We start from the raw sequence: 83,902 nt of genomic DNA, 5'->3' as shown, positions 1-83,902 counted from the left end.
CGAAGCCGATGTTGCCGCTGCCGGTGTTGCCGAAGCCGATGTTGTTGAGAGCGGCGGTCAAAGCCGGGCCGACGTTGCCGAAGCCGATGTTGCCGCTGCCGATGTTGCCGCTGCCGAAGTTGCCGCTACCGATGTTCCCGGAGCCGATGTTGAAGTCGCCGATGTTGGCGTTGCCGATATTGCCCTGGCCGACGTCGGCGAGGCCGAAGTTGCGGAGCGTGCGCGCGGCGGCCGCCGCGATGGCGTCCAGAGTGGGCGCCGAGGCAGGGGGATAGATGCCGAGCAGGCTCTGCAGGCCGGCGGGGAACGGGTTCAATCCGGCGGCTGCCGACGCGGCGCCGGTGTAGTAGTTGAACATCGCGACCACGTCTTGGGCCCACATCTGTTCGTAGCCGGCCTCGGCGGCCGCGATCGCCGGTGCGTTCTGACCGAAGACGTTGGTCAGCACCAGCGATACGAACTGGTTGCGGTTGGCCGAGATGATGAGCGGGTGAACCGTCGTCGCCACCGCGGCTTCGAATGCGGCCGCAGCGACGCGCGCCTGGGCCCCGGCGTGTGCCGCCTCGGTGGCGGCGCTGCTCAACCAGCCGAGATAGGGCGCCGCGGCGCTGGCCATGGCCGTCGCCGATGCACCCTGCCACGAGGAGCCCACCAACCCCGAGGTGACCGAGGAGAACCAGGACGCGGCCATCCCGAGTTCGGCGGCCAGCCCCTCCCATGCGGCTGCGGCTCGCAATATCGGGTCCAACCCGGCCCCGAAGAGAAGTCGCGTTGAATTGATCTCGGGGGGAAGTACCGCGAAACTCATGATCCGCCCCTAACCGACATCCCGAACCGCCAAGGAGGCGGCGAACGCGTAAATGTCTATTCAACAGCTGTCGGACGGGAAATCGCGTTTGATTCGGCGACAAACTCTAGAGATATTTGCCTTGCTTCACACCAGGATGGAAAAAACGGCGCTGGCCGGGTCGCCGGGGCGTGCGGAGCGGTAGTCACCGCGGCTCAACGCACCCGTCGGCGCGGCCATCGGCTCGAAGCAGATGACGTCCTCACCGGGAGGCGCGAAGATCTGCGCCGCTGAGTATCCCCGGTCGAAGCGCACCGCCAGGCGGCGTCCGCCGGCACTGACCGCGAAGACGGCTCCGTCCTCGACCGCGACGTAGGCGTCGTCGAAGGTGGCGGCGCCCAGTCGCCGGGACCGCGCCGGCTGCGCGGCGGACCGGCCGGTCGGCAGGCCGCGCTCGTCGAGCGACAGATGCCGCAGCGGCGGCGTCTCGATCACCCAGTGGGTCCGGTCGGTGCCCGGCAGCTGCAGGTACGGGTGATAGCCGAAGCACAGCGGCACCGCTCGATCAGCCGTCGGCGTCACGGTCGTGCGTATCGTCAGGGTCCGCTCGGCCAGTCGCACCGTCATGGTGAGCAGGTGCGGGTAGGGAAAGCTGGCCAGCAGGCGGTCCTCGGCGCCGAAGTCCAGCTCGGCGGCAAAATCGTGGGCGGATTGCGACGTCACCCGCCAACTTGCACATGCGGCCAGCACGCCGTGAATCGGCAAACCGGCGGGGTCGGCTCGCACGCCGTTCTGGCCCGGTTGCAGCGTCACCGTCGCGCCTTCGGCGGTATAGGTGTTGGCGCCCAATCGATTCGCCCAGGGATACAGCAGTGGAATGCCCATCGTCTTGCCTGCCGTGAGGTATGCCTGCAGGCCGCGGCGCTGGCCGAGCAACTCCGTTCCGGCGTCGGTCAGCGAAATGCCGATCATGCCGGCTTCCGGCACGAACTGGGCGGCCACCGGTGACGACGGGTCGCGCAGCGTGACGACGTGCACACGTCCTCCTCGGGGCCTACCGCGATAACGGGTCGTGCTGAATGTGTTCGGGTGGGGCGCCTTTGGCGATCAGTGCCGCCTTCGTCGCGCGGACCATGGCCGGCCCGCCGCAGATCAGGATCTGCCGGTCGCCCCAGCCGCCGTACCGGGTGACCACCTCGGGCAACCGTCCCGTCTGGCGCACATGCAGTCCGCGTGGCGGCGATACGTCGGGATAGTCGGCGGCCCAGGCGGGATCGTTGTTGTATTCCGACACCGGCGAGACCGACAGCCACGGATTGTGCGCAGCGACCTGCCACAGCGTCCGCAGGTCGTAGAGCTCGCAGCGGTACCGGGCGCCGAAGAACAGATGCACCCTGGGGTTCACGGCGAAGCGGCTGAGATCCATGATCAGCGTCCGTAATGGAGCCAGGCCGGTGCTGCCCGCCACCATCAGCACATCCCCGCCTTCGCGGTCGACGTGCAGGCCGCCGTGCGGGCCGGACAGCCGCCAACGGTCACCGGGCCGGGTTTCGCCGACGATCGCGTGGCTCACCAGGCCGCCGGGAACGACGCGGACGTGAAATTCGATGCCGCCACCAGCGTCGGCGGGTATGGCGGGGGACAGGAAGCGCCACCGGCGCGGACACTGCGGAATCTGCACGTTGACGTATTGCCCGGGGTGGTAGCGCAGCGGGCGGTCCAGATGCAGCCGGACGACCGCCAGATCGCGGGAGACCCGAGTGTGTTCGATGACCGTGCCGTCCACCCAGGCGGGCGCATCATCGGAATCTGCCGCGCCACTCATCACCCCGACGAACAGGTTCAGTGACTGGTCGGCGGCCTCTCGGACCGCATCGGTCCACGCGCTGCCGAGGTGGGTGCGCAGCGTGGAGTACAACGCGCGGCGCAGCGTCTGGTAGTGCGCCGGGAGCACGCCGTACTTGCGGTGGTCACGGCCGAGCTGGGCCAGAAAAGTCACCGGCTCATCGGCGCGCTGGGCGACGAGCTCGCCGTACAGCCAGTACATCGCTTGGGCGAAAGCCAGCCGCTGACCGGACATCTCGGGCGGGAACAGGTCGCGGACCGAGGTGTCCAGGGCGAACCACTGGGTGTAGAAGCGGTGGACGACTGCGGTGTCCTCGGGTCTGAAGGCGTCGCGCAGCACCTGCAACGCATGCCGGTCCTCGAGGCCCACGGACGCCGATTCTAGGCCGAGAGCCCGCCGGGCGCGGCCGGCCGAGCCCGGCCGGACTGCGTTGCTATCGGTCTATGGGTCCGCCACGGCCGCCGCACCGCCGACGCGGCGGGTGCCGCCGCGCCACCGTCGGCCCTCGCCAACTTCCGACACGGAGCGTCGGCTCCCCGGAAAACAGTTCAGCAACAGCTCCGACGGCCTGTCCGCAGGGTGGTCGCGCACCTCGGGAAAAAAAGTTAGGGTTGAGCGGAACAGACTCAACCTTGACGGCGTTCTAGTACGCAACAAGGTCTCTATACCTACGCATACGAATGGAGGGGTCGTGGACTCTTTCAACCCGACAACCAAGACGCAGGCGGCACTGACCTCGGCGCTGCAGGCGGCTTCGGCCGCCGGCAACCCCGAGATCCGGCCCGCACATCTGCTGATGGCGCTGCTGACGCAGAACGACGGGATTGCCGCACCTTTGCTGGAGGCTGTCGGTGTCGACCCCGCCACCGTCCGCGCCGAGGCGCAGCGTCTGCTGGAAAGGCTGCCGCAGATCAGCGGCTCCAGTTCGCAGCCGCAGCTGTCCCGGGAGTCGCTGGCGGCCATCACCGCCGGTCAGCAACTAGCGACCGAGATGGACGACGAGTACGTCTCCACCGAGCACCTGCTGGTCGGACTGGCCACCGGTGACTCCGAGGTCGCCAAGCTGCTGACCGGTCACGGGGCATCTCCGCAGGTCTTGCGGGAGGCGTTCGTCAAGGTGCGCGGCAGCGCGCGGGTCACCAGCGCCGACCCCGAAGCCACCTACCAGGCGCTGGAGAAGTACTCCACCGATCTGACCGCCCTGGCCCGTGAGGGCAAGCTCGACCCGGTGATCGGGCGCGACAACGAGATCCGTCGAGTGGTGCAGGTGCTGTCCCGGCGTACCAAGAACAACCCGGTGCTCATCGGTGAGCCCGGTGTCGGCAAGACCGCGATCGTGGAGGGCCTGGCCCAGCGCATCGTCGCCGGCGACGTACCGGAGAGCCTGCGCGACAAGACCGTCATCTCGCTCGACTTGGGCTCGATGGTGGCCGGCGCGAAGTACCGAGGTGAATTCGAGGAACGGCTCAAGGCCGTCCTCGACGACATCAAGAACTCCGCGGGGCAGATCATCACGTTCATCGACGAGCTGCACACCATCGTCGGCGCGGGTGCGACCGGCGAATCGGCGATGGACGCGGGCAACATGATCAAGCCGATGCTGGCCCGCGGCGAACTGCGGCTGGTCGGCGCCACCACGCTCGACGAGTACCGCAAGTACATCGAGAAGGACGCCGCACTGGAGCGGCGTTTTCAGCAGGTGTTCGTCGGCGAGCCGTCGGTGGAGGACACCGTCGGCATTCTGCGCGGCCTCAAGGAGCGCTACGAGGTGCACCACGGTGTGCGCATCACCGACTCCGCGCTGGTCGCGGCCGCTACGTTGAGCGACCGCTACATCACCGCCCGCTTCCTGCCGGACAAAGCCATCGACCTGGTGGACGAGTCCGCCAGCCGGCTGCGGATGGAGATCGACTCGCGTCCCGTCGAGATCGACGAGGTCGAGCGCCTCGTGCGCCGGCTGGAGATCGAAGAGATGGCGCTGGCCAAGGAATCAGATGATGCATCCGCCGAGCGGCTGGAGAAGCTGCGCGCAGAACTGGCCGACAAGAAGGAAGAGCTGGCCGAGCTGACCACGCGGTGGCAGAACGAGAAGAACGCCATCGACATCGTCCGTGAGCTCAAGGAACAGCTGGAGGAGCTGCGCGGGGAGTCCGAGCGCGCCGAGCGCGACGGTGACCTGGCCAAGGCCGCCGAGCTGCGCTACGGCCGCATCCCCGAGGTCGAGAAGAAGCTCGACGCCGCAGTACCGTTGGCCGCCGGCAGCGGCACAGCCCGCGAGAACGTGATGCTCAAGGAGGAGGTCGGTCCCGACGACATCGCCGACGTGGTGTCGGCGTGGACGGGCATTCCGGCCGGCCGGCTGCTGGAAGGCGAGACGGCCAAGCTGCTGCGGATGGAGGACGAGCTGGGCAAGCGCGTCGTCGGGCAGAAGAAGGCCGTGCAGGCCGTGTCGGACGCGGTACGGCGGTCCAGGGCCGGGGTCGCCGACCCCAACCGGCCCACCGGGTCGTTCATGTTCCTCGGTCCCACCGGTGTGGGTAAGACGGAGTTGGCGAAAGCGCTGGCCGACTTCCTGTTCGACGACGACCGCGCCATGGTCCGCATCGACATGAGCGAGTACGGCGAGAAGCACTCGGTGGCCCGCCTGGTCGGTGCCCCTCCCGGCTACATCGGCTATGACCAGGGTGGTCAGCTGACCGAGGCGGTGCGGCGGCGTCCCTACACGGTGATCCTGTTCGACGAGATCGAAAAGGCGCACCCGGACGTTTTCGACGTGCTGCTGCAGGTGCTCGACGAGGGTCGGCTCACCGACGGCCAGGGCCGCACGGTCGACTTCCGCAACACCATCCTCATCCTGACCTCCAACCTGGGGTCCGGCGGTACCGAGGAGCAGGTGATGGCCGCCGTGCGGTCGGCGTTCAAGCCCGAGTTCATCAACCGGCTCGATGACGTGATCATCTTCCACGGCCTCGAGCCCGGCGAGTTGGTGCAGATCGTCGACATCCAGCTCAAGCAGCTGGACAAGCGGTTGGCGCAGCGCCGCCTGCAGCTCGAGGTGTCGCTGCCGGCCAAGCAGTGGCTGGCGCACCGGGGCTTCGACCCCGTGTACGGCGCACGCCCGTTACGCCGGTTGGTGCAGCAGGCCATCGGCGACCAGCTGGCCAAGATGCTGCTGGCCGGCGACGTGCACGACGGCGACGTGGTGCCCGTCAACGTCAGCGCGGACGGCGACTCGCTGATCCTCGGCTAAGAGGCCGGCGGTTTCGGGCCGGCGCCCAACTCGTACTCCCGGGTCTGGGCGCCGGCCTCGACTACCGCCTTGAGCAGTGCGCGGGCGGCGGGTTGTGCGACGGTTTCCCGCAGCAGCTGATCTTCGATCCGCAAGCCGGCCGTCAGGTCGCCCGTCGCCGCCTCTACCGCTCGTTTGGCTGCGGTTATGGCCGTTTGCGGACTCGACGCTATGCGTCGCGCGAGCCGGTCGACGAATGGGCGGACCTCCTCGCGCGGGAGTGCCCGGTTGATGTAACCCCACGCCTCGGCGGTTTCGGCGTCGACGTCCATGCCGCCCAGGATCACCTCGAGCGCCCGGGACCGGCCGACCAGCCGGGGGAGGTGTTGCGTCGCGCCACCGCCGGGAATGATGCCCACCGATACCTCCGGATGGCCCAGAACCGTCGTGCCGGTGGCGGCGTAGCGCAAGTCGAAAGCCATCGCGAATTCGCAGCCGCCGCCGCGGCACACGCCCTCGATGACGGCGATCGTGGCCTTCGGCAGGGTGCGCACCCGCTCGGTGATGGCGTGGAAGAACGACAGCTCGTCATGCAGCGCCACGTCGTCCGCGGGAAGGTCACTGACCAGCGAGACGTCGGCGTGGGCGATGAAGATCTCCGGGTCGGCGGAGTCGACGATCAGCACCCGCACGGTGTCGTCGTCGGCGACTTCGGTGAGCAGCCGGTCGATTTCGGTGAGCAGCGCGACGTCCAGCAGGTTGATCGGCGGGTGGTCTATCGTCGCCCGGCAAATCCCTGCTGTGTTGGCGATGCGAAGCAACGTGTAGTCCTCGAAAGCCATCAGGCTTCCGAGATTTTCACGTACCCCTGTTGCACCAGCTGCGTCAGCCTGGCCATCGCGTTCCGGTTGACCTTGACGCCGGCAATCAGGTCGGCGTTGCCCCAGCCCATCGCTCTGGCGGTGGCGCCACACAGCTCGATGTCGACGCCTTTGGCCATCAGGTCGGTGATCACCTGCTTGTAGGGATTGCCGGTCGCGACGTGCCGGTTCGAGTTGTACGTCCCGTCGTCCAGCGTCACGTGACCGGCGTTGGTGTGGAACACGACGACCACGTGCGGCGCCACGTTCCAGGCCGCGGCGTCGGCGACGACGATGCCGGCGTGGAAAAGGACCGCCGGCATGTCGCCCTCGAACGTCAGCGATGCCACGCTGAACGCGACCTTCACCTCGTCGAGATCGACCGGAACGTCGATCCGCAGTGCTTGTTCATCCGACATCCAGCTACTCCTCTACTAGGGTTGCCCGCCGCCCTTGCCGCCGGTGCCGCCGCTGCCGCCGGCACCGCCATTTTTCCCGAAGGCGGGTTGGCCAGGGTCAGGACTCCCGCCGGCCTGGCCGGGAAGACCCTTGCCATTGCCACCATTGCCACCGAAGCCGCCGGACCCACCGGCGCCGCCGGAACCTGTCTCGGATACACCGCCGCTGCCGCCGGTGCCACCGCTGCCGCCGTTACCCCCACGCAAGTCGGCGTCGCCGGTGCCGCCCTTGCCGCCAACGCCGCCCTGTCCGCCGACGCCGCCGGTGCTGGCGCCCTTGCCGACTCCGCCGGTGCCGCCGTTGCCGGCCTTCCCGCCCGGTGCGGCGCCGCTGCTGGCGTCACCGCCGTTGCCGCCGCCGCCACCGGTTCCGCCACCGGCGTCACCCGCCCCGCCGTCGCCACCCGAGCCGCCAAACCCGCCGCTGCCGGCGACGCCCCTGCCGCCGGCGCCGCCGTTGCCGCCCTGGCCGCCGGCCCCGTTGGTGGCGATACCGCCGTCGCCGCCGCGTCCGCCGGTACCCACCGAAGCGGTGCCCGAAATCGAGGTCCCGCCGATGCCGCCGTTGCCGCCGGCTCCGGCGTTGCCACCGTTTCCGGCGCCGCCATTCCCGCCTCGGCCACCGTCGCCCGCTGCGGAGGTGCTTCCGGTACCGCCGTTGCCGCCGCCGCCGCCTGTGCCGCCTCCACCGGCTGTACCGGAACCCCCGTCGCCTCCGATGCCGCCGTTTCCGCCGCTGAATCGCCCGGAGCCAGAGCCTGCACCGTTGCCGGCATTGCCGCCGGCACCCCCGGTGACGCCGTTGCCGCCCCTGCCACCGTTTCCTCCGTCGCCGCCTGAACCGCTTTGCCCGCCGGCCGGGCCGCCGCCCCGGCCGCCGTTGCCCCCCGCGCCGCCGGCCGCGGCGGGACCACCGTCACCGCCGGTCCCGCCGTTGCCGCCGGTGCCGCCGGTGCCGCTGCCGGCCTGAATGTCGCCACCGGCGCCACCATTACCACCCTGACCGGCTGTGACCGTGGTGCCGTTCGCACCGCCGGCGGCTTTGCCGCCGCTGCCGCTGCCTCCCGTGCCGCCGATACCGCCTACGCCGGAATTCCCGCCGTTGCCGCCGTTGCCGCCATTGCCGGCGGTCGGTGACGTCGGGGTTGCCGGGACACCGGCTGCGCCATTGCCGCCGTTGCCCGGGGTTCCTGCATTGCCACCGTTGCCGCCGACACCGCCCACGCCGCTGGCCGCCTGACCCGTTGAGCCGGTGCCGCCGCTCCCGCCGTCCCCGCCGTGCCCGCCATTGCCGCCATTTCCTGCATTGCCGCCGTTGCCGCCATTGGCGCCGGCGGTAGCACCGGTGACACCGGCGACACCGTTACCGCCCACGCCACCGGCGCCGGCGCTACCTCCGGCCCCGCCGACCCCACCGGAACCGCCCGCGCTGCCGCCGTTGCCGCCGCTGCCGCCCCAGCCTCCGTCGCCACCCCCACCGCCGTTACTGCCGTTGCCGGTCGGCCCGGTGCTGCCGGACGCGCCGGCCGCCCCGTTGCCACCGATACCGCCGACCCCGCCGTTGCCGTAGCGTCCGCCATCACCACCGCGCCCGCCGGCGGCACCGCTGGCGCCCGGCGTGGTGCCGTCGGCGCCGGTGCCGCCGGCCCCTCCATCACCACCGGTAACCGGGTGGAGGCCGGCCGTGCCGTTGGCGCCGGGGACGAATCCGGCTCCGCCGGTGCCGCCTTGTCCCCCCAGACCCGGGTCACCGCCGTCGCCGCCACGGCCGCCGATGCCGAAGTTGACGGTGGACGTCCCGGTGGCCCCGGTACCGCCGTTACCCGGTGTGCCGCCGTCGCCCCCGTTGCCGCCGGCGCCACCGACACCCTGGGCGGCCGCCTGCCCGAATGCGTTCGTACCGCCGGCTCCGCCCGCGCCGCCGTTGCCCCCCGTCCCGCCGGCTCCGCCGTTGCCGCCATTGGAACCGTCGGCGCCACGCGTGGCGCCCGCGGCTCCGTCATCGCCGAGCCCGCCGGCTCCGCCCGTTGCACCCGCGCCACCGGCGCCGCCCACACCACCGGTACCGAACAATCCGGCGCTGCCACCGGCACCGCCATTGCCGCCGGCGCCGCCCACGCCGCCGATGCCGCCGTCCGGCGCGGCCGCTGTCCCCGCAGCACCCGCACCACCGGCCGCACCCATCCCGCCGGCTCCGCCGACGCCACCGGCACCGAACAGCCGGGCCGCGCCGCCGGCGCCCCCGGCGCCTCCGCTGCCGCCGGGCACCGCGGCAGCGCCCCCCGCACCGCCGCCACCACCGTTGCCGTACAGCCAGCCGCCGGCGCCACCGCTGCCGCCGACCGCTCCGGCGCCACCGGTTCCGCCGATTCCACCGTTGCCGATCAGTCCCGCGGCGCCGCCGGCGCCGCCGGCCGCACCGGCCGCGGTCTGCGAGTAACCGTTGCCGCCGTTGCCCCACAACAGGCCTCCGGCCCCACCGGTGGGGCTTGCCGCGGTCCCGTTGGCGCCATTGCCGATGAGGGGGCGCCCGAGGAGCGCCTGCGTTGGCGCGTTGATCACTTGTTCGATGAGCTGCAGCGGCGAAGCGTTGGCCGCTTCGGCGCCGGCGTACGCCAAGCCGGACCCACTCAATGTGCGGACGAAATCGTCGTGGAAGACGGCTGCCTGCGCGGCAATCGCCTGATATTGGCGGCCGTATTCGCCGAACAACGTGGCAATTGCGCCCGATACCTCGTCACCCGCGGCTGCGACCACTGCGCTGGTCGGGGCCGCCGCGGTTGACCCTGCCCCTACCACCGCCGACCGAATTGCGGCCAGATCACCGGCAGCCCACGTGAAAGCCTCGGGTAACACCATCAAGGACATGAAATCCCCTTCGGAAATTGGCGCCGGGAGCCGAATTGGCATTGGCTCGACGGTGAGACGCTACTGGTATTTCGCGGTTTGAAGATGACGAATGCGTTAACCAAAATGCCATTCCAGGTGGCCTGCTCGGGCGGGTTGCCCGCCGCGCCCCAACCTGGTGAGCCGTACCTGGTGTTACGTCCTGTGATTGGGTTGTGACCTGGTCGGATTCTCTGTAAGCCCGACACAGCAGATACTCTGTTGGGGATGGTCCCCCTCTGGTTCACGCTCTCCGCACTGTGCTTCGTCGGTGCGGCGGTGTTGCTGTACGTCGATATCGATCGACGTCGCGGACGCAGCCGGCGCCGCAAGTCGTGGGCGCGCTCGCACGGCTTCGACTTCGAGCGCGAATCAACCGACATCCTCGATCGCTGGAAGCGCGGCGTGATGTCGACCGTCGGTGATGTCCCCGCCTACAACGTCGTGCTGGGCCAGATCCGCGGTGAGGCGGTGTACATCTTCGACCTCGAGGAAGTCGCCACCGTCATCGCGCTGCACCGCAAGGTCGGCACCAACGTCGTGGTGGACCTGCGCCTGAAGGGTCTCAAGGAGCCACGCGAAAGCGACATTTGGCTGCTGGGCGCGATCGGTCCGCGGATGGTGTACTCCACCAACCTGGACGCGGCCCGGCGGGCCTGCGACCGGCGCATGGTGACCTTCGCCCACACCGCCCCCGACTGCGCCGAGATCATGTGGAACGAGCAGAACTGGACGCTGGTCGCCATGCCGATCGCCAGCACCCGCGCGCAGTGGGACGAAGGCCTGCGCACCGTGCGCCAGTTCAACGACCTGCTGCGGGTGCTTCCGCCGCTGCCCGCCGAGACCTCGCAGGAGGAAGGCGAGTCCGAAGGGCGCCGCAACGCGGCACCGGGGCGTCCGCTGGCCTCGGCGGCCCGCGGCGAGTTGCCACAGCGCCGCGCGCAGGCGGACCCGATCGCCGGGGTGATGTCCGACCCGGCTCGCCGCGCCCCCGAGCCGATGGCCCGTGAGGAAAGCCGCTCCGAAGGTGTTCGGCGGCCGCCGCAGACGGGACGCAACGGCCAGCAGGCCAGCAACTACCAGCACTGAGAGCACATGCCTCGACCTGTTGCGGTGATCACTGGGCCCACGTCCGGCATAGGTGCCGGATACGCACGCCGCTACGCGCGCGACGGCTATGACCTGGTCTTGGTCGCCCGCGATGTCGAGCGACTCGAGCAACTGGCCGCCGAGCTGAAGACCGAGGGCGGCGGCATCGAGATCCTGCCGGCGGATCTGGCCCGGGCCGCCGACCGAGACAAGGTCGCCGATCGGCTTGCCGCCGGTGTGCGAGTGCTGGTCAACAACGCGGGTTTCGGCATGTCCGGCGAATTCTGGACCACCGATCCCGCCGACCTGCAGAAGCAGCTCGACGTCAACGTCGCCGCGGTGATGCACCTGACCCGCGCCGCACTGCCGGCGATGATGGACGCCGGAACCGGCACTGTCATCAACATCGCCAGTGTCGCCGGTCTGCTGCCGGGGCGGGGTTCGACCTACTCGGCGTCCAAGGCGTGGGTGATCTCGTTCACCGAAGGACTCGCAAACGGGTTGCAGGGCACCGGCGTCGGCGTGCACGCGGTATGTCCGGGTTACGTGCATACCGAATTCCACAGCCGCGCCGGGCTGGACATGGCCTCGGTGCCCTCGTTCATGTGGCTCGAGGTTGACGACGTCGTGGGCGAAAGCCTGGCCGACATCGCCCGCGGCAAGGTGGTCATCGTCCCGGGCGCACAGTACAAGTTCCTGGTGACTACCGGCCGGGCCGTGCCGCGCAGGCTGGCGATGTTGTTCACCAAGCGGTTCGGCGGCGGTCGTGGCCGGACCTGATCCGGATCGGAAGGCCGAACTGGCCGGGCTGGTACGGGAACTCTCGGTGGTCCACGGGCGGGTCACGCTGTCCTCGGGCAGGGAGGCCGACTACTACGTCGATCTGCGGCGCGCCACCCTGCACCACCGGGCCTCCGCGCTGATCGGCCGGTTGATGCGAGAGCTCACGCAGGACTGGGACTACGCGCTGGTCGGTGGCCTGACGTTGGGAGCCGACCCGGTGGCGACCGCCATCATGCATGCCCCCGGTCGTCCGATCGACGCGTTCGTCGTCCGTAAATCGGTGAAAACCCATGGGATGCAACGGCTTATCGAGGGCGCTGACGTCTCGGGCCGGCGCGTGCTGGTGGTTGAGGACACCAGCACGACCGGCGGCTCCGCGCTGACGGCGGTGCGCGCTGTTCGCGAGGCCGGCGGCGAGGTGGTCGGTGTGGCGACCGTGGTGGACCGCGCCACCGGCGCGGCCGAGGCGATCGAAGCCGAGGATGTGCCTTATCGCAGCGTGCTGGGCCTCGCCGATCTGGGGCTGGGCTAGGCCGCGTGCGCGTTCGAAGTGCGCTGGTTTCGGCGTTGGCCGTGTGCTGCCTGACGGGTTGTTCGGGATCGGATCGTTCCGGCCCGATCTTCGGAGCCCAGAGCGCCCGGATCGGCGAATCGCTGGCGGTGCTGGGCTGGAACGTGTCGATGTCGAATCTGCGCTGGGCGCAGGACTATGTACTGGTCGACGTCGACGCTGCTCCGGCGGATCCAAAGGCGCCGCGCGCCAAGGCCGAAGACGTCCGCTTCGGCCTCTACGGCGCGCTGTCGCACCCGATGGAAGCCAATGCGCTGGGCAGTTGCGACGACGCCATGACGAAAGTGCCCGACGTATCACCGCTGAAGGCGCCGCCCGACCGGCTCAGCGGCACGGTGTGCCTGGGGCCGTTGAAGGAGCGCAGCGCCGTGCGCGGCGTCTATGCCTACTCGCCCCATGAGCGGATCGCCGGCACCTCGGCCGCCTATGCGGCGCCGTTTCCGGTGGGGCTGTTGCCCACCAATGTCAACGACACCGGACTGGTGGTCAAGTCGACCAACGCATCGGCCTGGCGGGCTGACGGGCTGCCGATCAGCAAGGCGCAACTGAGCGACCCCGCGGCGTTCACCGGCAACGGCTACATGCTGCTGAATTTGGAAGCCGGCGCCATCGGGGCGCAGTACCGCGACGATTCCGCTCGCCGCGGTGGGCCTTTGATGCTGGTGGCCGCACCGACACTGCCCGGTCGCGGGTTGAGCCCCGCCTGCGCGCTCTACGGATCGTCGGTGCTGATCCTGCCCGACGCGTCCCGGGATTCGGTTCAGGTCAACGCATCGCTGTGCACGCAGGGGGAGATCAGTCAGGCGCTGCTGTATGCGACGGTGTCGGTCGAAGGCACCCACGCCGCGGTGTGGACCGCGAAGTGAGTGAGCCTGGGCCCACCGAATGGGGTGCCCCTGCCCCGGGTGTCGGCCCCTGGGCCGGGGCGCTGCCCGACGACCCCCGCTACGACCCGGAACTGTTGCGCGACGGCGACTCTCGCAATGTCGTCGACGCCTACCGGTACTGGACCCGGGAAGCCATCATCGCCGACATAGATAAGCGACGTCAGCCGCTGCATGTGGCGATCGAGAACTTCGGGCACGACGCCAACATCGGCTCGGTGGTGCGCACCGCCAACGCGTTCGCGGTGGACACCGTGCATATCGTGGGCCGGCGCCGCTGGAACCGCCGCGGCGCCATGGTGACCGACCGTTACCAGCGGCTGTGTCACCACGACAGCACCGCCGAGCTGATGGATTTCGCGGCCGGAGCCGGTCTGGTGGTGATCGCCGTCGACAACGTCCCCGGCGCCGACCGGCTGGAGGAGACCGCGCTGCCGCGTGAGTGCCTGTTGGTGTTCGGGCAGGAAGGACCGGGCATCACCGACGACACCCGGTTGGCCGCGGCGATCACCGTGTCGATCGCCCAGTTCGGCTCCACGCGCAGCATCAATGCCGGTGTGGCAGCAGGCATTGCGATGCATGCCTGGATCCGGCAGCACGGCGACCTGACGCGCGCCTGGTGAGTTTTCAGCCAGGCAGGCCGTCGCTGCCGGCTTTCCCGGCGGCGCCGGGCTGACCGAGGCCGCCGGCAACGCCATCGACAGAGCCATCCCCGCCGCTGCCACCTGCGCCCGGGTTGCCGCCGGCACCGCCGGCGGCGCCGGAACCCCCGGCCCCGGCCGTACCGGAGTTGCCGAACAGACCGCCCGCGCCGCCGGCGCCGCCGTTTCCGCCGTTGCCGCCGTTGCCGCCGTCGCCCCCGTTGCCGCCGGTTCCGCCGTTACCGCCGGTACCGCCGGCGTTAGCCCCCTCGCCCCCATTCCCGCCGGTTCCGCCTTGGTCGCCGGCGCCGCCCAGGCCTGCGCTACCGCCCAAACCGCCTGAACCTCCATTGCCGAACAGGAGTCCGCCACGACCACCCGCTCCGCCGGCGCCGCCGCTACCCCCGCCGCCGCCGGACGCACCGACACCGCCGGACCCGCCAGTCCCGCCGGGACCACCGCTGGCGAAGCCTGGACCGCCCGTACCACCATTTCCGCCCGCGGCGCCGACGCCGCCGACACCGCCGGTCCCGCCGGCGCCACCAAACCCGCCGATAGTGTTATTGCCGCCGATACCGCCGACGCCGCCGTCGCCGCCTGGGGCGCCAGCGCCGCCAGCCCCGCCCGTGCCGCCCGTCCCCCCTCGGCCCAAAGACACAGGCGACTGACCACCGGCGCCGCCAGTCCCGCCGGGAGCGCCGACGCCGCCGACGCCTCCTGTTCCGCCATTGCCCCCAGTTACGTTGCCCTCGCCACCGTCACCGCCAACGCCGCCAGCCTGGCCGACGGTGGGGGTGCTGACGCCGTTGCCGCCGGGTCCGCCGGGGCCAGCGATGCCCAGAATGTTGCCGGGCGCGCCGGGGGTGCCGGGGGCCGCCGCCGGGCCCTGGTCCTGCAACGGCGTCGGGTTGACGCCGGGGGCACCAGCAGCGCCGAGCCCACCCTGTCCACCGGCCCCGCCCTGGCCCCACAGGCCGGCGCCGCCGCCGATGCCGCCGTTGCCCCCATTGCCGCCGGCGACGACAGCGTTGCCGCCGGCACCGCCGGAGCCGCCGGAGCCGAAGAGCAGCCCGCCGGCACCGCCGTTGCCGCCGGGTGCGCCCGGCGCACCGAGCCCACCGGCACCGCCGTCACCGAACAGCCCCGCCGCTCCGCCATTGCCGCCGCGTGGATTCGCCACACCCCCCGACCCGCCGTTGCCGCCGTTGCCGAACAGCAAGCCGCCGGGGCCGCCATTCTGACCCGTCCCGGGCGAGCCGTCGGCGCCGTTGCCTATCAACGGGCGCCCGAGCAGCGCCTGGGTGGGCGCATTGATCAACCCCAGCAAGGTCTGCTGCGCATTGGCGGCCTCGGCGCCGGCGTACGCGCCGGAGGCTGATGTCAGGGCCCTCATGAATTCGTTATGTACAGCCGCAGCCTGCGCGCTGATCGCTTGATAGCTCTGCGCGTGTGCGCCGAACGCCGCCGCGATCGCCTCGGATACTTCGTCGGCGCCGGCGGCCAGGATCGTGGTTGTTCGAACCGCCGCTGCCGCGTTGGCCGTGTGGATCGCTGATCCGATGCCGGCCAGGTCCGTCGCAGTCGCGGCCAGGGCGTCCGGAAATACGGTGACAAACGACATGGCCCGGTCCTTCCGAACGACCCGGAGAAAGCCCAGCGCGAAGCAGCAGATCTGCGCTCGTGCGAGCAGACGTTAGCACCGCTGTGCCGATTAAGCCAGAATTTCGGCGAACTCTAATTCGCAACGGCCCCTAGGGCGTTGGTCCTAGAAGCGGATTCTCTTACTGCGGCTTGGCCGGTCTCATCTTGAACGAGACCTCCAGCTTGATGCGGTAGGTGATCGCGCCGGTGGCATCCACGGCCAAGTCCTGCTCGATCACCCGCGCCACCCGGATGTCGTCGACGCTCTCCCGCGCCCGATGCACCGCCTCGGTTGCGGCCTGCTCCCATGACGTGGGGCTGGTCCCGATGATGTCGATCACCTTGTACACGCTCATGGGGGTAAAGCGTATAGCTAACTCCACAGCGTGACGTGAACCTTCGGCCGAAACCGCGTCACACCCACCCCGCTGCCGCGGATCATCGCCTGGATGCAGCGCGGCGTGGTGATGAAACGGACCAGTTCGGACACCGCGGGCTGGCGCGCCGAGGGCGCCAGCGTCATCGCACACCACTCGCCGGCCTTGTCCAGTCCCGGCCCAGTCACGTGCGTCAACCGACCGGCGGCAAGGTCTTTGGCGACCGCGAAACCGACGGTCAGCGTGGCACCGCCCACTCGCAGCACTTCCTCGAGCGCGGCGGCGTCACTCTGGAAGATCCGCTGCTGCGACTCGGGAATCGCCAAGTTCCGCAACATGTTAGCGATCTCGCCGTCTACGCTGCCGGCCGACGGGCCCAGCATCCACTGCTGCTGGCGCAGCATCGCTGCGGTCGGAATACCCACGGCGAGAGGACTTTTCGGTGCCACCACGGTGATGATCTGATACTTCAGAAACGGGCGGACGAAGAGTTCTGCGTTGGCCGAGGCGTCGCTGCCCGGACCGATCGCGATGTCCACCGCCCGCGAGCAGATCAGGTCGCGGAACTGGCTCGTCGGATGCACGCTCAACTCCACGGAGAGGTCGTCGGCCCGGGAGGAGAACAACTCGATGAGTCCGGGCGCGGCCTGCTCGGCGAAGGTGCTCGATGCCGCGATGCGCAGCAGCCGGCGACCGTGGGCGGCCTCGGTGACTTCGATGGCCGTTTGCTGTTGCAGCCCTAGGATTTCCACCGCCCGGCTGGCCAGCCGCAGCCCTCCGGGGGTGAACGCCAATCCGGCCCCCGTCCTGGTGAACAACGGGTCGTCCAGCTCCTTGCGCAGTGCACTGACGTGCATCGAGACCCCGGCGTCGGACATACCCAGTTCGGCGGCCGCGGCACGCACCGAGCCCAGCCGCACCACCGCCGAATAGGCCCGAAGTTGAGCCGGGGTCATGACAATGAGCCTACGTTGAGAGCATGCGTGACGTGCTTGCCGAGCTGATGTCGATCTGGCGTGCCGGCCAGACGGCCGGGCTGGCGACGGTGGTGCGGACCATGCGCTCGGCCCCGCGGCCGCCGGGTGCGGCGATGGTGGTGGCGCCGGACGGCTCGGTGAGCGGATCGGTATCGGGCGGATGCGTGGAAGGTGCCGTCTACGAGCTGGCGACCGAGGTCGCCGGCTCCGCAGTTCCCCGGCTGGAGCGGTATGGGATCAGCAATGACGACGCATTCGCGATCGGTCTCACGTGCGGCGGTGTCATCGACATCTTCGTCGAGGCGGTGTCGCAAACGACGTTTCCCGAACTCGGAGCGGTAGCGCAGGACGTCGACGCACACCGGTCGGTGGCTGTCGCGACCGTCATCGCGCATCCCGACGCTCGCTGGGTGGGCCGCCGGATCGTGATCACCCCCGAAGGCACCGGGGGCTCACTGGGATCCGCACGTGCCGACGCCGCCGTCACCGACGACGCCCGCGGCCTGCTCGCACTCGGGCGCACCGGAATCCTGGAGTACGGGCCCGATGGGCAACGTCGCGGCGAGGGCCTGGAGGTCTTCGTGTCCAGCTTCGCCCCGCGTCCGCGGATGCTGGTATTCGGCGCGATCGACTTCGCCGCCGCCCTGGCGCGGCAGGGATCGTTCCTCGGTTACCGCGTCACCGTCTGCGACGCGCGCGCCGTCTTCGCCACCTCGACCCGGTTCCCCACCGCCGACGAGGTGGTGGTCGACTGGCCGCACCGCTACCTGGCGGCACAGGCTCAGGCTTCCGCGGTGGATCGCCGCACGGTGATCTGCGTGCTCACCCACGATCCGAAATTCGACGTGCCCGTGCTCGAGATCGCCCTGCGACTGGACGTCGGATACGTGGGGGCGATGGGATCGCGCCGGACCCACGACGACCGCATGCAACGGTTACGGGCGGCGGGGCTCTCCGACGCCGAACTGGCCCGGCTGTCCAGTCCGATCGGCCTGGACCTGGGCGCCCGTACCCCGGAGGAGACCGCGGTGTCGATCGCCGCCGACATCATCGCGCATCGGTGGGGCGGGGGCGGGCGTCCGCTGGCCGAGGTTGCCGGCCGGATCCATCACGATGCCGCAGAGGTGCAGGTCGAGAGCGAGTTAACGAATCACTTAACTCGGCATTGACGCCCCCTGGCCCCGGGCACACACTTCTCGCCATGCAAGTACCCGGGCCCTTCGAATACGAACGTGCGACGAGCGTCGATCACGCCATCGGACTACTGGACAGGCTGGGGGAGGAGGCACGCGTGGTGGCCGGCGGACACAGCCTGCTGCCGATGATGAAGCTGCGCATCGCCAACCCCGAATACCTCATCGACATCAACGATCTGGTACCCGAGCTGGGGTATGTCATCACCGATCCGACGCTGGTCCGGATCGGCGCGATGGCCCGCCACCGCGAGATTCTGGAGTCCGACACGCTGGCCGCGGTGTGCCCGATCTTCCGCGACGCCGAGCGGGTGATCGCCGACCCGGTGGTACGCAACCGCGGCACCCTCGGCGGCTCGTTGTGCCAGGCCGACCCGGCCGAGGATCTGTCCACGGTGTGCGAGGTGCTGGACGCGGTGTGCCTGGTGCGGGGGCCGTCGGGGGAGCGCGAGATCGCCATCGACGACTTTCTGATCGGCCCCTACGAGACCGCGGTGGCCCCGAACGAGATCTTGATCGAGACGCGGATCCCGTTGCGGCACAACACCTCTAGCGCCTACGCGAAGGTCGAGCGGCGGGTTGGTGACTGGGCCGTCACCGCCGCCGGCGCCACCGTCACGTTGCACGGCAACGAAATCGCCGCCGCACGGGTCGGGCTGACCGCGGTGAACCCGGACCGGGGTGCGCTAGCGGAGCTGTCGGCCGCGCTGGTCGGCCGGCCGGCGACCGGAGAGACGTTCGCCGAGGCGGGCCGGCTGGCCGAACAGGCCTGCGAACCGGTCACCGACGTCCGCGGCACCGCCGACTACAAGCGGCACCTGGCCGGTGAACTGACCGTCCGTACGTTGCGCAGCGCGGTTGAGCGCGTGCGCAATCAACCTGAGCCGGAGGGAAACTGATGATCAAGGTCACCATGACCGTCAACGGGGAGCCGGTCAGCGCCGAAGTGGAGCCCCGGATGCTGCTGGTGCATTTCCTGCGGGATCAACTGCGGTTGACCGGAACGCATTGGGGTTGCGACACCAGCAACTGCGGAACGTGCGTGGTCGACGTGGACGGGGTGCCGGTCAAGTCCTGCACCATGCTGGCCGTCATGGCGTCCGGCCACAGCGTCCGCACCGTCGAAGGGCTGGCCGCACCCGATGGCTCGCTTGACCCGGTGCAGGAAGGGTTCATGCGCTGCCACGGCCTGCAATGTGGTTTCTGCACGCCCGGGATGATGATCACCGCCCGCGCGCTGCTGGACCGCAACCCCGATCCCGACGAAGAGACCATCCGGGAAGCCATCTCCGGGCAGATCTGCCGCTGCACCGGATACACCACCATCGTGCGGTCTATTCAATGGGCCGCGGAGCACTGCAATTCCGAGGCGGCGACATCATGACCACGATCGAATCCCGGCCGCCCTCGCCCGAGGACACCGCGGACAACGACCAGAAGCCGTGCGGTTACGGCCGGATGCTGCGTAAGGAGGACCCCCGGTTCATCCGGGGCCGGGGCCGCTACGTCGACGACGTCGCGCTGCCCGGCATGCTGCACCTGGCGATCCTGCGTTCACCGTATGCGCACGCCACCATCGTCAGCATCGATGTGACTGCGGCGCAGGCACATCCGAAAGTCAAGGCGGTAGTGACCGGCGCCGACCTGGCCGCCAAGGGACTGGCCTGGATGCCGACGCTGTCCAACGACGTGCAGGCCGTGCTGGCCACCGACAAGGTGCGATTCCAGGGCCAGGAGGTGGCCTTCGTCGTCGCCGAGGACCGGTATTCGGCCCGCGACGCGCTGGAGCTCATCGATGTCGAGTACGACCCGCTGGATCCCGTCGTCGACGTCCGAAAGGCGCTGGACCCGTCGGCACCGGTGATCCGCACCGACCTCGACGGCAAGACCGACAACCACTGCTTCGACTGGGAGACCGGCGATGCCGCGGCCACCGACGCCGTATTCGCCAAGGCCGATGTGGTGGTCAAGCAGGAGATCGTCTACCCGCGGGTGCACCCTGCGCCGATGGAAACCTGCGGTGCCGTGGCCGATCTGGACCCGGTGACCGGAAAGCTGACGCTGTGGTCCACCAGCCAGGCGCCGCACGCGCACCGCACGCTCTATGCGCTCGTGGCCGGTCTGCCCGAACACAAGATCCAGGTGATCTCGCCCGACATCGGCGGCGGCTTCGGCAACAAAGTGCCGATCTACCCCGGCTACGTGTGCGCCATCGTCGCCTCGCTGGTGCTGGGCAAGCCGGTCAAATGGATGGAGGATCGCAGCGAGAACCTGACTTCGACCGGGTTCGCGCGCGACTACATCATGGTCGGCGAGATCGCGGCCCGGGCCGACGGCAAGATCCTGGCGATCCGCACGAACGTGCTGGCCGACCACGGGGCGTTCAACGGCACCGCAGCGCCGGTGAAGTATCCGGCCGGTTTCTTCGGCGTGTTCACCGGAAGCTACGACCTCGAGGCCGCCTACTGCCACATGACGGCGGTGTACACCAACAAGGCCCCCGGCGGGGTGGCCTACGCGTGCTCGTTCCGCATCACCGAGGCGGTCTACCTGGTGGAGCGGCTGGTGGACTGCCTGGCGTTCGACCTCAAGATGGACCCGGCCGAGTTGCGGCTGCGAAACCTGTTGCGGTCAGAGCAGTTTCCCTACACGAGCAAGACCGGCTGGGTGTATGACTCAGGTGACTACGAGACGACCATGCGCAAGGCGATGGACATGATCGGCTATGACGCTCTGCGTGCCGAGCAGGCCGCCAAGCGCGAGCGTGGTGAGCTGATGGGCATCGGCATGTCCTTCTTCACCGAGGCCGTCGGCGCCGGGCCGCGCAAGGACATGGACATCCTCGGTCTCGGCATGGCCGACGGTTGTGAGCTGCGCGTGCACCCGACCGGCAAAGCCGTGGTGCGCCTTTCGGTGCAGTCTCAGGGTCAGGGGCACGAGACGACGTTCGCCCAGATCGTGGCCGAGGAGTTGGGCATCCCGCCTGAGGACATCGACGTGGTGCACGGCGACACCGATCAGACCCCGTTCGGTCTGGGTACCTACGGCAGCCGGTCCACGCCGGTGTCGGGGGCGGCGGCGGCACTGGTGGCGCGCAAGGTTCGCGATAAGGCCAGGATCATCGCATCGGGCATGCTGGAAGTCTCGGTGGCCGACTTGGATTGGGAGAAGGGCAGATTCCACGTAAAGGGTGACCCGGCGGCAGCGGTGACCATCCAGGACATCGCAATGCGTGCACACGGCGCCGGTGACCTGCCCGAGGGCATCGAGGGCGGCCTGGACGCGCAGATCTGCTACAACCCGTCCAACCTGACCTATCCATACGGCGCGTACTTCTGCGTGGTGGACGTCGATCCGGGCACCGCGGTGGTGAAGGTGCGCCGGTTCCTGGCCGTCGATGACTGCGGCACCCGCATCAACCCGATGATCATCGAGGGGCAGGTGCACGGCGGCATCGTCGACGGCATCGGTATGGCGCTGATGGAGATGATCGCGTTCGACGAAGACGGCAACTGCCTGGGCGGTTCGCTGATGGACTACCTGATTCCCACCGCGCAGGAGGTGCCGCATCTGGAGACCGGTTTCACCGTGACCCCGTCGCCGCATCACCCGATCGGCGCCAAGGGCATCGGCGAATCGGCCACTGTGGGTTCACCACCGGCGGTCGTCAACGCGGTGGTGGATGCGTTGGCGCCGTACGGAGTTCGGCACGCCGACATGCCGCTGACCCCGTCGCGGGTGTGGGAGGCCATGCAGGGCCGGGCCAGGCCGCCGATCTGATGAAGCCCTGAGTATGAGCATCAACGAACGAGCCCAGCAACTACGGGCCACCCGCACACCGTTCGTGCACGCGACGGTGGTGCGCGCCGAGCAACCCACCTCCGCACGCGCAGGGGACGAGGCAATCCTGTTGTCGGACGGCACCATTGAGGGATTTGTAGGGGGTCAGTGCGCGCAGAACTCGGTCCGCAAGGCTGCGTTGGGCGCGCTGCAGGCCGGCGAGAGCGTGCTGCTGCGGGTGTTGCCGGACGGGGACGTGCACTTTCCGGACGCGCCGGGAGCATGCGTGGTGGTCAACCCGTGCCTGTCCGGCGGTTCGCTGGAGATTTTCTTGGCGCCGCAACTGCCGGCCCCGCTGATCCGGATCTACGGCGAAACGCCCATTGCGCAGGCGCTGACCCGGCTGTGCGGGCTGCTCGGATACGACGCGTTGCGAGATGGGCCGGGCGAGGACGAACCGGCCGACACCAGCGCCGTGGTGATCGCCAGCCACGGCGGTCCCGAGGGCGAGATCATCCGCGCCGCACTCGATCGCGGTGTCGGCTATGTCGGGCTGGTGGCCAGCAAGGCGCGCGGCGCATCGATCCTGAGCGGACTCGAACTCACCGACAGCGAAAGGTCCCGCATCCACACCCCGGTCGGCGTGCCGATCGGCGCCAAGACCCCGCCGGAGATCGCCGTCGCCATCGCGGCGGAACTCATCGCGGCGCTGCGCGCTGACCGCCCGATCCGCGCCGAGACGTCCCCGCAAGGCCCGAGCCGGGCGGACGACGGACACTGCCACGCGCATGCCGAGGGGCACAGCGGATGACGACGGCCCGCGTCACCGGTGTGGTGCTGGCGGCCGGCGCATCCCGCCGGCTCGGCCGGCCCAAACAGGTGCTGCCGTATCGGAATACGACGGTGCTCGGGGCCACGCTGGATGTGGCCCGGGCGGCCGGATTCGACCAGTTGATCGTCACCTTGGGCGGTGCCGCCGACGCGGTGCGCGAACAGGTACCCCTGGACGGGCTCGACGTCGTCACGGCCACCGACTTCGGCACCGGCTGTTCGGCTTCGCTGCGGGTGGCACTGGAAGTGGTGGACCCGCACTCGGTGGGTGTCGTGCTCATGCTCGGTGACCAACCCGGGATCGATCCTGCGGACCTGCGGGCCATCCGCTCCGCGGGCGCCGACATCACGGTGTGCCGCTACACCGACGCTATCGGGCATCCGTTCTGGTTCGGCCGCAACGTCTTCGGTGATCTTTCGCGGCTGCACGGCGACAAGGGTGTCTGGAAGCTCATCGAATCGGGTTCCTACCAGGTGCGCGAACTACGAGTTGATCGTCCGGTTCCACCCGACGTCGACACCTGGGACGACTACCGGCGACTTCTGGCGTCGGTGCCGTCATGACATTCACCGATCCCGGGGACGTGGTCCGCCGTTTCGACGCACATGACTACCTGCTGGATACCGGAACCGCGTCGGCGATCTTCCTCGCGGTGCAGCTCGGCAGGCCCCTGCTGCTGGAAGGCGAGCCCGGTGTCGGCAAGACGACGGCAGCCAAGACGCTTGCGGCGGTGCTGAACACCACCCTGATACGGCTGCAGTGTTACGAAGGCCTGACCGCCGGCGAGGCGCTCTACGACTGGAACTACCAGCGTCAGCTGCTGTCCATCCGGCTTGCCGAGGCGGGCGGCACCGGCATGACAGAGGGTGAGCTCTACACCGAGGCCTACCTGGTCGACCGGCCGATCCTGCAGTGTGTGCGCCACCGCGGACCCGTGCCGCCGGTACTGCTGATCGACGAAATCGACCGCGCCGGCGATGAATTCGAGGCGCTGCTGCTGGAGTTTCTGGGCGAGGCCACGGTCACCGTCCCGGAACTGGGTACGTTCGCCGCCGAGCGACCGCCGATCGCCGTGCTCACCTCCAATCGCAGCCGCGACCTGCACGATGCACTGCGACGGCGGTGCCTGTACCACTGGATCGACTACCCCGAACCCGCACGGGCCGCCGCGATCGTGCGTCGCACGGTGCCCGGTGCCACCGCGCCGCTCATCGAGCGGGCAAGCCAATTCGTCGGCGCCGCCCGCGAACTCGACTTGGACAAGCCGCCCGGAGTGGCCGAGACCATCGACTGGGTCGCCGCCCTGGTGTCGCTCGGGGTTGCCGATCTCGCCGATGAGGCGGCATCGATCAGCCTGGGAGCTCTGGCCAAGACGCCCGACGACCGCACTCTGATCCGCGACGCCTTGGTCGAATACAGCCGAACTTGAAAGGATTCACCCGATGAAAATCGCCAACCAATTCACCGTCAGCGCCCCGATCGAAGAGGCCTGGGACGTGCTCTGCGACCTCGAGCGGGTGATCCCGCTGATGCCGGGGGCGCAACTCGTCGGCCACGAAGGTGACGACTATCTGGGCAAGGTCAAGGTCAAGGTCGGCCCGGTCACCAGCGAATTCGCCGGCAAGGTGCACTTCGTCGAGCAGAACCGCGACCAGCACCGTGCGGTGTTCGACGCCAAGGGCAAGGAGGCGCGCGGCACCGGCAACGCGGCGGCCACCGTGACCGCGCAACTGCAAGCGGCGGGCGAGCGCACCAACGTCACCGTCGACACCGACCTGAAGGTCGTCGGCAAGCTGGCCCAATTCGGCAGCGGGATGCTGCAACAGGTTTCGGAGAAGCTGTTGGGCCAGTTCGTCGAGTCCCTGGAAGCCGAACTGGCCGCACCGGCCGCCGCCGAGGTCCCGGCGGCCACCAATGGCGAAGCGCCGATTCCGGCCTGGCCGGCGAACCCGGTCCCGGGCACCCGCCAGGCTGTCGAACCCGAACCCATCGACCTGATCGAGCTGGCCGGCGGCGATCAACTCAAGAAGTACGGGGCGGTAGCGGCCGCGGTGCTCGCCGTGCTGGCCTTGATCTGGTTGCTTGGCCGGCGCAGCCGCGAGTGAGCACTCCCGCTCTGCTGCGCGGCGTGGACCTCGCGGCGTTCGCGGCCGCCCTGGTGGCGCGGCTGCGCGGTGCGGGAGTATCGGTATCGGGCAGCGGCCAAAGGACTTTCGTGCAGGCGCTGCAACACCTGGCGCCGCACGACCGGTCGTCACTCTACTGGGCCGCGCGGCTGACCCTGGTCAACCGCATGGACGAGCTGGACACCTTCGACGCGGTGTTCGCGGCCGTATTCGGGGCCGGTGCGCCCGACGCGCGTGACACCCCGTCGCTGCCGCTGCCGGGACCACGCACCCCGGCCGCGGGCATCGTGCATCGCGGCGGCAGCCGGTCCGAAGCAGTGACTCAGACGCTGCCCTGGGCCACCGGAACCGCCGGCGAATCCGATGCCCACGCCGGCGTCCGGTTGCCCGAGTTCGTGCCCAGCCGCATCGCCGCGCTGGCCGACGAGCCGTTCGATGAGTTCGATCCCGGCGATCTGCGGCTGATCGGCGCCTGGTTGCGGGATTCGTTGCGGCACTGGCCAAGTCGGCGCAGCCTGCGATCGCAGGCCAGCCCGCACGGTAGCCGGATCGACCTGCGGGCAACCATCAACGCGTCGCGCAGGACCGGTTGGGAAACCCTGATGCTGGCGCGGATCCGGCCGCGTCGCCGGCCCAGGCGGGTGGTACTGGTCTGCGACGTGAGCCGGTCCATGCAGCCGTTCGCGACGGTCTACCTGCATCTGATGCGAGCGGTGATGACCGGCCGGATGACGGTCCGGCCCGAGGTGTTCGCGTTCTCGACGTCGTTGACCCGGCTCACCTCGGTGCTGTCGCACCGATCCGCCGAGGCGGCACTGGAACGGGCCAACGCCCGGGTGACCGACCGCTACGGCGGCACCTTCATCGGTCGCAACCTCAACGGGCTGCTGAATTCGCCAGGTCACGGCAACGCGCTTCGCGGCGCCGTCGTGATCATCGCCTCCGACGGTTGGGACAGCGATCCGCCCGAGGTGCTGGAACATGCGCTGGTCAGGCTGCGCCGCCGTGCGCACCGGCTGGTGTGGCTCAATCCCCGTGCGGCGCAGCCCGATTACCGACCGCTGACCGGTTCGATGGCGGCGGCGCTGCCGTTCTGCGACCTGTTCCTGCCGGGGCATAACCTGGCCGCGATGCAACAGGTTCTGTGGCTGCTGGCCGACCCGATGCCGGTCAGCCGGCCAGTTGCCCGTCCGGCGCACTGCTGATCAACCGGTGTCGGCCGTAGCAGCCGAAATACAGCAGAAACCCGCAGAACACTGCCAGACAACACACCGCCGCCACGCCGTCGACTACGAACGTGGCGAGCAACGCGAGCGCAGCGACCACCAGCGCGAAACCCGTCGTGACGATGCCGCCGGGGTTCGGTAGGGACGGTCCATTTCCGGTCGGCAGGTAGCCCGCTCGCGACAGTGCGAACAATTGCCGCGAATACGCATAGATGATCGAGAAGAAACTGGCGACCAGGCCGGCCAGTCCAATGTAGTTGACGGCCCCTCTGACCGGACTGGCCGCGCCGGCCGGGCCCAGCGCCGCCACCAGCGGGTTGCCAGACGTCGACATCGCCTGCGCGCCACCGGAGCCGGCAGCAGCAGCACCAGCACGCAGTTCACTGACAGAACGGCGAAAGCCGCGGTGATGCCACGCGGAACGTTTCGGGCCGGATCCGTCGTCTCGTCGGCTGCCAACGGCACAGCGCCGACGACAGTTCGGCCAGCCCCAGCACCAGAGCCAGATACATGGCGGCTATCACCACGCTGGCGATCACCATTCCGCCGAACCCGCCGCGCGCCAGCCCGAATTCCAGCCCGAATAGTCGCCCGACACCACGTAGCTGACGCCCAGCCCCGCGAGCAGCACCCAGCCTGCGCTACCGGTGCGCAGCTGGCGCTTCTCCAGATATCTCCACGACTTCGCGTGCCCCTGCAAGGCTGACCTCCCGTCACCGCAAACCGTAGGGCAGGATCGGCAGGTATGGACCAGGTATGGGCAAACCGCGCCGCCACTTCGGAAACCGCGGTCACGCAACGAAACCTGCGGCGACTGTGGGGGTTACCCGCGACCCAGCTGGGGGTGGTCGCCTGGCCCTCGGACCGCAGCGACCGGATGTTCGGCACCTGGCACTACTGGTGGCAGGCGCATCTGCTGGATTGCCTGATCGACGCGCAGTTGCGCGACCCGCAGACACAGCGCCGCACCCGCATCAATCGGCAGATCCGTTCGCACCGGCTGCGCAACACCCTGCGCTGGACCAACAGCTATTACGACGACATGGCGTGGCTCGCGCTGGCCCTGGAACGCGCCGCGCACCTGGTCGGCGTCGAGCGCAGCCGCGCGCTGCACACCCTGGCCAAGCAGTTCGTCGACGCATGGGTGCCCGAGGACGGCGGCGGCATCCCCTGGCGTAAGCACGATCAGTTCTTCAACGCCCCCGCCAACGGCCCGGCGGGCATCTTCCTGGCGCGCTACGAAGGGCACCTGCGCCGGGCGCAGCAGATGGCCGACTGGATCGACGAAACCCTGATCGACCCCGAGACTCACCTGGTGCTCGACGGCATCAGGGACGGGTCGCTGGTCCGGGCGCAGTACACGTACTGCCAAGGTGTGGTACTCGGGCTGGAGGTCGAGCTCGCCAACCGCACTCACGACGATCGGCACCCGCCCCGCGTGCACCGGCTGGTCGCGGCCGTCAAGGAACACATGGCTCCCCGAGGCGTGCTCAAAAGCGCCGGCGGCGGCGACGGCGGACTGTTCGCCGGCATCACCGCCCGCTACCTGGCCCTGGTCGCCACCGGCCTGCCGGGCGACTCCGCCGAGGACCGGGCCGCCCGCGACACCGCACGTGACATCGTGTTGTCGTCGGCGAAGTCGGCATGGGACTACCGCCAGACGGTGGACGGCCTACCGGTGTTCGGCGCTTTCTGGGACCGCGACGCGGAAATCCCGACCACCGGGGGTCAGCAGGCCCAGTTCGTCGAGGGCGCGGTGAACAGTTCGGCGATTCCCGAGCGAGACCTGTCGGTGCAGCTGTCCGGCTGGATGCTGATGGAGGCGGCGCACAGCGTCGCGATGGTCAAGTCAGTCCGATAACGGCAGCGACTCGTCTTTGGGCTGCCGATGCCGTGACCGGTAGGCCCGCCAGGCCCCGATGAACGCCGGGATCATCGACACGAACAGGATGCCCAGAATGATCTTCTGCAGATTGTGGTGCACGAACGGAACGTTGCCCAGGAAGTAGCCGGCCAGCGTCGTACCGCCGCCCCACAGCACGCCGCCCACGATGTCGAAGGCCAGATATACCGGGTAGCGCATGTACGACACACCGGCGATCACCGGGGTGAAGGTCCGGATGAACGGCATGAAGCGGGCCATGATGATCGCCCAGGCCCCGTACTTCTCGAAGAACGCGTGTGACTCGGTCACGTAGTGCTTCTTGAAGAACCGGGAGTCTTCCTTCTTGAACAGGGCGGGGCCGATGCGCCGGCCAATGAAGTAACCGGTTTGGTCGCCCAGGATCGCCACCAGCGCCACGGACGGCGCCAGCACCCAGATGGTGACCGGCGGATTGGGCGACGCGGCCAACAGGCCGCCGGTGAACAACAGGGACTCGCCCGGCAGCAACGGGAACAGCAGGCCCGTTTCGATGAAGACGATGACCAGGATGCCCGGCAGCACTGCGGACCCGAAGACACCGTCGCTGCCCAGCCAGTACATCGGGTCGAGGAAGTCCCCCAACGCCACCACGGTGGTGCTCATGGTGCTTCAACATACCGGCGTTGCAATACTGATCAGACCAAGTTCCGTACAAGGAGTCCTTCATGCCCATCGCAACGCCCGAGATCTACGCCGAGATGCTGGGACGTGCCAAGGAGAATGCGTACGCGTTCCCGGCCATCAACTGCACGTCGTCGGAGACCATCAACGCCGCCATCAAAGGCTTCGCCGACGCCGGCAGCGACGGCATCATCCAGTTCTCGACCGGCGGTGCCGAATTCGGTTCCGGCCTCGGGGTCAAGGAGATGGTGACCGGCGCGGTGGCGCTGGCGGAGTTCACCCACATCATCGCCGCCAAGTACCCGATCAACGTCGCGTTGCACACCGACCACTGCCCCAAGGACAAGCTCGACACCTACGTGCGCCCCTTGTTGGCGATCTCGTCCGAGAGAGTGCGCGCGGGTGACAACCCGTTGTTCCAGTCGCACATGTGGGACGGTTCGGCGGTCCCCATCGACGAGAACCTGGAGATCGCGCAGGAGCTGCTCAAGCAGGCGGCGGCGGCCAAGATCATTCTGGAGATCGAGATCGGCGTGGTCGGCGGCGAAGAGGACGGCGTCGCCAACGAGATCAACGACAAGCTCTACACCACCCCGGAGGACTTCGAGAAGACCATCGAGGCGCTGGGGCACGGCGAGCACGGCCATTATCTGCTCGCCGCGACCTTCGGCAACGTGCACGGTGTCTACAAGCCCGGCAATGTCAAGCTGCGTCCGGACATCCTGGCCGAGGGGCAGAAGGTGGCGGCCGCCAAGCTCGGCCTGTCCGATGACGCCAAGCCGTTCGACTTCGTCTTCCACGGCGGCTCGGGTTCGGCGAAGTCGGAGATCGAGGAGGCGCTGCGGTACGGCGTGGTGAAGATGAACGTCGACACCGACACCCAGTACGCGTTCACCCGACCGATCGCCGCGCACATGTTCTCCAACTACGACGGCGTATTGAAGATCGACGGCGAAGTGGGCAACAAGAAGGTCTACGACCCGCGCAGCTACCTCAAGAAGGCCGAAGCCGGCATGACCGAGCGGGTCATCGAGGCCTGTAACGATCTGCACTGCGCCGGCAAGTCCCTCGCCGGTTAGCTGGTCAGCTGGACTGGCAGATCTTCCACTGGTCGTCACGGTACTGCAGGTCCAAGCTCCGGGTGGACCGAGTTTGCGGGTCGTAGGCCATGAACGTGGTGATGTTGGCCTCGGCGTGCTGACCGTTGACGACGACCTGGTCGATGCTCGCGATCACCGGGTACTGCTTGGCCGCCGACACCCGCTGATAGGTCTCTGACCACGACTTCTCGTCGTATTCGACGTAGCCGTCACGGGTGGTGCCGCAGGTGATGCTGCGCAGTGCGGTCAGATCGCCGCGCTGGATAGCGATGTCGAAATTCTGGATGGTCTGCTTCACCTGGTCCTCCTGCGAGACGCTCGCGCGCTTGCTGCGGGTGAGCAGGACGGTGCCGAAGATGGCGATCGCCGCCAGGGCCAGCACGATGACCACCACGGCCAGCACCCAGCCCCAGTTGCGCTGCTTGGCGCCCTGTTTTCCGCCGTCTCTCGGCGGAATCGATTGTGGGACAGCGGTTTTGGGCGGCAGTGGGGGGGCGGGCGGGGCCGGCGGGGTGCCCGCCGCCGGATGGGCGTGGAAGGCTTCGGTGGCCGCATCCTGACCGGTGGCGATCACCTGGGTTTCTTTCGCGTCGAAACCGGGTGCGGTGAAGCGCCGCTCGGCCTGGCCCTCGGGGAGAGTCGCCTCCGAAGCCTCGTCCGGTTGGTGCGTGGCAATCACCAGAGTCTCGGTTTCCGAGTCGCCCGGCACCAGAGGCTGGGCCTGGGTGGCTTCGGCGTCGCGGTTGCGCTCACCGTCGGCTTTGCCGCTGGATACTGTGCCGTCGCGGTCGGACTCAGGTGCGTTGGGCATGGGTGCAGCTTAACCGAGCCGGATTGGCAGAATGGGCGCCATGACACCGACCGGTGACCTCCTGGGACCTGACCCGATCCTGCTACCCGGCGACAGCGAGGCCGAAACTGAACTGCTCGCCGGCGAGAAGCCGGGGATAGTCGCCGCCGCCCATCCGTCTGCGTCGGTGGCGTGGGCGGCGCTCGCCGAGGAGGCGCTCGCTGAAGACAGGGCGATCACGGCCTACGCCTACGCCCGGACCGGCTACCACCGGGGCCTGGACCAGCTGCGCCGCAACGGCTGGAAGGGCTTCGGCCCGGTGCCCTACGCGCACGAACCCAACCGGGGCTTCTTGCGGTGCGTGGCAGCGCTGGCCCGTGCCGCCGACGCCATCGGCGAGACCGACGAATACGGACGCTGCCTGGATCTGCTCGACGACTGCGACCCCGCGGCCCGCGCGGCGCTCGGTTTCTAGAACGTCTCCTCGCAATGGCCGTCCGGGCAGTCGATCTGCACGGTCGCGTGGTTGAGCCCCCGGGCTGACAGCAGTGCCCGCGCGTCGCTGAGTACCTGTGCCGAGTCGGTGGTGCTGGTCAGGTGGGCGGTCACCATGTCCTTGCCGGGCGACAGCGTCCAGACATGCAGGTCGTGCACGTCGGTCACGCCGTCGACTCCGCCCAGTGCGGTCCGCAACTCGTCGACGTCGATATGCGCCGGGGAAGACTCCGACAGGATGCGCAGGGCGGCGCGGGCCAGCGCGATCGCCCTGGGCAGCACCCACAGCGCCACCAGCACCGCGACCACCACGTCGGCATACGGCCAGTGCGTCGTGACGGTCACCACGCCGGCGATCAGCACCCCGATGCTGCCGACCGTGTCGGCGACGACCTCCATGTAGGCGCCCTTGACCGCCAGGCTCTCCTCGGAGTGTGACCGCAGCAGCATCGCCACTCCGAAGTTGGCGGACACCCCGGCCAGCGCCACGACGATCATCGGCACGCCGGGGACCGACGGTGCGCCGCCGAGCCGGTCGATCGCCTCGTAGAGGATGAAGAGCGCGACACCCACCAGCAGCACGGCGTTGGCCACCGCGGTGAACACCTCGGCGCGGTGCCAGCCGTAGGTGCGCTCCGGTGACGTGCTGCCGCGCCGGGCGAGGATGACCGCCACCATGCCCATGAACACCGCAACCACGTCGGTGAGCATGTGGCCCGCGTCGGCCAGCAACGCGATCGAGTTGATCAGCAACGCGGTGGTCAGTTCGATGACGAAGAAGGTCGCCAGGATGCCCGCGGCAAAGATCATCCGCGGGATCATGCGCGATGCGTCCGCCTCGGCGGGGGTGTGACTGTGTCCGGCTCCCATGGCTCAGTAATTTATGCGTAAACGCGCATATATTGCAATAGCCCGTGCCTCCGCGACATTGACGCCACGCACACGACACGCCGTGAACGGTGTACCTGCGTTAAATGTCGACCAAGACCGGCCACTCACGCCAGGGCGCTCCAGAAGCGGGTCAGGGCACCGCCGGCCATCGAAAGTCGCGGCGCCACCCCGGACAGCTGGAAGAGCCAGTACACGATCTCGAAGAACCACCGGTTCAGCCCCGGTGCCAGCAGCACGACCAGCAGGACGAACAGCCCAAACTGCTTGGCCGGTGCCACCGCCCGCTGCGTCTGGGGGCTCAGGTGCGGCTCCACCGCGTCGTAGCCGTCCAGGCCGGGGACCGGCAGCAGATTCAGCACCACCGCGGTGACCTGCAGGAAGCCCAGAAACGCCAGCGCGGCGGCCAGCACCAGGTGCGCCGGGTCGTAGAGCAACCGGGTCGCGGTCAGCAGCAGCACAGCCAGCAGCAGGTTCATCGCCGGACCGGCCAGGCTCACCGCCGTGCGACGAGCGGGCGTCATGAACGAGGTCTGCAGGTACACCGCCGCGCCCGGCAGGCCGATCCCGCCCAATGCGATGAACACCATCGGCAGCACCAGTGACAACCCGAGGTGGCTGTAGCGCCGCGGGTCGAGGTTCAGGTAACCGCGCACCGCGACGTCGTGGTCACCGAAACGCCAGGCGGTGTAGGCGTGTCCGAACTCGTGCAGGCACAGCGACACCAGCCAGCCGGCGATGACGAAGATGAACACTCCGGCGTAGGCCAGCGGCCGTACCTCCGACCCGGCCGCCCAGGCCAGCGCCGCACCGACGCCCGTCAATCCGACCAGGCCGAGAAAGATCGGGCTGGGCCGCACCCTTGAAAACCTACTGCAACTACTGCAACTACCGAACCAGCAGCCAGCCCTCCACGTGGCGGTAGAACGCCGAGCGTCGCACCGGCCTCGGCGCCGGCAGCCCGTCGCGCCACACGACGGCCCCCGTCGTACCCAGCTGGGCGGCGCGTCCGCTGACCCAGCGGGGCCAACGGCGCCGAACGGCCGCCCGCAGGCCCGGCAGCTCGGGCGTCGGTTCGATCCACACCCCGGTCGCGTCGCCGTCGAACAGCACGGTGTCGTCCACCACCGCCTCGCCCCGGATCGAGCCGGCGGCGTCGGACGGCAGCCAGCCGGCCCGCCCGACCAGCACTGTCCCGGTTTCATCCCGGATCAGCGGCACCCGGCCGGCGGTACCCCGCAGCGCCCGCCGCGCCGCGCGCCCGCCGGCCGGCAGCCGGTAGATCCGGGTCGCCCGGGTGCGCCTTCGGGGCGCATACGCGACCTCTACGTCGAGCCGTTCGGCACGCAACAGCCGGGTCAGCGCGGCGGCCAGATCGCTGTCGGAACCGACTACCACCACACGCCGCAAGCTGCCGATCTCGTCGCCGTCGAAGCTGGGCAGACCGCGCAACGGCCGCGGCAGGCGGGCGTCATGAGACGGAAACACCGCAACACCCGGCGCGTTCTGACCCGCATTCATGACACTCCTCGCGAACCGCTCGGTAGGGTAGGTCACCGGCTGGACCACAATAAGGGGGCCCAACCTGCCAGACGAGTTGGGAGCACGTCATGCCGGCAATCGTCCTCATCGGAGCCCAGTGGGGTGACGAGGGCAAAGGTAAGGCCACCGATCTGCTCGGCGGACGAGTGCAGTGGGTGGTGCGCTACCAGGGCGGCAACAACGCCGGGCACACCGTGGTGCTGCCGACCGGCGAGAACTTCGCCCTGCACCTGATTCCGTCGGGCGTGCTGACACCCGGGGTCACCAACGTCATCGGCAACGGCGTGGTGATCGATCCCGGCGTGCTGCTCGACGAGCTCAAGGGCCTGGAAGATCGCGGCGTCGACACCTCGAAGCTGCTGATCTCCGCCGACGCGCACCTGCTGATGCCATACCACGTGGCCATCGACAAGGTGACCGAGCGCTACATGGGCAGCAAGAAGATCGGCACCACCGGCCGCGGCATCGGACCGTGCTACCAGGACAAGATCGCCCGGATGGGCATCCGGGCCGCCGACGTACTCGACCACGCCCAGCTGCAACACAAGATCGAGGCCGCCCTCGAGCTGAAGAACCAGATCCTGGTCAAGATCTACAACCGCAAGGCCCTGGAGCCCGACCACGTCCTCGAGGCGGTGCTGCAGCAGGCCGAGGGATTCCGTCACCGCATCGCCGACACCCGGCTGCTGCTCAACAACGCCCTCGACGCCGGTGAGACGGTGCTGCTGGAAGGTTCCCAGGGCACCCTGCTCGACGTCGACCACGGCACCTACCCGTACGTGACGTCGTCGAATCCGACGGCCGGCGGCGCGGCGGTGGGCTCGGGTATCGGCCCGACCCGGATTGGCACCGTGCTGGGCATCCTGAAGGCCTACACCACCCGGGTGGGTTCCGGCCCGTTCCCGACCGAGTTGTTCGACGAGAACGGCGAGTATCTGTCCAAGACGGGCGGCGAATTCGGCGTAACGACGGGCCGGCGGCGCCGGTGCGGCTGGTTCGACGCCGTTATCGCCCGCTACGCCACCCGCGTCAACGGCATCACCGACTACTTCCTGACCAAGCTCGACGTGTTGTCCAGCCTGGAAACGGTGCCGGTGTGCGTCGGCTACGAGATCGACGGCAAGCGCACGCCGGAGATGCCGATGACGCAGAGCGACCTGTGCCGCGCGCAGCCGATCTACGAGGAGCTGCCCGGCTGGTGGGAAGACATCTCCGCCGCCCGGGAATTCGACGACCTGCCCGCCAAGGCCCGCGACTACGTGTTACGTCTGGAAGAGCTTGCCGGAGCACATGTTTCGTGCATCGGGGTGGGACCGGGACGGGACCAGACCATCGTGCGGCGCGACATCCTGGCGGCCCCCGCGTGACGCACTACACGTCGCTCAGCCCGCAGGACGATCCCCGAGACGAAGATCCCGAATACGAACACCACGGTGGCTTTCCGGAATACGGCCCGGCCAGTCCCGGACCCGGGTTCGGCAAGTTCGTGGCGACCATGCGCAGACTGCAGGACCTGGCGGTGTCCGCCGACCCCGGCGACGACATATGGGACGAGGCGGCCGAGCGGGCCGCCGCGTTGATGGAGTTGCTGGAGCCGTTCGAGGCCGGCGCGGGCGAGTCGCCGGCCGGCCGCACCCCCGACCTGCCCGGCATGGGCAGCCTGCTGCTGCCGCCGTGGAAGCTCACCCGCTACGCCCCGGACGGTGTCGAGATGACCGGCCATTTCACCCGCTTCCACGTCGGCGGCAACTGGGCCGTGCACGGAGGCGTGTTGCCGCTGCTGTTCGACCACACCTTCGGCATGGTCTCGCACGCCGCCGGACGACCGATCAGCCGAACGGCCTTCCTGCACGTCGACTACCGCAAGGTCACGCCGATCGACACGCCGCTGACCATTCGCGGGCGGGTCACCCGGATCGAGGGCCGCAAGGCGTTCGTATCGGCCGAACTGGTGGACGCTGAACAGGCCCTGCTGGCCGAGGGCAACGGCCTGATGGTGCGCCTGCTGCCCGGCCAGCCCTGATCACGGGTTGGGATTCGGTGGTACCACGATGATGGTCGCGCCGGGGATAGCGGCCAGCGTCGCAGCCAGATTGGCCACCACGCCCGGCGGCAGGCCCTGTGGCAAACCCGGAAAGTGCGCCGCGGTGGCCGCCGCGGGGATTGCGGGTGTGTTGGCGGCCGGCCTGGTCGCCGCACCGCCGGCGGCACCCCCGGCCGCGGGTGCGGCCTGCGACGGGGTCGACGACGCTCCGCCCCGTGCCGCCAGCCCGGCCAGGGCGGTTCCGGCCAGACCCGCCGACGCCATGCCTGCGTAGCCGCCACCGTCCTCGGCCGCAGTCAGATACATCGGCGTGCTGTTGGGGAACATGGCCGCGATCTGGCGTACCGCCGGCGGCATGTTCCACGTTGGCGGCACCGACAGCCCGCCGATGCTGCTGGAGTACCCCGACAGCGCCGCGACCGGCGGCCCCGGCGGGCTTGCGAGGCGCTGGCCACCCAAAGGTGAGGGTCCCGACCGCGAGGGGGGTACACCGGCGGCACGGTCAGCCGCTTCGGTCTCCTCGAGGCTTTCCTCTTTCTCGACCTCATCCACCACGTCGTGGCGGTAGACCTCGCTCAGCTGGATGCCGGACACCCCCAGCGAAGCGGCTGAGACCCCGACAGCCGCCAGCACCAGAATGTCGAGATCCTCAAACGGATTAGGTATGTCGGAAAGCGGCGAGGGCAGTAAGGACTGCAGCGTCGGCAGAACGCTCGTCTCCGCCGGTCCAATCGCCGCGGCAGCTGCCGCTTCGCCGGCCAGCGCGCCTTCGGTGGTGGTCGCCGGGGGCAACGTGAATGGCGACAACTGGGAGGCGGCTTCCGAGTTCCCGGCGTAGCCCTCCATGGCGACGATGTCCTGGGCCCACATCTCGCCGTAGTCCGCCTCGCTGGTTGCGATCGCGGGCGTGTTCTGACCGAAGATGTTCGACTGGACCAGCGACATCGTGACGCTGCGGTTGGCCGCGATGGCCGCCGGGGGCACCGTCGCCGCGTACGCGGCCTCGTACGCGTTCGCGGCTGCCAGGGCCTGCGCGGCGGCATGCTCGGCCTGAGCGGCGGTCGCGCGCATCCACGCCACGTACGGCGCCGCCGCCGCTGCCATTGACAGAGACGACGGCCCCAGCCATTCCTGGCTGGTGAGACCGGACAGCACCGCGGTGTACGACTCGGCGGTCGAATTCAGTTCGTTGGCCAGCCGTTCCCAGGCCGCCGCCGCCTGCATCAATGGTGCCGACCCGGGGCCGGAATAGATTCTGGCCGAATTGATTTCGGGGGGGAGCGCGCCGAACTCCATGCCCAGCATGGCCTTACCCCCCGCCCGGGCCGGCCGCCGCGCTGTTGACAGCCTCGGTGCCGGCATATGACGCGCCACTGGATGCCAGGACGGCGACGAACTGCTCGTGAATCGCCGCAGCCGCAGCGCTGACAAGCTGATACAGCCGAGCGTGGCAGGCGAACCGGACGGCCGTTGTCGCGGAGACCTCGTCGGCCGCAGCGGGCACCACCGCGGTGGTCAGCGATGCCGACGCATCGTTCAACGCGCGCATGGCCGACCCGATGTTCGCCAGGTTGCTCGCGGCAGTGCTCAGCATCTCCGGCTGGGTCGTCACGAATGACATGCACATCTCCTCGGCGAAACTTTGTGGCTCTCAGCAGAGTTACATAAATTCTCTAAAAATGAGTCCAGACGCGTCGTTCTCATAAGCGCACCTATCCTTGAATGCGTGACTGACGGCTTGAGCGAAGGAACAGAGGGCACGACGACGTGGGTCGTCGAGGACCCGGCCGAAGCCGAAGGCGGTACCGACGCCGATGCCGGGCCGCGGGTGTTGCTGCTCGGTTCCGACGAGTCCGGCCAGGAACTGACGGTCGCCTTGCAGCGCCTCGGCGCCGAAGTTATCACCGCGGACGCCGATACGCTCACCGACCCGGACGAGCTGACAGCCGTCGTGGCGGCCCTGCAACCGGACTTCGTGGTGACGCTCACCGGCGCCTTCCGGACCGCTGCCGAAACCGCCGCCTCGGCCGCAGCCCTCGACGCCCTGGAAGGCCAGGACACCGAACTGGTGCCCAGCGCCCGCGCCGTGCGGCTGACGGCCGACCGGGAAGGCCTGCGCCGGCTGGCCGCCGATGAACTCGGTCTGCCCACCGCCCCGTTCTGGTTCGTCGACTCACTTGCCGAACTCGAGGCGGTCGCCGCTCACGCCGGCTTCCCGCTCCTGGTCAAGCCCGTCAGCGGGCGAGACCGCAGTGGGCGGTCGGTGGTCCGCGGCACCGAGGAGATCGCGCGTGCCTGGGAACTGGCCAGCGGAGGCGACGGCGGCCGGCTCTGGGCCGAGACGGTGGTCGACGTGGAATTTTTGGTCACGCTGATCGTGGTGCACACCGAAGGGCCCTCCGGGCCCGTCATCGAGTTCTCTGCGCCCATCGGCCACCGCGTCGACGACACCGGCGCGCTGGAATCGTGGCAGCCACAGCACATGACCACCGCCGCCCTCGATGCCGCCAAATCCATCGCCGCACGCATCGTCAAGTCGCTGGGCGGCCGCGGCGTCTTCAGCGTCGAGTTGATGATCAACGGTGACGAGGTGTACTTCGCTGAGGTGACCGCCGGTCCCGGCGACAGCGCCTGGGTTACCCTGCGCAGCCAGCGACTTTCGGTGTTCGAGTTGCATGCGCGGGCGGTACTGGGGGTGGCCGTCGACACCATGATGGTCTCGCCCGGCGCCGCCCGGCTGATCGATCACGGCCCCGCCGCGCCGGGGGCGGCGCCCAGCGGCGACGTACTCGCCTCCGCCCTCGGGGTGCCCGAAAGCGATCTGCGGGTGTTCGGATCGGTCAGTGCGGAACAACCGGTGGCAGTAGCGGACAAGTGGGGTGTGACGCTGGCCACCGCGCCGGAGGTGTCGGCCGCCCGCGACCGCGCCCGAGAGGTGGCAGGCCGGCTGAATGTGCGAGACTCACGCGGGTGAGCTACGCAGGAGACATCACGCCGCTGCAGGCGTGGAAATTGCTCAGCGACAACCCGCAGGCGGTGCTGGTGGATGTGCGCACCGACGCCGAATGGCGGTTCGTGGGGGTGCCTGACCTGTCGAGCCTGGGGCGCGACGTGGTCTACATCGAGTGGAACAAGTCCAACGGACAGCACAACAACAACTTCCTCGCCGAACTGAGGGACAAGGTCTCCTCCACCGGCGAGGGCGAGCGGCCGGTGGTGTTCCTGTGTCGTTCGGGCAACCGTTCCATCGGGGCCGCCGAAGTCGCCACCGAGGCCGGCTTCACGCCGTCGTACAACGTGCTGGACGGCTTCGAAGGCCAGCTTGACGCGCACGGTCACCGGGGTGAGACGGGTTGGCGTGCGGTCGGACTGCCTTGGAAACAAGGCTAGTAACAAGGCTAGTAACAAGGCTAGTAACAAGGCTAGAACGAGGCTATTGACAGGGATGACTGACGGCGACTCGATCCGCACGCCCAAGGCGCTGCCCGATGGCGTGAGCCAGGCGACCATCGGTGTACGCGGCGGCCTGACGCGATCGGGTTTCGAAGAGACCTCCGAGGCGATGTTCCTGTCGTCGGGCTACGTCTACCCCTCGGCCGCCGTCGCCGAGCAGTCGTTCACCGGCGAGGTGGACCACTACGTGTACTCCCGGTACGGCAACCCGACCGTGAACATGTTCCAGGAAAGGCTGCGCCTGATCGAGGGCGCGCCGGCGGCGTTCGCGACGGCCAGCGGCATGGCGGCCGTCTTCGTCTCCCTCGGCGCACTGTTGGGTGCCGGCGACCGGCTGGTTGCGGCGCGCAGCCTGTTTGGCTCCTGTTTCGTGGTGTGCAACGAGATCTTGCCGCGCTGGGGTGTGGAGACGGTGTTCGTCGACGGCGACGACCTGTCGCAGTGGGAGCAAGCGTTGTCCAAGCCCACTCAAGCGGTGTTCTTCGAAACGCCGTCCAATCCCATGCAATCACTCGTCGACATCGCCGTGGTCACCGAGCTGGCACATTCCGCGGGCGCAAAGGTGGTGCTGGACAACGTTTTTGCGACGCCCCTGTTGCAGCAGGGCTTCCCGCTCGGGGTCGACGTGGTGGTGTACTCGGGCACCAAGCACATCGACGGCCAGGGCCGGGTGCTCGGTGGCGCGATCCTTGGTGACAAGGAGTACATCGACGGCCCGGTGCAGAAGCTGATGCGCCACACCGGCCCGGCGATGAGCCCCTTCAATGCCTGGGTGATGCTCAAAGGACTTGAGACGCTTGCTGTTCGGGTTGAATACAGCAACGCCTCGGCGCAACGCATCGCGGAGTTCCTGGAAGGCCACCCCGCCGTGAACTGGGTTCGCTACCCATTCCTGCCGTCGCATCCGCAGTTCGACCTCGCCAAGCGTCAAATGTCTGGTGGCGGAACGGTTGTCACCTTCGAGTTGAACAGCGGCAACAAGGGTGCCGCGAAACAGCGTGCCTTCGAAGTGCTGGACAAGCTGCGGCTGATCGACATCTCCAACAACCTCGGGGACACCAAATCGCTTGTCACGCATCCGGCTACGACGACACACCGGGCCATGGGCCCGGAAGGCCGCGCCGCCATCGGGCTCGGTGACGGCGTGGTCCGCATCTCGGTCGGCCTGGAAGGCACCGAGGATCTGATCGCCGATATCGACCAGGCCCTGAGTTAGCCCCTGAGTTAGCCCGCCGCCCGCTGTTCGGCCGCTTCGGCGCGTTCGGCGGCGGCCAGCGTGCCTTCTTCGGCATACTCCTTCACCCAGTTCACCGCCACCCGCGCGTAGATCATCTGACTGGTGATGGCCATCTGGCCCCGGGTGCGGCCGAGGAAGGCCAGGCCCCAGGAGAACATGGCGGCGATCCGGTTGCGGTGGCCGACCAGGTAGATAAGGTGCAGCCCCAGCCAGGCCAGCCAGGCGAAGAATCCGGCGAACTCCAGCTTGCCGATCTGCGTGACGGCGTTGTAGTGGGAGATGAGGGCCATGCTGCCCTTGTTGAAGTAATGGAACGGCTCGCGCGCGGCCGGGTCGTCCTTGCCTTTGACGACGTTCTTGATAATGCCGGTGGCGTACTTCGCACTCTGGATTGCGCCCTGGGCCATCCCCGGCACGCCAGGCACCGACATGAGATCCCCGACGACGAAGACGTTCGGGTGTCCCTTAAGGGTGAGGTCGGGCTCCACGACAACCCGTCCCGCGCGGTCGGTCTCGGTTCCGTCGGACTGCTCGGCGATGAGCTTGCCCAGCGAACTGGCTTGCACGCCCGCCGCCCACACCTTGCATGCGCATTCGATGCGGCGTTCGGTGCCGTCCTTCTCCCTGACCGTGATGCCCCTGTAGTCGACCGCGGTCACCATGGCGTTCAGTTGGACCTCGACGTCCATCTTCTCCAGCTTGTGTTGCGCCTTGAGGCCCAGTTTGGGACCCATTGGCGGCAACACCGCGGGGGCGGCGTCGAGCAGAATCACCCGGCACTCGCTGGGCGTGATGGTGCGGAACGCCCCGGCCAGGGTGCGCTCGGCGAGCTGGACGATCTCGCCGGCCAGTTCGACGCCGGTGGGCCCGGCCCCGACCACCACGAAGGTCAACCGGCGTTCGCGCTCGGCATGGTCAGTGGCGACCTCGGCGGCTTCGAATGCGCCCAGGATGCGGCCGCGCAGCTCCAGTGCGTCATCGATGGTCTTCATGCCCGGCGCGAAGGTGGCGAATTGATCGTTGCCGAAATAGGACTGCTGGGCGCCGGCCGCCACGATCAGGCTGTCGTAGTGCGTCACCGTCTCCATGTTGATCAGCTTCGAGGTGACCGTCTGGGATGCCAGGTCGATCCCGCTGACCTCACCCAATATCACCCGCACGTTCTTCTGCTTGCGCAGGATCAACCGGGTGGTCGGCGCGATGTCACCCTCGGAGAGGATGCCGGTCGCCACCTGGTAAAGCAGCGGCTGAAACAGGTGGGTGGTCGTCTTGGAGATGAGCGTGATGTCGACGTCGGCTCGCTTGAGCGACTTGGCCCCATTCAGGCCGCCGAACCCGCTTCCGATGATGACGACGTGATGGCGTTTTTCGGCAGTCGGGGGTTCGCCGGATGCGGGCGTCATGGTCCTCCTTCAGTCGGGTCACTGCAGCGCATCTACCGTACGACTCAACGAGCCGAAAGTCGCATGTTTGCGGTCCGCGAGCGGTTCGGCCGGCCCGGAACACGCCGGCCTCGAGTGATGAACACCCCCGGTCCCGCGCGTCGAGCCACGTGTCGGTCCAGCCGGGTATTATCGAATATATGTTCGATGGGCCGGTCGGGGTGTCGCCTGTCGACGGTGAGCTGTCTTTCGCCGAGCGGGTGGCGCGTTTTGATGCGCTGATGGGCGAGGTGTTCGCCCGCCGGGACGGGTTGTTGGGTGCCACCGAGGAGTCGCGCGGCTGGGTGGGGCGGGTGTGTGGGGCGGCGCGGGTGGTCAATCAGGCCGCGGCGGCGGAGTTGGTGGCGGTGGGGGAGTTGTTCGCCTACCGGTTGGCTCGGGGTGGGGAGTGTGAGGACTGGGCCATCGACACGATGAAGGCGGTGGCCGGCGAGGTGGCGGCGGGGTTGAAGATCAGCCAGGCCCGCGCGGAGACCAAGCTGCGCTATGCCCGGGTGATGCGCGAGCGGCTGCCGCGGGTGGCGGCGGTCTTTGGTGCCGGGGATATCGATATGGAGGCCTTCGCCACGATCGCCTACCGCACCGATCTGATCGAAGACCCGCAGGTGCTGGCGCGGGTGGACAGCAGGGTGGCGGCCAACGTGACGCGCTGGCCCTCGCTGAGCCGGCGGCGGCTGGCCCAGAAGGTGGATGCGATCGTGGCCCGCGCCGATGCCGATGCGCTGCGTCGCCGCAAAGAGGTGCAGGCCCAGCGGGAGGTGTACATCGGCCCGCCCCTGGATGGGGTGTGCGCGATCGAGGCCCGGGTCCGGCTGTCCGATGCCCAGGCCCTGGATCAGCGCCTGTCAGGGTTGGCGGCCACGGTGTGCCCAAATGATCCGCGCGCCGCCGCGCAACGCCGCGCCGACGCGCTGGGGGCGCTGGCCGCCGGCGCGGCCCGCCTGGGCTGTGAGTGCGGACGCCCGGACTGCACCGCCGCGGGCCGCACACCGGCCGGCCCGGTGCTCATCCATGTGATCGCCGAGGCCGCGACCCTGGCCGGGCACAGCGACACCCCGGCCTGCCTGCTCGGCGCCGAAGACCTCATCACCGCCGAGCTGCTGGCCGAGCTGGCCCTGACCGCCCGGCAACGACCCCTGATCCACCCCGGCTACGGTCCCCCCGAACCCCGGCACACCCCCTCGGCAGCGCTGGCGGATTTCATCCGGGCGCGGGATCTGACCTGCCGCTGGCCGGGCTGCGACGTCCCGGCGACCCGGTGCGACCTCGACCACACCATCCCCTACGCCAACGGCGGGCCCACCCACGCCGGCAACATCAAGTGCTACTGCCGCACCCACCACCTCCTCAAAACCTTCTGGGGCTGGACCGAAAAACAACTCCCCGACGGCACCCTGATCCTGACCTCCCCGGCCGGCGAAACCCACCTCACCACCCCCGGCAGCGCCCTGCTGTTCCCCAGCCTGTGCCACGCCGTGGGCGGCATGCCCGCCCCCGAAGCCCAAAACCCCGACGACTACTGCGCCCCCCGCACCGCAATGATGCCCACCCGCCGCCGCACCCGCACCCAAGACCGCGCCTACCGCGTCGCCGCCGAACGCCGCGCCAACCACCAAACCCGCACCGCCCACCCCGCCAACGCCGCAGACTACTTCGCCTACGCCGACCACCGCCCACCACCAAACCCCGACGACGAACCCCCACCCTTCTAGTTGGGCCAGGCGCTTGCCGAACTCCGGAAGTTGGCGTTCGGAGGGTTGCAGAAATCCGAGTTGGTGCCCGACAGCAGGACGAAATAGCCTTCGCCCTTGCGGGTCATGCTGTACGGGGGGTAACTCCAACCGCTGTTACACATGGACGTCGGGGTGCCCATTGTCGCCCGGCGCCAACTGGACTTGGCGCAGGCGGTGAGGGCTTCGACGTCGGGCACGCTGCTCTTGGCGATCACCAGCATCCCGCCGCCCCATTGCCCGTCGGCCCGCCGGTAGGCGCGCGCCCCGAAGCCTGCCCCGTTCACCTGGCAGCCCAGCGCACGCTGCAGCGGCTGAAAAACGGTGGCGAGGTCGCGGTTGGCGACAGCGGCGGCGGCGGTGATGAATTGGGCTGCATCGGAGCCGTCGACCTCCTGCACGTTGGGGTCATGAAAGCTGAACAGCTGCTGCGCGATCCCGCTCGCGTTCCCACCGCCGCCGATCACCGGGCCGCTGCCGGTCGGGGTCATCGGCGGCAACCCGCCGGCCGGGTCCGCCGCTGCCGTCGGAGCCAGGCCGACAGACAACACCGCAGCCAGGACCACGCGTGCAACAAGTTTCATCGCTACCTCCCGGGTGGCATGGGTGGGGCGTCGCCGGGAACCAGCTCGGCGCCGATCTTGCGGAACAGGATGTCTGCCTGATTGGTGTAGTTGCCCCGCTCGTCGAAGGCCTCGGGTGCGTAGGTGACCGCGACGGCTATCGCGACCTTCTGCGACGGCAGGTACGCCTCCACGGCAGCCTCGCCGGAGAACAGGGGATTCTGCATCAGCCACTTTCCGGAGATCACGATCCCGAGACCATAGGTGTATCCGTCACTTTGATCGAAACACGTCGGACAGCCCGGTTGGGGCCGGGTCTTGCCGCGCAACTCTGTCGACACCATCTTCTTGTACGAATCGGCCGACAGCAACCTGCCGGACCCGATACCGGCCGCGGTGGCCTCCATGTCGTAGATGTTCGTGGTCTGGATCGCGCCGTGGGTGATGGTCCAGGACGGGTTCCAGAACGTCGACTCCTCGTAAAACGGCACGCCGGCAGGTACTTTCAGGAACTCGCGGCGCTCGGAGCTGAACGCGTGCAGGGCGGGTAGCGGAATCTCCGGAGTCTCGGAGTTGGCTGTCGATGTCAGGCCCAGCGGCGCAAGCACTTTGGTCTGCAACAGCGACGGCATGTCGTGGCCGGTGGCCTTCTCCAGCGCCAGGCCCAGCAGGACGTAATTGGTGTGCGCATAGTTCCAGTTGGTACCCGGCTCGTAGAGCAGTGGCCGCGATGAGATCTGAGCGAGAGTCTCCTGAGTGGTCCACTGCCGGAATGGGTTTGCGTACAGCTCGTTACTGAAGGCGTCATTGCCGATGACATAATCGGGGTAGCCCGACGTCATCTGTGCGAGCTGGCCCAGTGTGACGCGGTCGGCGTGCGGGAAGTCGGGCAGCCACTTGGCCAACTTGTCCTGCAGGCTGACCTTCTGCTCGTCGACCAGCTTGAGCAGGAGCGTCGACACGTACGAAATGGCCACGGCCCCATTGCGAAAGTGCATGTTGGTGCCGGCCGGCACGCCGGTCACCGAATCACCGGCGGCCTGCGTCACCACCTCCCTCCCGTCGACCGTCACCCGCACGATCACCGCCCGCAGGTGTGCCTGGCCCATGAAGTCGCGGACCACCCGCATCACCGCGTCGGCCTGGGCCGCCGGGCCGCTCGATGGTGACGGCGGCGTCACCCGCGGCACTGTGCAGCCGGCCAGGACCGCCAGCAGGGCGACTACAACGCCGGCGCGTCGCATCACCGGAATGCGGGCAGGCCCGTGAACGCCTGGCCCAGCACCAGTTGATGCATCTCGGGCGTGCCCTCGTAAGTCAGTACCGATTCCAGGTTGACCATGTGCCGGATCACCGGGTATTCCAGCGATATCCCGTTGCCACCCAGGATGGTTCGTGCGGTGCGGCAGATCTCGATCGCCTCCCGGGTGTTGTTCAGCTTGCCGAAGCTGACCTGATCCGGACGTAATCCGACGCTGTCCTTGAGGCGGCCCAGGTGCAGTGACAGGAGCTGACCCTTGTGCAACTCGATGGCCATGTCGACGAGCTTGGCCTGGGTCAACTGGAACCCGGCGATCGGGCGCCCGAACTGGGTGCGCTGACTCGCATACTCCAGGGCTGACTGCCACGCCGAACGTGCCGCACCCATGGAGCCCCACACGATGCCGTACCGCGCCTCCGACAGGCAGGCCAGCGGCCCATTGAGCCCCACGGCACCGGGCAGCAACGCGTCGTCGGGCAACCGCACGTCCTCGAGCACCAACTCGCTGGTGATCGACGCCCGCAGCGATAGCTTGTGGTGAATGGTGTTGGCCGAGAACCCCGGTGTGTCCGTCGGGACGAGGAACCCGCGTACCCCTTCGTCGGTGGCGGCCCACACCACCGCGACGTCGGCGATCGAACCGTTGGTGATCCACATCTTGCGTCCGTTGAGCACCCAGTCCGTTCCGTCGCGCCGGGCCCTTGTTTTCATCGCCGCCGGATCGGATCCCGCGTCGGGCTCGGTCAAACCGAAGCAACCGAGCAGCTCGCCTGCCGCCATGCCCGGCAGCCACCGCTGCTTCTGCTCCTCCGAGCCGTTGTTCCAGATCGCGAACATCGCCAGCGAGCCCTGCACCGACACCAGCGACCGGATACCGGAATCGGCCGCCTCCAGCTCGAGGCAGGCCAGTCCGTAGTGCACCGCCGACGCGCCCCCGCATCCGTAGCCGTCCAGATGCATGCCCAGCAGGCCCAGTTCGCCGAACTGCTTGGCCAATTCACGTGCCATCGGCAGGTCGCCGTCCTCGAACCACTGGCCGACGTACGGGATCACCTGCTCGGTGCAGAACGCCCGAACCGTGTCGCGCACGGCGATCTCGTCACTGGACAGCGACGCGTCCAGGCCCAGCGGGTCGAATGGATCGAATGCGGGCGGCTTGCGGTCATGGCTATCGGTGCTCATGGGTCAATCCTGCACCGGGCCGGTATTCTCGCTGCATGCAACCGCGGCGGGGGCCGGCCTGGCTCGGTGTGGACGTGCTGGCCGTGCTGGTCTTCTGTGCGCTGGGGCGCCGCAGTCACGACGAAGGCATTACCGTCGGCGGGCTCGCGACCACCGCCTGGCCCTTTCTGAGCGGGACGGCACTGGGATGGCTGGTGTCGCGCGGCTGGCGCCGGCCCGCCGCGGTGTCGCCCACCGGAGTGATCGTCTGGGTATCGACCGTGGCGGTCGGCATGCTGTTGCGCAAAGCCAGTTCGGCCGGGGTGGCGGCGGCCTTCGTGGTGGTCGCCACGACGGTGACCGCCGTGTTCCTGCTCGGCTGGCGGGCGGGCGTCCAACTCGCCGACCGGCACCGCTCGGACCGCTGACGGCCAGATGGTACGAACCGACGGCGACACGTGGGATCCGGCCACCGGCGTCGGCATGACCGCCACCTTCGGTGCCGTGGCCAGAGCCGTGGCAACCAAGAAAGGTCTCATCAACGATCCATTCGCCGAGTCGCTGGTGCGCGCCGCGGGGGTCGAGTACTTCATCCGGATGATCGAGGACGAGCAGTATGCGGCCGACGGGGGCGGTGACCCCGTCAGGTCCGGCATGCTCAATCTTCTTGCCGTGCACGGGAAGTTCCTGGACGAATTCCTGGCCAGAGCCACGCGGGCCGGTATCCGCCAGGCGGTCAACCTGGGCTGTGGACTGGACACCAGGGCGAACCGATTGTGGTGGCCACCCGGAACAACGGTGTACGAATGCGACCAGCCGGGGGTGATGGAGTTCAAGTCGCAGGTGCTGCGGGACCTGGGCGCGAAGCTGACCACGCACCGGCGCACGGTGGGAGTCGATCTCCGCGGCGACTGGATGACGGCGCTGCGCCGGGTCGGATTCGACCCCGATCAACCCACCGTTTGGATAGCCGAGAACCTGCTGGTGGGATATCTGCCGCCCGACGCGCACGATCGGCTCCTTCATGAGGTCAGCGCGGCGAGCGCGAACGGAAGCTGGTTCGGCGCCGATTACATGCCGTGGACCGAGGTGCAGCTGCGCGAGGCGCGGGCCTTCATCGACGGCTGGCGTCAGGAGGGCCTGGACATCGACCTGTCCAAATTGACGTACGTCGCCGAATTCCGTTCCGTCCCCGAGAATCTGGAAGCACACGGTTGGCAGACCGCCGAACGGACGCTGATCGACTTGCTGTCCAACGCCGGTCTGGCCGGGCGTCGACGGGTCAGCCCGCACGACCTGGCCGTCACGCCCCGGTACGTGACCGCGACGATGGCAACCCGGTGACGGGTGAGCTGCGCTTCGTGCCGGCGGGCTTACATGATCCGCTGGCGCGGCCACTGCTGGTCGAGCTTGCCGACGAGTACGCCCAACGTTACGGCGGAGAGCCGAAGCGGTATTTCGACTGGCTCATCGACAGTCCGGACGGTGAGTTCTCGGCGCCACACGGCGGGATGCTGATCGGACTCGTGGACGGCCAACCGGTGACCGGCGGTGCCTTCTGCCGGTTCGACGCCGAGACGGCCGAGCTGAAACGAGTCTGGACCCATCGCGACCACCGCCGCCGCGGCTACGCCCGGGCACTGCTGGCCGAGCTGGAATCGGAGATTGCACGGCGTGGTTACACCAGGGTGTACCTCATCACCGGTGACCGCCAGCCCGAAGCCGAGGAGCTCTACGAATCGACCGGGTACACCCGGCTGTCCGAACCCTTGCCATCGCGGGGCCCGGTGTTTCCCATCGCGTTCTTGAAGGCACTCCCATGACGTTTCATCTCGGCGTCGGCCTGGACGGGTACGGCTGGCACACCCGGGCGTGGACGCTCACCGGCGAAACCCGCTCGGTACTGAGCGGACGGTACTGGGCCGAGCTGGCGGCCACGGCCGAGCGCGGCCTGCTCGACTTCTTGACCGTCGACGACTCGCTGATGCCGCAACCCGGACGCCGCGAACGCATCGATCCGCATCGCCTCGCCGGACGTGGCGACGCGGTGCTGGTGGCGGCGCGTATCGCCCCGGCGACGCGGCACATCGGGCTGATCCCGGTCGCCACCGTCACCCACACCGAACCGTTTCATATCTCGAAAGCCATTGCGACACTTGACCATGTCTCGCACGGCCGGGCCGGTTGGCAGCCCAGGGTCAGCGTCACCACGCACGAGTCAGCGCTGTTCGGCCGCCGCAGGGTACGTCCCGAGGAGCTGTTTCCCGAAGCGCGCGACTACGTCGAGGTGGTGCGCAGGTTGTGGGACAGCTGGGAGGACGACGCGATGATCCGTGACGTTGCCACCGGACGTTACGTCGACCGCGACAAGCTGCATTACATCGACTTCAGCGGAATGTACTTCTCGGTCAAGGGGCCCTCGATCACACCGCGCCCGCCGCAGGGGCAGCCGGTGATCGCCGTCCTGGCGCACGCCACGCCGGTATACGAGTTCGCCGCCGATACCGCCGACGTCGTTTTCGTCACGCCCGCCGACACGTCGATCGGTGATCTGGTCACCGAAGTGCGCGCCATCGGTCCTCGCCTGAAAGTATTCGCCGACATTGTGGTTTCGTTCCACGGTGCAACCGACTTCAAGTCCGACACGCTGGTGTGGGGCGGCAGTGCGGCCGAATTGGTCGACCTGTTGCTCGAGTGGCAGCGCGCGGGCATCGACGGCGCGCGGCTGCGCCCGGCCGTGCACGCCACCGACCTGCCGGCGATCGTGGACGAGGTGGTGCCGCTGTTGCGGCGCGCCGGCCAGTTCCGTGACCGTTATCGGGATGGCGAAACGCTGCGCGAACGACTCGGGCTGCCGACAGCGCCCAACCGGTACGCGGCGGTGAGCCGATGATTCCGCTGTCGGTGCTGGACCTGGCGCCCATCAGCGCCGGCAGCGACGTAGCCAGGGCACTGCACAACACCATCGACCTCGCCCAGCACGCCGAGCGGTGGGGCTTTCGGCGCTACTGGATAGCCGAGCACCACTTCGTGGGCGTAGCCAGTTCGTCCCCGGCCGTACTGATCGGACAGATCGCGGCGGCCACCAACAGAATTCGGGTGGGCGCGGCAGCGGTGCAACTGGGCTATACGACCGCGGTCGCGGTGGTCGAGAACTTCGGGATGCTGGAGGCCTTCTATCCCGGGCGCATCGATCTGGGTGTGGGCCGCTCCGGCCAGCGCCGGTCCCAGGAGGGCAAACCGAAGAAGCCACGCGAGCCCCGGCCGCCGCGGGTGTGGCACGAGGTCGACGGCGTGGTGATTCCGACGCCGTTCGACCTACGCGGGATGCTCGATCTGGAGCGACTGCAGGCCACCATGGAAATCCTGCAGCAGCCCGAGGCGATATCGCCGGACTTCGCCGAACAGGTCGACGACATCCTCGCGCTGCTGGACGGGCGCTACCGCGCCGGCGCATTCGACGTGCATGCGGTACCTGGCGAGGGAAGCGGGTTGCGGCCGTGGATATTCGGCAGCACCAGAGGACAGAGCGCGCGGGTCGCCGGCGCCCTTGGCCTGCCGTTCGTGGCCAGCTACCACATCACCCCGGCCACCGCGCTGGAAGCCATCGAGGCCTACCGCGAGACGTTCGTGCCGTCCGCGGCCCTGGACGAGCCCTACGTAGTGGTGTCGGCCGACATCGTGGTCGCCGACGACACGGCGACGGCTCAGCGTCTGGCCGCCGGGTACGGCCACTGGGTCTGTTCCATCCGAACCGGAGTGGGCGCGATGCCCTATCCGGCCCCCGAAGACTGCGGGCCGCTCACCGATGCGCAATTCGAGTTGGTAAAGGACCGCATCGCAACACAATTCGTCGGGGATCCGGACGAGGTCGCCGACCGTTTGCGCGCGCTGGCGCGGGTCGCCGGAGCCGACGAACTCGTCGTCACCTCGGTCACCCACCGCCACGAGGACCGGCTGCGCTCGCACGAGCTGATCGCACGTACCTGGGGCTTGACCCGTTGAGTCGCAAGCCCGTTCATCTCGCAGCTCACTTCCCGGGTGTCAACAACACCACCGTGTGGACCGACCCCAGTGCGGGCAGTCAGATCGAGTTCGAGTCGTTTGTGCACCTGGCCCGCACCGCCGAACGCGGGTTGTTCGACTTCTTCTTTCTGGCCGAGGGGTTGCGGCTACGCGAGCACCGCGGCCGCATACACGACCTGGACGTGGTGGGCCGGCCGGACACCTTCACCGTGCTCGCGGCGCTGGCCGGAGTCACCGACCGCATCGGCCTGACCGGCACCATCAACACCACCTTCAACGAACCCTTCGAAGTGGCAAGGCAATTCGCGACGCTCGATCACCTTTCCGAGGGCCGTGCCGGCTGGAACATCGTCACCTCGTCGGATGCGTTCACCGGCGCCAACTTCCGCAGGGGCGGCTTTCTCCCGCACGCGGACCGCTACCGGCGGGCCGAGGAGTTCGTCACGGTAGCGCGGAAGTTCTGGGACAGCTGGGCGCCGGACGCCGTGGTGCGCAAGGACGGCGTGTACGTGAACCCGGATGCGATCCGCCGCGTCGAGTTCACCGGTTCGCACTTCGACGTCACGGGTTTCGCGACGCTGCCGGCCGGGCCGCAGGGCCATCCGATATTGCTGCAGGCGGGTGACTCCGACGAGGGGCGGGCATTCGGTGCGCGGTATGCCGACGCGCTGTTCACCCTGCACGGCTCGCTCGAAGACGGTCAGCGCTACTACGCCGACGTCAAGGGCCGGGCCAAGAAGTTCGGGCGGAACCCCGACCAGCTCAAGGTTTTTCCGGCAGCCACCTTTGTCCTGGGTGACACCGCCGACGAAGCCGCGGACCGGGCCCGCCACATCCGCCATCAGCAGGTCAGCGGTGCGACCGCGATCGCCATGCTCGAACAGGTCTGGGGCCGTGAGCTTTCCGGTTACGACCCGGACGGTCCGCTGCCCGATTTCGACCCGGTCGTCGACAGCGACATCACCCAGGGCCGCGTGCGGCACGGCGACCCGGTTGCGGTAGCGCGGCGTTGGCGGGAGTGGGCGCAAGCGGAGAAGCTGTCCATCCGTGAGTTGGTGATCGCGGCGACCAGCAGGGAGCAATTCGTCGGCACGGCCGGCCATATCGCCGACGAAATCGACCGCTACGTGCAGGCCGACGCGTGCGACGGGTTCATCCTGGTGCCGCACCTGACGCCACACGGGCTGGACGAGTTCGTCGACCGGGTGGTCCCGTTGTTGCAGGAGCGTGGCGTGTTCCGGACCGAGTATCCCGGCATGACGCTGCGCGAGAATCTGGCACTAAGCGACCCGCGCAGCGACATGTAGCCGGTCGGGCGTCAGGGGCACATGAACGAAATCGGCGGGCAGACGAAGGTGCCCGGCGGAAGCGGGCCCTCGGCCCAGACCCCTCCGGATACTTGGTGGACTTCGTGGCACGTGTTCATGTCCCACCCGGCCGCCAGGTCTCGGATCTGCCACCACACGGGGTCGCCCGGGCACCAAGTGCCGTGGCCGACCGGGTCATATACCAAATCCGCGTGCGCCGGCGCGGTGCCCGGCCCCAAGGCGGTGAGCCACAAACTGGCGACTGCGCCGAAGCCCGTAATCAGAACGCCGGCGAGAGTTCGCTTCACCGTGTTGGCCATGTCGTATTCCTTTCCACAATTCCGCGCCGTTCACGGCAGCGGATTCTTTACGCCGTCCATTGCACATAAGGGGTTTTGCTGTCGATCCCGAATTGCGTAATCGACGGGACACGTTGACGGCCGACATCAATGTCGAGCTGACCGCGGAGCGGCGCATTGGCTGCAAGCGTAGCGACGTAGCTGCGCCACGCCGGCGAGAGTCCGCTTCGCCGATACGACGATATCGTGTTCCTCTTGCATAATTCCGCACTCATTGTCATGCAACTGATTGATTACGCGGTGACAAGTAGACACCAGCGGCATACGTCCCGATCCTGAAATTGCTCAAATGGTGGGAGATGTTGGCGGCCCGACGGGCTTCCGATCCTGGATCAGCTCGCCCCGGCTCGCCGCAATGCGGCGTCGGTGGCCTCGCGAATGGGGCCCCGCCAGACCGGTCCGTGCCCGGGAGCCAGGAGTTCGGTTTCCACCTGGGCCAGCACCGACAGCGTCCTGATGCAGTTCTCCTGGCTGTAGCTGAAGATCGCCGGCAGCAGCTGGGGTCCGTCCCGGCGGATCAGCGGATGGCCGGTGACCAGTGCGTCGCCACTGGCGAGTACGCCGTCGACCAGGTACGAGCAGTGGCCGTTGGTGTGGCCTGGACTGAACACGGCCTGCGGGTGGCCGGGTAGGCCCGCGGCAATCTCGGGCGTCAGCGGCCGGCTGGTCGGTATGCCCTCGCGGATCAGGCCGCCGCTGCGGACGACGTGGGCGGTCCAAACTGCCCACCGCGGCCGCCAGAGGCGGAGCGCAAGGTCGGCGATAGCCACCTGTTCGAGGTATTCGCGCTTGGCGTGGCCCACCTCACGGGCATGGCAGTACACCGGAGTGCCGTGCTCGGCGGCGAACCAGATCGCGGTGCCCAGGTGGTCGATGTGAGCATGGGTGAGCAGGATCGCGCGCACATCCGCAGGTTGGTACCCCAGCCGGCGCAGCGAGTCGAGCACGTCGGCGCGGTCGCCGGGGTAGCCGGCGTCGATCAGCATCACCCCGCTGGCATCGGTTACCAGCGTCCAGTTGACTGCAGCACCCTGCGCGAGGTGAACCTTGTCGGTGATCTGTACCAGCTGCGTCTGCCCGGACATGCCCATCAGCCTAGAAGCGGGTCGCGGCCATCGGTGCGGCAGCGCCTAGGAGTAGAAAAGACTAGTGGCTGAATTGAAACTTGGGTACAAAGCGTCCGCTGAACAATTCGCACCGCGTGAGCTCGTCGAGCTGGCCGTCCTGGCCGAAGCACACGGCATGGACAGCGCCACCGTCAGCGATCACTTCCAGCCCTGGCGGCACAAGGGCGGTCACGCCCCGTTCTCGCTGTCGTGGATGACCGCCGTCGGCGAGCGCACCGAGCATCTGCAGCTGGGCACCTCGGTGCTAACCCCGACGTTTCGGTACAACCCCGCCGTCATCGCCCAGGCCTTCGCCACCATGGCCTGTCTTTACCCGAACCGCGTGTTCCTCGGTGTCGGCACCGGCGAGGCGCTGAACGAGATCGCCACCGGATACGAGGGCGCCTGGCCCGAATTCAAGGAGAGGTTCGCCCGGCTACGCGAGTCGGTGCGCTTGATGCGCGAGCTGTGGCGCGGCGACCGCGTCGATTTCGACGGCGAGTACTACCGGCTCAAGGGTGCCTCGATCTACGACGTCCCCGAAGGCGGGGTGCCGGTCTACATCGCCGCGGGCGGTCCGGCGGTGGCCAAGTACGCCGGCCGCGCCGGCGACGGATTCATCTGCACCTCCGGCAAGGGCGCGGAGCTCTACACCGAGAAACTGATCCCCGCAGTGAAAGAGGGCGCTGCCGCCGCCGAGCGCAACGACGACGACATCGACAAAATGATCGAGATCAAGATCTCTTACGACACCGACCCCGACCTGGCGCTGGAGAACACCCGGTTCTGGGCGCCGCTGTCCCTGTCGGCCGAGCAGAAGCACAGCATCGACGACCCGATCGAGATGGAGAAGGCCGCCGACGAGCTGCCCATCGAGCAGATCGCCAAGCGCTGGATCGTCGCCTCCGATCCCGACGAGGCCGTGGAGAAGGTCGGCCAGTACGTGACGTGGGGCCTCAACCACCTGGTTTTCCACTCGCCAGGGCACGACCAACGACGGTTCCTGGAGCTGTTCGAGAAAGACCTGGCACCGCGGCTGCGGCGGCTCGCCTGACGGTGCCAGCCTCCAGCATCTACATCGCGGCTCCCGAATCGGAGACCGGCAAGTCGACGGTCGCGCTGGGTCTGATGCACCGCTTGGCCGCCACCGTCGCCAAAGTCGGTGTGTTCAGGCCCATTACCCGGCACGGCGAGGACCGCGACTACATCCTGGAGCTGCTGCTCGAGCACTCCACCGCCGGCCTGACCTACGAACAGTGCGTCGGGGTGACCTACCAGCAGTTGCATGACGACAGCGACGCCGCGATCGCAAGCATCGTCGACAAGTACCACGCCGTGGCCGACCACTGCGATGCGGTGGTGATCGTCGGGAGCGACTACACCGACGTGACGAGTCCGGCCGAGCTCTCGGTGAACGCCAGGATCGCGGTCAATCTGGGTGCGCCGGTGCTGCTGACGGTGCGCGGCAAGGGCCGCACGCCCGGCGAGGTCGCCAGCGTGGTCGAGGTGTGTCTGTCCGAACTGTCCGCGCAGCGGGCGCACACCGCGGCCGTCGTCGCCAACCGGTGCGAATCCGGCGACATGCAGGCCGTCGCGGAGGCGCTGCGCAAGTTCACCCCGCGCGCCTACGTGCTGCCCGAGGAGCCGCTGCTGGCCGCGCCGACGGTGGCCGAACTCACCACTGCGGTGAACGGCACACCCATCCGCGGCGACGAACAACTGGCGCAACGCGAGGTGATGGGCGTGATGGTCGCCGGGATGACCGCCGATCACTGCCTCGAGCGGCTCGGTGAGGGCATGGCGGTGATCACTCCGGGCGACCGCTCGGATGTGGTGCTGGCGGTCGCCAGTGCCCATGCGGCCGAGGGGTTTCCGTCGCTGTCGTGCCTCATCCTCAACGGCGGCTTCGACCTGCATCCCTCGATCGCGGCCCTGGTTTCCGGTCTGCGACTGCGGCTTCCGATCATCAGCACCACGCTGGGCACTTACGACACGGCCAGTGCTGCGGCGACCGCCCGCGGCCGGGTCACCGCGTCCTCGCAGCGCAAGATCGACACCGCCTTGCAGCTGATCGACCGGCACGTCGATGTGGGCGACCTGCTAGAGCAGCTCACCATCCCCATCCCGACGGTCACCACGCCGCAGATGTTCACCCACCAGTTGCAGGAGCGGGCCCGCGCGGACCGCAAGCGCATCGTGCTGCCCGAAGGCGAGGACGACCGTATCCTGCGCTCGGCCGGCCGCCTGCTGCAGCGCGGCGTCGCTGACCTGACGATCCTGGGCGACCAGCCGCAGATCCGTTCCCGCGCAGCCGAACTCGGCGTATGTTTGGACGACGCGACGGTGCTCGACCCGCGCATCAGCGATCTGCACGAGCTGTTCGCCGGACAATACGCCGAACTGCGCAAGGCCAAGGGCGTCACCCTCGAGCACGCCCGCGAGATCATGAACGACGCAACCTATTTCGGCACCATGCTGGTGTACAACGGCAAGGTGGACGGAATGGTGTCCGGAGCCGTACACACCACCGCGCACACCGTCCGCCCAGCACTGGAAATCATCCGCACGGTGCCCGACGTGTCCACGGTGTCCAGCATCTTCCTGATGTGTCTGCCGGACCGGGTGCTGGCCTACGGGGACTGCGCCATCATCCCGAACCCGACCACCGAACAGCTGGCCGACATCGCGATCTCCTCGGCGCGCACGGCCGCACAATTCGGCATCGAACCGCGAGTGGCCATGCTGTCCTACTCGACCGGCGACTCGGGCTCCGGTGCTGACGTCGAAAAAGTCAGGAAAGCAACAGAGTTGGTACGTTCCCGGGAACCTCAGTTGTTGGTTGAGGGGCCGATCCAGTACGACGCCGCGGTCGATCCGTCGGTAGCCGCCACCAAGATGCGTGACTCGCCGGTGGCGGGCCGTGCGACGGTGCTGATCTTCCCGGACCTGAACACCGGCAACAACACCTATAAGGCGGTGCAGCGTTCGGCCGGCGCCATCGCGATCGGCCCGGTGCTGCAGGGCCTGCGCAAACCGGTCAACGACCTGTCGCGGGGCGCGCTGGTCGAAGACATCGTCAACACCGTTGCGATCACCGCGATTCAGGCGCAGGCCATCGATGGTTGATCGTCTGGTGCTGGTAGTCAACTCCGGCTCGTCATCGCTGAAATTCCAGCTCGTCGATCCGGACTCCGGTGTGTCGCGGGCGGGGGGCACCGTCGAACAGATCGGTGAGCCGTCCTCGCCGGTAGCCGACCACGACGCGGCGCTACGCCGTGCGTTCGAGATCCTCGACGACGACGGCATCGACCTGCACGACTGCGGACTGGCGGCAGTGGGCCATCGAGTGGTGCACGGAGGCAACCGCTTTCATCGTCCGACCGTGCTGGACGACGAGGTGATCGGCAAGCTTGACGAGCTTTCGCAGCTGGCGCCGCTGCACAATCCGCCTGCGCTGCAGGGCATCGAGGTGGCCCGAAGGCTGCTGCCCGGTGTGCCGCACATCGCGGTGTTCGACACGGCGTTCTTCCACCACCTGCCGGCGGCCGCCGCGACGTACGCCATCGATCACGACCTCGCCGAAAAGTGGCAGATCCGCCGGTACGGGTTCCACGGCATCTCGCACGAGTACGTCAGCCGGCAGGCGGCAGCATTTCTGGGCAGGCCGTGGGACGGGCTGAATCAGATTGTGCTGCACCTGGGCAACGGTGCGTCGGCGTCCGCCATCGTCGGCGGGGCGGCGGTGGACACGTCAATGGGCCTGACGCCGCTGGAGGGACTGGTGATGGGCACCCGCAGCGGCGACGTCGACGCGGGTGTCTTCAGCTACCTGTGGCGCACCGCGAAGATGGACGTCGGCGAGATCGAGTCGATGTTGAACAAGCGGTCCGGAGTATTGGGTCTGTCGGGCGAGCGCGACTTTCGCCGGCTGCGCGAGATGATCGAATCCGGCGACGGCGCAGCCAAGTTGGCCTACGACGTGTTCATCCACCGGTTGCGCAAGTACATCGGTGCCTACCTGGCGGTGCTCGGCCACACCGATGTGGTGAGCTTCACCGCCGGGATCGGCGAGCACGACGCGCTGGTACGCCGTGATGCGTTGGCGGGGCTGGGGGAGTTGGGCATCGTGCTGGACGAGGACCGCAACGCCTCGGGCACCGGGACGCGGCGGATATCCCGTGCGGGGTCCCGAATCGCCGTCCTGGTGGTACCGACCGACGAGGAACTGGCCATCGCCCGCGATTGTGTCAGCCTGCTATAGGAAACCCAGGGTGGTGCGGCCGGTGCCGACCGACGGAGTGGGGTCGGTGCGCAACGTCCCCACCAGCAGTTCGTGGTAGATGTCGCGAAAATCGGTGGTGTACTTCAAGTCTCCGTGGTCGAGGTCGGTCAGGCTCGGCTGCTCGCCGTAGAACCCACCCTTGACCGGCTCGCCGGCGACGAAGACCGGTCCGGCGGTGCCGTGGTCGGTGCCCTGCGAGGCATTGGCGACTACCCGCCGGCCGGTGCGGCATCGAGCGCCGAATTCAACTGTCGACCGCGATAAGCATCAGCTAAAAGGACAATTTTATCCTCAACCGGTCTTTGCTTGGTCGATCTTGACGCATCCGCACAGAATTGCGCCCCGTGACGGTGTGTACTCGACATATGGAGGTATGACGAATCAATCACGCCCTGTTCGACCCTTCCATTCTAGATAGCTGAGCAAAAAGTCAACAAACCTATCATCTTTCAGATCCATAGACTTCACAGTCGGCACCGAAAAATCAAACCGGAGAAAGTACTCGTCTCCACGTTTTGCAAGGTTGCCGTTATCGCCGCAGAAATAAAACATGTTGCGTGGCGCTCGCTCTTTGGCGAGTATCGCGTCCATAGGCTTTACGAGGTAGCGCAAGCCGCCGCCATGCATACTCTTTTGGTTAAACCACATCACCAATCGACGCAGTTCCATCCCCGCAGCGTAGACCGCCCAACTGTATTGTCCCTTTTCCGAATGTGTGGGGGAGACCATGAACGATGTCCAAGGGTAGGCGGCGCTAGGTACAATTAAACGAAGACCGCCACCCGGCGCATTAATGCTCCGCGTTGTTCCTCGTATTCTATTTGTTTGAATAAATACCAAGTCCGACAGCGTCGGAGATTGGTGGATGCGGAGCGCCCCTACATTCGAAACCAGTCGATCACATACAATCTTTACGTTTGGACCGGCTATGAAGTCGTTTACGGTTCCGCCCAGTTCAACAGCCATGCTCGGAACGTGAATTTCGCACCGATTTATGCTCCTCGTAAGGGGAATGACAATCTCCTCTGGCGAAGTGGCGGCGGAATCTGTAGTGATTGATCCGATCACATTGGTAGACTCAGAAAGTTCGAGCCAAAGTCGTGTACGGTCGCCACCGCCACCAGGCGACGCTAATTCGACTTGCTCCTCTATCCACAATGAGGTCTCATCATGGCCAACTCTGGAGGAATGAGAGTCAACAACCAGTCCGATGGATTCGATTGGTATAACTTTGTCTGAACCCATCCGACTCGAAAACAAATAGCGTGATAGTATTGGTGAAGGATTAAACCTCGAATCGGCAGCCTCCGAATTAGCCACAATAATCTGGTCTATAAATTCAGCTGAGGTTAGAGCTACCGCCAGTGCGTAGTCACGGAAAGCTACATTGGAAAACCTATAGAGCACGTCACCAGGAGGTATCGGGCCATTCCGCAGCAACATCGGATGATCACGCAGAACCGCATGGAGTGAATCCTTTAAGTCATTCTGCAACTTCTGTGGTTGCCTCAAGAACGATTCGGAATCGTATTCCATCGGCGCATCTGCTAGTAGCAATTCGATCTGTTCCCGGGGCCCGTACACCTGTTGTGCAGCGGCAGCTCTTGCACGGTCTTCTCCGCCTTTTGAGAACGAATCAATAAACTTCTGCTGCTCCCGCGCCAGAATCGATTCAACCACGTCGAATAAAAGGTCCCATACATAGCTGGAACCATTACCATCAATCCCTTCGATAACTCCAAAGGGATTAAACTCGCTTTCGCTCTTGAAAAATGATACGAGCGAATCAAGAACGGGAGCGTAGCCCAAGAAATCCTTCGAGTCATCCCACTGTTCAGTTGAACCAAGAGCTGTTTGAACAGCGGAGAAAAAAGAGTCAAGAAAACTGGTGACGCGTTCCGCAACTTGATCGGCTTTAGGCACCTTCAACATAAAAAACTGCTCGGCTTGAGGACGGTCGAAAAAGTCAACCTTAAGGCGGCAAATTGGTATAGCGTGGTCTAGCAGATAGATCGCGGTATCCGCGATTGTGTCGTAACGACCAGTAACCAGCACCGTAGGACGTTCAGCAAGTCTAGGCAGTAAACCGGCGAGGTCATTGATTGCCGATTGAAAGTGCCCAGCGCCGCTGCGCGCAAAAGCTTCGTCAGCCGCATCCAAGATCAAGCAGCATTCGCCGCTGGCGAGCGCATGTGTAAACTTCTCGAAACCGCTACCGCCGTACGCCTTGAGCAGTGTACCGGTAAAGGTATAAGAGCCAAGATCGAGCTTACTTAGGTCCCAGACCGGATTGCCTGTCGCCGAGCCCACGCAATTAGCGAGAGATGTTTTGCCGACAGCTGCGGCGGCTTCAATCAGTATGACCGAAGCTGTTGATGGGTCGCCTTCAGCTATGATCAAGTTCGGCTGGATGTACTGTTGAGGCGCTAGCGCGGGCTGTTTGATTAAGCCAATCGCATCATTCTTCTCGGGAAGCTCGGCAGGACGCGGCAGCAGGCTAATTAGTCCACTCAACCCTGAACCGTCGCCGATTCTTTCTGACTGATTGCCTTCGGTCATGCGATTTCCTCCCACCCGCAACGAGGCTGACGATGAACCATCCCGCGACTGCTAATCCTATGGATGTTAAGAAAGCAATCAACGCAATGGCTCCTGATTGCAATCCGACGGTGCCAATTTTGGCTGGTAGGACGTTTATTCCTAAATATCCAAACCAAAGCGTTGGAAGAACGAGCGCAGCGACCCATTGAGCCAGGCGCCTGTCGCGATTGTCGCGACGGTCAAAATCTTGCTGCTGGCTGATTCTGGCCAAGTTGACTTGGAGCTGTAATTCATAGATTAATCCACTAATGGCTACCAGGCCTAGGGAATCGAGTTCAGCAACATTAGCAGTCAGTGCGGCCTCGAAGTCTGGCCGCGACATGCGGGCGGAGGCGACGAGATTGCGGAGCTCGGATATCCGAAGACGCATATCGATGATTCGTCGCACAACTTCGGGTACGTTACCTCGCGGATCGGCCTCGGCTGCCATCCCGTATTCCAGCTGGTAAATTTCACTGAGTTCGGTGCGCATGTCGTCGATGTCAGCCGATTCCGTTACATCCGCGAGGTGACTAATGATTTCACTTGCCAATATCGATTTACGTGCCTTTACGTACCGCTCAATTAATCTAGCGATTGAATCTTGATCAGTGATTCCGCCACCTACGGGCCATTTAACACTGAGCCTCTTCGCGGTCCTAAGTTCTATAAGGGTGACGTCCTCGTTGGTTGCCCCGGAGGCTACTACCGCATCACTGCCGCTGCGTATCACGCAGCGGGGTAGTACTGCGCTCGAAGTTTGGTCATCCCCGGATTTAATAGATGAACTCGCATCGCACATACGTTCAACAAACTCACGTAACTGGGTTTCGACACGTTGGCTGTGATCGATCGACAGTGCTTTGATCCCGTCGTCTTTGTCCACTACCTGCAAGATGACGAGATGCTCGCCCCCGGTGGATTGCCGAAACGATCGGTTTGGCAGGGAGTAAAGGCGCAAGCAGCGTCTACGAGAGTGGACGAAGTAGAAACACTGCACCTGATCAATCTAGCGCGTCGCGCACACATGCAGGATGGCGTGGACCTAAGCTGTTTCGCCGACGGCGTCCCGCGCATCGGCGACCACGGGCGATTCTGTGCTGTGAAGAAGAAGGGAGTGCCTCAACAATGCGCACCAACCCGTACAGCTGCTGCATCAACAACAACCAGCTCAACATCAACACTGTCTGGTCCCTTGCTCCGGCCTGGGTCGTCATCGCGGCGGGAAGCACGATTTCAACCATCACAGACTCACCAATGCCTTAAGTGTGCGTCCATTGCATTGGTTGTGCGGCTTTGACGCGGATTTCGACGGTGGACGCACACCCGATTGGGCGCGCAAGGGGGGCGGCCGGCGCCCGCCCCGGCCTTTTACCGCCCGGATGGGCATGGCGTGCTTGAGGGAAGAGCACGCTCACTTGTTGGCCGGGGTGCGGGCCGCTCGGCTGTGTCTACTGCGATGCCATCACCTGCCTCTCTGTGCTCAGTTGTGTTGCTGCTCGGGGGAAGCCGGAGGGCTGCGCTGGACCGCGCGCACCTGGTGGGCCGGGCCACGCCGCGGTCTGAGCGGGACACACGCCGCTACTGGTGGGGTGGACGGCCGGCGGTCAACCGCCACGGCCGCACACAAAATGGCTTCCACCTCGGCGATCAGCTCGGCGACTTCAGCGTCCAAGGCGTCCAGGTCCAGCTCAGCCGAAATCAACAGGCTGGTCATCTCGCGGCCGATCAGGCGTTGATGACCTGGTGTCCGTTGCTTCGCGCGACCGAGATCTTGCGGGGTTTCGCCTTCTCTGCCACCGGGATTCGCAGCGTCAGCACGCCCGTGTCGTAGGACGCCTCGATCTTGTCGGTGTCGAGGTTGTCGCCCAACACCAATTGACGACTGAACACTCCACGGGGGCGCTCGCTGGCCAGCATCTCCCGGCCAGGATCGATTTCGGGGCGCTCCGCGCGCACCGTCACCACGTTGCGCTCGATGTCGAGATCCAATGAATCTGCATCAATGCCAGGCAGGTCGAATTCCACGACGAATGACGTGCCGTCCCGCCAGGCGTCCATCGGCATCACCGACGGACGGGACGCCGTCCCCGACATCGGCCGGGTGAAGCGTTCGAAGTCACGGAACGGATCGGTTCGCATCAGCATCGTCGCCACCTCCAGTTCTCAATGTGGTGTCACAGCCGAAGTAAATGTATGCCGAAAGGCATACATTTGATTTACCACCGAGCACGCGCGATCGCAAGATCTCGGGCCGAAAATTTACTCAATCCCGTTGTGGCCGTGGGCTACAGGTCAGAACGTGCTGGTAGGCCGCACCTGGTTGGCCATGTCGACCAGCGTGTAGCGGTGTCGCTGCGTGGGGGCCACCCGGGCCAGGCTGCGCAGCGACGCCTCGACGCCCAGCCGCAGCCCGTGATCGGTGAACGGGAAGCCCAGGATGTGATTGGTGCTCGCCTCGTTGTCCTGCAGCCAGTCCATCGCACCGCCGAGCACCAGTGCGCGGATCTGCAACACCCGGGGTTCGGTGGGAGGCAGCGCCTCCACCCGTCGGGCGGCGTCGCGGATCTGCTCCTCGGTGATCTCGCTCTGCGTGCGTCCGGACAGCAGGGTCACCGCACTGGTCAATCGCGCGGTGGTGAAATGCCTTGAGGTGGGCGGCACTTCGTCGAGGGTTTGCACCGCCCCGGTCCGGTCGCCCAACGCGGATCGGGCCCTGGCCAATCCGAATGCCGCCGAGATCACGCCGTCGTTGGTGCCCCACACCGTCTGGTAGAACTTGTGCTCGTCGGGCTCGCCGGCCAGTTCGTAGGTCGCGGCCAGCGCCAGCTTGGGCGCCAGCTCGCCCGGGAACGTGTCCAGTACCTCGGTGAAATGTTTGATGGCCTTGTCGTAATCACCGGTGAGCAACGCGGCGACCGCGCGGTACCAGACCAGTCGCCACTGCCAGCCGACCCGGTCGGCGAGGTCCTCGAGCTTGCGGGTGGCCTTGCTGACATCGCCCAGGTCGAGTAGGGCCCGTACCTCCATCAGCGGCAGCTCCACCGACTCGCTGAGGTCCAGCCCCTCGGCGTCCAGCGAGCCGTGGCGGGCGGCCCGCAGCGAGTCCAGCGTCTGCACCGGCTGCGAGAGCACCGTGGCCTGCAGCACCGGAGCGGCGACGTCGGTCGGATCGACCAGCGGCACCGACAGCGCGGTGACGATCTCCTTGGCCGTCAGCTTCTCCGAGTGCACCTGGCCGTCGAGGTACACGTCGGTGTGGGCGACCAGCAGGTCCACCCCGAACGTCGAACGGCTGGGGCTGAAGATCGTCGACAACCCCGGCCGCGGTATCCCGGTGTCCCGGGCCACCACCTCGCGCAGCACACCCATCAACTGCCCGGAAATCTCCTCGGCGCTGGTGAAACGGCGTCGCGGGTCGGGGTCGATGGCGCGGCGCAGCAGTCGCGCGAACGAGTCGTACTGGTCCAGCACCGGCTCGTCCTCCGGCAAGCCGTCGACGTAGCGGCCGTTGCGGGTGCGCAGGTTCAAGGTGAGCGCCGCCAGCGTGCGGCCCACGGTGTAGATGTCGGTCGCGACCGTCGGCCCGGTACGCACGATCTCGGGAGCCTGGAAACCCGGGGTGCCGTAGAGATAGCCGAACGAGTTGATCCGTGACACCGCACCGAGGTCGATCAGTTTCAGCTGCTCCTCGGTGAGCATGATGTTCTCCGGCTTCAGGTCGTTGTAGACCAGGCCGATCGAATGCAGGTAGCTCAGCGCCGGAAGGATCTCCAGGATGTAGGCGATCGCCTCGGCGACCGGAAACTTCTCGGACTTCCCGTTCTTGCGGCCCCGCTTGAGCGACTGACCGCCGATGTACTCCATGACGATGTAGCCGACCGGATCGCCGTGCTTGTCGCTGTGCTCGACGAAGTTGAAGATCTGCACGATCGACGGGTGCACCACTTCGGCCAGGAACTGCCGCTCGGCCATCGCGATCGCCTGAGCTTCGGCGTCACCGGAGTGCACCAGGCCCTTGAGCACCACCGGTCGGTCGTTGACGTTGTGGTCGACCGCGAGGTAGACCCAACCCAGGCCGCCGTGCGCGATGCAGCCTTTGACCTCGTACTGACCGGCGACGATGTCGCCCGGGTTCAGCTGCGGCAGAAAGGAATACGGGCTGCCACAGTAGGGGCACCAGCCCTCGGAGGCGCCTTTGCCCTCCTGTCCGGACCGGCCGACCGGCCGCCCGCAGTTCCAGCAGAACCGTTTGGATTCCGGAACCACCGGGTTCGTCATCAACGCCTTGAGCGGATCGATGTCGGGGGTCCGCGGGATCTCCACCAGCCCGCCGCCGAGCTGCCGCACGGGCGGGAGCGCCCGCGTGGCCACCGACATGCGGTCCTGGGGCTGGGTGTCCATGCTGCCCAGCGAAATCTGGAAGTCGTCGTCATCGTCGTCGTCGAAATCCGGCCGGAACAGGGCTTGGGTGGCCTGCGGCCGGCTGCCTGTCGTCGCGGTCGCGCCCGTCTGCGCGTCCTCTGGCTGAGCCGCCGGCTGGGTGCCGGGAGACTCCTCCCGGCCGGCCTGGTCCTGCTGGTCTTCTTGCACCGGTTTGCCCATCAGTCCAGGTACCTCGGCTGGGGCGGCAGCGGCGCGGGGCCCAGCACCGTCAGCCACTTGCGATACAGCGTGTTCCAGGTGCCGTCGGTGCGGATGCGCTCCAGGGTGCCGTTGACGAACCGGACCAGGCCGGTGTTGTCCAGGTTGATTCCGATGCCGTAGGGCTGCGTGGCCATGTTCGGCCCGACGATGTGCAGGTAGGGGTCCTCCTCCACCAGCCCGGCCAGGATCGAGTCGTCGGTGCTGACGGCGTCGATCTGGCGCTGCTGCATGGCCACCAGGCAGTCGGCCCAGTTCACCACCGACACGATCACCGGCGGCGGTGCGATCTCGCGGATACGGCGCAGGGAGGTGGTGCCGCGAGCCACGCAGACCCGCTTGCCGGACAGATCGGACACCTTGGCGATCGTCGAGTCACGCGGGGCCAGGATGCGCTGGTTGGCATCGAGGTAGACGGTGGAGAAGTTCACCAGCTTGCGGCGCTCGCAGGTGATGGTCATGGTCTTGACCACCACGTCGACCTGTGACTTCTGCAGCGCGGTGATGCGTTCGTCGGCCGACAGGATGCGGTACTCGACGTGTGAGGGTCCGCCGAAGATGTCGCGCGCGACCTCGCCGGCGATGTCGACGTCGAAGCCGGTGATCTCGCCGGTGATCGGGTCGCGGAAGCTGAACAGGTTGCTGCCGATGTCGAGGCCGACGATGAGCCGGCCCCGGCTGCGGATGTTGGCCACCGCGGCCTCGGCGTCGGCCCTGTTGGGGAAGGGGCGCAGGCTCGCGGTGGGATTGCAGTCCTGACTGGTGTTGTCCGGCGCCAGGGGAGGCTCCATCGGCAACTCCTGCATGCCCACCGGAGTCGGCAGCGGCAGCGTCGGCGTCACCTCCACCTTCAGCGGCTCGGAGTGCCCGCAGCCGGCCAGCAGGACCGCCGAGGCGACCACCGCGGCTATCCGGTGTCCCGATCTCACCGGTACTCCTTCAACCGGGGCCACAGGCCCAGCGCCACCGCGATGGCCGCACCCAGGCTGAGCACCACCGCGCCGACCTGCGCTCCGGCCAGCCCGCGTTTGGCGTTGAGGACGTCGTTGCGCAGGTGGTTGCGGCTCTGCTCCATGGCCTTGGTGAGGGCTTCGTCGAGCTTGTCGAACGCCGGGGTGGAGTCGTCTTCGCCCTTGCCGAGCGCGACCTGGGTGGCAGCCCGGTAGTTTCCGACCGAGATGTAGGCGTTGATCCGGTCGTTGGCCTGCTGCCAGCGGACCAGCAACTGGTCGGCGCCCTGCAGGTCGGGCTTGTCGACGGCGTCCCGGCGGGTCATGTATGCGTCGAGCTGGTGGTGCATGGCGTCGATGCGCTGATAGAACGCCTGCTTGCGGACCTCCTCGTCGCCACGCCGGATCAGCGACAGCGTCTCGTCGGCGCGGGCCTGCTGCGCGGTGATCGCCAGGTTGGTGACGGACCTCAGCGACTCGGCCGCAGTGTCTTTGGCGCTCCGGCTGGCCGTCGTCGAGATTGTCAGTGCCGTGCCCACCCAGACCACCATGATGAGGATACCGAGACCCCCGACGACCAGGCCGGGGTTGACCCGTCGCCGGGTGCGCCGCGCCAGCCAGCGATGGGCGAACGCCCCGAACGCCACGGTGGTGGTGACGACCAGGATCACCGGAGCCGGGATCTGGGTGGACGCGGTGGTCTCGCGGTCCACCCGGATGGACGTCGCCTGGTAGAGCTGCTGGGCGTCGGGCAGAATCCGCGACTGCATCAGCCCCGAGGCTTCCGACAGATACGACGAGCCGACTGGGTTGCCCGCCCGGTTGTTGGTGCGGGCGATCTCTACCAGCCCGGTGTAGACGGCGAGTTCGGCGTTGATCCGGCCCAGCAGTTGCACCAGCGGTTCGTCGGTCAGGCCACTGGATGCCCGGGTGACGGCGACGGCCGCGTCGGTGATGGCCTGCTCGTAGCGCAGCCGGACGGCCCGCGGTTCGGTCTGGGCGATGAAGGCGGTGGCGGCGGCGGCGTCGGCCACCGACAAGGTGGTGTACAGCCGTCCGGCCGCGAACGACAGCGGCTCGGTGTGGTCGAGCACGGTGGTCAGCACCTGCTGGCGGTGGTTGATGGTGGTCGAGGTGGCGAACGCGCTGGACACCCCCAGCGCGGCCAGGACGATGCCGATGGTCAGGATGCGCCCGGGTGTTGTCGAGATGAACCACCAGCGGGGGTGGGCAGGTTCTGCGGGCGAGCGCGAGCCCAGCGGCTCGGTGGACGGGTGCGCCAGCTCAACCGTCACGTCTGCTCGGACCTCATCTCGGCCATACTACGAACCCGAATAAGCGAATTCTAAGAGCATCTGGCGGCGGATGGGGGGAGGCGTGACCGATTGCCCGCGTGGGTTCCGCGAAACGCTGTCGGCCACGGTATCGGGCCGTCCGTTGGGCAACGCCATCGTCGCCGGGCGGAGCCACGCATATCCTGAAGCCGTGCAGGGCGACGGTGACGGATGGGTGATCTCCGAGCGCGGCGCCCACTACTGGGGTCTCTATGGCGCGGCCGGTCTGTTGCTCCGGGCCCCACTCCCTGACGGCCAACCCGCGGTGCTGTTGCAGCATCGGGCGGTGTGGAGCCATCAGGGTGGTACCTGGGGATTGCCCGGCGGGGCGCGTGACAGTCACGAGACCCCGGAGCAGACGGCGGTCCGCGAAGCACTCGAAGAGGCGGGCCTGCCCGCCGACCGGCTGACGGTGCGGTCGGTAGTGGTGACGGCGGAGATTCCGGGCCTGGACGGGACGCACTGGAGCTACACCACCGTGGTTGCCGACGCCGGGGAGTTGCTGCAGACCGTGCCGAACGGGGAAAGCGCCGAGTTGCGCTGGGTCGGCGAGGACGACGTCGCCTCGCTGCCGCTGCACCCCGGGTTCGCCGCCAGCTGGCAGCGGCTGCGCACCTCGCCGGCGACCGTGCCGCTGGACCACCGCGACGAACTGCGGCACCGGCTGCCCTGCACCGTGGAGATCGAGGACGGCGTCTTCGTCTGGTGCATGCCTGGCACCGCGGACCAGGCGCATTCGCAACTCAGCCTGAGGGTCAGCGAGTTGCTGCAAGCGCTGCGCTGAGTTCGGCCGCCGCCGACCGCGGGTCCGCGGCGGCGGTGATGGCCCGTACCACCACGATGCGGCGGGCGCCGGCATCGAGCACCTCGGGGAGCCGCTGCAGGTCGATGCCACCGATGGCGAACCAGGGTTTGTCGGTGCCCAGGGCGGCGACGGCGCGGACCAGGCTCAGCCCCGGTGCCGGACGGCCCGGTTTGGTGGGCGTGGGCCAACAGGGGCCGACGCAGAAATAGTCGACCCGTGAGCCGGCCGCCTTCGTGGCCTCGCCCGCGTCGTGGCTGGACCGGCCGATCACGGTGGCGGGGCCGACGATGTCGCGGGCAATGCCCAGCGGCAGGTCGCGCTGACCGAGGTGCAGCACGTCGGCGCCGGCCGCGCGGGCGATGTCGGCGCGGTCGTTGACCGCGAACAGCGCGCCGTGCCGGCGGGCCGCGTCGGCCAGGACCTCGCAGGCGGCCAACTCGTCGAGCGCCTCCAGCGGTCCGAATCGCTGCTCACCGGCCGAACCCTTGTCACGCAGCTGGATGATGTCGACTCCGCCGGCCAGGGCGGCGTCGGCAAAGTCGGCCAGATCGCCGCGCTCGCGGCGCGCATCGGTGCACAGGTAAAGGCGTGCCTGGGCGAGACGTGAGCGGGGGTCCTGCACACCGCGACGTTAGCGCGCTAGCGTGGAGGCTGAACAACACACGGGAGTCCCGGGGACCAGCGGGGCTGAGAGTGGGCTTTACCAGTCCTTACCGTCACACCTGATCCGGGTCATGCCGGCGAAGGGAGCGAAGGATGTCCAACGCGCTGGCCGTGATCGGCGGGGGCGTCATCGGCCTGTCGGTGGCGCGCCGGGCGGCCCGGGCCGGGTTTTCGGTGACGGTGCACCGCAGTCAGGACCGGGGCGCGTCCTGGGTGGCCGGCGGCATGCTGGCCCCGCACAGCGAAGGCTGGCCGGGCGAGGGGCGGTTGCTGCGGCTGGGTCTGGAGTCGCTGCGGTTGTGGCGCGAGGGCTTTCTCGACGGGCTGGATCCGGCGGTGGTGACCGCGCGTGAATCGCTGGTGGTGGCGGTCGATCGGGCCGACGTCGCGGACCTGCGTACCGTCGCGGACTGGCTGACCGGACAGGGCCATCCGGTGGTCTGGGAGACGGCCGCCCGTGATGTCGAACCGCTTCTGGCGCAGGGTATCCGGCACGGCTTCCGGGCACCCACCGAGTTGGCGGTGGACAACCGCGCGGTGCTCGACGCGCTGGTCGCTGACTGCGAACGGCTCGGCGTCCGGTGGGCGGCGCCGGTCACCGACCTGAACGCCGTACAGGGTGACACGGTGGTGATCGCCAACGGGATAGACGCCCCCGCGTTGTGGCCCGGCCTGCAGGTGCGGCCGGTCAAGGGCGAGGTGTTGCGGTTGCGCTGGCGCAAGGGCTGTATGCCGTTGCCGGACAGGGTGGTTCGGGCCCGTGTGCACGGTCGGCAGGTGTATCTGGTGCCGCGGCCGGACGGCGTGGTGGTTGGGGCCACCCAGTACGAACACGGTCGGGACACCGCGCCGGTGGTGTCGGGGATACGTGACCTGCTCGACGACGCGTGCGCGGTGATGCCGGCGCTCGGGGAGTACGAGTTCGCCGAATGCGCCGCTGGTCTGCGACCGATGACTCCCGATAACCTGCCCATTGTGCAACGACTCGACGAGCGCACCGTGGTGGCCGCCGGTCACGGCCGATCGGGATTCCTGCTGGCGCCGTGGACCGCGGAAAGGGTTGTCTCTCTTCTTCTTCCGGTGGGAGCCAGTTCATGATCGTGATGGTCAACGCGCGGCGGCTAGAGGTCGGTGACCAGACGACGGTGGGCGCACTGCTGAGCTCGCTGGGCTTCCCGGACCGCGGTGTGGCCGTCGCCTTGGACGACGCGGTGCTGCCCCGATCGGACTGGGACAGGAAACTTCCCGACGGTGCACGATTAGAGGTGGTGACGGCGGTGCAGGGTGGCTGACAAGCTGACGATCGCGGACCGAAGTTTTGCGTCGCGGCTGATCATGGGCACCGGTGGGGCGACCAGCCTTGCGGTGCTGGAGGAGGCGCTGGTGGCATCCGGAACCGAATTGACCACCGTCGCGATTCGACGGGTCGATGCCGAGGGTGGCACCGGCCTGCTCGACCTGCTCAGCCGCCTGGGCATCACGCCGCTGCCCAACACCGCCGGCTGTCGTGGTGCCGCCGAGGCCGTGCTGACCGCCCGGCTCGCCCGCGAGGCGCTGGACACCAACTGGGTCAAGCTCGAGGTGATCGCCGACGAGCGCACCTTACTACCCGATGCCGTCGAATTAGTCAGGGCGGCAGAACAATTGGTGGATGACGGGTTCGTGGTCCTGCCTTACACCAACGACGACCCGGCGCTGGCCCGACGGCTGGAGGACGCCGGTTGCGCGGCGGTGATGCCGCTGGGGTCACCGATCGGAACCGGGCTGGGTATCACCAACCCGCACAATATCGAGATGATCGTCGCACGCGCCGGTGTTCCCGTGGTGCTCGACGCCGGCATCGGCACCGCCAGCGACGCGGCGCTGGCGATGGAGTTGGGTTGTGACGCTGTGCTGTTGGCCACGGCGGTCACCCGCGCTGCCGATCCACCGGCGATGGCCGCGGCGATGGCCGCCGGGGTCACCGCAGGCTTCCTGGCGCGCCGCGCCGGCCGCATCCCGAAACGATTCTGGGCGCAGGCTTCCAGCCCCGACCGAGAAGATTAGCCGCGGCTTGTGAAACGCTATGTCGCGCTGGGGAGTTCGATGGCTGCCGGCCCCGGCATCCGGCCGCGGGCAGCGGGCGCGCCGTGGCGCTCGGGCCGGTCGGCCGGCAACTACCCGCAGCTGCTCGCCCGGCGCGCCGGCCTCGAACTGGTCGACGTCACGTATTCCGGGGCCACCACCGCCAACGTGCTCACCGACGCCCAGCACGGGGCGCCGCCCCAGATCGAAGCGCTGGACGGTTCGGAGGCGCTGGTCACGGTGACCATCGGTGGCAACGACGTCGGCTATGTGCCGTTGCTGATGGCGGCTTCGCTTCCGGCGTTCGCGCGACGCCTGCCCCTGCTCGGTGGCCGCATCGCCGAGCTACTGGACCGCGATGCACGCGACGAGGCGCTGACCGAGATTTTCGATTCGCTGTGCGAGGTGGGTCGATCGATCCGGCGGCGTGCTCCGCATGCCCGGATCATGTTCGTCGACTACCTGACGCTGCTGCCGCCCGCGGGCGAACCGGCGCCGCCACTGTCCGGTGAGCACGCCGATCTGGGCCGGCACGTGGCCACCACTTTGGCGCAACTGACGGCGAAGGCCGCCGCGGCGACAGACTGCGAAGTCGTGCCCGCCGCGGCGGCCAGCCGCGATCATCACGCGTGGTCACCGCAACCATGGACGGTGCGGCCCCCGAAAACGGTTGTGCCGCTGCCGGGCCGGCCGGCTCCGCTGCACCCCAATGAGGCGGGAATGCGGGCCGTGGCCGGGTTTGTCGCGGCGGCGCTGTAGCCGGGTCAGCCGTTGGTGCGCCACCACTGGTAGAGCGAGGCCGTGTCACCACCGGATGCACGCACAAAAGCCAGCACGTTCTTGGCGTCGACGGTCCAGATGACCTCGGCTTTGCCTTCGTCCGTCCCGCAGGCCACCTGGCCGGCCGAGTCATTGGAAGTGCCCTGGCGCCACGTGGTCGGTGACTTGGCGTCCCCGCAGTTCACGAGCTTGTCGCTGCCAATGAGTTTGGTGAATGCGCTGGCCAGGTCCGCGCTGTTGGGGAATTGGAAATACTTCGCCGAGGCCGGTCCGCTGCTGTCGGAGTTCTGCCCACACTCCAGGACCGACTGCACCGTCGGGAACGCAGACTGCACCTCGGAAACCGCCTGCGAGGAGCAATTGCTGGAGTTGTAGCCCTTCGACAGTGAACCGGCGAAAGCCTCGGTGGGGTCGGCGGATGCGGTGGCGGCGCCCAGGCAGGCGGATCCACCGACGAGTGCCGCGGTCGTGATGCCCCGCAGCGCGTTAGCGAGAACGGTCATATGTAGCTCCTTAGTCATTGTCACACCGTGGTGTGGCTGCGCTGATCTCGAGAAATCGGTTCCGTCGCTCATCGGCAACACGACATTCTTTGCCACCGGCATCGTAAGCCTGTCTTGGGACCGCGCAACAGCTTTGCGCGATAATTGGCGAATCGACGCCTTCTTTCCCTAACCGGTGTGTTCGAAGGCGCCGGGGTGCTGCCCGAAGTTCCTGCGGCACAGCGGATTTCTCAGCCGTTGGTGCGCCACCACTGGTAGAGCGCCTGCACGTCGGTGTTGGATCCGCGGATGTAGCTCAACACGTTCTTCGCGTCGGTGGTCCAGATGACCTCGGCGGCACCCTGGTAAGTCCCGCAGGCGACCTGACCGGCGGTGGTCCCGGCACTGCCGGTGTGCCAGGTGGTCGGTGACTGGCCGCTGTCGCCGCAGGCCGTCAGGCTCTCGTCCTTGATGCTGGCGGTGAATCCCCCGTTGAGGTCGTTGGAGTTGTTGTACAGCAGGTAAGTCGCTTTCACGGGGCCGGCAGCGTCGGCGTTCTGTCCACAGTTGATCGCGGCTGCCACTCCCGCGGGTGGCTCCTTGGCCGTGCAGTTGCTCAACGAGTAACCCTTGGAGAGCGAGGCGGCAAGGGTGTCAGTGGGATCGGCATTAGCGGTGGCGGTACCCACGCCGGCGGCGCCGCCCAACAGAGCTGCCGCCGTTGCGGTCCGCAGCACCGTTTTGAGAACAGACATCGTGGGCTCCTTAGAAAGTCGTCTGACCGACGGTGGCGGCTGCGTTGATATCGGTGAGTGTATTTCTCGCACTCTCCACAGAACAGGGCGGTAATGCCGATTGGCATCGTAGAGCTACGCCGGCACCGAATAAATCATTCCGCGGGAAATTGTCTGTGTGTGCATTAATTCCGGATGTTGCAGTGTGCTGCGGCGGCGGTTCGAGGGTCTGCAGGTGCTTCACGTAATGCATTATGCTGCACGGGTTTTTGCTGTCCCGCGGGAAGTCCGGCGGATGCCGCTGGGGGACCCGCGCCGCAGGCGTCGGAGGTGCCGAAAAGCCAATTCCAGATTGGTGATGCCCTCGCGACTGCTCTCCGGTATGGTAAGCCTCGCTTCACGCCAGCTAACTATTCTGATCTGGAGAATCAATGACACAACCACCGCCTCCCGGTTACCCGCCGCAGCAGCCGCCGGCCGGTCAGCAGCCCGACAACTACCTGGTCTGGTCGATCCTGGCGACGCTGTTCTGCTGTCTTCCGCTTGGGATCGTGGCGATCGTCAAGTCCACGCAGGTCAGTGGTTTGTGGGCGCAGGGTCAGTACGCCGAGGCGCAGGCCGCGGCTGACAGCGCCAAGAAGTTCGTGAAGTACTCGGTGATCGCCGGGGTGGTCGTGGCCGTCATTTACGGCATCCTGATTGCCGTAGGCGCGATGAACACCGATGTGAACACCGCGATGGTTGCGTTCGACCTGCTGAACCTGGGCTGATCCGATGGTGACCCGCCAAGGGTCGGTACCCGCGACACTGGGTGCGCGAATGAGCGCCCCAGTACTCGTGGCTGCAGCCTCGGCTGTGGCGTGTGCCGGCATTTGGTTGGGCGATCCGACGAGCCCCGACGGCCCGCTGCCGACCTGCCCCACCAAGACGCTACTGGGAGTCGACTGCCCCGGTTGCGGCAGCATGCGGATGCTGTACAGCCTGATGCACGGTGACATCTTGGCGGCCGCCAGGTTCAACGCCCTCGGCCTGGTGGCCGTGGGACTGCTGGTATGGGCCTACCTGGCCTGGACGTACGGCCGGGTGACCGGTCGGCGGATCAGGGGCTGGCAGCACAATCGCTGGGCGGCCGCGGTGACGCTGTCGCTGGTGGCGATCTGGTTTGTGGTGCGCAATCTGCCGTTTGCCCCATTCAGCGCGCTGTACGTCTGACAGTTGATGTGGAAGCCGCATCCGCTTGTGCGGATGCGGCTTCCACGTCTGCGGGGCGGCCCGTCTAGTCTGGGCGCAATGGTGCACAAATCGAAGACGATTCCGGCGGCGCTTGCCGTTCTTGCGCTCGTCGTTTCACTGGCGGTGGGCTGTGGGCGTGGATCGCAGCAGGCCGGGTCGAGTGGCGGCAATCAGGCCGCGGGCGAGTTCGCCAACACGCTCCGGAACAAGGTCACCGCCGATGCGATGATGGCGCACCTGACGAAGCTGCAAGATATCGCCAACGCCAACAACGGCACTCGGGCGGTGGGCACGCCCGGATACGACGCCAGCGTCGACTACGTCGTCGAAACGTTGCGCAAGAGCGGTTTTGACGTGCAGACCCCCGAGTTCTCGGCCCGGGTGTTCCACTCCGAGAAGGGTTCGGTGACGGCCGGTGACCTGACCGCGGATGCGCGTGCGCTCGAATACAGCCTCGGCACACCGGAAGGCGGGGTGACCGGACCGCTGCTGTTCGCGCCCACCGGTGAAAGCCCGGGATGCGCGGCGGCGGACTACGACAGGCTGCCGGTGCAGGGCGCGGTGGTGGTGGTGGATCGCGGCAATTGTCAATTCGCTCAGAAAGAAGACGCCGCCGCCCAGCGCGGGGCGGCGGCCCTCATCGTCGTCGACAATGTCGACGAGCAGTCGATGGGCGGCACGCTCGGGGCAAACACCGAAGTCAAGATCCCGGTGGTCAGTGTCACCAAGTCGGTCGGGTTTCAGCTGCGTTCCAAGTCCGGCCCGGCCACCATCAAACTGTCCGCGAGCACCCAAAGTTTCAAGGCCCGCAACGTCATTGCCCAAACCAAGACCGGATCGTCGTCGGACGTCGTGATGGCCGGCGCGCACCTGGACAGCGTGCCGGAGGGCCCGGGCATCAATGACAACGGCTCCGGGGTGGCGGCAATTCTTGAAACTGCTGTGCAGCTTGGCAATTCGCCACAGGTGCACAACGCGGTGCGGTTCGGCTTCTGGGGAGCCGAGGAGCTCGGGCTGATCGGTTCGCGCAACTACGTCGAGTCTCTGAACCTCGAGGGCCTCAAGAACATTGCGCTGTATTTGAACTTCGACATGCTGGCATCGCCGAATCCGGGTTACTTCACCTATGACGGCGACCAGTCCCTGCCGCTGGACGCCCGCGGCCAGCCGGTGGTTCCCGAGGGATCGGCCGGCATCGAGCGGACCTTGGCCGCCTACCTGAAGCAGGCCGGAAAAACGGCCCAGGACACCTCGTTCGACGGTCGCTCCGACTACGACGGATTCACCCTCGCGGGTATCCCGTCCGGCGGGTTGTTCTCCGGCGCCGAGGTCAAGAAGTCCGCCGAACAGGCCAAGCTGTGGGGCGGCACGGCAGATGAGCCGTTCGATCCGAACTATCACCAGAAGGGCGACAACCTCGAGCACATCGACCGCACCTCGCTGGGCATCCAGGGCGGCGGCGTCGCGTACGCGGTGGCGCTGTACGCCCAGGATCTGGGCGGACGCAACGGTGTTCCGATCATGTCGGACCGGACCAGGCACGTGCTCGTCAAGCCATGACCCGGACCTGCGCAGCCCTGCTGCTGACGATCCTGGTTGCGGCGTGCTCGGCCCCGCATTCGTCGCAGCCGCCGGCCGGCCCGGTCTCGGCACCCGACCCGGGCCGTGCGCTCGCCACGAAGGTGACGGCCGACGGCATGTTCGTGCATCTGCGTGCGCTGCAGGAGATCGCCAACACCAACAAAGGTAACCGGGCGACGGGTACCACAGGGTATGACGCGAGTGTTGACTATGTAGTGAAAGCGCTGCGGGACAAGGGTTTTGAGGTTTCGACACCCCAGTTCCAGCGTATCCGCAATGTGGCGGAGGGCAAACCGAATGTGACCGTCGGCGGGCGTAGCTTTCCCGTCGACCAGGCTTCGGTACTGGTGCGCACCCCGGCCGGCGGCCTGACCGGCCAGGTGGTGCGCCCCACCCAGCCGGCCGGCTGCGGACCGGCAGACTACCCGGCCGCTTCGCCCAAGGGTGCGATCGCCGTCGTCGACGACAGCCGCTGCTCGGTGGTCGACAAGCAGAACGCGGCGGTGGCCCGGGGCGCTGCGGCGGTGATCGTGATCAGTACACCCAGCGGCCAGGGCGCACCGCCCTCGCTGTTCAACCCTGGCTACTACAACCAGCTCACGGTGCCGGTTGCGGTGGTCGGTGCCAACGGGGCGGCCGCGCTGGGTCGGACCACCGCGCCGGTCCGGCTGGTGCTGGACGCCGAGAACGTGACGGTCACCTCGCGAAACGTGCTCGCGCAGACCAAGACCGGCTCGGCCAACGAGGTGGTGATGGTCGGCACCCATCTGGACAGCCCGGCCGACAGCCCCGGTATCAACAATGCCGGCACGGGAGTGGCCGCCGTCCTCGAGACCGCTCTTCAGCTGGGCCCGCTTCCGCCGGTATCCAACGCGGTGCGGTTCGCGTTCTGGGGCGCCGCGGAGAACGGGCTCAACGGCTCCATGGACTACGTGTTCGGGCTCGACAGCGAAGCCCTGAACAATATCGCGCTGTACCTGAACTTCGACATGCTCGGTTCGCCCAACCCGGGCTTCTTCACCGACGACGGCGACCAGTCGGGCCCGGCCGGACCGGGCGTGGCCGCGGCGGATGTGCCGGACGGTTCGGCCGGCATCGAGCGCACTCTGGCCGGTTATCTGAACCTGGCCGGCAAGCGGCCGGCCGACATGCCGTTGAACACCCGGACCGACTACCACCCGTTCCTGGTTGCCGGCGTGCCGGTGGGCGGCATGAACACCGGTGCGTCGCAGACGAAAACTGTTGTGCAAGCTAGACTTTGGGGAGGTCAGCCGGGTGCCCCGTTCGATCCCGGTTATCAGAGCGCCCGTGACACCGTCGATGCGATCAACCGGGAGGCGCTGGCGGTCATGGGTTCCGGGGTGGCTTTCGCGGTCGGCACCTACGCCCAGTCGATCGGGGGAGTCAACGGCGTCACCCCGCACGACAAACGCCACCGGACCCGGATTTCCTGAGCAGGGACGCAGTGCTGGCCGCGATGAGGCACCGGAAGTAGAGTGTGCCTCTGGCGCAACTCATCTGCGTAGGAGGTTCCAATGACGGACCAACCACCGGGCTACCCGCCGCCGCCGGGCTACTCGCCGCCACCCGGCGGCTACCCACCACCCGGGGGCTACCCCCCTCCGAGTGGGTACCCGCCGCAACAAGGCTACGGCTACTCCCAGCCGGGATACGGATATCCGGCCCCGGCGTCGGCTTCGACCAACGGCATGGCCATCGCGTCGTTGGTGTCCTCGCTGCTGGGGTGGATTTGTGGCATCGGGCCGATCCTGGGTGTGGTCTTCGGCATCCTCGCGTTGAACCAGATCAAGCAGAACGGTCAGGGCGGCCGGGGCCTGGCCCTGGCGGGGATCATCATCGGCGGGGTCGGAATCGCCTTCATGGTGATGTATCTGATCTTCATCATGATCGGCGCCGCTGCATCGATCGGCGGATCGCATGCGGCCGCGGAGTTCATCACCATTGGGCAGCAAGCTTTTTCGTACCGGGTAGCCGCTTAGTAAGCCAGCGGCGCGAACTGCTCATTAATGGCGAGGCACCCATCTAGAATGAGGTTCCCTTGATGCAGCCGGGACGGGGTTGGTGAAATGAAGTTGCGCTCGCGCAGGGTGGTCGCGTCGTCACGCGCGCTGACGGCCCTGCTGGCCGCGGTGCTGGTGGTTGCGGGCTGTACCACCATGGTCACCGGGCGGGCGGTCTCCGTCCTCAACGATCCGTTCCGGGTTGGCGGGCTGCCGGCCACCAACGGGCCCAGTGGGGCCAAGCCGAACGGGCCGGCACCTTCGGGCACCGTGCTCAATACCAACAACGGGCCCATCGACAAGTTGTCCCTGCTGTCGATCAACGACATCGAGGAGTACTGGAAGGCCAACTACACGGCGCCTCTGCAGGGTTCGTTCAAACCCGTCGACAAGTTGGTGTCCTACGACTCCAACGACCCGAACAGCCCGATCGTCTGTCGCAACGAGACCTACGAACTGGTCAACGCCTTCTTCACCTCCCGGTGCAACATGATCGCCTGGGACCGCGGCGTGTTCATGGCGGTCGCACAGAAGTACTTCGGAGACATGTCGGTAAACGGCGTGCTGGCACACGAATTCGGGCACGCGCTGCAGACCATGGCCAAACTGGTCACCAGAAAAGACCCCACCATCGTGCGCGAGCAGCAGGCCGACTGCTTTGCCGGCGTCTACCTGTACCACGTGGCCTCCGGTCAGTCGTCCCGCTTCGACATCAGCACCGCCGACGGGCTCGACCACGTGCTGGCCGGGATCATCACGACACGCGACCCGGTGATGGACGCCGACTCCCAGAACGACGACGAGCACGGTTCGGCCCTGGACCGGGTCAGCGCCTTCCAGATGGGCTTCGTCACCGGGACGCCGGCGTGCGCGGCGATCAACAAGGCCGAAGTCGAGCAGCGCCGCGGCGATCTGCCGACCGCGCTGCGGGTCGACACCACCGGAGCGCCGGAAACTGGTGAAGTGCAGATCAGCCAAGACACCCTGAACACGCTGATGGAGCTGATGGGCAAGATCTTCTCGCCGAAGAGTCCGCCCACGCTGATGTTCAAGGAGGCCGGTTGCTCGGACGCCAAGCCGAGTCCGCCCGCGTCGTACTGCCCGGCCACCAACACCATCAACGTGGACCTGCCCGCACTGGCGACGATGGGCAGGATCGCCGGCTCTAACGAACACAGCCTGCCGCAGGGGGATGACACGGCGCTGTCGATCGTGATGTCGCGTTACGCGCTCGCCGTGCAGCACGAGCGCGGGTTGGCGATGCAGAGTCCGTGGACCGCGTTGCGCACGGCGTGCCTGACCGGCATCGCGCACCGCAAGATGGCCGAAACCATCGAGCTGCCGTCGGGCAATTCGCTGGTACTGACGGCCGGCGACCTCGACGAAGCCGTGGCCGGACTGCTGACCAACCACATGGTCGCCAGCGACGCCGACGGCATCAGTGTGCCGGCCGGATTCACCCGGATAGCCGCCTTCCGCTCCGGCGTGCTCGGCGAGATGAACGGGTGCTACTCGCGCTACCCGGGCTGACCGAGCTGGCCCGCGCAGCGCAAAGCCGCAGACACGGCCAGCGCCGCGACGTCGAGGCTCTTCGAGCCGAGATCGTGGCGCGCGCCGGTGATCTCCACAATTTCGGTGGGCGCGGGAATCAGCATCGCGGCGTCGCGCAGTTCGGTGATGGTGCCGAACGGGTCGGACGTGCCGTGGGTGAACACGGTCGGCACGCTGATGCGAGGCAGGTGCTCGGTGCGGGCGCGTTCCGGCTTGCCCGGCGGATGGACCGGGTAGGAAAACAGCGTCAGAACGTCAACAGGGACGTCCCGGTCGGCCACCACCATCGAGGTCTGACGGCCGCCGTAGGAATGCCCGCCGGCGATCAGCGGCCCGTCGGCAAGCTCACGGCATACTCCGATCGCTTCGGCGACGCCCGCCTGGTCGGCAGCGGCGGACCCCGACGGCGGGCCCTTCGGGCGCCGTCGCCGGTAGGGCAGGTTGTAGCGTACCGCCAGCCAGCCCCGGCGCGCCCACTCGTCGCAAACCCGTTGCAACAGTGCGGAATCCCGGTTGCCGCCGGCGCCGTGGGTCAGTACCGCCACGCCGTGCGGCGTGCCGTCCGGGTGGTGCGCGATGCCCGCGATGGCGTCGAGGTTCACGAGTCGAGCCGGAATAGCGGGGACACCGGGCCGTGGCCGCCGCCCAGCGGGTAGGCGGCGCGCAGACATTCGGTGACCCAACGTTTTCCGAAAGCCACCGCGTCGGGCATGTCGTATCCGTGCGCGAGCGCACACGCGACCGCTGCCGCCAGCGTGTCGCCGCCGCCGTGGTCGTTGCCGGTGGGCAGTCGCTCGGTGTCGAACTCGTAGCAGTCCGACCCGTCGTAGAGCAGATCGCAACTACGGTCCGACGATCGCAGGTGTCCTCCCTTGACCAGCGTCCAGCGCGGACCCAGCGCATGCAGGGCTTCGGCGGCCGCACGCTGGGACCGCCGGTCGGTGACATCGACACCCACCAACAGCTTCACCTCATCCAGATTGGGCGTCACCAGAGTGGCCAGCGGAAAAAGTTGACTACGAAGCGAATCCAGTGCCGATGCGGCCAATAGCCGATCGCCGTGCATGGACGCGCACACCGGATCGACGACCAGCGGCACGGTCAGGCCGAGCCGGCGCCAGGTCCGGGCCACCGTGTCGATGATGGACGCCGACGCCAGCATCCCGGTCTTGGCGGCCGCAATGCCGATGTCGGTGCTGACCGCTTCGATCTGCCCGGCCACCACGTCGTCGGGGACCTCGTGAAAACCTTTGACACCCAACGTGTTCTGAATCGTGACCGCGGTAACCGCGACGCAGGCGTGCACACCCAGCAATGCGATGGTGCGCAGGTCGGCCTGGATGCCGGCGCCGCCGCCGGAGTCCGAACCGGCGATCGTCAGCACCCGTAGCGGCGTTGTTCCCGACGGCGCCAGCGGCAGGAAAGTCACTGGGTCAGCGGGTCATTGGGTCAGTGGCAGGTACACCCGGTTGCCGTGCTCGGCGAACTCGCGGGACTTCTCCGCCATGCCGTTGGCCAGCATTGCCTCGACGTCCTCTTCGGTTTCCAGCCCGTGCTTGGCGGCGAAGTCCCGCACATCCTGGGTGATGCGCATCGAGCAGAACTTCGGCCCGCACATCGAGCAGAAGTGCGCGGTCTTGGCCGGTTCGGCGGGCAAAGTCTCGTCGTGGTACTCACGCGCGGTGTCGGGATCCAGGGACAGCGCGAACTGGTCGTTCCAGCGGAACTCGAAACGCGCCTGCGACAATGCGTTGTCACGGTCCTGCGCGTGCGGATGGCCCTTGGCCAGATCGCCGGCATGCGCGGCGATCTTGTAGGCGATCACGCCGTCCTTGACGTCCTTGCGGTCCGGCAGTCCCAGGTGCTCCTTCGGGGTGACGTAGCACAGCATCGCGGTGCCGGCCTGGGCGATGATGGCCGCGCCGATCGCCGACGTGATGTGGTCGTAGGCCGGCGCGATGTCGGTGGTCAGCGGGCCGAGGGTATAGAAGGGAGCCTCCTCACACAGCTCTTCTTCCAGTCGCACGTTCTCGACGATCTTGTGCATCGGGACGTGTCCGGGTCCCTCGATCATCACCTGCACGCCATGGGCTTTCGCGGTCTTGGTCAGCTCACCGAGGGTGCGCAGCTCGGCGAACTGCGCGGCGTCATTGGCGTCGGCGATAGAGCCCGGGCGCAGTCCGTCGCCCAGGGAGAAGGTGACGTCGTACCGGGCCAGGATGTCGCACAGTTCTTCGAAGTTGTTGTACAGGAACGACTCCCGGTGATGCGCCAGGCACCAGGCGGCCATGATGGAGCCGCCGCGCGACACGATGCCGGTGACCCGCTTGGCGGTCAGCGGGACGTAGCGCAGCAACACTCCGGCGTGCACGGTCATGTAGTCCACGCCCTGCTCGCACTGCTCGATCACCGTGTCCCGGTAGAGCTCCCAGGTGAGTTCGGTCGGGTCGCCGTTGACCTTTTCGAGCGCCTGATAGATCGGGACGGTGCCGACCGGTACAGGAGAGTTGCGCAGGATCCATTCGCGGGTTTCGTGGATGTTCTTGCCCGTCGACAGGTCCATGATGGTGTCCGCGCCCCAGCGGGTGGCCCAGACCATCTTGTCGACCTCCTCGGCGATCGACGAGGTGACGGCCGAGTTGCCGATGTTGGCATTGACTTTGACCGCGAAGGCCTTGCCGATGATCATCGGCTCGCTTTCAGGGTGGTTGTGGTTGGCCGGGATGACGGCACGGCCGCGCGCGACCTCGTCGCGCACCAGTTCGGCGGGCAGGCCTTCGCGCGCGGCGATGAACGCCATCTCCGCGGTGATCTCCCCGGCCCGGGCGCGCTGCAGCTGGGTGCCGCGGTCGCGGACCACGCCCGGCCGCGGCGGCAGGCCGGCGGCCAGGTCGATGACGGCCTCGGAGTCGGTGTAGGGCCCGGAGGTGTCGTAGAGGTCGAAATGTTCACCGGTGGACAGGTGCACCCTGCGGAACGGGACGCGCATGCCGGCGAATCCGTCAGCATCGCGGTAAACCTTGCTGCTGCCCGCAATGGGGCCGGTGGTGACGGACGGTGCTGACGGTTTGACGGTCACAGTCATCTCTAACTCCCTACGCCGGCATTACCCGGTCAGGTTCGTACGGTCGACGGCCCCAGCCGTCCTCTCAGCGCATAAGGGTTGCGCTCCCGCGTGATTAATTGGGCTTGCCCGGTTTCCCGGGCACCCCCCACGCTAACCCACGGCGGGGCCGATGTCAGGGTGCTCGCCGGGTGGGCTTGTCGCGCCGGGCCCGGCCGTGCGAGCCAAGGCTGGCAGCGGCCACCCGTCCAGGGGGCGCAGATTCCGGTGCGGTCGTGAAACGCGCAGGTCAAAACGCTGCGAGCGGGCGGCGGTCGGTAGACGAAGTAGCCGTCACCGGTGCGTAATGGGATGATGCCGATATGCAGAGCGAGGGTGGTGAGCAGTCGATCAGTCCCACGCTGCCCGCCGGCGCCAGGCCCTATCTGAACGTCGGCAGCTTTCGCTTCTGGTTCGTCGGACAACGCTGGGAATGGTCCGACGAAGTGGCCCGGATGCACGGCTATGAGCCCGGCTCCGTGGAGCCCACGACCAAACTGCTGATGTCGCACAAGCATCCGGACGACCGCGCCCACGTGCAGGATCTGCTGGACTACGCCTTGCAGTCGGGGGCGCCGTTCTCGAGCCGGCACCGGTTCATCGACACCGGCGGCACCGTGCACGACGCGATCGTGGTGGCCGACCGCATGCTCGACGAGAACGGTGCCGTGTTGGGCACCGCGGGCCACTACATCGACCTCACCGACAGCTTCGACGAGGCGCGCCAGGAGGTGCTCGACGAAGCGCTGCCGGACCTGTTCGAGAGCCGCGCGGCAATCGAGCAGGCGAAGGGTGTGCTGATGTACGTGTACCGGGTGAGTGCCCGACAGGCGTTTCGCGTTCTGCAGTGGCGGTCCCAGGAAACCAACACCAAGCTGCGCGAGCTGGCCAGGCAGCTGCTCGAGGACGTCGGTTCGCTGGACAGCCCGTCGGCCACGGTGCAGAGCCAGTTCGACCATCTGTTGCTGACGGCGCACGAGCGCATCCCCGAGGAGTCCTGAGGCCGATTCGGCGTTAAGCTGCACGTATCTGGGACGGGTCAGGTAGCGGATTCGGGCATCCGCACCTCAGCCACCGGCCGAAATTTGACGGATTTAGGCGGGTAAGCAATGGAGTTGCTGGAGGTCGGGTATGAGACGGGCGAGGAGGCGGTAGTCGTGCTCGTCAACGGCGATGTCGATTCCAGCACCGCAGACCAGCTGCGCGATCAGCTGAATACGGCGCTCGACGTCGCCGTGACACACCCGTCGCGGCTGGTGATCGTCGATCTTCAGGCGGTGAACTTCTTCGGCAGCGCCGGTCTGAACGCATTGCTCGACTGTCACGAGGCAGGCCAGGCGGCGGGAACGGCGGTCCGGCTGGTGGCCGACCACCCGCAGGTGTTGCAGCCGATCAGGGTGACCGAGTTGGACCGAATCTTCGATATCCACCCGACCATGTCGGACGCGCTGAAACGATGAACTCCCCTGCGCTGCCGGCTGACCTCACATTTGCGGTCAAGCTCGGCGGCGAGATGGGACAGCGGTTCGCCGGATTGGATTGGGCGGCGCATCCGCTCGGCCCGCCGCGGCACTGGGCGCCCGAGCTGCGCACGACGGTAGCGCACATGCTTGCGTCGGGGGCCCCGCTGATCGTGCTGTTGGGCGCACCCGAGCTGTTCGTATGGCACAACGACGCTTACCTTGCCCTGCTGGGGGACAGGCAACCGGACGCTATCGGCCGGACGGCCCGTCAGGTGTGGTGGGAGGTCTGGGACCGGGTTGGCCCGATGCTGGCCGGCGTCGTGTCGACCGGCGTCGCGACCTGGTCTGACGACTTGATGCTTCCGGTGGCACCCGACCCGGCGCACAACCGGTACTT

At 67.5% G+C, this 83,902-nt stretch carries 82 protein-coding genes, 2 pseudogenes and 2 riboswitches (1 of these 86 cut by a window edge); of the genes and pseudogenes, 47 read left to right on the top strand and 37 right to left on the bottom strand.

Annotated features, from left to right (window positions below; all coding sequences use genetic code 11):
• The 3 genes from AC5Y7D_RS16030 to AC5Y7D_RS16020 all read right to left on the bottom strand — a co-directional run.
• The coding region (locus tag AC5Y7D_RS16030) for a PPE family protein (protein WP_499925634.1) at positions 1-808 on the bottom strand (808 nt) is incomplete at its 3' end.
• Between the two features lie 126 nt (positions 809-934).
• Complete coding sequence (locus AC5Y7D_RS16025) at positions 935-1,825, bottom strand: aldose 1-epimerase (protein WP_499925632.1); 891 nt, start codon at positions 1,823-1,825, stop codon at positions 935-937.
• Between the two features lie 16 nt (positions 1,826-1,841).
• Positions 1,842-3,002: an FAD-binding oxidoreductase gene (locus tag AC5Y7D_RS16020; protein ID WP_499925631.1), complete on the bottom strand. Its 1,161-nt coding sequence runs from the start codon at positions 3,000-3,002 to the stop codon at positions 1,842-1,844.
• A gap of 322 nt (positions 3,003-3,324) precedes the next feature.
• On the opposite strand from AC5Y7D_RS16020, the gene clpB reads away from it, so the two are divergent.
• On the top strand, positions 3,325-5,883 hold the full coding sequence (gene clpB, locus AC5Y7D_RS16015) for an ATP-dependent chaperone ClpB (protein WP_499925629.1): 2,559 nt from the start codon (positions 3,325-3,327) through the stop codon (positions 5,881-5,883).
• On the opposite strand, the gene AC5Y7D_RS16010 is transcribed toward clpB, so the two are convergent.
• The 3 genes from AC5Y7D_RS16010 to AC5Y7D_RS16000 are packed head-to-tail and all read right to left on the bottom strand — an operon-like array spanning position 5,880 to position 10,048.
• Positions 5,880-6,704 carry an enoyl-CoA hydratase/isomerase family protein gene (locus AC5Y7D_RS16010; RefSeq protein WP_499925627.1) on the bottom strand — a complete coding sequence of 275 codons (825 nt, stop codon included), beginning with the start codon at positions 6,702-6,704 and terminating at the stop codon, positions 5,880-5,882. The genes clpB and AC5Y7D_RS16010 overlap by 4 nt on opposite strands.
• A complete protein-coding gene (locus AC5Y7D_RS16005; RefSeq protein WP_499925625.1) occupies positions 6,704-7,141 on the bottom strand; it encodes a DsrE family protein in 438 nt (145 codons plus the stop codon). Before AC5Y7D_RS16005 ends, AC5Y7D_RS16010 begins: the two co-directional genes overlap by 1 nt.
• 15 nt (positions 7,142-7,156) lie before the next feature.
• On the bottom strand, positions 7,157-10,048 hold the full coding sequence (locus AC5Y7D_RS16000; RefSeq protein WP_499925623.1) for a PE family protein: 2,892 nt from the start codon (positions 10,046-10,048) through the stop codon (positions 7,157-7,159).
• Between the two features lie 246 nt (positions 10,049-10,294).
• Here AC5Y7D_RS16000 and ttfA point away from each other — a divergent pair, with 246 nt between their 5' ends.
• Genes ttfA through AC5Y7D_RS15975 form a run of 5 tightly spaced genes read left to right on the top strand, consistent with a single transcriptional unit; the run spans position 10,295 to position 14,016 of the window.
• Entirely contained in the window at positions 10,295-11,155 is an 861-nt protein-coding gene (ttfA, locus tag AC5Y7D_RS15995; RefSeq protein ID WP_499925621.1) for a trehalose monomycolate transport factor TtfA, read from the top strand.
• A 6-nt stretch (positions 11,156-11,161) separates the two neighbouring features.
• Complete coding sequence (locus tag AC5Y7D_RS15990) at positions 11,162-11,935, top strand: SDR family NAD(P)-dependent oxidoreductase (RefSeq protein ID WP_499925618.1); 774 nt, start codon at positions 11,162-11,164, stop codon at positions 11,933-11,935.
• Positions 11,922-12,470, top strand: coding sequence for an orotate phosphoribosyltransferase (pyrE, locus tag AC5Y7D_RS15985; RefSeq protein ID WP_499925616.1), 549 nt, complete (start codon positions 11,922-11,924; stop codon positions 12,468-12,470). The genes AC5Y7D_RS15990 and pyrE overlap by 14 nt, the downstream gene beginning before the upstream one ends.
• Before the next feature lie 5 nt (positions 12,471-12,475).
• Positions 12,476-13,375, top strand: coding sequence for a hypothetical protein (locus tag AC5Y7D_RS15980; RefSeq protein ID WP_499925614.1), 900 nt, complete (start codon positions 12,476-12,478; stop codon positions 13,373-13,375).
• A complete protein-coding gene (locus AC5Y7D_RS15975; RefSeq protein WP_499925613.1) occupies positions 13,372-14,016 on the top strand; it encodes a TrmH family RNA methyltransferase in 645 nt (214 codons plus the stop codon). Before AC5Y7D_RS15980 ends, AC5Y7D_RS15975 begins: the two co-directional genes overlap by 4 nt.
• A gap of 4 nt (positions 14,017-14,020) precedes the next feature.
• On the opposite strand, the gene AC5Y7D_RS15970 is transcribed toward AC5Y7D_RS15975, so the two are convergent.
• From AC5Y7D_RS15970 to AC5Y7D_RS15960, 3 genes are all read right to left on the bottom strand, one after another.
• Positions 14,021-15,655 carry a PE family protein gene (locus tag AC5Y7D_RS15970; RefSeq protein WP_499925611.1) on the bottom strand — a complete coding sequence of 545 codons (1,635 nt, stop codon included), beginning with the start codon at positions 15,653-15,655 and terminating at the stop codon, positions 14,021-14,023.
• Between the two features lie 160 nt (positions 15,656-15,815).
• Positions 15,816-16,031 carry a dodecin family protein gene (locus tag AC5Y7D_RS15965; protein WP_499925609.1) on the bottom strand — a complete coding sequence of 72 codons (216 nt, stop codon included), beginning with the start codon at positions 16,029-16,031 and terminating at the stop codon, positions 15,816-15,818.
• A gap of 17 nt (positions 16,032-16,048) precedes the next feature.
• A complete protein-coding gene (locus AC5Y7D_RS15960) occupies positions 16,049-17,008 on the bottom strand; it encodes a LysR family transcriptional regulator (RefSeq protein ID WP_499925607.1) in 960 nt (319 codons plus the stop codon).
• A 23-nt stretch (positions 17,009-17,031) separates the two neighbouring features.
• On the opposite strand from AC5Y7D_RS15960, the gene AC5Y7D_RS15955 reads away from it, so the two are divergent.
• Genes AC5Y7D_RS15955 through AC5Y7D_RS15915 form a run of 9 tightly spaced genes read left to right on the top strand, consistent with a single transcriptional unit; the run spans position 17,032 to position 26,165 of the window.
• Positions 17,032-18,198 (top strand): XdhC family protein, encoded by a 1,167-nt coding sequence (locus AC5Y7D_RS15955; RefSeq protein ID WP_499925606.1) that lies wholly within the window; start codon positions 17,032-17,034, stop codon positions 18,196-18,198.
• Positions 18,199-18,230: 32 nt separating this feature from the next.
• A complete protein-coding gene (locus tag AC5Y7D_RS15950) occupies positions 18,231-19,121 on the top strand; it encodes an FAD binding domain-containing protein (protein ID WP_499925604.1) in 891 nt (296 codons plus the stop codon).
• A gap of 2 nt (positions 19,122-19,123) precedes the next feature.
• Positions 19,124-19,606, top strand: a complete 483-nt coding sequence (locus AC5Y7D_RS15945) for a (2Fe-2S)-binding protein (protein WP_499925661.1) — start codon at positions 19,124-19,126, stop codon at positions 19,604-19,606.
• The gene (locus tag AC5Y7D_RS15940; protein ID WP_499925603.1) at positions 19,603-22,002 is read left to right on the top strand and encodes an aerobic carbon-monoxide dehydrogenase large subunit; all 2,400 of its coding nucleotides are present in this window, start codon (positions 19,603-19,605) and stop codon (positions 22,000-22,002) included. Before AC5Y7D_RS15945 ends, AC5Y7D_RS15940 begins: the two co-directional genes overlap by 4 nt.
• A gap of 13 nt (positions 22,003-22,015) precedes the next feature.
• Positions 22,016-22,813: an XdhC family protein gene (locus tag AC5Y7D_RS15935; protein ID WP_499925601.1), complete on the top strand. Its 798-nt coding sequence runs from the start codon at positions 22,016-22,018 to the stop codon at positions 22,811-22,813.
• Positions 22,810-23,397, top strand: coding sequence for a nucleotidyltransferase family protein (locus tag AC5Y7D_RS15930; RefSeq protein WP_499925599.1), 588 nt, complete (start codon positions 22,810-22,812; stop codon positions 23,395-23,397). The genes AC5Y7D_RS15935 and AC5Y7D_RS15930 overlap by 4 nt, the downstream gene beginning before the upstream one ends.
• Entirely contained in the window at positions 23,394-24,263 is an 870-nt protein-coding gene (locus tag AC5Y7D_RS15925) for an AAA family ATPase (RefSeq protein ID WP_499925597.1), read from the top strand. Before AC5Y7D_RS15930 ends, AC5Y7D_RS15925 begins: the two co-directional genes overlap by 4 nt.
• A gap of 13 nt (positions 24,264-24,276) precedes the next feature.
• A complete protein-coding gene (locus AC5Y7D_RS15920; RefSeq protein ID WP_499925595.1) occupies positions 24,277-24,939 on the top strand; it encodes an SRPBCC family protein in 663 nt (220 codons plus the stop codon).
• On the top strand, positions 24,936-26,165 hold the full coding sequence (locus AC5Y7D_RS15915; protein WP_499925594.1) for a vWA domain-containing protein: 1,230 nt from the start codon (positions 24,936-24,938) through the stop codon (positions 26,163-26,165). The genes AC5Y7D_RS15920 and AC5Y7D_RS15915 overlap by 4 nt, the downstream gene beginning before the upstream one ends.
• On the opposite strand, the pseudogene AC5Y7D_RS15910 reads toward AC5Y7D_RS15915, so the two are convergent.
• Positions 26,131-26,886: pseudogene (locus tag AC5Y7D_RS15910) on the bottom strand (permease). The gene AC5Y7D_RS15915 and the pseudogene AC5Y7D_RS15910 sit on opposite strands and share 35 nt — an antisense overlap.
• Before the next feature lie 45 nt (positions 26,887-26,931).
• On the opposite strand from AC5Y7D_RS15910, the gene AC5Y7D_RS15905 reads away from it, so the two are divergent.
• A complete protein-coding gene (locus AC5Y7D_RS15905; RefSeq protein WP_499925592.1) occupies positions 26,932-28,047 on the top strand; it encodes a glycoside hydrolase family 76 protein in 1,116 nt (371 codons plus the stop codon).
• On the opposite strand, the gene AC5Y7D_RS15900 is transcribed toward AC5Y7D_RS15905, so the two are convergent.
• Entirely contained in the window at positions 28,036-28,713 is a 678-nt protein-coding gene (locus tag AC5Y7D_RS15900; protein ID WP_499925590.1) for a DedA family protein, read from the bottom strand. The two genes, AC5Y7D_RS15905 and AC5Y7D_RS15900, sit on opposite strands and share 12 nt — an antisense overlap.
• Before the next feature lie 62 nt (positions 28,714-28,775).
• On the opposite strand from AC5Y7D_RS15900, the gene fbaA reads away from it, so the two are divergent.
• Positions 28,776-29,810, top strand: coding sequence for a class II fructose-bisphosphate aldolase (gene fbaA, locus AC5Y7D_RS15895; protein WP_499925588.1), 1,035 nt, complete (start codon positions 28,776-28,778; stop codon positions 29,808-29,810).
• A gap of 4 nt (positions 29,811-29,814) precedes the next feature.
• Here the strand turns inward: fbaA and AC5Y7D_RS15890 are convergent, their stop codons facing one another.
• Positions 29,815-30,642, bottom strand: coding sequence for an Rv0361 family membrane protein (locus AC5Y7D_RS15890; RefSeq protein WP_499925586.1), 828 nt, complete (start codon positions 30,640-30,642; stop codon positions 29,815-29,817).
• 40 nt (positions 30,643-30,682) lie between these two features.
• On the opposite strand from AC5Y7D_RS15890, the gene AC5Y7D_RS15885 reads away from it, so the two are divergent.
• On the top strand, positions 30,683-31,096 hold the full coding sequence (locus tag AC5Y7D_RS15885) for a DUF3151 domain-containing protein (protein WP_499925584.1): 414 nt from the start codon (positions 30,683-30,685) through the stop codon (positions 31,094-31,096).
• Here AC5Y7D_RS15885 and AC5Y7D_RS15880 read toward each other — a convergent pair.
• The 3 genes from AC5Y7D_RS15880 to AC5Y7D_RS15870 form a co-directional block, all read right to left on the bottom strand.
• Entirely contained in the window at positions 31,093-31,986 is an 894-nt protein-coding gene (locus tag AC5Y7D_RS15880) for a cation diffusion facilitator family transporter (RefSeq protein ID WP_499925583.1), read from the bottom strand. The genes AC5Y7D_RS15885 and AC5Y7D_RS15880 overlap by 4 nt on opposite strands.
• A gap of 125 nt (positions 31,987-32,111) precedes the next feature.
• Complete coding sequence (locus AC5Y7D_RS15875; RefSeq protein WP_499925581.1) at positions 32,112-32,864, bottom strand: site-2 protease family protein; 753 nt, start codon at positions 32,862-32,864, stop codon at positions 32,112-32,114.
• Between the two features lie 28 nt (positions 32,865-32,892).
• The gene (locus tag AC5Y7D_RS15870) at positions 32,893-33,525 is read right to left on the bottom strand and encodes a peptidase M50 (RefSeq protein WP_499925579.1); all 633 of its coding nucleotides are present in this window, start codon (positions 33,523-33,525) and stop codon (positions 32,893-32,895) included.
• 89 nt (positions 33,526-33,614) lie between these two features.
• On the opposite strand from AC5Y7D_RS15870, the gene AC5Y7D_RS15865 reads away from it, so the two are divergent.
• Both AC5Y7D_RS15865 and AC5Y7D_RS15860 read left to right on the top strand, forming a co-directional pair.
• Complete coding sequence (locus tag AC5Y7D_RS15865) at positions 33,615-34,913, top strand: adenylosuccinate synthase (protein WP_499925578.1); 1,299 nt, start codon at positions 33,615-33,617, stop codon at positions 34,911-34,913.
• Positions 34,910-35,569, top strand: a complete 660-nt coding sequence (locus AC5Y7D_RS15860) for a PaaI family thioesterase (protein WP_499925576.1) — start codon at positions 34,910-34,912, stop codon at positions 35,567-35,569. The genes AC5Y7D_RS15865 and AC5Y7D_RS15860 overlap by 4 nt, the downstream gene beginning before the upstream one ends.
• Here the strand turns inward: AC5Y7D_RS15860 and AC5Y7D_RS15855 are convergent, their stop codons facing one another.
• Both AC5Y7D_RS15855 and AC5Y7D_RS15850 read right to left on the bottom strand, forming a co-directional pair.
• Entirely contained in the window at positions 35,570-36,886 is a 1,317-nt protein-coding gene (locus tag AC5Y7D_RS15855) for a PPE family protein (RefSeq protein WP_499925659.1), read from the bottom strand.
• Between the two features lie 13 nt (positions 36,887-36,899).
• Positions 36,900-37,211 carry a PE family protein gene (locus tag AC5Y7D_RS15850; RefSeq protein WP_499925574.1) on the bottom strand — a complete coding sequence of 104 codons (312 nt, stop codon included), beginning with the start codon at positions 37,209-37,211 and terminating at the stop codon, positions 36,900-36,902.
• A gap of 105 nt (positions 37,212-37,316) precedes the next feature.
• On the opposite strand from AC5Y7D_RS15850, the gene purT reads away from it, so the two are divergent.
• From purT to AC5Y7D_RS15835, 3 genes are read left to right on the top strand one after another with little or no spacing between them, the layout of a single operon-like run.
• The gene (gene purT / locus AC5Y7D_RS15845; protein WP_499925572.1) at positions 37,317-38,564 is read left to right on the top strand and encodes a formate-dependent phosphoribosylglycinamide formyltransferase; all 1,248 of its coding nucleotides are present in this window, start codon (positions 37,317-37,319) and stop codon (positions 38,562-38,564) included.
• A complete protein-coding gene (locus AC5Y7D_RS15840) occupies positions 38,561-38,980 on the top strand; it encodes a rhodanese-like domain-containing protein (protein WP_499925570.1) in 420 nt (139 codons plus the stop codon). The genes purT and AC5Y7D_RS15840 overlap by 4 nt, the downstream gene beginning before the upstream one ends.
• Positions 38,981-39,035: 55 nt before the next feature.
• Entirely contained in the window at positions 39,036-40,259 is a 1,224-nt protein-coding gene (locus tag AC5Y7D_RS15835) for an O-succinylhomoserine sulfhydrylase (protein ID WP_499925568.1), read from the top strand.
• Positions 40,260-40,267: 8 nt separating this feature from the next.
• Here AC5Y7D_RS15835 and AC5Y7D_RS15830 read toward each other — a convergent pair whose 3' ends face one another.
• Positions 40,268-41,683, bottom strand: coding sequence for an NAD(P)/FAD-dependent oxidoreductase (locus tag AC5Y7D_RS15830; protein ID WP_499925565.1), 1,416 nt, complete (start codon positions 41,681-41,683; stop codon positions 40,268-40,270).
• Positions 41,684-41,943: 260 nt separating this feature from the next.
• On the opposite strand from AC5Y7D_RS15830, the gene AC5Y7D_RS15825 reads away from it, so the two are divergent.
• Positions 41,944-43,434: an HNH endonuclease signature motif containing protein gene (locus AC5Y7D_RS15825; RefSeq protein ID WP_499925657.1), complete on the top strand. Its 1,491-nt coding sequence runs from the start codon at positions 41,944-41,946 to the stop codon at positions 43,432-43,434.
• Here AC5Y7D_RS15825 and AC5Y7D_RS15820 read toward each other — a convergent pair.
• Genes AC5Y7D_RS15820 through AC5Y7D_RS15810 form a run of 3 tightly spaced genes read right to left on the bottom strand, consistent with a single transcriptional unit; the run spans position 43,431 to position 46,458 of the window.
• Complete coding sequence (locus tag AC5Y7D_RS15820) at positions 43,431-44,036, bottom strand: hypothetical protein (RefSeq protein WP_499925561.1); 606 nt, start codon at positions 44,034-44,036, stop codon at positions 43,431-43,433. The two genes, AC5Y7D_RS15825 and AC5Y7D_RS15820, sit on opposite strands and share 4 nt — an antisense overlap.
• A gap of 2 nt (positions 44,037-44,038) precedes the next feature.
• Positions 44,039-45,268: a serine hydrolase domain-containing protein gene (locus tag AC5Y7D_RS15815; RefSeq protein ID WP_499925656.1), complete on the bottom strand. Its 1,230-nt coding sequence runs from the start codon at positions 45,266-45,268 to the stop codon at positions 44,039-44,041.
• The gene (locus AC5Y7D_RS15810; RefSeq protein ID WP_499925556.1) at positions 45,259-46,458 is read right to left on the bottom strand and encodes an acyl-CoA dehydrogenase; all 1,200 of its coding nucleotides are present in this window, start codon (positions 46,456-46,458) and stop codon (positions 45,259-45,261) included. Before AC5Y7D_RS15810 ends, AC5Y7D_RS15815 begins: the two co-directional genes overlap by 10 nt.
• A gap of 35 nt (positions 46,459-46,493) precedes the next feature.
• Between AC5Y7D_RS15810 and AC5Y7D_RS15805 the strand changes: the two genes are divergently transcribed.
• From AC5Y7D_RS15805 to AC5Y7D_RS15780, 6 genes are read left to right on the top strand one after another with little or no spacing between them, the layout of a single operon-like run.
• Complete coding sequence (locus AC5Y7D_RS15805; RefSeq protein ID WP_499925553.1) at positions 46,494-46,865, top strand: DUF3054 domain-containing protein; 372 nt, start codon at positions 46,494-46,496, stop codon at positions 46,863-46,865.
• Between the two features lie 7 nt (positions 46,866-46,872).
• A complete protein-coding gene (locus tag AC5Y7D_RS15800) occupies positions 46,873-47,781 on the top strand; it encodes an SAM-dependent methyltransferase (protein ID WP_499925551.1) in 909 nt (302 codons plus the stop codon).
• The gene (locus tag AC5Y7D_RS15795) at positions 47,778-48,260 is read left to right on the top strand and encodes a GNAT family N-acetyltransferase (RefSeq protein WP_499925549.1); all 483 of its coding nucleotides are present in this window, start codon (positions 47,778-47,780) and stop codon (positions 48,258-48,260) included. The genes AC5Y7D_RS15800 and AC5Y7D_RS15795 overlap by 4 nt, the downstream gene beginning before the upstream one ends.
• Positions 48,257-49,330 carry an LLM class flavin-dependent oxidoreductase gene (locus AC5Y7D_RS15790; protein ID WP_499925546.1) on the top strand — a complete coding sequence of 358 codons (1,074 nt, stop codon included), beginning with the start codon at positions 48,257-48,259 and terminating at the stop codon, positions 49,328-49,330. Before AC5Y7D_RS15795 ends, AC5Y7D_RS15790 begins: the two co-directional genes overlap by 4 nt.
• The gene (locus AC5Y7D_RS15785; protein WP_499925544.1) at positions 49,327-50,442 is read left to right on the top strand and encodes an LLM class flavin-dependent oxidoreductase; all 1,116 of its coding nucleotides are present in this window, start codon (positions 49,327-49,329) and stop codon (positions 50,440-50,442) included. Before AC5Y7D_RS15790 ends, AC5Y7D_RS15785 begins: the two co-directional genes overlap by 4 nt.
• On the top strand, positions 50,439-51,770 hold the full coding sequence (locus tag AC5Y7D_RS15780) for an NtaA/DmoA family FMN-dependent monooxygenase (RefSeq protein ID WP_499925542.1): 1,332 nt from the start codon (positions 50,439-50,441) through the stop codon (positions 51,768-51,770). The genes AC5Y7D_RS15785 and AC5Y7D_RS15780 overlap by 4 nt, the downstream gene beginning before the upstream one ends.
• Before the next feature lie 11 nt (positions 51,771-51,781).
• Here the strand turns inward: AC5Y7D_RS15780 and AC5Y7D_RS15775 are convergent, their stop codons facing one another.
• Together AC5Y7D_RS15775 and AC5Y7D_RS15770 are read right to left on the bottom strand one after the other, a co-directional pair.
• Positions 51,782-52,090 carry a hypothetical protein gene (locus AC5Y7D_RS15775; protein WP_499925540.1) on the bottom strand — a complete coding sequence of 103 codons (309 nt, stop codon included), beginning with the start codon at positions 52,088-52,090 and terminating at the stop codon, positions 51,782-51,784.
• Between the two features lie 371 nt (positions 52,091-52,461).
• Entirely contained in the window at positions 52,462-53,214 is a 753-nt protein-coding gene (locus AC5Y7D_RS15770) for an MBL fold metallo-hydrolase (protein WP_499925538.1), read from the bottom strand.
• A gap of 64 nt (positions 53,215-53,278) precedes the next feature.
• Here AC5Y7D_RS15770 and fgd point away from each other — a divergent pair, with 64 nt between their 5' ends.
• Genes fgd through AC5Y7D_RS15755 form a run of 3 tightly spaced genes read left to right on the top strand, consistent with a single transcriptional unit; the run spans position 53,279 to position 57,496 of the window.
• Entirely contained in the window at positions 53,279-54,289 is a 1,011-nt protein-coding gene (gene fgd, locus AC5Y7D_RS15765; protein ID WP_499925536.1) for a glucose-6-phosphate dehydrogenase (coenzyme-F420), read from the top strand.
• Between the two features lie 2 nt (positions 54,290-54,291).
• Positions 54,292-56,361, top strand: coding sequence for a phosphate acetyltransferase (gene pta, locus AC5Y7D_RS15760; protein WP_499925534.1), 2,070 nt, complete (start codon positions 54,292-54,294; stop codon positions 56,359-56,361).
• Positions 56,354-57,496 (top strand): acetate kinase, encoded by a 1,143-nt coding sequence (locus tag AC5Y7D_RS15755; RefSeq protein WP_499925532.1) that lies wholly within the window; start codon positions 56,354-56,356, stop codon positions 57,494-57,496. Before pta ends, AC5Y7D_RS15755 begins: the two co-directional genes overlap by 8 nt.
• Here the strand turns inward: AC5Y7D_RS15755 and AC5Y7D_RS15750 are convergent.
• From AC5Y7D_RS15750 to glnX, 8 genes and pseudogenes are all read right to left on the bottom strand, one after another.
• Positions 57,491-57,739, bottom strand: a pseudogene (locus AC5Y7D_RS15750) (DUF1501 domain-containing protein); the annotation flags it as partial. The gene AC5Y7D_RS15755 and the pseudogene AC5Y7D_RS15750 sit on opposite strands and share 6 nt — an antisense overlap.
• Positions 57,740-57,898: 159 nt before the next feature.
• Positions 57,899-60,076: a hypothetical protein gene (locus tag AC5Y7D_RS15745; RefSeq protein ID WP_499925531.1), complete on the bottom strand. Its 2,178-nt coding sequence runs from the start codon at positions 60,074-60,076 to the stop codon at positions 57,899-57,901.
• The gene (locus tag AC5Y7D_RS15740) at positions 60,015-60,983 is read right to left on the bottom strand and encodes a hypothetical protein (protein WP_499925529.1); all 969 of its coding nucleotides are present in this window, start codon (positions 60,981-60,983) and stop codon (positions 60,015-60,017) included. Before AC5Y7D_RS15740 ends, AC5Y7D_RS15745 begins: the two co-directional genes overlap by 62 nt.
• A gap of 597 nt (positions 60,984-61,580) precedes the next feature.
• Positions 61,581-61,814, bottom strand: coding sequence for a hypothetical protein (locus AC5Y7D_RS15735; RefSeq protein WP_499925527.1), 234 nt, complete (start codon positions 61,812-61,814; stop codon positions 61,581-61,583).
• A gap of 11 nt (positions 61,815-61,825) precedes the next feature.
• The gene (locus tag AC5Y7D_RS15730) at positions 61,826-62,245 is read right to left on the bottom strand and encodes an Hsp20/alpha crystallin family protein (protein WP_499925524.1); all 420 of its coding nucleotides are present in this window, start codon (positions 62,243-62,245) and stop codon (positions 61,826-61,828) included.
• A gap of 147 nt (positions 62,246-62,392) precedes the next feature.
• On the bottom strand, positions 62,393-64,702 hold the full coding sequence (locus tag AC5Y7D_RS15725; RefSeq protein WP_499925520.1) for a serine/threonine-protein kinase PknG: 2,310 nt from the start codon (positions 64,700-64,702) through the stop codon (positions 62,393-62,395).
• Positions 64,702-65,670: a glutamate ABC transporter substrate-binding protein gene (locus tag AC5Y7D_RS15720; RefSeq protein WP_499925516.1), complete on the bottom strand. Its 969-nt coding sequence runs from the start codon at positions 65,668-65,670 to the stop codon at positions 64,702-64,704. Before AC5Y7D_RS15720 ends, AC5Y7D_RS15725 begins: the two co-directional genes overlap by 1 nt.
• Complete coding sequence (gene glnX, locus AC5Y7D_RS15715; protein ID WP_499925513.1) at positions 65,667-66,986, bottom strand: protein kinase G-activating protein GlnX; 1,320 nt, start codon at positions 66,984-66,986, stop codon at positions 65,667-65,669. The genes AC5Y7D_RS15720 and glnX overlap by 4 nt, the downstream gene beginning before the upstream one ends.
• Positions 66,987-67,176: 190 nt before the next feature.
• Here glnX and AC5Y7D_RS15710 point away from each other — a divergent pair, with 190 nt between their 5' ends.
• Positions 67,177-67,809 (top strand): NUDIX hydrolase, encoded by a 633-nt coding sequence (locus AC5Y7D_RS15710; RefSeq protein WP_499925654.1) that lies wholly within the window; start codon positions 67,177-67,179, stop codon positions 67,807-67,809.
• Here AC5Y7D_RS15710 and thiE read toward each other — a convergent pair.
• Entirely contained in the window at positions 67,781-68,452 is a 672-nt protein-coding gene (gene thiE, locus AC5Y7D_RS15705; RefSeq protein WP_499925511.1) for a thiamine phosphate synthase, read from the bottom strand. The genes AC5Y7D_RS15710 and thiE overlap by 29 nt on opposite strands.
• A gap of 30 nt (positions 68,453-68,482) precedes the next feature.
• A riboswitch (TPP riboswitch) is annotated at positions 68,483-68,596 on the top strand.
• Between thiE and thiO the strand changes: the two genes are divergently transcribed.
• The 4 genes from thiO (at position 68,587) to AC5Y7D_RS15685 (ending at position 71,316) form a co-directional block, all read left to right on the top strand.
• Positions 68,587-69,591: a glycine oxidase ThiO gene (gene thiO, locus AC5Y7D_RS15700; protein WP_499925509.1), complete on the top strand. Its 1,005-nt coding sequence runs from the start codon at positions 68,587-68,589 to the stop codon at positions 69,589-69,591. Its footprint overlaps the riboswitch before it by 10 nt.
• Entirely contained in the window at positions 69,588-69,785 is a 198-nt protein-coding gene (gene thiS, locus AC5Y7D_RS15695; RefSeq protein WP_499925507.1) for a sulfur carrier protein ThiS, read from the top strand. The genes thiO and thiS overlap by 4 nt, the downstream gene beginning before the upstream one ends.
• Positions 69,778-70,539 carry a thiazole synthase gene (locus AC5Y7D_RS15690; RefSeq protein WP_499925506.1) on the top strand — a complete coding sequence of 254 codons (762 nt, stop codon included), beginning with the start codon at positions 69,778-69,780 and terminating at the stop codon, positions 70,537-70,539. Before thiS ends, AC5Y7D_RS15690 begins: the two co-directional genes overlap by 8 nt.
• Positions 70,540-70,548: 9 nt before the next feature.
• Positions 70,549-71,316, top strand: coding sequence for an SGNH/GDSL hydrolase family protein (locus AC5Y7D_RS15685; RefSeq protein ID WP_499925505.1), 768 nt, complete (start codon positions 70,549-70,551; stop codon positions 71,314-71,316).
• Between the two features lie 5 nt (positions 71,317-71,321).
• On the opposite strand, the gene AC5Y7D_RS15680 is transcribed toward AC5Y7D_RS15685, so the two are convergent.
• Both AC5Y7D_RS15680 and AC5Y7D_RS15675 read right to left on the bottom strand, forming a co-directional pair.
• A complete protein-coding gene (locus tag AC5Y7D_RS15680) occupies positions 71,322-71,840 on the bottom strand; it encodes a serine/threonine protein kinase (protein WP_499925504.1) in 519 nt (172 codons plus the stop codon).
• A 230-nt stretch (positions 71,841-72,070) separates the two neighbouring features.
• Positions 72,071-72,574, bottom strand: a complete 504-nt coding sequence (locus tag AC5Y7D_RS15675; RefSeq protein ID WP_499925502.1) for a serine/threonine protein kinase — start codon at positions 72,572-72,574, stop codon at positions 72,071-72,073.
• A 410-nt stretch (positions 72,575-72,984) separates the two neighbouring features.
• Between AC5Y7D_RS15675 and AC5Y7D_RS15670 the strand changes: the two genes are divergently transcribed.
• From AC5Y7D_RS15670 to AC5Y7D_RS15645, 6 genes are all read left to right on the top strand, one after another.
• On the top strand, positions 72,985-73,323 hold the full coding sequence (locus tag AC5Y7D_RS15670; RefSeq protein WP_499925500.1) for a CD225/dispanin family protein: 339 nt from the start codon (positions 72,985-72,987) through the stop codon (positions 73,321-73,323).
• A gap of 4 nt (positions 73,324-73,327) precedes the next feature.
• Positions 73,328-73,765, top strand: coding sequence for a DUF2752 domain-containing protein (locus AC5Y7D_RS15665; protein WP_499925498.1), 438 nt, complete (start codon positions 73,328-73,330; stop codon positions 73,763-73,765).
• A 78-nt stretch (positions 73,766-73,843) separates the two neighbouring features.
• Complete coding sequence (locus AC5Y7D_RS15660; RefSeq protein WP_499925496.1) at positions 73,844-75,346, top strand: M28 family metallopeptidase; 1,503 nt, start codon at positions 73,844-73,846, stop codon at positions 75,344-75,346.
• Complete coding sequence (locus tag AC5Y7D_RS15655; protein WP_499925495.1) at positions 75,343-76,821, top strand: M28 family peptidase; 1,479 nt, start codon at positions 75,343-75,345, stop codon at positions 76,819-76,821. The genes AC5Y7D_RS15660 and AC5Y7D_RS15655 overlap by 4 nt, the downstream gene beginning before the upstream one ends.
• 81 nt (positions 76,822-76,902) lie before the next feature.
• Positions 76,903-77,367, top strand: a complete 465-nt coding sequence (locus AC5Y7D_RS15650) for a DUF4190 domain-containing protein (RefSeq protein ID WP_499925494.1) — start codon at positions 76,903-76,905, stop codon at positions 77,365-77,367.
• Positions 77,368-77,454: 87 nt separating this feature from the next.
• Positions 77,455-78,918, top strand: a complete 1,464-nt coding sequence (locus tag AC5Y7D_RS15645; RefSeq protein WP_499925492.1) for a neutral zinc metallopeptidase — start codon at positions 77,455-77,457, stop codon at positions 78,916-78,918.
• On the opposite strand, the gene AC5Y7D_RS15640 is transcribed toward AC5Y7D_RS15645, so the two are convergent.
• The 3 genes from AC5Y7D_RS15640 to thiC all read right to left on the bottom strand — a co-directional run bounded on the left by AC5Y7D_RS15640 (position 78,906) and on the right by thiC (position 82,024).
• The gene (locus AC5Y7D_RS15640) at positions 78,906-79,541 is read right to left on the bottom strand and encodes an alpha/beta hydrolase family protein (protein ID WP_499925490.1); all 636 of its coding nucleotides are present in this window, start codon (positions 79,539-79,541) and stop codon (positions 78,906-78,908) included. The two genes, AC5Y7D_RS15645 and AC5Y7D_RS15640, sit on opposite strands and share 13 nt — an antisense overlap.
• Entirely contained in the window at positions 79,538-80,368 is an 831-nt protein-coding gene (thiD, locus tag AC5Y7D_RS15635; protein ID WP_499925486.1) for a bifunctional hydroxymethylpyrimidine kinase/phosphomethylpyrimidine kinase, read from the bottom strand. Before thiD ends, AC5Y7D_RS15640 begins: the two co-directional genes overlap by 4 nt.
• Positions 80,369-80,380: 12 nt before the next feature.
• Positions 80,381-82,024 (bottom strand): phosphomethylpyrimidine synthase ThiC, encoded by a 1,644-nt coding sequence (thiC, locus tag AC5Y7D_RS15630; RefSeq protein ID WP_499925483.1) that lies wholly within the window; start codon positions 82,022-82,024, stop codon positions 80,381-80,383.
• Positions 82,015-82,124, bottom strand: a riboswitch (TPP riboswitch). It overlaps the preceding gene by 10 nt.
• 241 nt (positions 82,125-82,365) lie before the next feature.
• On the opposite strand from thiC, the gene AC5Y7D_RS15625 reads away from it, so the two are divergent.
• The 3 genes from AC5Y7D_RS15625 to AC5Y7D_RS15615 all read left to right on the top strand — a co-directional run.
• Positions 82,366-83,043 (top strand): PAS and ANTAR domain-containing protein, encoded by a 678-nt coding sequence (locus AC5Y7D_RS15625; protein WP_499925481.1) that lies wholly within the window; start codon positions 82,366-82,368, stop codon positions 83,041-83,043.
• Between the two features lie 108 nt (positions 83,044-83,151).
• Entirely contained in the window at positions 83,152-83,502 is a 351-nt protein-coding gene (locus AC5Y7D_RS15620) for an STAS domain-containing protein (protein ID WP_499925480.1), read from the top strand.
• Positions 83,499-83,902, top strand: partial view of a SpoIIE family protein phosphatase gene (locus AC5Y7D_RS15615; protein ID WP_499925478.1) — the start only. Its footprint extends 1,762 nt past the window's final position; only the first 404 of its 2,166 coding nucleotides appear in the window; it begins with the start codon at positions 83,499-83,501; its stop codon lies off the right edge, out of view. The genes AC5Y7D_RS15620 and AC5Y7D_RS15615 overlap by 4 nt, the downstream gene beginning before the upstream one ends.

It is taken from the genome of Mycobacterium sp. NGS49, from assembly GCF_059812565.1.
This window is presented reverse-complemented; position numbering and strand designations above follow the sequence as displayed.

Excerpts from the sequence above, each read along its gene's own strand:
- AC5Y7D_RS16000 (WP_499925623.1), bottom strand. The coding sequence starts at position 10,048 with ATGTCCTTGATGGTGTTACCCGAGGCTTTCACGTGGGCTGCCGGTGAT.
- AC5Y7D_RS15960 (WP_499925607.1), bottom strand. The coding sequence starts at position 17,008 with ATGACCCCGGCTCAACTTCGGGCCTATTCGGCGGTGGTGCGGCTGGGC.
- AC5Y7D_RS15745 (WP_499925531.1), bottom strand. The coding sequence starts at position 60,076 with ATGACCGAAGGCAATCAGTCAGAAAGAATCGGCGACGGTTCAGGGTTG.
- AC5Y7D_RS16005 (WP_499925625.1), bottom strand. The coding sequence starts at position 7,141 with ATGTCGGATGAACAAGCACTGCGGATCGACGTTCCGGTCGATCTCGAC.
- AC5Y7D_RS16010 (WP_499925627.1), bottom strand. The coding sequence starts at position 6,704 with ATGGCTTTCGAGGACTACACGTTGCTTCGCATCGCCAACACAGCAGGG.
- AC5Y7D_RS15770 (WP_499925538.1), bottom strand. The coding sequence starts at position 53,214 with ATGTCCGGGCAGACGCAGCTGGTACAGATCACCGACAAGGTTCACCTC.
- thiS (WP_499925507.1), top strand. The coding sequence starts at position 69,588 with ATGATCGTGATGGTCAACGCGCGGCGGCTAGAGGTCGGTGACCAGACG.
- AC5Y7D_RS15925 (WP_499925597.1), top strand. The coding sequence starts at position 23,394 with ATGACATTCACCGATCCCGGGGACGTGGTCCGCCGTTTCGACGCACAT.
- AC5Y7D_RS15785 (WP_499925544.1), top strand. The coding sequence starts at position 49,327 with ATGATTCCGCTGTCGGTGCTGGACCTGGCGCCCATCAGCGCCGGCAGC.
- AC5Y7D_RS15725 (WP_499925520.1), bottom strand. The coding sequence starts at position 64,702 with ATGGGCAAACCGGTGCAAGAAGACCAGCAGGACCAGGCCGGCCGGGAG.
- AC5Y7D_RS15655 (WP_499925495.1), top strand. The coding sequence starts at position 75,343 with ATGACCCGGACCTGCGCAGCCCTGCTGCTGACGATCCTGGTTGCGGCG.
- AC5Y7D_RS15930 (WP_499925599.1), top strand. The coding sequence starts at position 22,810 with ATGACGACGGCCCGCGTCACCGGTGTGGTGCTGGCGGCCGGCGCATCC.
- AC5Y7D_RS15920 (WP_499925595.1), top strand. The coding sequence starts at position 24,277 with ATGAAAATCGCCAACCAATTCACCGTCAGCGCCCCGATCGAAGAGGCC.
- AC5Y7D_RS15890 (WP_499925586.1), bottom strand. The coding sequence starts at position 30,642 with ATGCCCAACGCACCTGAGTCCGACCGCGACGGCACAGTATCCAGCGGC.
- thiO (WP_499925509.1), top strand. The coding sequence starts at position 68,587 with ATGTCCAACGCGCTGGCCGTGATCGGCGGGGGCGTCATCGGCCTGTCG.
- AC5Y7D_RS15830 (WP_499925565.1), bottom strand. The coding sequence starts at position 41,683 with ATGACGCCCGCATCCGGCGAACCCCCGACTGCCGAAAAACGCCATCAC.
- AC5Y7D_RS15730 (WP_499925524.1), bottom strand. The coding sequence starts at position 62,245 with ATGCTGATGCGAACCGATCCGTTCCGTGACTTCGAACGCTTCACCCGG.
- AC5Y7D_RS15880 (WP_499925583.1), bottom strand. The coding sequence starts at position 31,986 with ATGGGAGCCGGACACAGTCACACCCCCGCCGAGGCGGACGCATCGCGC.
- AC5Y7D_RS15885 (WP_499925584.1), top strand. The coding sequence starts at position 30,683 with ATGACACCGACCGGTGACCTCCTGGGACCTGACCCGATCCTGCTACCC.
- AC5Y7D_RS15905 (WP_499925592.1), top strand. The coding sequence starts at position 26,932 with ATGGACCAGGTATGGGCAAACCGCGCCGCCACTTCGGAAACCGCGGTC.
- AC5Y7D_RS15675 (WP_499925502.1), bottom strand. The coding sequence starts at position 72,574 with ATGTCTGTTCTCAAAACGGTGCTGCGGACCGCAACGGCGGCAGCTCTG.
- AC5Y7D_RS15965 (WP_499925609.1), bottom strand. The coding sequence starts at position 16,031 with ATGAGCGTGTACAAGGTGATCGACATCATCGGGACCAGCCCCACGTCA.
- AC5Y7D_RS15775 (WP_499925540.1), bottom strand. The coding sequence starts at position 52,090 with ATGGCCAACACGGTGAAGCGAACTCTCGCCGGCGTTCTGATTACGGGC.
- AC5Y7D_RS15950 (WP_499925604.1), top strand. The coding sequence starts at position 18,231 with ATGCAAGTACCCGGGCCCTTCGAATACGAACGTGCGACGAGCGTCGAT.
- AC5Y7D_RS15670 (WP_499925500.1), top strand. The coding sequence starts at position 72,985 with ATGACACAACCACCGCCTCCCGGTTACCCGCCGCAGCAGCCGCCGGCC.
- AC5Y7D_RS15940 (WP_499925603.1), top strand. The coding sequence starts at position 19,603 with ATGACCACGATCGAATCCCGGCCGCCCTCGCCCGAGGACACCGCGGAC.
- AC5Y7D_RS15835 (WP_499925568.1), top strand. The coding sequence starts at position 39,036 with ATGACTGACGGCGACTCGATCCGCACGCCCAAGGCGCTGCCCGATGGC.
- AC5Y7D_RS15810 (WP_499925556.1), bottom strand. The coding sequence starts at position 46,458 with ATGAGCACCGATAGCCATGACCGCAAGCCGCCCGCATTCGATCCATTC.
- AC5Y7D_RS15955 (WP_499925606.1), top strand. The coding sequence starts at position 17,032 with ATGCGTGACGTGCTTGCCGAGCTGATGTCGATCTGGCGTGCCGGCCAG.
- thiC (WP_499925483.1), bottom strand. The coding sequence starts at position 82,024 with ATGACTGTGACCGTCAAACCGTCAGCACCGTCCGTCACCACCGGCCCC.
- AC5Y7D_RS15900 (WP_499925590.1), bottom strand. The coding sequence starts at position 28,713 with ATGAGCACCACCGTGGTGGCGTTGGGGGACTTCCTCGACCCGATGTAC.
- AC5Y7D_RS15680 (WP_499925504.1), bottom strand. The coding sequence starts at position 71,840 with ATGACCGTTCTCGCTAACGCGCTGCGGGGCATCACGACCGCGGCACTC.
- AC5Y7D_RS15870 (WP_499925579.1), bottom strand. The coding sequence starts at position 33,525 with ATGAATGCGGGTCAGAACGCGCCGGGTGTTGCGGTGTTTCCGTCTCAT.
- AC5Y7D_RS15970 (WP_499925611.1), bottom strand. The coding sequence starts at position 15,655 with ATGTCGTTTGTCACCGTATTTCCGGACGCCCTGGCCGCGACTGCGACG.
- AC5Y7D_RS15800 (WP_499925551.1), top strand. The coding sequence starts at position 46,873 with ATGGTACGAACCGACGGCGACACGTGGGATCCGGCCACCGGCGTCGGC.
- AC5Y7D_RS15755 (WP_499925532.1), top strand. The coding sequence starts at position 56,354 with ATGGTTGATCGTCTGGTGCTGGTAGTCAACTCCGGCTCGTCATCGCTG.
- AC5Y7D_RS15625 (WP_499925481.1), top strand. The coding sequence starts at position 82,366 with ATGCAGAGCGAGGGTGGTGAGCAGTCGATCAGTCCCACGCTGCCCGCC.
- ttfA (WP_499925621.1), top strand. The coding sequence starts at position 10,295 with ATGGTCCCCCTCTGGTTCACGCTCTCCGCACTGTGCTTCGTCGGTGCG.
- AC5Y7D_RS15990 (WP_499925618.1), top strand. The coding sequence starts at position 11,162 with ATGCCTCGACCTGTTGCGGTGATCACTGGGCCCACGTCCGGCATAGGT.
- AC5Y7D_RS15935 (WP_499925601.1), top strand. The coding sequence starts at position 22,016 with ATGAGCATCAACGAACGAGCCCAGCAACTACGGGCCACCCGCACACCG.
- AC5Y7D_RS15790 (WP_499925546.1), top strand. The coding sequence starts at position 48,257 with ATGACGTTTCATCTCGGCGTCGGCCTGGACGGGTACGGCTGGCACACC.
- AC5Y7D_RS15650 (WP_499925494.1), top strand. The coding sequence starts at position 76,903 with ATGACGGACCAACCACCGGGCTACCCGCCGCCGCCGGGCTACTCGCCG.
- AC5Y7D_RS15735 (WP_499925527.1), bottom strand. The coding sequence starts at position 61,814 with ATGACCAGCCTGTTGATTTCGGCTGAGCTGGACCTGGACGCCTTGGAC.
- AC5Y7D_RS15620 (WP_499925480.1), top strand. The coding sequence starts at position 83,152 with ATGGAGTTGCTGGAGGTCGGGTATGAGACGGGCGAGGAGGCGGTAGTC.
- AC5Y7D_RS15825 (WP_499925657.1), top strand. The coding sequence starts at position 41,944 with ATGGGCGAGGTGTTCGCCCGCCGGGACGGGTTGTTGGGTGCCACCGAG.
- AC5Y7D_RS15820 (WP_499925561.1), bottom strand. The coding sequence starts at position 44,036 with ATGAAACTTGTTGCACGCGTGGTCCTGGCTGCGGTGTTGTCTGTCGGC.
- AC5Y7D_RS15645 (WP_499925492.1), top strand. The coding sequence starts at position 77,455 with ATGAAGTTGCGCTCGCGCAGGGTGGTCGCGTCGTCACGCGCGCTGACG.
- AC5Y7D_RS15855 (WP_499925659.1), bottom strand. The coding sequence starts at position 36,886 with ATGGAGTTCGGCGCGCTCCCCCCCGAAATCAATTCGGCCAGAATCTAT.
- AC5Y7D_RS15665 (WP_499925498.1), top strand. The coding sequence starts at position 73,328 with ATGGTGACCCGCCAAGGGTCGGTACCCGCGACACTGGGTGCGCGAATG.
- AC5Y7D_RS15660 (WP_499925496.1), top strand. The coding sequence starts at position 73,844 with ATGGTGCACAAATCGAAGACGATTCCGGCGGCGCTTGCCGTTCTTGCG.
- fbaA (WP_499925588.1), top strand. The coding sequence starts at position 28,776 with ATGCCCATCGCAACGCCCGAGATCTACGCCGAGATGCTGGGACGTGCC.
- AC5Y7D_RS15805 (WP_499925553.1), top strand. The coding sequence starts at position 46,494 with ATGCAACCGCGGCGGGGGCCGGCCTGGCTCGGTGTGGACGTGCTGGCC.
- AC5Y7D_RS15850 (WP_499925574.1), bottom strand. The coding sequence starts at position 37,211 with ATGTCATTCGTGACGACCCAGCCGGAGATGCTGAGCACTGCCGCGAGC.
- AC5Y7D_RS15865 (WP_499925578.1), top strand. The coding sequence starts at position 33,615 with ATGCCGGCAATCGTCCTCATCGGAGCCCAGTGGGGTGACGAGGGCAAA.